The organism is Alkalihalobacillus phoenicis (assembly GCF_047302405.1).
Classification (GTDB): domain Bacteria; phylum Bacillota; class Bacilli; order Bacillales; family Bacillaceae_D; genus Alkalihalobacillus.
Genome location: NZ_CP154853.1, coordinates 2,998,914 through 3,114,256, shown reverse-complemented (window position 1 = coordinate 3,114,256; position 115,343 = coordinate 2,998,914). Strand labels below are relative to the sequence as shown.

Sequence of the window (115,343 nt, the reverse complement as noted above, 5' to 3'; positions counted from 1 at the left end):
TTATATTGCAATGGCACAAATAAATGGATTATCAACTTTTTCGATTTTAAGAAAACATATTTTTCCTCATATTATAGGGACTACAGTCGTTTATGCATCACTTGATATCGGAAAAATTATTTTACTAATTGCGACACTTTCCTATATAGGACTAGGTGTGCAACCACCATATGCTGAGTGGGGATCAATGTTAAATGAAGCAAATGCCTATTTTTACATTGCACCACAATTAATGGTTTATCCAGGGATAGCGATTGTAATAATCGTATTAATTTATAATTTAATAGGGGATGCTCTACGTGATGCTTATGATGTTAGAAAAAGTGAGGTATCTTCATGACGATTTTGGAATTAAATGGTTTGACGATTGAGTCAAATGAAAAACTGATTATCAATAATGTTCATTTACACCTCGAACGTGGACAATGGCATTCCATTATTGGTGAGAGTGGTAGTGGTAAAAGTGTGACAGCAGTGGCAATTGGTCGAATGCTTCCTCAATCATTAAAAATTAAAAGTGGAAAAATCTTATTGGAAGGACGCAATATGAAGACCTTTCCTGCTGAGGAAATGCGCTGTATAAGAGGCCACCGTATTTCTTATATTTTTCAGGGTTATACATCATCCTTTGTGCCATTTCTAAAAATTGAAAAGCAATGTGAAGATATGCTCAAAGCCCACACAAACTTAACAAAAAGAGAACGTAAAATCTTAATGCTAAATGCATTTAAAGAATTAAATTTACCGGCTGAGACGGTGTTAAAGAGTTATCCTTGTCAGCTGAGTGGGGGTCAATTACAACGAGCTGCGATCGCCCTTGTTACGATGCTTGAGCCGAGTATTATTATTGCAGATGAACCTACAACAGCACTCGATAGCATATCGGCAATGACGGTTTTGTCATTATTAAAGAAGTTTCAACAAGAGCACGGGTGTAGCATTTTATTCATTACACATGATTTGCGACGTGTAAAGCGTTATACAGATTTTATTTCCATTATGAAAAATGGAGAAATCGTAGAGCAAGGCTGTAAATCTCGTATATTTGATTCCCCGCAGCATGAATACACAAAGCAGCTTTTTTCAGCAATCCCGTCATTATATGAAACAAGAGAACGGCTATTACTTGAAGAACGAATGAAGTTGGTGAATTGATTGTTACTACAGTTACAAAACATTCATAAACATTTTGATAAAAAAGCGACTGTTTGTGGAGTAGACTTAACCGTTAAGAAAGGGGAATGTGTCGGCTTAGTTGGAGAAAGTGGTAGTGGGAAAACGACACTAGCCAAATGTATCTTAGGACTTGAAGAGATCACCTCTGGTAAGTTGCTTTTAGAAGGTAGACCTCTTCAAAGAAAGAGAAATCGGATAGAGCGTAGTCGTATTCAAGCGGTGTTTCAAAATCCATCTGCTTCTATGAATCCTAGAAAGAAAATAATGGATACTTTAATGGAACCATATGATACTTTAAAAATGAAAGAAATTTCATTTTTACATAACACCACTCGTATCGATACAGCGAAACACCTTTTAGAAATGGTAGGAGTACCCGATTATTATCTTCAAAAGTATCCCCATGAATTAAGTGGGGGTCAGAAACAACGTGTTATGATAGCTAAAGCGATTAGCACTCAGCCAGATTTAATTGTATTTGATGAACCTACAGCAAGCTTAGATGTAACGACCCAGGCCAAGATTTTAAATTTACTTAAAGATTTAAAAGAGAATTTGTCTATTTCTTATTTGTTTATTTCTCATGATTTAGCAGCTGTACGTTTTATGAGTGAACGTATTTACATTATGAAAGAGGGACGAATAATGGATGAGGCGACGAAGGAAAATCTCTTCTCGAAAGAACTTCAGCCTTATACCAAACAATTACTTTCAGCTTTTGGGGATGAACGGAGTGAAAGACTCTTATGAAATATGGGCCTACTTCAATTCGGATGTTGCAATTATATATGTTAGCAACTCTTTTCTTTACAGCTAATTCCATATTAACCGTCATTTTTCCTTTACAAGCAGCTGATGGTGGGATGTTAGAAGGCGAAATTGGTATTATGATGGGCTTTTATATTTACATGTATGATTTTACGGCCATGGGCAGGGCAAATGGTTGCTAAATATAGTGTTTATAAAATAATGAAATGGTTATTAATCGGACATGCTTTAACATTAATGATTTATATTCTGTTTACCGTCGATAGTTTGTATGTCGTACGGGTAATGCAAGGTGTCGTTACGGCTTTTTTCTCAATGGCTATGCAGTTAGGGATTACAGAAGTATTAAAGGATCGGGATCGTGGACAAGGAATGGCCATGTATTCATTATCTACCGTTATGCCTAGCCTTTATGGACCAGCACTAGCTCTTATGCTTTGGGGACAATGGTCATTAGACATATTATTAATAACGGTTGGTATATTAGCGATATTGCCTTTCCTCTTTTTTGTAAAATCGCCTCTTCCCAAAAGAGAGCAACCGAATGCTTCATTTTCATTAAAAGAATTATTTGTAGAAGCAATAGCGTTACGAAAAAATAAGGCATTGCTAATCTCCTCCATTACAATGGTCATAGGTTCAGCCATTTTTGGTGCTTTGACAATATTTATTCCTCTTTATATGGTAGTGGAAGGGGAGGGCAATGCTCCTCTTTATTTGTTTTTACAAGCTCTTGTAGTAGTAGGTAGTCGTTACACTCTTAAGAAATACATTCCATCTGATGGAAAATGGCATCCAACTTTTATATCTCTTGTCCTATTGAGCTCAACAATGGGGACGCTGATTTTAGCGTTTGCCTCATCTTTAGGTAACTTTGTTTATGTAGCAAGTATATTCAATGGTTTTGCAACAGCGATGCTTTATCCAACCTTGACAACGTATATTTCTTTTGTCATTCCAAAAGAAAAAAAGCATGTTTTATTTGGTCTTTTTTTAGCCTCTTATGATCTTGGTTTTTCATTAGGCGGATTGATATTAGGGTTTGTTGTGCAGTTTACTTCATACAGCACAATGTTTGTCATTTGTTCATTTATGACATTGGCTGTTATATTCGTTATTTATTATTATCGCTATTCAATCGACAATGAGCCTAATATACATTTAGAGGCGAAAAAGATGATAAGGTGAGTACGGCTATTGTGAGGTACAGATGAAATAATTTCTGTCATGTACTAAACCATTTTTTTACTCACCTCTGTCTATCTATCATCGTTTGTAGTGTGACAAACGTATATCCCTTTTCACGTAGTTCATCAATAATCTTCGGAAGTGCTTCAACCGATCCATCCAAAAGCGGTTCATCTGATTGGAAGTTATGCTGCAAAATGATCGCACCGGGGAAGACTTGGCGGTGTACAGTATCTAAAATTTGTTCGGCGGCTTGCCCGCTCCAATCGAGAGTGTCGACGGACCAAAGGGTGTTTTTAATGCCGAGCTCATTAAAGATGACCGTATCCGCTTTAGTGTAGGATCCATAAGGTGGGCGGAACAGCATCGGGGCTCTGCCAACTGTTTTTTGCAATGTTTCTTGTGTAAGTTGAATTTCTTCACGAACTTTTGATGACCATAATTCTTTCAAATTTGGATGGCCCCAGGAATGATTCCCAATCCCATGCCCTTCATCTACAATTCTTTTCATGATTGAAGGGGAGACCATGATTTGTTGTCCGACCACAAAAAAAGTGGCATGAACTCGCTTTTCTTTTAAAATATCTAAAACAATTGGTGTATAGTGCTGATCTGGTCCGTCGTCAAATGTAAGGGCAACGAGTTTTTCTGACGTATTTCCTTGAGCGAAATGGTTTGGAGTCACTTGGATGTTGCTTTGGATATATGTTCGCGATTGCTGTGAATGATAGGTAACATCCATTCCTAATTTTTGAGAGACAGTCACTAGTGGAACAAAAGGGGTTCCCTCATAATCAATCGTTTTTGCGGGAAGAGCTTGTCTTTCCCATTGATTGTTTTTCTCATTATAGATTTCGGCATAATCGTTTCCGATTGGTAAAGCCATTTTTTTCTGATTGGCTTGAAAGACGACTGATTGATATTGCTCGTTCCAATTAACGAGTGCCCCAGTATGCTTCATAAAAAGAGCAGGAACTAAAACATGACCTTCATTCATAATATATTCTGTTTCAAATGGTTGGTCATCAATGACAATCGTCGCTTCATCTAGCATCGAGTCTTGAGCAAGAGCGGAAGTTTGAAATATAAACACGATAAGCGAAATGAAAAGGCTAAATGTGAGTATACGAAAGTGTTGCAGTTTCAAGGTGTTCATTCATTGACAACTCCCTTAAATGCTAAAATATATGAAATAGAATGGATTAATTCCTTAAGCACATTATTAATAGCTTGGCTAAAAATGGTAAGAGTTATTCTGATTTTTTGCATTTGGTGGAAGAGTAGGTGGTTGGGCAAATTCATCGAATAAGACAAATGAGAGTTTCCGCATGTTCTCATCTGTTAAGACAGTGGATGCCTCCTTTTATACTGTAAACGGATAAACTGCACATCAAGAAAAAAATAATAGGCCCTCCGGCGGTCGCTCCCAAACAGACACTCCGCGTCCTGCCGGAACCTCATGAGCCTCCTCAGCGTTTCACGCTTGCGGGGTCTCATTGGACGGTTTATTCCTGCGGGAGTCTCCGTGTCTGTTTGTCCGCTAGATAATGGAATCGAATCTAGGTTCGGTTTTCTCGTTGAATAAAAAAATAGGCATGACTTCAAAGGACAGTAGCTTGAGAATGATTTTTCTCCTTCCATGACTCATTCCGTTACAGTTGTAAACAAATCCGTGTGGATGCTCTGTACGTTAGCTAGATGATCGAGCTTGTTTCGATTTGAATCCTGTCTTTTCATGACGGCAGACTTAGGAAAAAAATAGGTGGCAACGACCTATTTAGTTCCATAACCAACAAAGTGAAGAAGAAGGTCCTTCTGCGTGAGAAATAGCTGATTGAGAATGGCCCTATCATCAAGCCTCTCCCCTACACTTAGCGGACAAAACCATACGGAGACTCCCGCAGGAATAAACCGTGGAGCGAGACCCCACAGGTGTACCGAGGAGGCTCGCCAGGTTCCTGCAGGACGCGGAGTATGGTTTTGGTAGCGACAGCCGAAGCGCTTCATTTTAGTGAACAGCTTCCTTCAACAGCCTACTAAGAGATGTGTTCAGACTGTCAACGATTGAACCGTTCATTTAAAGTCCATTTGAGTATGGTATCGTCCTAAAGTCAATCCCTATCAACGGTTAAGAGTCAATCATACTCTGCGAAAGTTGAGTTAGTAACTATATACAAATATATATTGAGTGAAGAGAGGGGATGGGCATAATGTTACTTACTAAATATACTCCCATTGGAAAAGTAATCTTTGTAGCTGGGTTCCTTTTGTTTATGTTTGGAATAATCTTACTGTTTGATTTACTGAAAATTTCCTTTCAAAATAAAGTAATTTCTTATTTATTGGTATCAGGAGGAGCGATATTGCTAGTATGTTCTTTTTTTCAAAGAAAAGAAAAATAACGGGGGCTGAATGTTATAAAGTGCGAGGTAAAACACCGTATTTCTTTGTATAGTTAAGGAAGTATGAATGGTATATTCTTAAGGAATTTTAATTTTAATCATTTTGTTTTTCGACCTAAAAAAGTTAAACTAAAGCTAAGACAGATGATGAAAAGGTGAAACTATGTCAGCACATAATCATGAGAAAATGGGATGGAATTTAGACAATTCATATAGCCGTTTGCCTCATGCCTATTATAGTAATCAAAGTTTAAATCATGTCAGGGAGCCTCGTTTAGTGATCTTGAATAAGGGATTAGCTCAAGACCTTGGTTTAAATGAAGCAATATTGGCGGAAGAAGGCATTAACATTTTGGCTGGAAATAGGGCTCCAGACGGGGCAAACCCGCTGGCTCAAGCTTATGCTGGTCATCAATTTGGTAACTTCACGATGCTAGGGGACGGCCGTGCAGTTTTGTTTGGGGAGCAAATCACACCAAAAGGGGAGCGTTTGGATATTCAACTGAAAGGTTCAGGGAGAACGGTTTTTTCTCGGGGAGGCGATGGACGGGCAGCTCTAGGACCGATGTTGCGGGAATACATCATGAGTGAAGCGATGTTTGGTTTAGGAATTCCAACAACCCGTAGTTTAGCAGTTGTGACAACGGGTGAACCTGTTTACAGAGAAACGACATTGGATGGGGCGGTTTTAACGAGAGTCGCCGCAAGTCATATCCGAGTGGGGACTTTTCAATACGCAGCTCAAATGGGGGAATTTGATAATTTAAAAGCACTTGCCGATTATACGATTCAAAGGCATTATCCAAAAGTAGCTGAAACCAAGAACCCGTATCTTTCTTTGTTAGAGAACGTGATCGATCGTCAAGTTGAGTTAATTGCAAAGTGGCAATTTGTTGGTTTTATACACGGCGTAATGAACACTGATAATATGTCAATTAGTGGAGAAACAATTGATTATGGTCCATGTGCTTTTATGGATACTTATGATCCGGCGACCGTCTTCAGCTCGATTGATCAACAAGGGCGATATGCTTACGGCAATCAGCCGTATATAGCCGCATGGAATCTCGCTAGGTTTGCTGAGACGCTCATCCCATTACTTTCAGAAGACAAAGAACAAGGCTTAGAGTTGGCACAACAAGCGATTGAAAGCTTTGGTCCTTTATACGAGCAAGCTTATTTAGCCGGAATGTGTAAAAAGTTAGGTCTTTTTAAAAAAGAGGAAAAGGATGAGGAGTTAGTCAAAAAATTGCTAAGGTTAATGGAACAACATAAGGTCGATTACACAAACACATTTAGGGATCTAACTATAGAACAATATGAGCAAATTGATTTTTATCAGTCAGCAGAATTTAAAGAATGGCACCTACAATGGCAAGTAAGATTAGATAATCAAAAAGAAAGTAAACAAGAAGCCAAACAATTGATGAAATCCAGCAATCAAGCAATCATTCCCCGGAATCACCGAGTCGAGGAAGCATTAGAAGCGGCAGTGGTGGATGAGGATTTTAGTGTAATGGAAAAGCTGCTAGAAGTTCTAGCTAATCCTTTCGCTTATTCAGATAAGCAGAATGAATTCACAAAGTTACCTGAGAGTGATGAAGGGTATCAAACGTATTGTGGAACGTGATTGGAGAAGATTTATTTAGAAGAAAGATTAAACGCGGGGGAAAATTAAGAAAAAAAAGACTGAGACATAACTAGCTATAGAAAGTAGAAAACGAATCAAAGAACATATTTTAGTTGTTTGTCGGTTCGAATAAATAGAACGAAAGCCTGTGATATTTTATGAGTAAAATGTCACAGGCTTTTCATATTAAAGGAGTTTTTTGTTCTAGCCTCTTTCCCTTGATTAAGCTATAAACTTTCTTATAGTTTCATTGCTGGACCAAAAAATTCATAATGAATTTGGTTATCTGTGATTCCCCACTCTTTTAAAGATTCGTTAATCACTTTCATAAATGGAACGGGACCACAGAAATAGAAGTCAGCCTCTTTATGTTGAATAATGGACTGTAACCAAGCTAAATCAATAAATCCTTCCTTTTGAAACTTTTGCTGCTCGTAGTCTGACTCTGTTGGCGATTGATAACAAACATAGGATTTAACGTTTGGATTTTCAGTTGAAACCTGCTCAACTTGGTCGTGTAGAGCATGAGTCTCACTATTCATGGTTGCATGAATAAATGTGACCTCTCGTTTAGGATGTTGCTGTACAGCCGTTAATAACATGCTCATCATTGGCGTTAATCCTACCCCACCACTTATTAGAACGACAGGTCGCTCAGTTGTTGTGTCTAGTACAAAGTCACCAGCAGGGGCACTGAGTTCGAGGGTATCTCCTTCTTGAATTTTTTCATGTAAATAATTGGATACTATACCATTTGGTTTGTCTTTTTCATTTTCACGCTTGACGCTAATACGATAATAATCTTTTCCAGCGGCATCCGATAAACTATATTGACGGATATGAGTATAATCTTCTCCAGCAATTTGGACTCTTACACTCACATATTGTCCTGGAAGAAAAGAGGGAATAGGCTGGCCATCTTCTGATTTTAGATAGAAGGAGGTGATCAGGCTGCTCTCTTTTACTTTTTTGGATACGATAAAATGACGGAAATCCTTCCAGCCGCCTTGTTGTTGCTCAGCTTCCTCATACATCTCTTTTTCAATGCTAATAAAAGCATCGGCAATGACACCATAGGCCTCTCCCCAAGCTTGCAAGATTTCATCAGTAGCAGCCTCTCCAAGTACGTCTTTAATTGCTAAAAGCAGATGCTCTCCAACAATAGGGTAGTGCTCTGCCTTTACTCCTAAACTGCGATGTTTGTGAGCGATTTGTTTTACAACTGGGATAATGTTTTCTAATTGGTCAATATGAAGGGCTGCGGCATAAACGACATTTGCTAAAGCGGCTTGCTGACGGCCTTTCTTTTGATTAATATGGTTAAAAATATTTAATAGTTCGGGATGATTTTGAAACATAAGCTTGTAAAAACGTGTGGTAATTTTTTCTCCATGTATTTCTAAAACGGGGACAGTGGATTTAATAATAGCGATCGTTTTTGAATTTAGCATGTTTGGTCACGCTCCTAAACGGTAATTTGAAATAATCTTCTCTTTATTAATATCAGTTTAATTGCATAAAAGATATATTTTAAATACATCTTTAAAATTTTGACACATTTGTGTTCACCAAATTGTACGAAAAGAATTATGAAGGGGGTTATGATAAAATGAAATAAATAATTGGGAAATGAGGGGAAGTCATGCGGTTAACGAACTACACAGACTACTCTTTACGTGTGTTGATCTATCTTGCTGTTAATAAGCAAAAGCCTTTAGTCACAATTCAAGAAATTGCTGATGCATATCATATATCGAAAAATCATCTTATGAAGGTCGTCCATCAACTTGGGAAAATGGGGTATCTTGAGAATATTCGTGGCCGAAATGGTGGGCTGAAACTAGCTAAGTTACCAGTGGATATTAATATAGGAGAAATTGTCAGGCAAACGGAGGATGATTTCCATATGGTAGAATGTTTTGATCCGAAGAAGAATGCTTGTGCACTAGCACCAGCTTGTACATTAAAAGGGGTATTAAAACAAGCAACTCAAGCCTATTTAAACGTTTTGTATGGATTTACATTAGAGGATTTAGTGCATAACTCGGATTCATTGATGGAATTATTAAATCAACATTCACATAAAGTAGGTGATGGAAGCTGAAAGAATTAGTAGGAAACTGTGAAAAGTGTCAAAAGGAAATTTATTGTTTAGATGGATTTCTAAACGGAGTAGTTATTGATGAGGTGTTATATTGTTTTTTATGTGAGAAATGAAAGAAGTTAGTTTGTTAGAAAGCTAGAATTGAAATGTTACCGGTTTTCGTTCAATTTATTAGAACCAAAGTGGATAGCGATGAATGGTGCTCGATTCACCGTTCCCGAAAATCATGCTCCGCGTCAATCACAAGGCACCGAACTAACTTTTTTATCAAAGAGTGGATTTCGGCTTGCCACTACAACCGTTACAAGAAAGGTGAATTGGGCCATTCCATAAACAGGAGTCATATAAGAATTAGTTGCTGTTAATAAGACATAAATCCCGTTGATTTCCTGCATTTCACGAAAAGCTATCGTATAATCTTTACCATTGAGCGATTCATGGATTAACCCATTTTTGGATTGGATCATTGTATTTTTGAGGGGAGCAGGAATTGATGGAATCGTACCTTCGCTTACCTTAAAAGGGATAATTTCTTGATCAGCTATGTACAGAAAATCAGTCTCTAATCCATCTGAGTTGAGTGTCTCTTTTTGGTTACGGACACTTATTTCAAGTTGTTGCATAAAGTATTCTTCATCGCTAACATAAACAAATTTTAAATTTTCTGCTATGTATTTTATCATGTCTGTTTCACGAATTAACCGATTTTCAATCATTTCAGTTGTTAGTTTACTAGCTTTGGAATAAGAACTAATTCCAACAGCTGTTATGGAAATAATTAATAATGAGATAAATAAAATAAAAAGTCTAGTCTTTAGTTTGGATGTAGACCATTTCATGCTGAACCATTCCCCCTAATACTATATACCTATATAAATCTTACAGGAGCATTGTAAATGAAATGTAAGGGAGGGATGAAGAAATTATTAATTTTTCATTTGGCAATAAATCGCTTCTAGCATGTCTAGTTATCTTTAATCAACGTTGTACCTTTCTTCGGTCAAAATCTCCTCTAATTTCTCTCGATATTCTTTCGATAATAGTGTGGCTCCTGAACGTATGAGACCAGCATATTCAGCACTCGGTTTTATTTCTAGCACCTCTTTTTGAACGATTGTATAAGTTGATACATCAATAAACCGTTTTTCGTTGTATAGCTCGACCGGTAAAACGATCCGTTTGTAAAAGCTTGGTGCACCTTCTCTCCGATCGAGTCCTTTAAAATCAGCAACCTTAAAAACAATCCCTTCCAAATAATCCATAGGAGCAGTGATAATATCAGCGACCCCGCCTTGACGATTTTCTGAGTATTTTGTGAAGGCTAGACGATAATGGTTTAGTTTGGCAGGACCAACAACTTCGGCCACTACATCTCTGGCAATATCTTTTAAATCCATACAGCTTCCGTAAGCGAAATAATAAGGCAATTTGAACACTCCTTTTATGGTCTTTTTTTATTCTATTCATAATGTTATAGATTTATTTCGAGCACGTAAACGCCTCTTGTAATTCCTTAGTCCTATAAATTGTTAGAATCAAATGAGCGAAGGGAATATAAATGGCCCTTCGAAGGCTGAAATATGTAGATAATGGAAGGGGGTTCTTGCAAACTTTATAGGTTAAAAGAAAGAACTTAAAATAAAATCTACTTTTGTCTAAATCAGTTCAATATCAACAGTCAGCTAGCGGATGTTTGGGGTTGATTTACATACGTTTTCCCCAAAAAACATTATCATTAAAAAAATACAACAAAAAATTAAATCTAAAATGACGGTTGACAGTTTGAACGATTTAATTTTATACTTTGAATTATCGGAATATTAATCCATTAAAGAAGGAGGGGCTAGTTACACTGAATGCAAATATGAGGCTACATATCAATTGTGATTAGTGAGGTAAGAAGAATTGGCTAGATTAAAAGATATTGCAGAGCATGTTGGCGTCTCAATTTCAACGGTTTCTCGAGTGATTAAAAATGATACATCACGTAATGTACACCAAGAAACACGGAGGAAAATTTGGGAAGCCGTTAAAGAGTTAGGGTATGTACCAAATGAAAATGCAAGAAGTTTAGTAAGTAATGTGCTTAGCAAAAGTTCGAAGCGTACTCACAAAGTTGGTTGGGTCGCTAATCTTAAAAGTGCTGAAGTGAATCCGTATTTTTCAAATATTTATAGTGGTGTCTATAATGCTCTTTCAGAGGCTGGCTACACCTTTGTAAACGTTTACAAAGAAGAGCTTCAGAATGAGACAACTCTTGTGAAAACGATCCATGAGTCAGGAATCGAAGGATTAATTTTAGTCGAACAATTAGATGATGAGACTTTGAATTATATTACTAAATATGTACCTGTAGTAGGAATAGACTTCTTTTATACGGATAAGGATATGTCAGTCATTGATTATGATCGGATCTCAGCTGTCAAAAAGGCTGTCCAGTATTTAGTTGCTAAAGGTCACACAGAGATTGGGTTTATCGGTGGAGGAACAGGCGAAAATTATAAAGATTTTCGAGCAGAAAAAAGATATAGAGGTTATCGATATGCAATGGAAGAAGCAGGTCTTCTAATCAATCCCAAATGGGTAGTTAATACATGCTGGAAATTAGACAGCAGTTATGAAGGGATGAAGAAGATTATTGCAAATAGTAATGTCAACATTCCAAGTGCAATGGTTTGTGCTAGTGACTTGTTGGCGATTGCAGCAATGAGAGCAGTAGTGGCGCATAAACTAAGTGTACCAGAGGATATAGCGTTTATTGGGATCGACAATATTGAGCTATCGAAGTATTCAAATCCACCATTAACGACCATTGCTATTCCACAAACTGAATTAGGTGAAATGGCTGCGAAAACATTAATAGACCATATTGAAAAAAGAACGGTTATTCATGTAAAAGTTCAATTGCCGAACCAATTGGTCATTAGGGATTCAACAAATTAGTTTAAAATTTTTTTAGTTTATTGGAAAACGTTTGGCTTATTTTGGGGAAAAGATGAAGAGGAATCTTTATTAAGAATGACTTAATTATATATTGAGCAGATGAATTTATATGAGGAGTCGATGAAATGAAACAAGTAAAAATAGGTATTATAGGAGCTGGTTTACGTAGTGGGATTGCGAAATACTGGCATGAACCTAATGGGAAATCAGTGATTGTCGCTGCGGCAGATAAATCGCAAGAACGTTTGGATCGATTTGAGGAAACGATTAAGGAGGAAGTTTTTGTAACGACCGATTATAAGGAGTTGCTTCAACATCCTGAGGTGGATGCAGTAGCTGTTTTATCACCTGATTTTTTACATGAAGAGCATGTGATTGAAGCATTGAGGATGGGGAAGCATGTGTATTGTGAGAAGCCTCTAGCCATTACAGTTGAGGGTTGTGACCGAATTATAGCGGAACAGAAAAAATCAGGGAAACATTTAATGGTCGGCTTTAATATGCGTTATATGCCGATGTATCAGACGATGAAAGAAATTATTGACTCAGGTGTAATTGGAGAGTTAAAGACTGTTTGGGTGAGGCACTTCGTTGGTTTAGGTGGTTATTATTACTATCATGACTGGCATGGGACGTCTGAAAATACGACCTCATTATTGTTACAAAAAGGGTCTCATGATTTGGATGTGATTCATTGGATTACGGGACAATATACGAAAAAAGTGACAGCGTTTGGCGGATTAGATTATTTCGGTGGGGGACAACCAAATGACTTAACTTGTCCAACCTGTGAAATTAAAGACACCTGTCCAGAGGCAAGCCTGCATACATTAACACAATGTGCCTTTCGTAAAGAAATTGATGTTGAGGATAATAATATGGTGATGATGGAACTTGAAAATGGAATTAAAGCTTCTTATCTCCAATGTCATTTTACGCCAGACTATCAAAGAAATTATACGTTTATTGGAACGAAAGGAAGAATTGAAAATTCAGAGCTTGAGAAAAAAGTGTTCGTCAAGACGCGGAAATCTAATTCTTGGCATGAATTTAGTGATATTACTTATGAGATGAAGGAAACGACAGGTAGCCATGGTGGAGCCAATCCGAAAATCTGTAGTGATTTTGTTGAATTAGTGCTTCATAATAAACAGCCTTTGACAACTCCATTTGCAGGAAGAATGAGTGTTGCGGTTGGATGTGCGGCGACAGAATCAATTCGAGCAGGGGGGAAAGTAATGGAAGTAAGCCAAGAATTAAGCCACATAAGTTGAAAGGAAAGTATCACTCCAAGTAGTTGATATTTTTTTAGACAAACTTGTACCAACAACCTATTAACCTGTTATCGGTTCTTATTGGATTAAAAATAATCATATTGGAGGAGAAAATCAAATGAAAAAAGTGTTAATGATTGTTGCTGCTTTAATGTTCCTTGTGGCTTGTTCGAATAGTGCGGGTGGGGATGAAAAAGTGACGTTGTCCTATATGGTTTGGGATTTAGATCAAATGCCAGCACTTGAACAAATTGTGGAAGAATTTAATGAAGAACATCCAAATATCACGATTAATATTGAGAATACTCCTTTTGCACAATATTGGGATAACCTTGAGATTGCAGGTACTGGGCAATCATTACCGGATATTTTTTGGATGAATGGACCGAATATTAGACTATTTGCTGAGAATGATATGTTGCTCAACTTGGATGAATACGTTGCAAAAGATGGCTATGATTTTTCAAACTATCCAGAGACGTTAACTAGCTTATATAGTGCCGGTGGAAGCCAATATGGGATCCCAAAAGATTATGACACAATTGGATTATGGTATAACCGTGAACTTTTTGATGAGGCGGGAGTCGAATATCCAAATGAGACGTGGACTTGGGATGATTTAGTTACAGCAGCAAAAGAAATAACGGATACGGATAATCGTATATATGGGATTGCCGCACATTTAAATTCTCAATCAGGTTTTTATAATACGATTCATCAAGCTGGTGGTTATGTCATTGATTTAGAAACAAATACAGCTGGCCATAACACACCAGAAGCGATCGCAGGTATTAAATTTTGGACCGATTTAATTCATGAGTATGAAGTATCGCCAACGATTCAACAAATGACGGATACCCCTGCATCAAGTATGTTCGAGTCTGGCAATGTCGCGATGTTTGTATCAGGTTCTTGGTTTGCTCCTGTTTTCTCAAATAATGAATTCATTAAGGATAAAGTCGATGTCGCTCCATTACCAATGGGAGAAAAAAGATCATCGACGATTCACGGACTTGGGAATGTAATCGCTAGTCATACCGATCACCCTGAGGCAGCCTGGGAGTTCTTGAAATTTTTAGGTTCGGAAAGAGCGGCTGAAATCCAAGCGGAAACAGGAACGGTTATTCCAGCGTATACAGGGACTGAGCAAAAATGGGTCGAATCATTACCGAATTTTAATGCCCAAGCCTTTATAGACCAAGTTGAATATGCGGATCCACTTCCGAACTCATTGCACACGCGGACTTGGCAACAAGTGGAAACAGATTATTTGAACCGGGTATGGGCAGGAGAAGTGACCTATGAAGAAATTGCTGATGAACTCGCAGAAAAAATTGAAGAGATTTTAGAAAACGAATCGAAATAATTTTGCATTTGCGTAGGGGTGAAGCGTGAACAAGGCCTTTTATTCACCCCTCCACTTTTGGCTTATTCAAATGGAATGAGGAGAGATAGTATGTTGAATACGAAAACCGTCTCGCAAAATAAGTTGAGTCTAAAACTAACTCCTATGAAAAAACAAGATTATATGTGGGCTTACCTATTTATCGCACCGTGTTTTCTAGGGCTATTCATCTTCAATATCGGACCAATCTTTTATACCATTTACCTTTCATTTACAGAGTATGGTTCCTTTGGTCAAGTGTCATGGATAGGATTAGAAAATTATGTACGTTTATTTCAAGATCCAAATATTTGGATGGCTTTAAAGAATACTTTTACCTTTACGGCTATTGCTGTACCAACTAGTGTTTTTTTCTCAACGGTTGTCGCTGTTTTACTCAATCAAAAAATTCGTGGTGTAACGATGTACCGAACGCTTTATTTCCTACCTGTTATTACAATGCCAGCAGCAGTAGGGATGGTTTGGAAATGGTTGTACAATGGAGATTACGGCTTAATTAATCATGTACTTGGATTTTTTGGGATTCAAGGACCTTATTGGCTAGTTGATAGTAGCTTTGCTCTTTATGCAGTCATCATTGTCGCGATTTGGTCTACAATTGGTTATAACATGATTATTATTTTAGCTGGTCTTCAAAATATATCACCGTCCTATTATGAAGCAGCTGAAATCGATGGAGCAGGGCCGTTTGCCAAATTTGCGAAAATTACGGTTCCTCTGCTGACACCGACTTTGTTTTTTGTAAGTGTGATTTCGATTATTAGTACATTACAGACTTTTGAGCTTATTTACATGATGGTTGGAATAGATAGTCCTGTGGCATTTGACACGCAAACACTTGTGTATTTGTTTTATCGTGAAGCGTTTATTAACCATGATTTAAGTTATGGAGCGACGATTTCCATTAATTTATTTGTCATCATTTTAGTCGCAACCATTTTCCAGTTCTACTTCCAAAAGAAATGGGTTCACTACAACTAAGGAGGGTATCATGAAGCTAAAATCAAATCGTGCGTTAATCATTCATTTGATCCTGTCCATTGGTGCGGTGTTAATGATTATCCCATTTATTTGGATGGTCTTAACTTCCTTAAAAACGATGGGAGAGGTGACACAAGTTCCTCCTACTATTATTCCGAATGAGTGGAACTGGGGTTCTTATGTTCGAGTCTTTGATTATATGCCGTTTTTACAGTTTTATTGGAATACGATTATGATGACTGTAGGTCGAACGGTCGGGCAGCTAATTATTTGTTCATTTGCCGCCTATGCGTTTGCTAGAATTGTTTTTCCTGGAAGGAATGTCTTATTTATTATTACACTATCCGTTTTAATGGTTCCGCTTCAGGCTTATGCAATTCCACAATATTTAATTATGGTAGAGTTGAACTGGTTAAACACTTTACAAGCTTTAATTGTTCCTGGTTTATTTAGTGCTTTTGGGGTTTTCCTTTTGCGTCAATTCTTTATGGGATTGCCAAAAGAGTTAGATGAGGCGGCAAGAATTGATGGCTGTAATCATTTCCAAATCTTTTTCTTTATCTTATTGCCATTAACAAAACCGGCGTTGATTTCACTCGCTATTTTCACGATGCTTTGGTCATGGAATGATTTATTATGGCCATTAATTGTTAATAGTTCACAAGCTAAATTACCACTTTCAGCAGGTCTAGCCGCAATCCAAGGACAATATTCAACGAATTTCCCTGTACTAATGGCCGGTTCGTTACTTGCAATTTGGCCAATGGTTCTTATTTTCATCTTCTTACAACGTTACTTTATCGAAGGAATTACAATGGGCAGTTCAAAATAAACAGATTGATAGAAAGAGCAAACAGGATAAAGTAAGTAGGAACAAGGTGGTTGGGTTGACGTGTTGACAGGGGAGGGGTATAATCAATTAAATTAATTAACTAACAATTATTACTATTCAATCGACTCATTGAGAAGAGATTGAATGTAAGCGAGAGGAAGAAATTTGTTATGCCAGGGTTACAACATGATAGTTTAATCCCCCTTTACCACCAATTAAAAGAAGTGTTAATTTCGACGATTAGTGAAGGGGGTTGGAAGCCGGGGGATAAAATTGCGTCAGAAAATCAGCTAATGGAGCAATATGGTATTAGTCGGAATACAGTTAAAAAAGCAATAGAAGATTTAGTGAAAGAGGGAGTGCTTTACCGAGTTCAAGGGAAAGGAACTTATGTAGCTAAGCAAAAACTAGAGCAACCTTTAACTGGTTTTTATAGTTTTAGTAAGGTTCTGAAAGAAAAAGGAATGAATCCTTCTGATATAATTGTTGAGGTAAAGGAAGTTGAGCCAAGCAAGGAAGTAAAGCAGGCTTTAGTGTTAGAGGAAAAGGAGAAAGTTATTTTATTAAAACGAATTCGGTGTGCGAATGATGAACCGATCGTTTTGGAAGAATCGTTTTTACCGAAAAAAGTGGTCGGTAAGATCGAGCTCTTAAAAGAGGTTGGGACTGTATCCTTATACGACTTATTAGAAAGAGAATTTCAAGTGTTTGTGACGAGAGCGAAAGAAGCATTTGAGCCTATTTTAATGGAGGAAGAGGCTAGTCAGTTACTTCAAACAGAGAAAGGTTTTCCAGCGCTATTACTTGAGCGAACGGCCTATGATTTAAATGGTATCCCTGTTGAATTTTGTCGTTCTATCGTACGTGGAGACCGGTGTAGATTTTACACAGAATTAATTTAGAAGAAAAATCATAGACATGTTTGTTAAAAGTCTATGATTTTTTCTAAAACTAACTTGTACCAACAACCCATTAACGGATGAGGAGTGAATGATGTGTCATTAGTTTCTACTAAACAGTTATTAGAGGATGCTTATCAAAATCATTATGCCATTGGAGCTTTTGGAGCTCATAATTTAGAGATTATGAAGGCGGTTATTGCTGGAGCCGAGGAAATGGGTTCTCCAGTTATCTTACAAACAACACCAGGTACAATTAAATATGTGGGCATTGAATATATGAAAGCAATGGCAGAATCAGCTGCCAAACAAGCTAAGGTTCCTGTGGCTCTACATTTAGATCACGGTGATTCTTTTGATATCGTCATGAAATGTTTACGAGCAGGCTATACGTCAGTGATGATAGACGGTTCTCATTTAGCTTTGGAAGATAATATTGAACTTGTAAAAAAGGTGACAGAAGTTGCTCATTTGCTCGATGTACCAGTTGAAGCGGAGCTTGGCACAATTGGTGGTGTAGAGGACGATTTAGTCGTAAATGAAGAGGAAGTCATTTATACCGATCCAAAAATGGCTGAATTTTTTGTAAGGCAGACTGGTATTGATTCATTTGCTCCTGCCTTTGGAACGGCTCATGGCATGTATAAAAAGGAGCCAAACTTACAATTTGATTTATTAGAAGAAATCAACGCACGAGTCGCTTGTCCAATTGTGATGCACGGTGCTTCTGGTATTGCAGATGATGTAGTACAAAAGGCATTGGATTATGGGGTTTCAAAGGTTAATTTTTCAACGGAATTAAAGGTCATTTATGCCAAAGAGCTGCGTCAATATTTTTCCGAACATCCAAATGAAGATGATCCGAGAAAGTATTTTGTACCGGGCGTCGAAGCGGTAAAAGCACTCGTGAAAGAAAAGATAACCGTTCTTCAATCTAAGTCAAAGGGTATTCGCTATGATTACAACAATCACACTCAATCTAGCATTAGATAAAACGTATTTTCTATCGAATTTTCAAAAAGGGAAAACGAATCGAATTAAACAAGTACATGAAGAACCTGGTGGCAAAGGGATTAATGTAGCTAAAGTTTTGCAAACACTTGGATATGAAGTAAAAGTGTCAGGTTTTAGTGGCGGGTTTACTGGCTCGAAAGTTCAGAAATTACTAAATGAAAAGTTAATTACGCATCAATTTATTCAAATAGAAGACGAGTCAAGAGAATGTATCAACTTAATCGCTGACGTAAATGGTCAAGAGACAGAGCTATTGGAACAGGGACCAACTATTCAACCATTAAAATGGGAAGAGCTTTGTCAGTCTGTCCAACAATTGGCGAGCCAAAGTGAGTTCGTTGTCTTATCAGGTAGTTTACCAAAAGGAGTTCCTATTAATGCCTATGGACAATTAATAAATATCATTCATCAGGCTGATGCGAAGACGATATTGGATACGAGTGGAGAGCCTTTTCAAGCCGCAATTAGTGAAAAGCCATTTTTGATTAAACCAAATGAGCATGAATTAGCACACTGGTTAGGAAAAGAAGAGTTGTCTAGACAAGATATGATATGGGGAGCGGAGAAGCTACATGACCATGGAATTCCACATGTTTGTCTTTCATTGGGGGCAAACGGTGTCTTCTACATTGGTGAAAAAGGTCGATATAGCCTTACTCCACCATTGCTGGAGGTGAAAAATACAGTAGGCTGTGGAGATGCGATGGTAGCTGGATTAACAGCAGGCTTTCTCTCGAATCTATCGATTGAACAAACGTTGAAATTAGGTATTGCATGTGGAATGTCTAATGCTCTTCATTTATATGCAGGATGTATTAAGGCATCAGATATTAAGAACTTTCAAGACGAGATAAAAATAGAGAAGTTATCATGAATTTATTTGGAGAGGATGAAGAAATATGTATACGTACCAAGAAATTAGTGAGCAGGCAAATAAAATGAAAGAAACGTACGAGATTCTAAACAAGCAAAAGTTTAAAAAAGAGAGCAGGGATATGCATTATTTTATTGGATGTGGAACGTCCTTTTATCTAGCTATATCAGCTGCGAAATACTTTCAAAGCGTAACAGGACAATTTGCATCGGCCGTACCTGCATCTGAAATTTTTTTGAATCCGGACGTTTACTTTACCGAAAATAAAACGTATAAAGTGGTCGTTATTTCTCGCTCAGGAACAACGAGTGAGGCAGTGGCTGCATTGAAGTTTATTAATAAGCAACCGAATACTAGTTCATTTGCTGTTACTTGTTTTGAAGAGAGCCCTTTGGCTGAATTAGCAGACGAAGTTATCGCTTTAGAACATATTAATGAAAAAAGTGTTGTCATGACACAATCATTTACAAACATGTTATATGCCCTGCAATTATATACAACTAAACTAATGGATGCAAAAGAGGATTGGACAGAATTGAAGGAAATCCCTAGAGCTGTCGGTGACTTACTTTTAATGCAAGATTCAGTCAAGAGGTTTGCTGCTGAGTTAACATATAAACGATTTATTTATTTAGGAGCTAGTTACTATAATGGGTTAGCCAAGGAAGTAACGTTGAAGTTAAAAGAAATGACACAAACGGAATGTGAAAGTTATTCAAATCTCGAGTTTCGTCATGGACCGATTTCAATTGTTGACGACAAAACGGTCGTTGTTGTGATGTCACAAAAGCAAACAGAAGATTTAGATCAAGATTTAGTAAAAGATATTCAAAAATTAGGAGGAAAGGTTTTAGCACTCGGCCCTTACTCCGAAACTTTTGAGGCGGATTATACATTAACAATAGGTCAGGAAATCTCAGATCGAAATCGACTAGTTTTATATGTTCCACTATTACAATATTTAGCTTATTATCGAGCATTGCGACTAGGCTATGATCCAGATAAACCAAAAAACTTATCACAAGTAGTCGAATTAAACCTCTAAATGTAAGGAGAATAAGCCTTGAACTATATATTAACAGCTGACGTTGGAGGAACCAAGATCGCAACAGCCTTACTGAATGAAGCTGGAGTTGTGTATGCACAAAAGATCCTACCTAGTTTGACAGAGAATGCCGAGACAATGTATGAACAACTTTTATTAGCGTTTCAATATGTGATGAATGAAGCGGGTGTAGTGGAAAAAGAGGTTTGCTTCATTGGAGTTGGTCTTCCCGGTAAAGTAGATGTAATCAGAGGTATGGCCATTTTTCAAAATAATTTACCTTGGCGGGACTTTCCACTCGTTTCGAGATTACAAACTAATTTCCCAACATCTGAAATTACGATTGATAATGATGTATATATGGCGGCAAAAGGGGAATGGTTCGCTCATCAATTAAAAAATGAGTTAATGGCTTTTGTAACGATTAGTACAGGGATTTCCGCTTGTTTTATTCAAAAAGGCGAAGTGATTCGTGGAGCAGGAATGGCTGGAGAGATTGGGCTTACTTATGTTGGCTGCGATGAGAAAGAAACGTTAGAAGAAAAGGCATCGGGGACATCTCTTACTAAAAAAAGCGTTAATCGCTTGAATTTACAATCTAAAGATGCGGTCAAACAATTAATGGACAGTTTTTTGCAGGGTGACCCTTTGGCTAAAGAGATAGTTACCCATATGACTCGAGATATGGCAAAAGGGCTGCATCAAATCTTTTGTGTACTCGATCCCGATATCATCGTACTAGGAGGCGGAGTGGTGAATCACCAACCTTGGCTGCTAGATTTCATCAAAAAAGAGCTACAAAAGCTTGTTGTAAATCCTGTTCAGAGTGGGATTGAGAAGCGATTAAGAGTAAGTAAGTTAAAAGAAGAAGCGGGTCTTTTAGGAGCGTCGATTGCAGTAAATGTTAGGAAGACAGGTGCTATAAATAAAAAATAGGAGCTATCAATTTAAAAGGCTTATTTGGGATGGCGGTGGTGAAACTTACAGATTCTGTATCATTGATATTTAACTAAATTATGAGGAGGTCATTATGAAAAAAACAGTGCAAATCGTATTAGTATTCATTTTTGTTTCATTATTAGCTGCATGTGGAGGCTCAAGTGATTCATCTTCTTCAGATGGTACTGAAAAAATCACTTTATGGTATTGGAATCGAGGGCTTGATGATAGTGTATTAGAGAAAGTAAAAGAGGAGTTCCCAGATGTTGAATTTGATGCACAAAAGCTACCACCTGGTGGAGACTATAAAACCAAACTTCAAACATTATTAGCATCCAATAGTAATGATGATGCTCCTGATCTTGTATTAATGAATATTTGGGTTTCAGAATTTTTACCATACCAAGATAAATTCTTAAATTTATATGAATATGGTGGAACAGAAATCGAGGACCAATACCCGGTTTGGAAAACAAGTCAAGCGATTACAGGAGATGGTGAACATATGATCGCTGTTCCTGTTGATACGTCACCAACTGCTTTTTTCTATCGAGAAGACATTTTTGCTGAAGCTGGAGTTGCCCATTCACCAGAAGAGCTAGCCGAGAAGATGAGTACATGGGACGGTTATTTGGATGTTCTCACAACATTAAAGGATAAAACAGGTACTTATGCGATTGGTTCAATTGGAAATGCTTTCTCGAGTGCGATGAATAAGAGCGAGCAAAGGTATTTTAATACAGAAGAAGAATTTATTGGCAACCAAGCCCATGTTAAAGAGGTATGGGATCAAGTTATTGAATTGTATGAAAGAGGGTTAATTGCAAATAACATTGGTGCCTTAACACAAGAATGGAATGCTGCGATTAACAATGATGATATTGTAGGTTACGATGGGCCAGTTTGGGCAAAGGATATTTTAATTGATTCGACTCCAAGTACGAGTGGTCAATGGAAGGTAACTCGTTCGCCATTGGCAGATGGGAATGATGGTGGCTCATTTTTAGCAGTTTTAAGCTCTACTAATTATCCAGAAAAGAGTGCAGAAATTGCAAAATTTATTAACAATGCCGAAAATCAAGTCGAGTCATATAAAAATGTGAGTTTATTCCCAGCCCATAATGAGGCACTTGAAAGTGAAGAAATTTATCATGAAGAAGAATTTTTTGGGGGACAAAATACGACTGAAGTATTTGCACAATCAGCCCAAAATGTTAATGAAGCTTATCGTGGCTCAAGAGAATCGATTGCGTCATCCGCTTTTTTAAACGAACTAGAACTAGTTGCGACACAAGGAAAAGAACCAGAAAAAGCATGGCAGGACGCATTGGATAAAATTGAAAGAGATTTAAGTTTATAAAGGGGAAGAGAAGGTGAACTGTTAGGCGGAAGACAAAGGTGTATATCCGCTGTTTTGAAGCATATATCTGCTCAGGAACGCTTGATCTAACAAGAGTTTCCTTTTCATACGGCCATTTTGTTCATAATCTATAAGGAGAAGGTGAACTTCTCCTTTTTTAAAAGGGTGATGTGTATATGAAAGTAGAGACGGCCATCTTTAATCACAAGCAAAAAAGAAAAGAAACATGGAAAAGAGTAAAAGAAAACAAAGGAGCCTATTTATTAATCTCTCCTTTTTTTATCATTTTTGCGATATTTGGAATTTACCCGATTCTTTTCTCCTTTTATTTGGCTTTATCGAGTTGGGATGGAATTGGACAAATGGAGTTTGTTGGGTTGCGAAACTTCGAATTTCTGATTAGAGATCCCCTTTTTTGGAAGTCAATAGCCAATACATTTATCATTTGGATCATGTCAACTATACCAATGATTTTATTGGCTTTAGTGATAGCCTTTTTGTTAAATTCAACTTTTGTGAAATATAGGAACCTTTTTAAAACACTATATTTCTTACCTAATGTAACAGCAATTGTAGCCGTGGCTATCATTTTTGGTGTCATTTTTACACCTGGTTATGGGCTTATAAATTATTTTATTACGAGCCTCGGATTTGAAGCGATCAATTGGCATGGAAATTCAGTTGCTGTCAAAATTGCGATATCAGTCATGATTATTTGGCGTTGGACAGGTTATAACGCGATCATCTTTTTAGCAGGTTTACAGAATATCGATCAATCATTATATGAGGCTGCTAGAATTGACGGAGCTACTACTTTTCAAATTTTCAGAAAAATAACAATTCCGTTATTGCGTCCGGTTATCCTTTTTGTTGTCATTACTTCTACGATTGGAGGTATGCAAACATTTGCCGAGCCACAAATATTAGTTGGCAATTCTGGTGGTGCAGGTGCAGGTGGGTTAACGATTGTCCTTTATTTATATCAACAAGCATTTGAGAAAGGCTTGTATGGCTATGGTTCTGCAATAGCGATTGGTTTATTTATTGTCATCATTTTATTCTCATTACTTAATTGGATGATTGTTCAACGAAAAAAATAGAAGGGAAGGTGTAATCGTGAGAGGAATGAAATCTGTAGGGCTTTACACTGGGCTAATTATAGGAGTCCTTATATCTGTTTTTCCATTCTATTGGCTAATTGTTTTAGCAAGTAATCCTTCAAGTGCTGCCTATGCATTTCCACCTATCTGGACATTAGGTAATCAATTAATTGAAAATATACAACGAGTCTTTTCCGAAGTAAACTTTTTTCAATCTATGATGAATACCGTTGTGGTTGCATCAATATCGACTTTTTTTACTCTTTTCCTAAGTTCTTTAGCAGGGTTTGTATTTGCCAAATTTCATTTTCCAGGTAGAAAGTTCTTATTTATTTTCTCACTTGTGACAATGATGATTCCGGCTCAGCTTTCACTCATACCATTATTTTTAATGATGCAAAGCTTTGGTTGGATTGATAGCTATAAGGCTTTAATTATTCCCGGTTTAGTAAGTGCATTCGGGATTTTTTGGATAAAACAGTATGCGGAAGGAGCCATTCACGATGACCTTTTAAATGCAGCAAGAATAGATGGCTGTGGCATTTTTCGAATGTATTGGAGTGTTGCCGTACCGATTCTAAAACCGGCATTGGCTTTTTTAGGAATCTTTAATTTTATGGGAGTTTGGAATGATTATTTATGGCCATTAATCATTTTAAATAATCCAGATAAATACACGTTGATGGTAACATTATCTAATTTACAAGGGCTACATACAACTGATTATGGTTTAGTGATGACAGGGACTTTATTAGGGGTTATTCCGTTAATCATCCTATTTTTAATAGGAAGCAAGCAATTTATTTCAAATATAGCGGCTGGGGCGGTTAAGGATTGAGCTGTTTTAAGTGGTAGAAAAAAGGATTTTATCGAGCTACGTCCGTTAGAAGCTCGAGAAAAATCGCCCATCTGAATGAAGACAAAGAGCGTCTTCATCAGAGGTTCTTGCCCACAGGACGTGGGTACAAGGCGTTGCGACAGGATGGAGCGAACTTAGCGTTGATCCTTAAGTGGACTCGCTTCTAAGCAACGGACTTCGCTTTATAATCAATCGAGCTACGTCCGTTAAAAGCTCGAGAAAAATCGCCCATCTGAATGAAGACAAAGAGCGTCTTCATCAGCTGTTCTTATTTTTTCTCGCTTCTAAGCAACGGACTTCGCTTTATAATTAAGGAGGTTTTAACGTGGCTGGACTAAGTGTGGTAGGAAAGGACTTTTATTTGGAAGGAGAGAAAATTCAGTTACTATCAGGGGCGATACATTATTTTCGAGTCGTTCCAGAGTATTGGGAGGACCGATTACGTAAGCTCAAGGCTGCTGGCTTTAATTGTGTGGAAACGTATGTACCGTGGAATTTGCATGAGCCGAAAGAAGGAAGCTACTTTTTTTCTGGAATAGCAGATATCGAGGAGTTTATTCGAACAGCAGAGTACGTCGGATTATATGTTATCGTAAGACCGAGTCCATATATATGTGCAGAATGGGAATTTGGCGGCTTGCCTTCGTGGCTATTAGCAGATGATAACATGAGACTTCGCTGTAGTTATGAGCCTTTTTTTAAAAATATTGACCGTTATTATGATGTCTTAATCGAAAAGATCGTGCCCTATCAGTATTCAAATGGGGGACCGATTTTAGCTGTTCAAATCGAAAATGAATATGGGAGTTACGGCAATGATAAAGCCTATTTAAATTATCTAAAGGAGGCTTTAATAACGAGAGGGATTGATGTATTATTGTTTACTTCTGATGGCCCAACTGAACGAATGCTTGATGGAGGAGCGGTAGATGGAGTTTTACCAACTGTGAATTTTGGTTCAAAGCCGACAGAGTATTTTAATGTCTTACAAAAATATTTTCCGGATATTCCTAACTTCTGTATGGAATATTGGAATGGCTGGTTTGATCACTGGGGAGAGAAGCACCATACAAGAGATGTGGAGGATGCTGTTCAAACCTTTGAAGAAATGCTCAAGCAGGGAGCTTCTGTTAATTTTTATATGTTCCATGGTGGCACGAACTTTGGCTTTTATAATGGGGCAAATTATGGAGAAAAATATCAGCCAACCATTACAAGTTATGATTATGATAGTCCATTAAGTGAAGCAGGGGAATATACACCCAAATATCATCAGATTCGTAGTTTGGTTGCACAGTATAAAAATGAGGAGCTTCCTGATTTACCATCTCTTGTGGAGAAGAAAAAATATGGAAAAGTAACCCTGAATCAATCGTTTAATTTATTTTCTACATTAAAGGATATTAGTGAACCGATTCAGAGCATCTATCCTGAGACGATGGAAAAGCTTGGTCAAGCTTACGGGTTTATTCTCTATAGGACAACAGTTAATGGAACAGGAAGTAAGGTGAAGCTATCGATTCAAGATGTAAGGGATCGAGCTCTTGTTTATATAAATGAGGAATTCCAAGGGGTTATTGAGAGATGGGGAGATGACGTATTAGAGGTGGAGCTTCCGGATGGGGAAGTGCAGGTTGATTTACTTGTTGAAAATTTAGGGAGAATTAATTATGGATCTAAACTTAAGGATCCAAAAGGGATTACGGAGGGAGTCCGATTAGATTATCAATTTATTTTCGGATGGACGATCTATCTACTTCCATTAACTAACTTAGAGGGGCTTTCGAATACAACTGAAGTAAAAACAAATCAACCGTGCTTTTATAAAGGAGAATTTGAGGTAGATGAGGTTGGAGATACATTTGTCGACACGAGAGGGTGGAAAAAAGGAGTTGTTTTTATTAATGGTTTTAATTTAGGACGTTATTGGGAAATCGGTCCACAACAAACCCTTTATTTACCTGGTCCATTATTAAAAAATGGAAAAAATGAATTGATTTTATTTGAACTACATGGCATTGCTCGCCCCGAAGTATCCTTAATCGATACCCCTATTCTAGGTTAAAGCGAAGGAGTAGCGAGGAAGGGAGAAGAGAGTTTAATGTAGGAAAGTTATCGTAATCAGAAATATATGTTTGACATTATTTGAATCGCTGCTGCTAAATTCAGTAGCGGTTTTTTCTATAGATGTGCTTTTTTGAAGCATAGATGGTAGGTGTCTTACAATTTTTGCTAAATGATAAATGTGTTAGGGCTAATAGCAAGGGTCTAAAATAATAGAATGAGAGCGGCCCTACAAAAGGTCACTCTCTTTTTTAATTAATTTAATTAATAGAAGGATCTTTACACTTTTTTTACAGGATATCCTTTCAAGAAAAGCGAATATAGGGTAAAAGTCAAAATGGGCCTTTTTAAAAGCAAGAGGTGATAAAAACTTATTACCATTTCTTTTTTGGCACATAGTGGCTTATACTAAGTCACGCTCCTTTTGATAATAGCAAGAAATCAATCAATCATTGCAGTCATTTTTGGAAATATGGAAGGAGATAGGCTCATGTCAATAAAAGCCATTTTTTTAGATTTTTATGGAACGGTTGTCCATGATGTCGGGGAAGTGATTTACGAGGTTAGTTTAGAAATTCAAGCAGCCTCCTCGATAAAAGATATAAGTATTACGGAAATTGCTACATACTGGTGGAATCAATTTTATCATTTATTCACAAAAAGCTATGGTGTAAACTTTTTGTCACAACGACAGGTCGAAATTATTTCTATACAAAAAACGTTGACCCATTTTCAAGCTCCTTTGGATGCACTCATTTTAAGTGAAAAAATGTTTGACCAATGGAAGCGTCCAACTATGTATGCTGATGCTATTTCCTTTTTTGCTATAGTCGATTTACCGGTATATATTCTCTCTAATGTTGATCGTGAGGAGCTTATGGAAGCACTCAAGTATCATGAAATAGAAGTGAATGGAGTGATTACAAGTGAAGATGTACGCTCTTATAAACCGAGACCGGATATGTTTGAGGAAGCCTTAAGGTTAGGAAAAGTGAGAGCGGAGGAAGTTTTACATGTAGGAGATTCATTAACACAGGATGTTCTCGGGGCTCAAAAGCTAGGGATAAAAAGTGTTTGGTTGAATCGAAACAATCAAATGTCATTAAATGAAATTGAACCTGATTTTGTGGTGAATGATTTAACAGATGTCATTAGTTTATGGAATAGAGTGAATGTTTGATAAAGAAAAGGGTTCATTTTGAAAAAGGAGTTCAAGATGGCTTCTTTTTTGATTAATAAGAGGTTTTTCTAGCTTATGAATCCTAAAGCAATGGAATCAGGGGGGCAAAGGGAATCAAAGAGCGTGAATGATTCCAAAAGCGATGGAATCAGGGGGGCAAAGGGAATCAAAGAGCGTGAATGATTCCAGAAGCGATGGAATCAGGGATGCAAAGGGAATCAAAGAGCGTGAATGATTCCAAAAGCGATGGAATCAGGGATGCAAAGGGAATCAAAGAGCGTGAATGATTCCAGAAGCGATGGAATCAGGGATGCAAAGGGAATCAAAGAGAGTGAATGATTCCAAAAGCGATGGAATAAGAGCCACAAAGGGAATCAAAGCCCGTCAATGATTCCAAAAGCGATGGAATAAGAGCCACAAAGGGAATCAAAGGGAGCCAATAATTCCAAAAGCGATGGAATAAGAGCGGCAAAGGGAATCAAAGAGTGCCAATGATTCCAAAAGCGATGGAATCAGGGGGGCAAAGGGAATCAAAGAGCGTGAATGATTCCAGAAGCGATGGAATTAGAGCCACAAAGGGAATCAAAGAGTGCCAATGATTCCAGAAGCGATGGAATAAGAGCCACAAAGGGAATCAAAGCCCGTCAATGATTCCAAAAGCGATGGAATAAGAGCCACAAAGGGAATCATAGAACCCCTATAATTCCAAAAGCCATAGAATTAGGGAAGCAATGGCAATCATAGGGCATTAATTCGACGAGTGTACGGCCACTTGTCGAATTTGTATTCACTCCCTAACTAATAACTCCTCCACTTTTTAAAATGTTATTCTAAGATAAAACTCCCCTCATCCCTCGCTTCATTTTTTGGTATAGTAAGTGTAGGGATGATTTAAGATGGAAAGAGGGTAAATAGATGGGCAAAGACGACTGAGGGTGAATGGCTACATAGTGGAATTTTACTTTTATATGACTTGAGGCAATCGAAAACTATTTTTACATACTTGGAGGAATTATGAAAACAGACGTTCAAATTGCACAAGAGGCGAAGATGCTTCCAATTAGTGAAATGGCAAAATATTTGGAGATTAGAGAAGAAGAGTTAGAGTTATATGGTAAATATAAAGCAAAGGTTTCATTAGATGTGTTATCAAGATTAGAAGACAAGCCGGATGGGAAGTTAATTCTTGTGACCGCGATTAATCCTACACCAGCAGGGGAAGGGAAAACAACGGTTAATGTTGGACTTTCCATGGGATTAAATAAAATTGGCAAGAAAACGATTACGGCTTTAAGAGAACCATCGCTTGGTCCAGTCTTTGGGATAAAAGGTGGAGCAGCAGGTGGAGGGTATTCTCAAGTTGTGCCAATGGAAGATATTAATCTTCACTTCACTGGAGATTTTCATGCCATTACCTCAGCTCATAATTTACTTGCTGCCTTACTTGATAACCATATCCATCAAGGGAATGCCTTACATATTGATCCGAAGAGAGTCATTTGGAAAAGAGTTATGGATATGAATGATCGGGCACTCCGTAACGTCGTGATTGGGTTAGGTGGAAAATATGATGGTGTCATGAGAGAAAGTGGATTTGATATTACGGTTGCTTCTGAAATTATGGCGATCCTCTGCCTTTCTTCAAGTTTGACAGATTTAAAGGAACGCCTGTCTAGAATGGTTGTGGCCTATACTTACGAAGGAAAGGTTATTACTGCTGAAGAACTGGGGGCAACAGGAGCAATGGCCTTGTTATTAAAGGATGCGATTATGCCAAACTTAGTTCAGACGATTGAAAATACACCTGCATTTATACATGGTGGACCTTTTGCAAATATCGCCCATGGCTGTAACTCTGTAATGGCGACAAAAATCGGTTTGAAATTAGCTGATTATGTTGTAACTGAAGCTGGGTTTGGGGCCGATTTAGGAGCGGAGAAATTCTTTGATATTAAAAGTAGATATGCTAAATTAGAGCCAAGTGCGACGGTCATCGTGGCGACCATTCGTGCTTTAAAAATGAATGGTGGAGTAGCTAAAGCAGAACTCGCTCATGAAAACTTAGCGGCACTTGATGCTGGAATCGTGAATCTAGAAAGACATTTAGAAAATCTAGCTAAATTTGGTGTGCCGACAGTAGTTGCGATTAATCAATTTCCAACAGATACTGAATTAGAAATTGAACGCCTAAAAGAGAGATGTGCGGCTAAAGGAGTTGACGTCATTCTCACCGATGTATTTAGGAAAGGTGGAGAAGGAGCGACCGATTTAGCTCATAAAGTCGTCGAAATTTGTGAAACGAAAACGTCTACTTATGCACCTCTTTATGATGTCGATGGTACCATTGAAGAAAAGATCAAGACGATAGCGACCGAGATATATAGAGCTGAGCAAGTCGAGTACACACCAGCTGCGAAAAAACAAATTACGGAAATTGTCGCCCTTGGTTTAGATAAATTACCGATTTGTATGGCGAAAACCCAATATTCCTTCTCTGATAATCCAACTTTGCTTGGAGCTCCGACTGGATTTACCTTAACAGTAAGAGAGTTAAAAGTTTCGGCAGGTGCTGGTTTCATTGTCGCTTTAACAGGTTCGATTATGACGATGCCAGGCCTTCCGAAAAACCCAGCAGCTAATGGAATGGATATTAATGAAAGCCGTGAAATAATCGGTTTATCTTAAGTTTAAGGAATCATTCGTTTATTTGGACCAGCTTACACCGAACAATGATCGTCAAAAGGAGAGGGGAATAATGAAAGCTCAATTACTTTGGGAACATAGCGGAGAACTTTTAGAAGGTCCGATATGGGATGAAGAGTCAAAGCAACTGGTGTTTGTTGATATTAAGCAACAGCAATTGTTATTCTTAGAACCGGAAACTAGGCAAATAAAAAAGTTTCCTTTTTCACATCCTGTCACGAGTGTAGGAAAAGTAAATGGGCAAGAGTGGCTTATTTCGACTGGAAATGAGCTCGTTATCTTTGACACAAAACGAGAACAGTCTAGAAAAATAGCTGCAATTCCAGCAAAAAAGTGGATGCGTTTTAATGATGGGAAATGTGATCCTTTTGGCCGGTATTGGATTGGTTCAATGTGCGAAGGGAATGAAACTGAAGTCGCTTCTCTTTATGTTTTGAGTGATAAGAATAATCTAATTGAGGCAAGAGTTGGCATGACCATTTCGAATGGACTTGCATGGAATGAAGAGCTGTCTCTGATGTATTTTATTGATACGCCCACCCAAAAAGTATTTGCCCAAACTTTCAATCAGGAGACTGTCTCATTACGCGAGGCGGAGTCAGTAATCGATTTATCATCTGAAAAGGGCTATCCAGATGGAATGACCATTGATGCGAGTGGGGATTTATGGATTTCAATGTGGGGTGGGGGAACGGTTCTTTGTGTCAATCCTCAAAAAGGGGAAGTTATCGATCGGATAGAGGTAGAAGCGGACCAAGTAACGAGTTGTACGTTTGGTGGACCAAATTACGATACCCTCTTTATTACAACTGCTCGTATAGGTCTAAGTGACGAGAGCTTGATGGAAAAACCTTTAGCGGGTTCGGTTTTTTTATGTGAAATGCCTGTAAAAGGGAAACCTCTCAACAAAGTTTCGGTTGGAGTTTGATTTTACTTGAACATTTCCCTAGAAATAAAAAAGCGAAGTGTCAGAAAGTTCTTTCTGATTGCTTCGTTTTTTGTTTTGTGAAAATTGGAAACTGAATCAGAGTGTCGTTGGCCAGGGATGCTGTCTAAAAAAGAGAAGAGGAACTCAATCCAATCCTTCCTTGTATATTGATATAAATTTCAACTAAATTCTCATCTTATATAAAAAGAAGATCCTCTTGCTCGCGAAAGAAATCTACTTGTTTTTGAAAGTTTGTCGTGATAAAATCTATCATTTCATTTTGCTCTTCCTCTAAACGTTCTGGATAAATGAGATAAAAGTGCTGTCTGATTTGGTTTTGATAAATTTGGTAGATTGATAATTGGGATGTGTCTAACCAGAGGCTAGAACGTGGTAACAGAGTGTAACCAACACCAGCTCGGACGAGAGTCTTAATATCCCAAAAATTTTCGATTTCAATGATTTGTTTGGGGCGTATTTTCAATGCACGAAAAACATGCTCTTCAATCAGTTCTCTTAAAGGGTAGCCGCGTTGAGGAATGATAAAACAAGCATCTTTTAACAAATAGCTTGGGTCTTTTATTTCTTCGTTTGTTTTAGGACCGACTAAATGAATCGGTTCATTAAAGAGTTCAATTGATTTTAGGTTGTCTGGTAAATAATCATTTTGATGGACAATCGCCATTTGAATGACTTCACAGCTCGTAAGCATGGGGAGCTCAATGGAGGAATTAAGTCGAATTCTCCAATGTTTATAATGTTTTTGTTTCTCCATCATTGGCTGTAAAATTGGGGAGATCAGACCCATGACAGGGTGAGTCACTCCGAACTGAAAGACATCAGTTGTATCTTCAAAATGGTCTTGTGTAATTTTAATTCCTTCATTTAAAGTCAGTAAGCTTTTATAAGCAAAATAATAAAATTTTCTTCCGGCGATCGTATACTCAGTTCCGTTGCTCGTTTTCGTAAATAATTTTGTCCCAACTTCATCTTCAAGCTGTTGCAGACGTTTCATAATAGTTGAGTAGGAAAGTGGATAAGTAAAAGAGAGCTGATTAATGCTTCTTGTTGTTGCTAGGGACATAAAAAGTTCTAGGTCTAATTTATCCAATGAGTATTCCTCCTTCAACCTTTTGTTTTTAACATCATATAACGATTTGCCCTCGTTTTATTTAATGTTGTCAGATTATCTTTCGTTGATTTTCACTATTCAAATCTCTACATGAATGTTTCTTTTTCTTTCATGAATAATTAGAGTGATAGATAGGAACGCAAGAATGGCTAGCTGAAAGAGGATCTAGAAATTGTCCTAGAGCCAGCTCTTGAAAAATAAGGCCTGGAAAACTCCAGACCTGTTGGCATTTCTTTATTTTGTTATCACTTCTTCATCGACTTTAGCAAAGGCGATCTTGTCATCATAAATTCCTGTCTCTAATGTATCCATATAGTCAAGCGTGTTAGTTAGCGACAGGATATCGGCGTATTTTGCTCGCATGTCGTAAAGGGCTAAAGCGTGGGAAGCTTCACCACGATCAAAGGTACATTCTTCCACAATTCCTACTCGGTAATTAAAGGAAAAGGCATCGACGACAGAAGCTCTAACGCAACCACTTGTTGTTGTACCAGTAACGATCAGGGAGTCGACACCTAAATTTATTAAATGTGTCATAAGGTTTGTTCCATGGAAGGCACTTGGTTTTAACTTTTCTACCAATAAATCAGTCGGTTCAGGAGCAATTTCTGCGACAATATCATTTCCACGGAAACCAGGGACTCCTTGTGTTTGTTTCATACGTGTGTTTTTTAATACCCAGCCACCACGGTCGAAGTTATCAGGACGTGGATCAAATCCAGTCGTATAAATAATCGGAATTCGTTTTTTACGAGCATGAGCGATTAAAGTTTGAGTATGTTCAATGGCATCCCACGCTTCCTCACCACAGCTTAAATTCCATGTTTTAATTGATTCTTCAATCGGTTCACGCTTATGTCCACAAAAATCATAACTAACATCGATAATCAAGAGGGCAGGTTTGGCACCTAATCCAGAAGTCTGTCCATATCCTGCATCTCCAAATACTCGTTTGTCACGTTCTGTTAAAAAATCATCCCATACTTTTTTCATCAAAATTCCTCCTTAGTTATCTAAAAATGAGTTGTCGACGATGTCTTCATAAGAAATTTTTCCAGGTTCAAGCATTTCGGCATGTTCAACAATTTTTAAATTGGTTTCAATTGATTCTTCCGCAATTTCACCGGTTGTTGACCAATGCTGGTCTAAAATAGCCCGCTCTAACATCGCTTCCAGTAGGGCCTCATCCATCGTTGGAAACTCGCTACTCGCAATTTCAAGTGTTTCTTCTGGGTTGCTTTCAATAAAAGCAAGACCTTTTTTCATTCCTTTTATAAAAGCTTCTACTTGCTCTGGATGTTCTTCAATTGTTTCTAATTGAACGTTAATGGTCGAATAAGCATATTCTCCTAATTGTTCTGGGATGCTGTAAAATGGTTCACCCCAAATGCCTTCATCCAGACCTTGTTGTAAAATGGGGTCTGCTAAAATCGCAATCTCACCGCCACCTTCACTGATAACGCTAGGGATAGAGGATTGATCGACTTCAAGTAAAGTTACATCTCGGTCTGCGTCTAATCCCCACTCATTTAATAAATAGCGAGTGATGGAGTTTGGAGTGGAACCGTACGGGTTGGTGACGATCGTTTTTCCTTTCACAAACTCGGCAATATCTTCACCAGGTGTTAGTCCTTCTTTGGCAACGGCATAAACATTCCCGCGGTTCACGACATTAATGATGGCTCGAATATCAGCATTTTTTGCTTTGGCAAAAGCGTTATGTTCAGGGCCACCGATAAAAGCCCATGCTTCACCAGTTAACACGGCATTTGTATGAGCACTACCACCAGAAAGAGTCGTAATTTCAATATTGACTTCTTCAAAAAAACCTTGATTAACAGCAACATATAGAGGTAAATAACCAAAGTTGCGCAATGGCTCCGCAAGGACTAAAGTGGGAACATCTTTGTCTGAATTTGAGTCTGCTGCATTTGTGTTTCCTTCATTTGAAGAACCACAAGCAGTTAAAAAGAGCACTATACTAAAAAAAATGAATGAAAGAACCGATTTTTTCATAAGAAGACCACCCTTTCTATTTGTGTAAAATTCCTTGTAACAATCGCTTTTCAAGCCAAGAAACAAAAAGGTAAAGAATAATAGATAATAACGATAGGTTAAAAATTCCCGCCCAGATAAGGGAGATTTCATATGTTTGACCTGCATAGAAAATCATTCGTCCTAACCCATGAGAGGAGCCAATATATTCCCCAACTATTGCTCCTGTTAAGGCAAGTCCGATGTTAATTCGAAGGGCAGAAATAATGGCGGGCATTGTCCACGGAACAACGACCTTTGTAAACACTTGCCATTTGGATGCACCGAGTGAAAAAATCATTCGAATTAAATCTTTATCAATTTGCTTCATGCCGTTATAGGTCGTGAGTGTTGTAATAATAATCGTAATGGCGATTGCCATCGCAATTTTAGAGCTAAGTCCAATTCCAAAAATTAACACGACAATTGGAGCGAGAGCTAATTTCGGCATTGCTTCAAAGATGATTAAAAACGGTTCAGCAACTTTGGCATAATATTTGGACCACCAAAAAGATAAGCCGATAGCAGCACCACCTAATGTTCCAATAACAAATCCATATATGGTTGATTGGAATGTATAAAAGGTGTCATACCAAACGGAGCCATCTTGAGCAATGATGATCCAAGTGGCAAAAATTTCAGAAGGCATACTCCAAAAGAAGGAATTGATCCAACCAAGTCTTGCACTAAGTTCCCATAAAGCAATAAAAATCAAGAAAACCGCTAAACGACCAAGCTGTAAGGACCATTCAGAAGGCTCTTTATCAATGGATGACCAATTGACTCTTTTTCGTTTCCTTTGTTTAACTGATGTCTTTTTAGGGAGTGGAATTTCACTAACAAACTTTATTTGTTCAGACACTTTTGTAACCTCCTTTTAGGCTCCAGCTCTTTGACTCTTAATCACTTCCTGTGACAATAAGGCATGGGCTTCTTCTTTTAAACGAATAAAATCAGGTGAAGTCGTGATCGTCGGTTTTCTTGGTCTTGGCAAGTCTACTTTAAGTTGATGTTTCACTTTGCCTGGTCTTGCCGTCATAATATAAATTTCATCTGATAAATAAATCGCTTCATCAATATCATGAGTGACAAATAATATTGTTTTTTGAAAGTCATCCCACAAGTCGAGTAACCATTCCTGCATGTTGGCTCTTGTTTGGGCATCAAGCGCTCCAAAGGGTTCATCTAATAAAACAACATCTCGATTGTAGAGCACGGTCCGAAGCAAGGCAGCACGTTGTCTCATTCCGCCGGATAGTTGAGAGGGATAGCTATTTTCAAAACCTTTAAGTCCATATTTTTCGAGTAGTGGCAAAGCGATTTTTTTCGCCTCAACTTTAGGTACTTTTATAATTTCCATCCCTAATATGACATTGTCTAAAATCGTTCTCCAAGGCAAAAGGAGATCTTTTTGTAGCATGTAACCTACAAGTCCAGTTTCGCCATTGACATTAGTTCCATCAATTATAAGTTCGCCGTCGGTTGGTTCATCCAGGCCCGAAATAATATTAAATAGCGTTGATTTTCCGCAGCCGCTAGGACCAATGATGCTAATAAATTTATGATCAGGAATTTTCATATCCACACTATCTACAGCGGTGACCTCTTTCCCTTTAGAAGAAAATCTTTTCGAAACGTTTTTTAATTCAATTTTGTAAGATATGGAAGAACTCAATGTACGACGCCCCCTTTTATTTGTTACAAGCATCTTATCACTTTAAATGATTAAACCGTTCACGAAGAATTAATGAACGCTTTGATAGATTTTATGACTTTCTTTTTGTTTAGAATTTTCGGGAAACGATTGACCTTTTTCATTTTTTATCGTTAGAATGTGAATTAAATGATTTGAGGAGGACTAAAAAATGACAGTTGAAGAACGAATAAAAGATTTAGGATTAGAATTGCCGACACCAAATAATCCGATGAATGGGTACGTTTCAGTCAAACAAGTGGGGAATCTATTATTCACCGCAGGACAAGATTGTCGCCTGAATGGGGAGCTAGTTTATAAAGGGAAGTTAGGCAAGGACCTTAATGTGGAGGAAGGACAAAAGGCTGCCCGAATTGTGATGATGAATCTATTAGCCGCCGTCAAACAGCATACCGGAAGCCTAGATTCTATTAAACAAATCGTGAAAGTACTTGGATTTGTTAATTCCACAAACGAGTTTGCTGACCAACCACATGTGATAGATGGCGCATCTAATCTTCTTATTGAAATGTTAGGAGAGAAGGGAAAGCATGCACGCTCAGCCATTTCAAGTAATTCATTGCCATTCCATACACCGGTTGAGATTGAGATGATTGTGGAATTGGTAGAGTAACGCCGTCCACGCCCTCTCGCTCTACCAAATTGCAATAAATCTAACTATCGGCTTTTCATTATAGGTTTCTAGTTCTACAATAACAATATGTAACTCTTTTATTTGAGAGGGTGGAATGAATGAAACCTAGTAAGGAAAGTTTAATTATTGATGAGATCAATAATATGATTGCGGGAAAAGAGGTTCTTCCTTTGGAGAAGTTGCCTTCTGAAAATGAGCTCGCTGATCGATTTGATGTTCCACGTTTGACGGTTCGAAATGCTTTAATTCAACTAGAACTTCGTGGTAATATTGTGGCGAAAAAAGGAAAGGGGAGGTATGTGAGAGAACCAGCTTCCTTAATCCATTTACATTTAACCGGTGAAGAAAGCTTTTCCGATAAAATGAAGCAAGCTGGGTATTCGTTACGAACGGAAAATATCGTTTTTAAAAAGATGGAATTTGATGAGGGGCTGTATCAGGAGCTTGAGGTTCGTGAGGAGAATTCGATTTATGAGGTGGCGAGAGTTCGTTTTATTGATGAGCAGCCATTAGCCATTCATCGTTCTTATGTGAGTGATCGTACTTTTCCGTTGATTGAAAAAGATGGACCTATGATTACCTCGATGTTTTCGTATTATCGTCAATTCGGATATACCCATTTTACAAGTAGTAAATCGTTATTAAGTATCGTTTACCCTACGGCTGCCGAACAAGAACTTCTTAACATGCCAAGTATGATTCCGCTTATTTTATTAGAGAGCAATACGGTCGATGAGCAGACGGGAAAGCTGCTAGAGTATACGAAAATCTCGTACCGGAGTGATAAGTTTAAATATAAATTATCAGCAGATACATAATCAAAGTCATCCTTATGGGTGGCTTTTTCTTATGGATAAAAGAGTAACTTCACAAAAAGTAAATATTATTAACGTTTCATCCATAAAGTTTACGGAATGTTATGAAACCCTTAACGTTCATTAGCCTGGCGCCAAGTTATGATCGAATTAACAAGGAGGGGATCAAAATGAAGAGAAGAAGAAGGACAAAAATCCTTATTGAAGGGGAGCCGATACTAGCTAAAGAAATGGCTAAAGAAATTACAGACAAATATAAATGGCAACAGGTCGTTGAGCCGAGGATTGGATTGACGATGGTGAAGGTGAGGGAAACCGCTCAAAATTCCCTTTTCTATTTAGGAGAGGTTTTAATGTCTGAGGCCAAAGTGGAAGTTCAAGGAGCTATTGGGATTGGCTTAGCGATGGGAGATGTTCAAGACTTCGCTCAGCACTTAGCGATTATTGATGCGGCTTATGTTCTAGAACTTGAAGAGACAAAAGGATGGAACGATAAGCTTTTGTTAGAAGAGAAGAAAATAGAGAGGGATCGAGCAAAGGAACAGCATCAATTATTTCAAACAAAAGTTAACTTTGAAACGATGGATATAGATTAATGGAGGCTAACGACTATGTTAAAAATCGATGAGGTCCATGATTTGCAAAGAGTGTTTAGAGAAATTCTTAAAGGAATGTCGCGTCCAGGAACGATAACGAATGTGTTAAAAGCTGATTCTGATTATAAACAACATGAATATCCGTGCTCGTTGCCAACCTGGTTAACGATTTTAACTTTGCTAGATTCTGAAGTCAGCTATACCGTTTTGTCAGAGGAGACGGATGAGATAAAAAATAAAATTTCGGCTTATACGTTAGCAAAATATACAGAAGTCGCTCAGGCTGATTTTATTATCGTGCTAAAGGGTTGTGATGAGTCCATTATAAAACGTGCTTTATCGGAATGTAAGATTGGAACGTTAATCGATCCCGATCAGGCGGCGACTTGGGTCTTTGAAATTGAATCGATTTCTTCTCATCGTCAGCTGCAATTAAAAGGACCAGGAATTAAAGCGGTAAAAGATATCGAAATAGCTGGTATGTCTAATATTTGGAAAGGACGCTCTGAAAAAGTGAAAGAGTATCCGCTCGGAATCGATATGATTTTTGCCGACCAGTATGGGAACCTCGTTTGTATTCCGAGAACAACAAAAGTAGAAGAGAAGGTGAGCGAATGGGTTATGTAGCGGTTAAAGGTGGGACGAATGCGATTGAAGCCTCGATTCAGCGCATTCGATATGAGCGCTTAAAAGAGGAAGAGATGATTGAAGTTCAGACGATTTTAGCGACGATGAAACCGTTAATTGATCAAATCATGTCGGAAAGTAGCTTGTATTCACCAGAATTAACAGCCCTTGCGATTAAACAAGCGCAAGGAAGTATGGAAGAGGCGGTTTTTCTCATGAGAGCCCATCGTTCAACCTTACCGCGTCTCTATTTTAGTGAAACGATTGAGACAGATGAAATGTTTGTAAGGAGAAGAATTTCCGCTAGTTTTAAGGATATACCAGGGGGTCAATTGTTAGGGGCCACAAATGATTATACCCATCGACTCCTTAATTTTGATTTGTTAAAGGAAGATATGGTTGAAAATAGTGAATGGCTAAAAGTATTTCGAGGTCAATGGGATAATGCTCAGTCAGCTAATGAGGTCGAATATTTTCCGAAAGTTGTCGAGTATTTACGCGCAGAGGGTTTATTTCCAAGTTATGAAAAAAACAATGAAGCCCCTTTTGATATTACGAAACAAAGCATCACATTTCCAGCACCAAGAAGTGCCAAATTGCAAACTTTAACACGTGGACAAACCGGTGCGGTGACCTCATTAGGGTATGCCTCCTTACGAGGGTATGGTCAAGTTCACCCCAATGTAGGAGAGGTGAGGGTCGGAGAAGTTCCTGTTTATGTCTCACATCCAATGGAGGTCGGGACCGATCCTAATGAAGATTATTACTTAGGGGAGGTTACGGTTACGGAGGTCGAGTCCTTTGTTCCGGTTAAGGTTAAAAATAAAGCTAAAAAAGAAGAACTACAATTTGAAATAGGGTATGGTATGTGCTTTGGTCAAAATGAAACAAAAGCGATTGCGATGAGTATTTTGGATCAGTGTCTAGAACATCCTGAAGCGTCGTTTCCAACCCATGATGAGGAGTTTGTTTTGTTACATATTGATTCGGTCGAGTCAACGGGGTTTATTTCACATTTAAAGCTTCCTCATTATGTCACTTTCCAATCTAAATTAGATAGTTTACGAGAGATTAAAAAAGGAGGAAATGAGCGTGAAAACTAATCATCATTTTGCTTTTTTTGATGAAGGATCGAAAAGGGAAATTCGAAGAGCGTTATTAAAAGCTGTTGCGATCCCAGGTTATCAAGTTCCTTTTGCCTCAAGAGAAATGCCAATTGCTCGTGGTTGGGGAACGGGGGGATTGCAAATCACTCTATCGATTATCGGAAAAACGGATACGTTAAAGGTGATTGACCAAGGGGCAGATGAATCGGTTAATGCGATTAATATTAAAAAGCTCGTTCATTTAACAACCGGCGTCGATATAACCGAGCAAACAGACGAGGCTTCGATTATTCAATCAAGACATCGTATTCCTGAAGTTCCACTGACAGAGGATCAAATTCTCGTTTTACAAGTGCCTGCACCTGAACCGTTACGAAATGTCGAAGCGAAGGAACATCAAACGAAAATTCTTCATGCGGAAGAGGAATATAGTGGAGCATGGTTAATGTTATTTGAGCAAATTATGAAGTATGGAAGAACATCGACAGGGGCGGATCATCCCGTTTATGTAAACAACCGTTATGTGATGGCTCCGAGCCCAATTCCGAGATTTGATAATCCGAAAATGTATCAGTCGGATGCTCTTATTTTACTTGGGGCAGGAAGAGAGAAAAAGATTTATGCTGTTCCTCCGTATACAAATGTTCACTCATTGGCGTTTGAGGATTACCCGTTTTCCGTTGAATCATTCCCAGGAAAATCGTGCCGTTTATGTGGGGCCGAAGATATTTTTTTAGACGAGTTACAAGATTCCGTAACGAATGAGACGATCTATCAGTGTAATGATACGAGCTTTTGTTTAGAGCGTTTAAATGAACAAAAAGAAGTGGAGGCTGAAAAAATTATGTTTGAGAAGCCAAGCTTGTCTGTACGGAATCTAGAGAAGCAATTTGGGGAAGGGTGCCCCAGTTGCTCCGATGTGAGCAACCGCATCTTAGAAAAAAATTATTGCCCTACTTGTGGAACGGTTTATGCTTGCCAAAATGTTTCCTTTGATTTGTATCCAGGTGAAATTCTTGGGGTGGTCGGTGAAAGTGGTAGTGGAAAGTCGACGCTGATGCAATGTTTATATTTTGATTTAGAAGTTACGAGTGGAGAAGCTCATATTCAAGCAGAGGAATGGCAAGCGATGAATTTATTTTCCTTATCGGCTCAGCAAAAAAGGTTTATTCGAAACCATCATTATGGGATGGTCTATCAAAATCCAGTACGTGGGTTAAAAATGGATATTTCCTCGATTGGAAACATTGCAGAAAAATTAATCGCAGCCGGCCTAAGGAATGTTTCCGAAATGGAGAAGATTGGGGCGATGCTTTTGGAAAATGTACAAATCCCCCTTAATCGTAGAAAAGAAGAGCCAAAAAACTTTTCGGGGGGGATGCAGCAGCGTGTTCAAATCGCCAAGGCCCTTTCCAATAATCCGCCGATTTTATTTTTAGATGAAGTGACGACTGGACTTGATTTATCGGTTCAAGCAAGTGTTTTGGATTTAATTAAACAAATTCAAAGAGATTTAGGAATTAGAATGTTAGTCGTTTCCCATGATTTAGCCGTCATCAAAATGCTCGCCGATCGTACGATAGTGATGTTAAATGGAGCGATTATTGAAGAAGGCTTAACCGACCAAGTTTTAGAGGATCCACAACATTCTTATACTCAACAGCTTGTTTATTCTTTGTTATAGAAGGAGTGGTCATATGTATATTATTTGCAATGGGTTAGTCGTAACGGAGGATACCATTTTAGAAGGGTATGCCGTTGTTGTGAAGGATGATTTAATTACAGCTGTTATTGATGAAAGAGAGCTCGAACACTATCCAAATGCAACTTGTATTGATGCAAACGGAGGGTATATCACTCCTGGATTTATTGATATTCATTCAGATTATATTGAATCGATTGTCTCTCCAAGGCCGACTAGTATGATGGATGTCGATACTAGTTTAAGAGAAGCGGAAAAAATCTTAATTGGCAATGGGATTACGACGATGTTTCATTCGTTGTCCTTTTACCGTGAAGATGTGTTTACTCATAAGCCGATGCGCTATCCAGAAAATGTGCAGAAGCTTGTCGATGCGATTCATAAAACGCATCATAATCCTCATTTGATTCGCCACAGACTTCATGCACGATTTGAGATTGATAATTTATTAGAAATTGAACAACTGAAACAAAACATCAAGGATGGAAAAATTCATCTTCTCTCCTTTATGGACCATACACCAGGTCAAGGACAATACCGAAATATAGAAATGTATCGGGATACTTTACGTGGATATCGTGATGTATCTAATGAAGAGCTTGACCAAATTATTTCAGAAAGGCAAGAGGCAACTGTAATGACGGTCGAGCATATGAAGGAGGTTGCTGAATTTGCGATTCAACAAGGGATTGCGGTTGCTTCCCATGATGATGACAATGAACAAAAGATTACGGTGGTAAAGGAGTTCGGAACGACGATCAGTGAATTTCCGATTACGCTTGAGGTTGCTAAAAAGGCAAAAGAAGAAGGGTTATTAACGATTGTTGGTGCGCCAAATGTGATGTTAGGTGGCTCGCATTCTGGAAATTTATCAGCTAGTGAAGCAATCAGGCATCAATATGCGGATATTTTATGTAGTGACTACTATCCATCTGCTCTCCTACACGCGGTTTTTACTCTTCATGAAACACATGGGCAGAATTTAGCGGAGATGTTTCGTATGGTTACACTAAATCCTGCTAAAGCTGTTAACCTTGAGCACGAACTTGGTTCGATTGCACCTGGTAAAAAAGCAGATCTCTTAATCATTGAACGAATGGAAGATGGTTATCCAATGATTACGACGACGATGGTGAATGGTGTCCTTTTGACCCAAACGAAATATCGAACAAACTCTTACGCACAGGAAGTGATCGGATGACGATTTTAACCATTGAAAACTTTGGAAAATCCTTTACTATTTCTTATCAAAATAAACGAATTGAAGCGACAAAAGGTGTTCATTTTTCGCTTGAGGCGGGAGAGTTTATCGGCATTATCGGAAAAAGTGGCAGTGGAAAATCGACTATCTTAAAAAGCATTTATCGAACCTATTTACCTGATAAAGGTGAAATTTATTATGAATCAGAACGATTTGACAAGATTGATTTGCTTCAAGCGAGCGAACGACAAGTTCTTTATTTAAGAAAACATGAAATCGGATATGTCTCTCAATTTTTAAATGTGATGCCTCGTGTGACGTCAAAGGAGCTCGTAATCCAATCGGCGTTAGAAATGGGCAAATCAGAAGCAGAAGCGATTGTAGCTGCCGAAAATATTTTAACTCATTTTGAATTAGATTCTTCCTTATGGGATACATATCCTAACACCTTTTCTGGTGGGGAAAAGCTAAGGCTTAATATTGCGATTGCAACGGTGAAACGACCGAGAATCCTTTTGTTAGATGAACCGACGGCAAGTTTAGATAAAAAATCGAAAATAAAGGTGAGGGAAATGATTGAAAAGTTAAAAAAGGAAGGAACGACCCTTATTGGCATCTTTCATGATCTCGAGTTTATGGATGGTTTATGTGACAAAGTCTATGATATGCAATCGAAAAGTTTGACGGTTACTGGAGTAAGGATATGAGAGCCGATCTACATGTACATAGCCATTATTCCGATGGTTCTGATTCGGTGGAAGAAGTGCTTCAAAAAGCGAGAAAAAATGACATTAGCCATATTAGCTTTGTTGATCATGATACAACAGCAAGCTTGGAGGAGGCCCTAACATTAGGAAAGCAGTACGGAATAGAAGTGATTCCAGGAATAGAGATTTCGGCCTTCGATTTTCAACGGAACCGAAAAGTCCATATTCTTGGATATGGATATACGGAGAAGGCGACTCATATTCAACAATTATGTAAGCCACTGCTTGAGCGGAGACACCATCATTCGATCTGGCAAATGGAGCAGATTGAGAAGGCAGGTTTTAAACTAGACCGACAGTCCATCTTTGAATATGCGAATACGAGCAATGTCATTTACAAACAGCATATTATGCATTCTCTGACGATGCAGTCCTTTTATTCAAGGGACTATCAAAAGCTCTATCAAATGTTATTTAAAGGTGGAGTGGCCAAAGGTGACATTCATTATGTCGACGCGCTCGAAGCGATTCAAGCGATCAAAGCGGACGATGGGATGGCCGTATTGGCCCATCCTGGTCAGTTAGATTCCTATGAATTTGTTCCAGAATTAATCGAGGCTGGTTTAGATGGAATTGAACGTAATCATTTTGATCATTCTAACGAAGATCATCTTCGCGTTGAAGCGCTTTGTGAGAAATACAATCTATTTATGACAGGTGGATCCGATTATCATGGTTCTTATGGGAAGCCTGTCGAGGTTGGAGAGCTGATAAGTCCTAAAAATAAAGTTAATGTAAAAGAGAATTATACTTATCGTTAAATAACGGTAAATATAGAAAAAAATGAAATCAATTATGTTTTAATAAAGTTGGTTATAAATTCTTTGAAACTTAAGACGGAATCTATTTTACTATTTATTTAAAAAGGGGCTAAAAGTGATGATGAAAAAGTATGGGTTAATCTTTATGGTTATGATGGGGTTGTTTCTATTAATCGGTTGTTCAGGAGAGAGTAATACGGGAACGGCAGCTAATAGTAATGACAATACTACCAATGATTCAAGTACTGAAAATGAGGTTGCTGTGGATGAAAGTAGCGGAGAAATTGATATGGTATGGTATCCGAATGAATCTGGTTCTGATATGAAAACAGCACGAGATGAAATTGGGGCAATGATTGAAGAGGCAACAGGCAAGACCGTCAATCATCATTTAACAACGGATTATGCGATTGCGATTGAGACGATTGTTAATAATAATTCAGCGATTGCTTTTATGGGAGCACAAGGTTTTATTGAAGCACAAAATCGAAATGAAAATTTAAAGCCATTAGTCGTAACTTCAGGTGGGTCTGGAACACTAGATGATGCCGTTTATTATAGCTGGTTAGCGGTTAATTTGGATGAACAAGATGATTTTAAAGTGGACGGTGAGTTTTCTTTAGATACACTTCATGAGAAAACAATGTCATTTGTTTCGAATAGTTCAACTTCTGGTTTTAAAGTTCCAGCTGCAGATATTCTCGGTCACTATCAACCTAAATCAGATTTTGCTGATTTAAGTGAGACAGATTTAATGGAGGGGGGCCCATTATTTAGTCAGGTGCTTTTCGGAAACTCCCATCAAGGTTCAGCCGTTAATCTCTTAAATGGACGAGCAGATGTCGCGGCATTCTGTGATTCATGCTTGGAAAACTATGTGGAATTAGTTGAAGGTGAAGAGAATACGGTCGGTGCGATTTATCAAGTAAAAGATGGGGCGGCAGAACCCTTTAACACAGTACCAGAAGCGGAATTTATCATTATGCATGCAACGCCTGTCTTAAATGCTCCATTTGTTGTAAACCATGAATTACTAAGTGAAGAGGAAATTCAAAAATTGAAAGATTTAATGACTTCAGATGAGGTAGCCAATAATGAAAAAATATTTGTTCCTTCTGATAGTGGGAATTCTGGATTATTTTTCAAAAGTGCAGAAGAAAGATTTGTAGAAGTAGAGAATGAGTGGTTTGATCCTATTCGTGAATTATCCAATTAATTTTGAATAAGAAAAGGGGAGTGAATCACATGGCCTTACTTGAAGTGAACGGAATTAGTAAATCGTATCAAGCGAATATCCAAGTGTTAAAAAACATTGAGTTTTCAGTTAACGCAGGAGAGTTTGTCTCAATTATCGGGCCATCAGGTGCAGGTAAATCGACACTGCTACGTTGCTTGAATCGATTAGTAGAAGTTAATAGTGGTGAAATTTTATTTAATGGGTTGGATGTAACGAAATTAAAGCGTAAAGAACTGCGTCAGCTCCGGACGAATATCGGAATGGTTTTTCAACATTATAACCTCGTTCCACGGTTAACGGTCATTGAGAATGTGTTACATGGACGTTTTGGTTATAAGTCAACATTGGCTGGGATGTTAGGGCATTTTACAGAGGAGGAGAAGGAAAAAGCCTTCTCCTTACTGAAACAAATGGGAATTGAAGAACATGCGTATAAACGCTGTGACCAATTGAGTGGTGGACAGCAGCAGCGTGTAGGGATATGCCGAGCGTTGATTCAAAATCCGAAGTTAATTTTATGCGATGAACCGATTGCTTCACTAGATCCGAATGCATCCAAAGTTATTATGGATCACCTGCGTTCGATTACGACTGATTTAGGAATCACTTGTCTTGTTAATTTACATCAAGTTGAGGTTGCCCAAGATTATTCAGACCGGATAATCGGTTTGAATAAGGGCGAGGTTATCTTTGATGGAAAACCTATTAGACTTGATCGAACAATGATTGAACATGTATATGGAATGGAGTCAAGAGAATTAATTACAGTGTAGGGAGAAAAAGAGATGGATAAAAATATTATTCGGAAACGAAAATGGCAAGGTACCCTTATCTTTTTCGCCGTCATTTTGATTAGCTATGCTTCAGCTGTGGTGACAAATTTTGATTTAATTGATGGAATGGCGACATTGCCAGCTGCTTTTCAATGGATCATTTCAAATTTAATGATTACAGCGGATGCCTTCGAAAAATTGCCAGGCATTATGGATAAATTGATTGAGACAATTTTTATGTCGATTGCGGCTACGACGATTGCGGCTCTAGTATCGATATTCTTGGGATGTATGGGCTCAAAAACGACGAGAACAAATGGTGCTTTGAGCGTATTTGCTAGATTTATCGCCTCGGCCTCTCGTAATATTCCTGTTGTGGCTTGGGCATTGATTTTGCTCATTTCATTTGGACAAAATTCAATGACTGGTTTTCTAGCATTATTTGTTGGGACGGTTGGGTTCCTAACACGGGCCTTTATTGAAGCGATTGATGAAGCAGACCAAAGTGCGTTTGAAGCCCTTCAAGCTTCTGGGGCGACCTATTTTCAAATTGTCTCAAAGGCCGTTCTCCCCCAATGTCTCCCACAAATGATAAGTTGGACATTATTTATGGTTGAAACGAATATTCGAAGTGCAACACTAGTGGGAATTTTGACTGGAACGGGAATTGGTTATACGTTCGATTTATATTATAAAATGCTAGACTATGAGGCTGTCGCCTTGATTACGATGACGATCGTTATAGCGGTAATTATGATTGAACTGGCATCTAATCAAATACGAAAGGTGATTTTATAATGGAGACAGCTTATATTAAACGTACGAGAAACGGAAAAATAAACATTAAAGCTGGTAATAAAATAACAAGTGTTATGAACTGGACGATTTTAGGATTAACCGTTTGTACGATTATTGCTTTCCTTTTATTTGATTATACTGGTTTAAACTGGTCGACGGCTATTTCTGAAACACTATATAACCTCAAAACAATGTTTTTAGAACCACAGCTTAATCATTTCAGCTGGGGAGAGGCCTTTTATCAAATTGGCGTGACGTTAGGGCTTGCCGTTTTATCGACGGTTATTGGTGGGGTGATTGCCTTTTTTCTAGCACTCATGTCTGCTTTGAATTTATCAAAGGCTTGGCTATCAAAGATGATTCGAGTGATTATGGCTTTTATTAGAGCTGTCCCAACCGTACTTTGGGTGCTAATTTTTGCGATTGCCGCAGGGCTTGGTAGTGAAGCGGCGATATTAGGTATGCTCTTTCATTCCATCGCTTATTTAACAAAAGCTTTTTCAGAATCCTTTGAAGAAGTTGACAAAGGGATTTTGGAAGCTTTGAGGGCAACAGGGGCGAGTTGGTGGCAAGTGGTCAAAAATGGGGTTCTGCCAACGACCTTTACATACTTATTATCATGGACATTCTTAAGGTTTGAAATCAACTTTGGCGTAGCGGTTGCAATGGGAGCTGCAGCCGGAGCAGGTGGAATTGGCTTTGAACTGTTTATGGCTTCAGGATTTTATTTTGATTTAAGAGAGGTTGGCTTCATCACTTATTCGATATTAGTAGTGGCGTTAGTTTTAGAAATTATTTCTACGCAGATGAAAAAGCGTTATTTTCCAGTGACAGCAGAAAAATAAAAGACTTATATAAATGAGATGGGCCTGATGAAATTCTGATGTGATTTCATTAGGCTTTTCTTATATTTTTGTATATAAGTTAATTGAGACTGCTACCCATTGGTCTTGACTTTCTAGGGGAAGCCAGAACCACAAGCCCGCTTTTCGGTCCCTTTGTGAGGGGGAGGGTTAAGCCTCCACGGTTTTGTTTTACTTGAAGCCACTAAATCCCACGCGAGTTTCCGCTTCGTTTTTTATGTTTAAGATCGTATATAAAAGGAATTATAAGTATGTCGATTTAATGACAAAGTTTGTGAAATGTTTCACAAGTTATTAGAATAAAGTTATAATAAAACTGTAATCAGAAATGAAAGGCACTAATAAATCTTAAGTATTTTGAGAGGATGATTGTAATGAAAAATACGGATAAAGTAAACCGCGTTGTTGTGATTGGAGCAGGATTTGTGGGGAGCAGTTACGCTTTTTCAATGATGAACCAAGGAATAGCCGAGGAGTTAGTCATTATTGATTTAAATAAAGAGAAAGCAATCGGTGATGTAATGGACTTAAACCATGCCGTAGCCTTTTCAGATTATCCAACAAAAATATCTTTTGGTGATTATAGTGATTGTAAAGAGGCAGATATTGTTTGTATTTGTGCGGGAGCCAATCAAAAGCCAGGAGAAACACGCCTTCAACTAGTCGAAAAGAACCTTCGTATTTTTAAAGGGCTTGTAAATGATGTGATGGAAAGTGGATTTGATGGAATTATCTTGGTCGCAACAAACCCTGTTGATATTTTGACTCAAGCGACTCAAAAATTTAGTGGCCTTCCAAGACACCGAGTTATCGGTAGTGGAACCACTCTAGATACAGCCAGATTACGATTTATGCTTAGTGATTATTTTAAAATCTCGACTAGTCATATACACGCTTATATTATGGGCGAGCATGGTGATACATCGCTTGCAGTTTGGAGCACCGCAACCGTTGGAAATATGCCGATTACACAGTATTTAAAACAAGATGAGTCTTATAAGATGGAAGATCTTGAAGAAATTTACGAAAATGTACGTGATGCGGCTTATCATGTTATTCAAAAAAAGGGAGCAACCTACTATGGCATTGCGATGAGCTTGGTACGAATCACAAAAGCCATCTTAAAAGACGAGAATGCAATATTAACGGTTAGTGCGTATCTTGATGGTGAATATGGGGCAAAAGATGTTTGTATTGGTGTACCAACTACGGTGAATCGGAATGGGATTCGTGAAGTGACGGAATTAAACTTAAGTGAGAAAGAGCAAGAAAAGTTCACTCATAGCGTGGAAACTGTTCAAAATATTTATCGAGAAGCGATCGAAAAAGTGTAAAAATCTAAATTAATACGTAGGGAGAAATGACCTCATGTGGTTCCAACAATATGATCCATTAGGCAATGAACTATTTAGTGCCTTGGTAGCAGCTTTGCCTATTATCCTGTTCTTGTTGTTTTTGACCTTATTTAAGATGAAAGCCATCTATGCGGCGGGTCTAACGCTTGCCGCTAGTGCTCTTATCGCCATGTTTGTATTTGATATGCCAGTTCTAAATGCACTCGCCGCGATGTTAAACGGAATAGCTAATGCTCTTTGGCCAATTGGATATATCGTCATTATGGCGGTGTGGCTTTATAAAATTGCGGTGGAGTCAGGGAAATTTGATATTATTCGAGGGAGTATTGCAACGATCTCAGAAGACCATCGTATACAGTTGTTATTGATTGGATTTAGTTTTAATGCTTTCCTTGAAGGGGCTGCCGGTTTTGGAGTACCGATTGCGATAAGTGCGGCCCTCCTTGTGACGTTAGGTTTTAAACCAATTAAAGCTGCCGGCCTGTGTCTAATTGCGAATGCGGCCTCAGGTGCCTTTGGGGCAATCGGGATTCCAGTCATTACAGGGGCACAAATAGGTGGATTAGAAACGCTTGAATTGTCAAGAATGCTTGCCTGGATGTTACCTGTCATTTCCTTTAGTGTCCCGTTTCTATTAATTGTCATTTTAAATGGTTTTAAAGGGATGAAAGAGATTTTTCCAGCTATTCTTGTTGTAAGTGGTGTGTATACAATTGTTCAAACATTGACGATCATCTTTATGGGGCCTGAACTTGCCAATATTTTGTCGTCATTATTAAGTATGGTTGCACTTGCCTTATTCTTGAAAAAATGGAATCCGAAAACTATTTATCGTGAGCCAGGAGCAGAAGAACGAGTGCCATTACAATCTTATAAATTCAAACAAATTGTTGTAGCTTGGTCTCCTTTTTATATCTTAACGGCGATTATCGCCTTATGGAGTTTACCTGGATTTAAGGCTTTATTTGCTCCGGGGGGAATGCTTGATTTTACAACGATTCGCTTTCCAATCCCAGGATTACACGAACAAATTGTTCAAAGCCCGCCTATTGTGGCAGAGGCTACACCAGTTACAGCGATTTGGAACTTAAATTTAGTTTCTGCTACAGGAACCGCTATTTTAATCGCGATTATTCTAACAAGCATTTTATTTCCTGCTTTATCAGCGAAGCAGACTTTTTCAGAATTAGGAAAGACGGTTAAAGAATTGTGGATGCCTATTCTCACTATTTGTTTAGTTATGGCTTTTGCGAATCTGTCCAATTTCTCTGGTTTAAGTGCATCGATAGGAATTGCGCTCGCGAAAACAGAAAACTTCTTCCCGTTTGTGAGTCCTATTCTTGGGTGGATTGGCGTTTTCTTAACAGGCTCTGTTGTTAATAACAATGCCCTATTTGGAAGCTTACAAGTTGTGACGGGAACACAAATCGGAACATCTCCAGCTTTACTAGTGGCAGCTAATACAGCAGGAGGCGTCATGGGTAAATTAGTTTCGCCTCAATCAATCGCCATTGCCGCAGCAGCTGTTAGTCAGACAGGAAATGAATCTTCCATCTTTAAGTACACGTTAAAATACAGCTTAATGTTGTTATTTATCGTTTGTATCATGACCTTTGTGCTATCGTTGTTTTTCTAAAAGGCTTTAAGAAAAGACAGGTGAATTTAGGTTCATCTGTCTTTTTTGTCTGTTTTTTTCTTCATTAAGGATTTATAATTTAAATAATAATTATGCTCAACTGAAACGGAGTCCATTCTTTTATGAAAAAGATTGCATTTATCATGTATCAATGTTTCCTATTTATATTACTGTTACTCACAAATCTTTTTTTATCTCCATTTATTAAACCGCCTTTCTCTTATATAGACTTAATTGCAGGGGTTTTACAAGGTGTTATTTGGTTGATTGTTATTTATTTCATTCCTATACTGTATAAACGTTCTAGTATGAGGTTAAGGAATAAAGTGTTTTGTTCAATTACTTCATTTATTTTAGCAATTATATTTATAGTAGCATTGGAAAATATATGGTTTGAAATAAAAGGTGAGATGTTATTCAATGTGCTTTTCTTTAATTGAAAATAAGCGGGGCTGCCCAATTAGGTCATGGAAACGACTTTATCTGGGCAGTCTTTTTGTGCTATCTAATTTGGTCTCCTTTATTACATAAGTTCTTTCAATCGTTTAATAACTGTGTGAACTGTTATTCGATGAAAGGAGATAAGTTCTCCTTTAAAAACAACCGAGTATATGCCATAAGGGGTTGGGGCTAATTCCATTAATTGATTTCTCGTTTTTAAGTCGATGATATTCACAGCGATTCCTAATGTGCTTGCAGCTGTTTTTATATTTTCTGTAGCAATTTCAACATAAGGGCATTGAAACGAACGTAATATAGTTAGTCCCTCATATTTTTGAGTTCTTTCTTCCCAATTAGTAGGGAATGTCGGGATTGAATCGTTTTGTTCTAATGGATAAACGAGCAATTCGAAGTGATGAGGACCTATCGCCGTTTGTTTGAACTGATTTTTTATAAAAATTTCTTTGCTTGGTGTCCAAGAGGTTTCTGGGTTTGTTAAAACAATCACACCACTCTTGGAGGATGCTTTTGCTTCTTGAATACATTTTTGAATGAGTTTTGTACCATAGCCTTTGCCATTTTCACTTACCCATAAACAATGGATGACTAAATAGTTTTCAGCAAAAACAACACGAGATGAATTCTCACTTGCTGTATATTCAATAAACCCGACTTGTTTTTTATTTTCAATTAATTGTACATATTTCAACCCCTCTTCAAACCGCTCGTTCAGCCATTTATTCTTATTTATGTATCCATTCGACTTCTTTTTACTTCTAAGACAGAAGCTACCAATCCCTTCTAACAGTTGGCTATCCATTTCTAATAATTGTGTATTCGACATCTAGAGCCTCCTTTGAATTATAACTATTTCTACAAGTGGAAGGGGATTTCCTTTTTAGGAACATTCGTCGTTAAAATGAGAAGGAATAGATGGTGATAGGTAATGAAAAAGTGGAGTTGTGTGAATTAGGGTGCGAATAAATAAATATTAAAGCGAAAGTAAACACAGGCAATAAAAAAAGGCGCTTAAATCGCGCCTTTTGTCACTTCTGAATCCATAGTCAGTTTTTTATTTAAATGCAGGAGCATATCCGCTGTCATTTTGTCTAAATCGTATTCTGCTTTGAAACCCCATTCGTCGCAGGCACAAGTTGAATCAATGGCATTTGGCCAGCTTTCGGCAATTTGTTGTCTGATTGGATCGACGTTGTAATCCATTGTGAATTCTGGCATTAATTTTTGGATGGATGCTTTTACATCTTCAGGTGCAATACTCATCGCACTAACATTGAAAGAATTTCTATGTTTAAGCTTAGCAGGATCTGCTTCCATTAAGTTAATAATTGCATTTAAAGCATCAGGCATATACATCATATCCATATAGGTGCCTTCTCCGATGTAAGAAGAATAGTGACCTTTTTTGATCGCTTCATAATAAATTTCCACGGCATAATCAGTTGTGCCGCCGCCTGGAGGAGCCACATATGAAATGAGGCCAGGGAAACGTAGCCCTCTCGTATCGACCCCAAATTTTTGGAAGTAGTAGTTACATAATAGCTCACCAGACACTTTGTTGACACCATACATCGTTGTTGGTTGTTGAATCGTATCTTGTGGTGTACGAACCTTTGGTGTTGATGGACCAAAGGCACCGATTGAACTTGGGGTGAAAAATTGTGTATTCAACTCTCTTGAAACTTCTAAGGCATTGACAAGTCCACCCATATTTAAGTTCCAAGCTAGAAGTGGTTTTTGTTCCGCTGTTGCTGATAATAGAGCGGCTAAGTGAATAACCGTGTCAACATTATGCTTTTTAGCTGTTTCAAAAAAGGCTTTATCATTTGTAACATCTAATTGCTCAAATGGTCCGCTGTAAACAACATCACTGTCGTTTTTATTGATGTCTGTTGCGATGACATTTTTTGCCCCGTAACGATCTCTTAAAGTCATTGTTAGCTCTGATCCAATTTGACCTAATGCACCAGTGATTAAGATTTTTTTCATAAGAATTCCTCCGCTCATCCGTTTTGAAGTTAATGTTTTTAGATAATGTTCATTTCTTTTCCGACTTTTTGATAAATCGCAATCGTTTCATCTAACATTTCTTTTGTATGTGCGGCTGTTGGCATATTACGAACACGACCAGTACCTTGTGGGACAGTTGGGAAAACAATCGATTTTGCGTAGACGCCTTCTTCATTTAGACGTTTACTGAATTCTTGTGTTTTCACTTCATCACCGATAATACAAGGAGTAATTGGTGTTTCGCTTTCACCGATGTCAAATCCGAGTTCTTTTAGACCTTTTTTCAAATAATCTCCGTTTGCCCAAAGCTTCTCTTGTAGCTCTGTGCTGTTTGATAACACCTCAACTGCTTTAATGGAAGCAGCTATATCGGCTGGGGTTAGGGCTGTTGAGAAAAGGAACGGACGGCTACGAACTTTTAACCAGTCAATCAAATCTTTTTTACCTGCTACATAACCTCCGACAACACCAATTGCTTTTGAAAGGGTTCCAATTTGGAAATCTACTTTGTCAGATAAACCAAAATGTTTTACTGTTCCGGCACCATTACCAAGAACCCCTGACCCATGGGCATCATCGACATATGTGATTAAATCAAACTCTTCGGCGATTTGTACGATTTCTGGAAGTTTTGCGATATCTCCATCCATTGAGAATACACCGTCAGTAATGACCATTACTTTGTTGTATAAACCAGACTCTGTCGCTTCTTTTGCTTTTTGACGTAAGTCTTCCATATCAGAGTGCTTAACGCGAATGATCTTTGCTTTAGAAAGACGACAACCATCAATAATCGATGCATGGTTTAATTCATCAGAAAGAATCGCATCATTTTTATCCATTACAGCTGAAATGGCAGCCATATTACAGTTAAATCCTGATTGATAGGCAATTGCGGCTTCTGTATGCTTAAACTCGGCTAATTTTTCTTCTAGTTCATCATGTAATTTTAAGGTTCCGTTAATCGTACGAACGGCTCCAGCGCCAACTCCAAAATCAGCGATTGCTTTAGTTGCGGCTTCTTTTAAGCGTTCATCTGTTGCAAGGCCGAGATAGTTATTAGAAGATAAGTTAATTAACTCTCTGCCATCAATTTTGATAATGGGACCGTTTGCACTTTCTAGAGAATCAATAGTGTTATAAAGACCTTTTTCTTTTAAATCATTTAAATTAGTAGATAGAAATTGTTGTAATGTGTTGCTTGACATATGATCATCTCCTCATCATTTTTTTGGTTACAATCCATAGAAACAAATGTTTATTTGCAGAGGACAAAAAATGTGGTTTGTCTAAAAAAATCATCTTATTTGCTTATAATTTAACATATATCATTAATATTGTATATGCAGAAAGGACAAAATTGATAAAATTCCTTTTTCAATTACGACCTAAAATGAGTTTCCTTATTTATATCCTTTTCAAAAGAGAGAAAAGAAATGATGTTAATAATTTACAAACTTTAAAGGCTCATGTTTTTCGAATTTAAGGTGTTCAATAAAATGCCCAATTTTACTTTTTGTGCTGTGGTACAATTAAGAGGGAGTAGATATGTGTTGTATAACGGATAGGGTATTTCATCATATAAATGAAAGAGAGACTGGTCGCCCATGAAACGAGTAACGTATTATGAGGTGTGAATATTGAATAATCAAAATCAGATCAAAGAACATTGGGGACATTTATCAATTACTGAATTAATGGATTTGAACCAATTATCGTTAACCGAATTATTACATCTCGCCTTTGAGTTGAAATTGTATCAATTGGAAACACCAAACATAGGTCGAAGGTGGACAGAAGATGAAGAAAGATTTCTCGTACAATATTCAAAGGAACTGTCTGTTCGAGAAGCGAGTAATTTGTTGTATCGTTCCCATTATGCGACGTATCAACGTATTCGCATTTTAGGGTTAGACGAAATGATTAGGCAAAAATAATAGACAAGGTCATTAAAAACAACCTATTACAAATGTTGTGTTGACGTAATTTTTGGAAAAGTATATAATTTCTGTGAAACTTAATATAAGTAGCTAGGGGTGCCCAATGAGCTGGGCTGAGAGAGAAGTGCGCTGAAACTTTTTGACTCTTTGGACCTGATCTGGATCATGCCAGCGTAGGGAAGTTAGTCGTTTATTTAATTTTTTTTTAACTTCTATGAGTTAAGTAAACCAGGTCCATTCATGTGTATTGGATCTGGTTTTTTTGTGGCTTCTAGTCAAACGGCCTCCGCTTTTTTGGCGTGTTCTACATCGATCCACTACAAATCAAAGGAGCGAGTAGAATGTCAACATCTTCAGTGAATGAGAAGAATTTATCGATTATGTCTAGTTTTGAAGGAAGTAAAAAAGTGTATTTGCAAGGTTCACGACCGGATCTTTTAGTGCCGGTACGTGAGATTCAGTTGAGTGAAACAAACATAAATGGAATAAATGTGGAAAATGAACCGTTGCAAGTTTATGATACGAGCGGTCCTTATACAGATGATAACTATCACGTTGATTTAAAAAAAGGATTACCAAGAATTCGTTCGGCTTGGATTTCTGAACGTGGAGACTGTGAAGAGTATGATGGTCGGCAAATGAAACCAGAGGATAATGGAAGAACAAAAAATACAGTTCCATTACCAGAAATGAAACAAAGGCCACTCAAAGCAAAAGCGAACCAAAATGTCACACAACTTCATTATGCTCGTAAAGGGATCATTACCCCGGAAATGGAGTTTATTGCGATTCGTGAAAAAATGACGCCTGAATTTGTGAGAGATGAAGTGGCAAAAGGGAGAGCGATTATTCCTGCCAACATTAATCATCCCGAATCAGAACCAATGATTATCGGGCGAAACTTTCATGTGAAAATTAATGCCAATATTGGTAACTCCGCTGTGACCTCATCGATTGAAGAAGAAGTGGAAAAGATGATTTGGGCGACACGGTGGGGAGCTGATAATATTATGGACCTTTCAACCGGAAAGAATATTCATACGACAAGAGAATGGATTATTCGAAATTCGTCAGTACCGCTTGGAACGGTCCCGATTTATCAAGCATTAGAAAAAGTGAATGGGGTAGCAGAAGACCTTACGTGGGAAGTATATCGTGATACCTTAATCGAACAAGCGGAACAAGGCGTTGATTATTTTACGATTCATGCTGGTGTTCTTTTAAGATATATTCCATTAACGGTGGAGCGAGTAACGGGCATTGTTTCAAGAGGCGGGGCAATTATGGCTCAATGGTGTTTAGCTCATCATGAAGAGAGCTTTTTATATACGCATTTTGAAGAGATTTGTGAGATTTTAAAAGCCTATGATATTTGTATTTCCTTAGGTGATGGACTGAGACCTGGTTCGATTGCTGATGCTAATGACGAAGCCCAATTTGCTGAGCTTGAAACATTAGGTGAATTGACAGAACGGGCTTGGAAACACGATGTTCAAGTCATGGTCGAGGGTCCAGGACATGTTCCGATGCATTTAATTAAGGAAAATATGGATAAACAGCTCGAGCTTTGTAAGGAAGCACCGTTCTATACACTTGGCCCGTTGACAACGGATATTGCTCCAGGTTATGACCATATTACATCAGCCATTGGAGCAGCGATGATTGGTTGGTATGGCACGGCGATGCTTTGTTATGTGACGCCTAAGGAGCATTTAGGCTTACCGAATCGTGATGATGTAAGAGAAGGAGTGATTACGTATAAAATAGCGGCCCATGCTGCTGACTTGGCGAAAGGTCACCCAAATGCGAGAGAACGAGATGACGCTTTATCTAAAGCTCGATTTGAATTTCGTTGGAGAGACCAATTTAATTTATCACTTGATCCTGAAAGAGCTCTTTCCTTTCATGATGAATCATTACCAGCAGAAGGAGCCAAAACGGCTCATTTTTGCTCAATGTGTGGACCGAAGTTTTGCAGCATGAGAATCTCTCATGACATTCGAAAAAGCAACGAGGAAGTGAAAGAAGGCTTTAAAGAAAAATCCGAAGAGTTTCGGGAAAAAGGCAGTCAACTCTACTTATAGGGGCTGATTAAAATAAAGGTGAATCAATTAAAGGCCACAATTCTAGGATACCAGTCATCGATTAAAGAGCTAGAAAAATTAATTGAACAAATTCAAGGCGAATGTGACCATCATTATTCGGGAGATACGTATATGGTTCAATGCGACAAGTGTGAGAAAGTGAAAATTTTATATTATTAAAAAAGGGGGCTAATCTAGCCTCTTTTTTATGAGTGAAAACATGTGAAATTCGGATGCATGGATGTTTAGGAAAGAAAGTCAGAAGCATGGGGAGAGGAAAAGGGTTTAAATAAAAGTAATTCTTTATTTGTGTTAAAATAATGGGATAGAAGTTGGACGAAGAAAGAGGATTTGAAAATGATTAATGTGACGGAGTTTGCTCACTCTTTAAACGGGATGAAATATGTCGATTTATTCGCTGGTATTGGTGGTTTTCATTTGGCGATGAAGTCTTTTGGGGCTGAATGTGTCTATGCATCTGAATGGGATAAGCATGCCCAAACGACTTATTCGGAAAATTTCGGCATCCATCCAGAAGGAGATATCACACAAATTGAGCCTAGCGAAATCCCAGAGCATGACATTTTATGTGCGGGTTTTCCGTGTCAGCCATTTAGTATCTCGGGAAAAAGACAAGGATTTGAAGATACGAGAGGAACGCTGTTTTTTGATGTTGCAAGGATTGTGAAGCATCATCAACCGAAGCTTGTTTTGATGGAAAATGTCCGTAATTTTGCCACTCATGATCAAGGGAATACATTAAATACAGTCAGAGAAACACTTGAGCAGATTGGCTATCAATTTTGGCATCAAGTTCTTAATGCGAGTCAATTTGGTCTACCGCAAAATAGAGAACGAATTTATATGGTGGCGATTCGGAAAGATTTACAAGTCGAGTCTTTTGCCTTTCCGAAACCTCCTAATGACCGTGTCATTTTAAGAGATTACCTTTTACATGATGAGAAAACAGACCATTATGTGATCAAAAGGGACGATATGACCGTTGACTTTGATAAAGTACCGGCCGAATCTTTACTAATGGAGTATATTTTAAAGCCTGTTCGAGTTGGGACGATTAATAAAGGAGGACAGGGTGAGCGTATTTATAGTGAGCTAGGCCATGCGGTTACTTTATCTGCACAAGGAGGCGGGCCTGGAAGCAAAACGGGTTGTTATCTGATTAACGGTCGAGTTCGTAAATTGGCACCAAGGGAATGTGCCCGAATTCAAGGGTTTCCAGAGGACTTTAAAATTCCAGTCAGTGATGGTCAAGCATGGAAACAGTTTGGGAATAGTGTTCCAATTAATGTGTTACAGTACATAATACTTGCATTGCTCGAAAATAAAGTATTACACGAAAATAAAGTATTACACGAATCGATAGTAGGAATTGAAGGTTCCTCCTTTCAGTTATCAAGGCTTTAACATTTATAGCAAAAAAACACTTAGCGGTCTCGGTTGTAAAAAGTAGTATCGTATAAATAAATTTGAACGATTTATTCGGAATTTAGACAAGGATTGAACCTTTTTACGTCGAAATGAATGTTAGAGTAGCATCTTAGTCTTTACCGCAAAAAGATGAGGGGCTGATAATATGAAAGTGGGAATAAGAAAACTTAGTTTAAAACAGAGAATTTCAGCGAAAACAAGTGTCAAACATTATGTCGTTCATCGCCCAGGAGTTCGAACACCTAAAACTTATGGATGGATTACGACTCCGAAAAAAAATAGTCATTATAAAATTTATCAGCGTACAACATTTTTTAAGGCGTTCAAAAAAATATTCAAATAAGAAAAGGCTATGTTTTTAATTTCCATTTTGATTGAAATGGTATGACAGCCCTCAAAACGACAGGGAAATAGAGCGATTCCACAAGATGTGCGATTCTTGTAGAATGGCTCTTTTTTGTATGATATTTATACGAATATAAATGTCATAAGGCCGTATAGTTAAAAAGAGTGCTTTATTTTGCTTTGAATTGACCATTATATATGAGTTCTTTTCTGCTTTTAATTCGCACTATTCACATAGGAGATTAAGTGATGAGGATTCAATTGAAAGTGATTCAATGCTGTGCCTTTTTGTGTTTTTATAAAGTTTATATAAGTACGTATGTTCCTTATTCTTTAAACTTTTTTAAAGTAAAAGAAAGATTTTTAAAGAGGTTTTCCTTAGTGAAGGGTCTTATAATGACATCAAGGGATTTAAAAGAAAGCGTTTTCTTTTGGGGAGTGGAATTTAAAAACAAGGGAGGTATTCTAGCAAAATTTAGTTTTGACTAAACAGGCTAGGAGAACAGAATGAAAATAACGGATATGACGGTTGAAAGATATGTACAGATGGGGAAATCAGATATGGCTTTTAGTGGACATGAGATTGTCATTGTCAATGTAGAAACTGATCATGGTGTAAGTGGGACAGGGTTTTTAAGTACACCAATATTTCCACATGGCGTTGCCAGTGATATTGCGGTTACCTTGTTAAAAAGAAATTTTCGCAACTTAATTTTAGGAGAAAATCCACTGCATAATGAAAAGCTCTGGTGGAAAATGTATGATGCCCCTTGGCGATTTGGAATGCGAGGAATGATTAGAGATTGTGTGGCGGCCGTTGATTTTGCCTTATGGGATATTAAAGCGAAATTATTAAATGTTCCTTTAGCTGAATTATTTGGAAACAAACGAGACCGTGTTTTAACGTATGCGAATGTAGGGCACCAGCTTCCACCAGATGAGTTGGCACAAGTGGCTGTAGAATATGTAGAAAACGGACATACCGCAATAAAAATTAGAGGTGGTTTATCGGCAGTCTCATTAAAAGAAGCAGATAAACGGGTTGAGGCCGTTCGGGAAGCGGTTGGTGACGATGTGAAATTAATGGTCGATATAAATGGTTCCTGGGATACGGAAACAGCTATACAGCAAGTGAAAAAATGGGAAAAGTTCAATCTGTATTGGATTGAGGAACCTGTTTCTCCTGAAGATATTAATGGATATGCAAGAGTAAGAGAGCTCGCTGGTCATACGTATGTCGTTGGTGGAGAGCAGCATAGTGGCTTGAATGACTTTAGACAATTAATAGAAAAGAAAGCAGTTGATATTATTCAACCTAATGCGATGGCAACTGGGGGAATCACCGATTGGTTAAGGATTTACAATTTTGCAACCGCATACAATATTCCGATTTCACCATGGAACTTACAGCAAATTCATGTTCATTTAGCGATAGGAAACTCTAATGTAAAATGGGTGGAGTATTTTGCGACCGACCGAGATTATTTCCAAGACAAACTGATTAAAGGGCCAGAATTTAAAGAAGTAAGAGATGAAGGTGGCGTTTATTTATTAGCACCAACAGAGCCTGGTATAGGGATTGAAATTGATGAAGAATTAGCGGAGAGAACGATTGTGAAGGAATTTGTTTAATTGCCCAAAAAATTTAATTAAAAGGGGAGAGCATTTGTGAGGCTAAACTATGTTTGTCTGCTCATTGTTGGCATTTTTTCGATGATATTAGTTGGGTGTTCATCCGGTGATACACAGGCAGATGGAGAAGCGGGAGTAAAATTAGATGGAAATGTTGAGCTCATTGTCCCTGCAAGTACGGGTGGAGGAAGTGACATTAATGCAAGAATTCTTGCGGAAACGATTAAAGAAAATGATTTAATTGATCGAAATATTATGGTTGTTAATAAACCAGGTGGGAGTACAGCTGTTGCTCACTCTTATGTATATAACAAAAGTGGAGCTAACAATACGATCTTAACCTGGAATTCCAGTCAAATCATAAGTCCAATTATTAATCAAAACAATATTACGTTAGAAGATTTTACTCCACTTGGAACACTTACGCTTGATAGTTATTTACTCGTAGTCAATAACGATAGTCCTTTTGATAGTTTTGAAGAGCTAATAGATTATGCACGGGAGAATCCGGATACGGTTACGATTGGTGGGACAGGGCAAGGAACTGAACTTCATATTTTAAGTCATTTAATTAATAAATTTGGAGAAACTGAGTTGAAGTATATTCCATTTGACAGCGGTGGTGAAAGTCTTGCTTCATTGTTAGGTAACCATATTGATGTTAATCTTGCAAATCCAAATGAAGTCCAATCTCAAATTGAAGCCGGACAATTAAAAGCACTCGTTTCATCTTCTAGTGAGCGCTTAAGTGGTGTGTTGTCAGATGTACCTACTTTTGAAGAACTAGGATATGGAGATATTCAAGTTACTTCTTTTAGAGGTTATGTAGGGCCGCCTGATCTAACCGATGAGGAGATAGCTTTTTGGGAGGATGTTTTAAAAAAGGCTCATGAAACAGAGAAGTGGCAAAAAGATTATGTGGAAAGATATGAGCTCACATCTGAGTATTTAAATGCTAAGGAAAGTGAAGTTTATTATCAAGAAGTATTTGATATGTATTATCAAGCAGCAGTAGAAATGGGCTTAATAGAGTAAGGAACATATAAAACTTTGAAAACAAAGGGGTTGTTTTCATGACTAGGCTGCTTTCTGGTTGTCTTTTCATTTTTGGAATAATGGCTGTTTTTCTAGGGTTATATCGCTATGACTTTTGGACAGCAAGTACTCCAGGGAGTGGTTTTATTCCGACTATTGGAGGAGCGATATTAACTTTATGTAGTTTGATTATCTTTATGAAAAATACGAAACAAAAGTCCAATTTAAATAAAAGGCATATTTATCCGGTTATCGGAATTTTAATCATGATGGGTTTAATTCAAGTTATTGGAATGATTCTTTCAATCGCCATATTTACGGCTATTTGGTTAAGAATCGTAGAACGATATCCAATGACACGTGCTTCCATTTACAGTCTAACAACAACTGGGGTGATTTACGTCGTTTTTAAAATCTCATTAAATGTTCCACTTCCACAAGGACTGATCGGAATATAGGGAAGGTAGGAAAAGAATGGAAACATTAGAGCTTCTTATAAATGGATTTGCTCAAGCGATTACGCTTCAAAACTTCTTAGCTGCTTTAATTGGAGCCTTACTTGGAATCTTTATTGGCTCTATCCCAGGCCTAGGAACACCTTTAGGGATAGCTCTATTGCTTCCTTTAACTTTTGGAATGGAGCCAGTTACAGGGATTATCATGCTTGCTGCTGTCTATTATGGGTGTATGTATGGTGGAGCTTATAGTGCGATTTTATTAAATATACCTGGTGATGCCCCGTCTATTACAACATCATTAGATGGGTATCCGATGACCCAAAAAGGAAAAGCAGGAAAAGCATTATTTTCTGCTAACCTTGCTTCCTTTGTTGGGGGGACCATCGGAATTATCGCTCTAACATTTCTGGGCCCTATGTTGGCGGATTTTGGTTTGGCTTTTGGACCTGCTGAAATTGCTTTAATAATTCTATTAGCTCTTTGTTCAGTAGGGTGGCTACTCGGGGATCAACCAGCAAAAGGTATTGTCGCAACCGCATTAGGGATTCTACTTGCAACGGTTGGAGTGGATACAATATCAGGTCAAGCACGGTTTGCCTTTGGATCCGATAATTTGTTAAGTGGTCTAGCTTTAGTTCCAATGGTGATTGGAATGTTTGGGTTTAGTCAAGTGATCTCAATGGCTGCCACTAAACTAAAAGCAAACCACAAGACAAAAATAACGATTAAGGAAAGTATTCCAAATAAAGAAGATGTGAAAAGAAGTTTTCTTCCTTGGATTCGTTCTAGTAGTTTAAGTACGATTTTAGGGGTGCTACCTGGAGCCGGTCCAACTACAGCTGGACTACTCTCCTATGTCCTTGAAAAACGTGTAGGGAAAAATAAAAAGGAAATGGGAAAAGGGGCCATCGAAGGAGTTGCCGCCGCAGAGTCAGGGAACAATGCAGCCTCGGTAAGTGCCTTTGTTCCATTATTATCACTCGGTATTCCTGGTTCAGCCACAACGGCGATATTATTAGGTGGTCTCATTATGTGGGGACTTGACCCTGGACCGTTGTTATTTACAAGCAATCCTGATTTTGTCTGGGGCCTCATTTCTTCCATGTATATAGGGAACATCATTGGTTTATTAGCAGGTTTGGCTTTAATTCCTTTTTTGATGAAGGTCATACTAGTACCGAATTCATTAATGGTCCCAATTATTACAATCATTTGTATGGTTGGAACTTATAGTGTCAATAACAATATGTTTGATGTTTGGGTTATGATTATTGCTGGAGTGATTGCCTTTTTACTGCAATCCAATGATTATCCAATTGCACCACTTCTATTAGCTTTTGTCTTAACACCTAGATTAGAAATGTCAGCTAGGCAAGCGCTAAATATTTCAAATGGGAATATGAATATTTTTATTAGTAGTACCATTTCAATCGTGCTTTTAACACTGATTATCCTCTTTATTATTGGGCCACTTATCTTAAAAATAGTGATGAGAAAGAAGCAAAAAAAAGAAGAGCTTACAATGTGATGTAAGCGTTTCAAAAGAAGCACATAATAAAGAATCTACCTTTTGATAGAATATAGTTTCTTTGGTCTCCCTTTCTCTGAGTATTCTAGATCTAATTCGATTTCATCAAGTTGTGTCAGGTATTCTAAATATTTTCTAACGGTTAAAGTAGAGATTTTAACGGCTTGACTCAGTTCTTGTATCGTATATGAAGAGTCCGATTGTACTAATTGTTCTCTGATTAGTTTTAACGTAACTGAGTCAATTCCTTTTGGTAATTCCATTGGTTCGTTATTTGATGAAAGGTAGAGTTGATCCAAATCCGCTTGACTAATTTTTTTCGATTTATCAAAAATGTAATTCCGTTTTTCATAAAAGGTAAGTGAAGTTTGAAATCTCTCATAGCCATATGGTTTTAAAATGCAGTCTACGATCCCTAACCTCATCGCTTCTTCAATAATATGGGGTTCATCCGCTGCTGTAATTAAGATGACATCAGTATCTAATCGGTTTGTTCGCATCTCTTTTAGCAGTTCAATGCCATTCATACCTGGCATAAAGACATCTAATAAAAGAAGTTGTGGCTTTAATTCGCTCACCTGCTGAATCGCCTCTTTACCATTTTGAACTAAGCCAATCAGGTTGAATGTTGGGAGTCTCTTTAAATAATCGGCATTAATTTTAGCTACCATAGGATCGTCCTCGACAATGAGCGTAGAAATCATGACATCACTCCTTTTTGTTTGGGAATACGAACAGTGAAACAGGTACCATCTTCTTGAGAAAAGTGGATTTCACCACCTAATAGATTTTCTGTATGATGCTTTACTAAGTATAACCCGAAACCTAATGTTCCTTTGGAAGAATGTCCTTTGTCAAAAATATAAGGGACGTCGTTTTCGGTGATACCGCTTCCATTATCTTCTATTAAAATCGTAATTACATCATTTTTATCTAAAAGCGTTAAGTGGACTTCACCGTTAGGCTGGTTTTTGACAGCATCAATTGAATTTTGTAAGAGGTTGCCCATGATAAGGACTAAACTATCAACAGAGATGTTAGCTGGTAGTCGATGAATATGACTTCCTGGTGATATTTTTAATGACACATTTAGCTCAAGTGCTTGTTGAGTTTTTCCTAATAATAAGCCAAGAATTTTTGGCTCTAATATGTTACGAGTTAAATATTCTAGTAGTTGCTGTTGCTGCTTATTTGTATTAGAGACATATTCTAATACTTCATCATAACATTGTAGCTCGATTAAACCAGTTATCGTTTGTAATTTATTTGAGAACTCGTGCGTTTTGGCACGAAGACCATCGACATATTGTTGAACACCGGTTAGCTTTTCAGCCATATGACGCACTTCTGAAATGTCACTAAATGTAATAATATGGCCCCATATTTGTTCATCACTGTTTTTCATCGGGTAATGATTCGCTAAAACAGGAGTGTTATGGACATTAAGCTCTAAATCTTTTGTTTCAACGTTCGAGTTATCTTTTATGATGGAAAAATCTTTCACCAAATTATAGAGGCTTTCATTATCTAAATCGTTTGGGAGAGATAGAATATCTTTGGCCGATTGGTTAATTAACCTTAGTTTATTCTTCTTGTCAAATACGATAATTCCTTCATTTAAGGATTCAAAAATCTTCTCTCTTTCGATAAAGAGCTTGGCAATTTCGTCAGGTTCATGATTGTATAAGATTTTCTTAATCTGACTAGATAGCATGATGGAGGCGATGATTCCGATTGAGAATGCTATAAATAGACCTAAGATAATAGAATCTAAGTTTCTTTGAATAAAGTTATTAATATTTTGTTTTAGATAACCAATTGCGATTACCCCAAGCTGTTCATTTGTATCTGGATCAATCACAGGGACCCAAGTCCTTAATGTCGGACCTGAAATACCTTCTGCTCTTGATATGTATGATTCACCTTGAAGAGCTCGGTCAACATCATCGCCAGTTACGGTTTGACCGATTAAGGATTGATTAGGATGAAATTTTCGTACACCGGTTTGATCAACTAAAACGATCATAATTTCATCATCAGCTTTGTCTAAGTATTGATGATACATATATTCAATTTCTGAATATGAGCCATCTTCCTTTAATGCTTCTCTTACAGCTGGAAGATTTGATAGAAAATGGGTTAATTCTAGAGCGTTTTCACCAATTGATTCTTCTATCGAATCGGACAATATTTTGTAATAAGAAAAGGCCGAAATTATTAATACAACTGCAACAATGGAAGTGGAAAATAAAGTGATTTGCAGTTTAAGGGGAAGGTGCTGGATATATTTCTTATACATGAGTTCCCTCCGGAATTGTGTCTCAATTTTAATCTGAATATTAAGAGAAGTATAGAGTTAAACAAGATTATTTGCAATCAGATAAAAGTATGAAATAAAAGAATATCCACTAAAGGTGTCGATACGTGAGATATACTTGTTCTTTTTAGTATTGATGGTACATAAAATAAAAGTTACGTTTTCAGGTAAATCAAGAATTTCATAAGACAGAAAAGTTAAAATATTTAAAATATATATTGACTTAACAAATCTTGAGGTGATAATCTAAGTGTTGTAAACGTATACATTTACATGTGAAGGGATACTAGGTAGACGGGTGAAATAATAAAAGACTAGAGGTTTCTATATTTCTATGATGAACATGTAGTTCACTATATGAACAATGTATAGTTTGACATTTATTTTAAGTGTAATATTTTTTATTCTCAAAATGAACTTAATGTTCGGAGTGTGAACATTGAAGATGGGGGTTTCTCTATGGATGATCAATATATATTAAAGACTTTGTCAAATGCAATAGATGTATTAAGTTTATTTGAGCATCATATTTCATTAACACCGAAGGAATTAGAGGCAAAATCAAATTTAAATCGAACAAACCTTTATAGAATTTTATATACATTAAGACATAAAGGATTGTTAGAAATTGATAGTAAGTCGGGTGAATATAAAATCGGAATGCAAACAATTAATTTAGCATCACTTGCACTGCAAAGAATGGACATAAAAACGATATGTCACCCTTTTTTAGAAACATTAGCTGTAGAGCTAAACGAGACTATTCACTTAGTTGTTAAAAATCAAAATTTAGCCACTTTTATTGATAAGGTGGAATCAAGAGAAGATATAAACATGGGTTCACATATTGGTTGGACGGCGCCGCTTTATTCTACTGCTTCTGGAAAATTATTAATTAGTCAAGAAACAGATGAAGTGATATTGAAATATTGGAGGGAAACTACTCATAAAAGCTATACCGATCATACAATCAGAAGTTCTGAACGTTTTATAGAGAACATTAAAGAAGTTCGTTTGAATGGTTTTGCATCAGATAATGAGGAAATGGTCGAAGGGCTAACTTGTTTTGCGGTTCCTATTAAGGGACACAGTGATAACATTATAGCTTCTATTAGTGCATCTGGGGCTACTTCTCGTATGAAAAAAAACAAAGAAGATGTTTTATATAAACTATTGCAGGTTTCAAATGAAATCTCAAAAGCAATCATTAAAACCCCTCAAGGAATCTTTTAGAGAAAGTAATACTTGATTATTCAATTACGACTAATGTCGTTAAAAATAAAAGGAGGGCTTTATAATGAAAAAAATAGTTGTATTTTTTACTCTTTCGTTAGTTGTATTTTTGTTTGGTTGTGGTGATACAAATGCTAGTACTTCTGACGAGGAAGTAACTTTAAGGTTAGGACACATTGCAACCGAAACAAATCCATATCATTTACTTGCTTTAGAGTTTAAGGATTTGGTAGAAGAACGTACAGATGGAAAAGTGAAAATAGAGATTTTTCCTAATGCACAACTTGGAGAGGAAAGGGAATTAATAGAAGCAATGACATTTGGAAATCTGGACATGGCAGTAATAACAACTCCTCCTGTTTCGAACTTTGTTACTGAATTTGGTGTCTTAGATATACCATATCTTTTTGAAGATTGGGACCATGTTGATAAATTTTTAGATTCTGATATCGCAAATGATTTATTAAATGAGACAGAAAAAATTGGTATTACAACATATGCATTTATTCCAAGAGGATTTAGAAGTGTAACGAATTCTATTCGACCTGTTTATTCACCTGAAGATATGAAAGGGCTTACGATTCGTGTGATAGAGAGTGCGGCATATTTAGATACGATAAATGAAATGGGAGCAACTGCTACTGGAATGAACTGGGGAGATACTTTCACTGCAATGCAACAAGGAGCAATCGATGGTCAAGAAAATGACTACACTATTAATTATACTCAAAATGTATTTGAGGTACAGAAATATCTTTCACTAACAGAACATATAATTGCCATCAATACCCTAATGGGCAGTGATATAAACATTAATAAACTATCTGATGAAATTCAAGAAATTATTAGAGAATCAGCAATTGATGCCGCTGAAAAGATAAGAGTGCATAATTATGCAGAATTAGAAAATTTAGAAGCACTGCTAATTGAAAAAGGTATGGAAATAAATGAAGTAGATAAAGAGAGTTTTATGAACAGTGTACAGAATACTCAAAATAAATATAGTGAAAAATTTGGTGAACAGTATTTTCAAAGGATAAAAGATCTAAATTAATCAAATGGGTTGGTGATTCTAGTAAAACTTTATTGAATTTTAAATCAATAAGAAGGTGAGACAATAATGAAAGTATTAAGTAAAGTAAGCTTTATCGTTGACCTTATTTGTAGACATTTAATTTCTTATCTTCTGTTTGTTATATTTATCGCTATGTTTATACAAGTTACGGCAAGGTTTGTTTTTAATACAGGTACTTTTTGGACTGATGAACTGGCACGCTTTTCTGTAATTTGGTTAGTTTTTTTGGGGGCTGCTGTCACTATTAAAGATAAATCAATGATTAAGATTGATTTAGTACAGAATTTAAAGCCTAAAATAAATGGATTCTTGAATAAGTTTAAACTTCTATACTCGTTTATTTTTAGCGTAATGCTGATTGTAATTGGATGGCAAACAATGTTGTTAGTTATTGCTCAACGATCACCAAATATAGGAATATCAATGAGTTATATTTATGCAGCTTTACCTGTTGCCTGTATTATAATGGCTTTTCACCTTCTTTATTTATTATTACAAAAAAATAAGAAGGGGGAGGAGCTCAAATGATTTGGATTATCCTGATTTTAGCTTTTATATTGATGGCTATTGGTTTGCCGGTAGCAATAACTATTGCATCAGTTTCATTAATATATATTTTGTTTAGCGGTATACCCATTAATATTGTTTCACAGCAATTGATAAGTGGAGTAAACGTAACAGCATTATTGGCAATCCCTTTATTCATACTTGCTGGAGATATTATGGGAAAGGGTGGGCTTGCAACTAGAATGATACGGTTAGCAAGTTCTATTGTAGGAAGAGTTAGTGGTGGGTTAGGAATAGTAGCTATAATAGGGTGTTTGTTTTTTTCGGCAATATCTGGAAGTGGGGTCGCTACAGCAGCTACTATTGGCAGCTTAATGATTCCTGCGATGGTTCAGAAAGGTTATGATAGGAACTTTGCAACATCTATAGTTGCTACAGGAAGTCCATTAGGAGTAATACTGCCACCAAGTATTTCTTTTATTATTTATAGTAGTTTAACGGGAGCATCAGTTGCAGATTTGTATAGAGCTGGATTATCTGCCGGAATTCTTGTAGGAATTGCTCTTATTATTTTATTCTACTTTTTATCTAAGAGGCAGGGCATTTCTTCAGATAGTAGTCCATTTTCCATCAAGGAATTGTGGAATTCTTTCAAAAACTCTGTATGGGCATTGGTAACACCGATTATATTAATTGGGGGCGTTTTCGGGGGGATTTTTACACCAACGGAATCTGCTGCAGTTGCTGTTTTTTATGCTTTATTTGTAGGCATATTTATCTATCGAGATTTGAAAATAAAAGATCTATTTTCTATTTTTCTAAGCTCTGCAAAAATGACAGCTAATGTTATGTTTTTAATTGCTACTGCTACTTTGTTAGCTTGGGTTTTAACAGCTGAAGGCATTCCTCAACAGATGGTTCAAACTCTTTTAGCACTATCGGATAATCCAATCATCATCATACTTGTAATAATTGGCTTAATCCTATTAATTGGCTTATTTATGGAAACAGCAGCTGTATTAATAATATTAGTTCCTTTATTTCTTCCAGTAGTCACAAGTCTAGGCATGGACCCTGTACACTTTGGTATCGTTGTAACAGTTGGTACAGCAATTGGTTTAGTCACCCCTCCTTTTGGGATGTGTTTGTTCACTGCAGCAAGTGTAGGGGGAGCTAATATTGAAAAGGTTTCTAGGCAGGCATTTATCCCTATATTAGTGATGATCTTAATTTTATTGGTCATAACATTTATTCCTAGTACTGTCATGTTTTTAATTGATTAAGATTTGCTTAGGAGGACTGATGATGAAAATTGGCATTGCTGGTGCAGGTGCAATGGGGTGTCGTTTTGGAGCATTATTATCAGAGACCAATAATGAAATTATATTAATTGATCGATGGGCTGACCATATTGAAGTAATAAATCAATCTGGTCTTGAAGTGAAAAGTGAGAGTGGTAGTAAAATATATTATTTAGAAGCCTCGTATCCTGAAAATACAATCGGTTTTGTCGACCTTTTGATTATTTTCACAAAAACTATGGATACAGAAGCTATGATTAATAGTTGTAAACATTTAATAGGAAACAATACTCTACTATTAACTTTACAAAATGGTTTAGGGCATATTGAAATATTAAATAACTATGTTCCAAAAAATAGACTCATTATTGGAGTAACTACTTATGGGACTAAACTGTTAGGTCCAGGAAAAATAATAGCTGAAGGAACGGGGAATGTTCAAGCCATGTTATTAAATGGTAGTCATTCCGAAGAATTAGATTCAATTATTGATTTATTTAATCAATCTAAAATAAGGACGGAAAAATCAGATGATGTGCTTCATTTGATTTGGAAAAAGTTAGCGTTTAATTGTGTACTTAATACAATATGTACTTTGCAAAATCAAACAGTAGGCTCGATTGGAAAATACGCAAAAATAGATGAGCTAATTAGTTTAATAGTAGATGAGATAATATCTGTAGCTCATGCAGAGAAGATAAAGTTAATCAAAAGTGAAATTTTAATAATGATTAAAAATGTTTTTCCTGAAAGTGTAGCTGGTAATCATATTCCATCTATGGTTCAAGACATTGAGAATAGGAGAAAAACAGAGATTGATTTTTTAAATGGAGCAATTGTAAAAATTGCAAGAGACCATGGAATTAATGTACCAGTTAATCTTTTAATATATCATTTAATCAAAATGAAGGAAGAGAATCAATTCGTATCCGAATATTTAAAATAGATGAAAAATACTGAATATAATGATATTTATTGTTGGAAAAATAACATATTAAGTGAGGTTAAATTGATGAAAAAAATATCAATTATAGGGGCAGCTGGAACACTTGGAGCAAGTGCGGCGATGATGGTTGCCTTAGAAGATTATGCTGATACATTGTGTCTCATCGATGTAAATGAATCGCTTCTTGATAATCATATTATGGATTTTGAAAATGCTTATCCTCATAAGTCGATTTATCGTGGCGAATATTCTGATCTCGAAGGTTCTTCTATCATTATTATTACAGCGGGGGTACCTAATCGAAATGATGAAACATCGAGGGATGCTTATTTGCAAGATAATTTAAAAATATTTGATGTGATTGGACGTAATATTTCTAAATATGCTCCTAATGCCATCATTATTACGGCATCAAATCCAGTAGACGTCTTAAATTATTATTTGCATAAAAAATTCTCTTTTAAAAGAAACCAATTAATTGGCTATACACTAAATGATTCTAGTCGTTTTGCTTGGGCTATAAATAAAGTCCTGAATCAAAAGGAACAGCTCTTTAGTCCAGTCATTGGTGAGCATGGCGAAACACAGGTTCCGGTTTTCTCTCATGTCAAAAAGAAAAATGAAAGATTTGAAATAAAGGAACAAGAAAAAAAGAAGATTGTCTCTGAGATTAAGAGCTGGTTCGTCAAGTTCAACCAATTAAATGTGGCCAGAACAACGGGGTGGACAACTGGGGTTGGAATAGTGGAAGTGGTAAAGGCGTTATCAAAAAAGGAAGAAAGTTTAATTATAGGATCCTCGCTTCTTGATGGAGAATATGGCTTACATGATGTAAGTATTGGCGTACCTATACTGTGTAATCAAGAAGGAATTCAAAAAGTGATTGAATGGGAATTGACGATTGAAGAAAAGAGAGCATTTGAACAGTCGGCGAAAAAACTAACTGGGTTAATTGAAGATATTTATCACTATTAATAGGAGGGAAAGACATGGAAAACTATAAAAAATTAGTTCGAGTTATGGATGATGATGGAGGATTACAAGAAGGGGCAACAGTTGATTTATCTAATGAGCAATTAAGAGAACTTTATCAAAAAATGCTGTTAGCACGTTTATTTGATGAACGTGCTTTTCGTCTCCAAAGACAAGGTAGGATAGGAACTTATCCTCCTTTCAAAGGGCAAGAAGCCGCACAAATTGGCAGTGTCTATAATCTAGAAAAAGGTGATTGGTTGTTCCCTTATGGACGTGATTTAGCTGCTTGTTTTGCATTCGAAAAGGACATGAAGAGTGCTCTTCTTTATACGATGGGGCATAAAAATGGAAGTCAGATTCCCGACGGAGTTAATATTTTTCCATTAGCGATCATGATTCCCCCACAAATCTTGCATGCAGTAGGAGCTAGTTGGGCGAGCAAGTTAAAAGGAGAAGATCGTGTATCTTTAGCTACCTTTGGAGACGGAGGGACGTCCAAAGGTGATTTCCATGAAGGGTTGAACATGGCATCCGTTTATAAAACACCTACTGTTTTTCTTTGCATCAACAATCAATGGGCGATTAGTGTCCCGATTGAAAAACAAATGGCATCTGAGACGGTTGTTCAGAAATCAGTAGCGTACGGTATGAATGGTGTTCGTGTAGATGGAAATGATGTGTTAGCCGTTTATCAAGTGACAAAAGAAGCCGTTGAACGTGCTCGAAGTGGAGAAGGTCCAACATTAATTGAAGCGTTAACATATCGGGTTGGTCCACACACAACTTCTGATGATCCAACTAGATATCGTGAAGATACAGAATCGAAGGAATGGGAAAAACGCGATCCAGTAGCCTTGTATAAAAAATTTCTAATTAAGCAAGAACTTTGGTCGGAGGAAGAAGAACAAGTGAAGGTAGGTGAAATGAAAGAATTAATTAATCAGGCCTTAAAAGAGGCAGAAGCTACTCCTAAAACAGAACTATTAGATGTATTTGAACATGTATTTGAAGAGCCGACAGATGAATTAAAACGACAAAAAGAGCAAGTCGAGAATTTATATTTTGTGAAAAAGTAGAAGGAGGGAATATCATGGCACAAAAAACAATTGTTCAAGCAATCAATGAAGCGTTGGATCAAGTAATGGAAAAGGATTCGACGGTTATGGTCTTAGGGTTAGATGTTGGGAAGAACGGAGGCGTTTTTCGTGTAACCGACAAATTGCAAGAAAAGCATGGAGATACTCGAGTTGTTGATACACCAATTGCTGAGTCAGGTATGGTCGGGACGGCGATTGGGTTAGCTGTGAATGGTTTTAAACCGATTGTTGAAATGCAATTTATGGGCTTTATTTATTCAGCAATGGATCAACTATGTTCCCAAGCGGCTCGAGTCAGAACACGTACTCAAGGTCAATTTTCAGTTCCAATGGTCGTGCGAGGACCATTTGGAGGAGGAGTTCATGCATTAGAGCTACATTGTGATAGCTATGAGGCCTTTTTTGCTCACACACCAGGTCTAAAGGTTGTTATTCCAAGTAATCCATATGATGCAAAAGGTTTGTTAATTTCAGCGATTAACGACCCTGACCCCGTTGTCTTTTTTGAACCGATGCGAATTTACCGTTCGATTCGGGATGAAGTACCTGAAGAGATGTATCAAATTCCACTCGGTCAAGCGAATGTTTCCTTAGAAGGAGAAGATGTTACGATTATTAGCTGGGGAGCCCCTGTTACGACAGCGAAACAAGTGGCCGAAAAAATGAAAGTAGAAAAAGGCATCTCGTGTGAAGTCATTGATTTACGTTCATTAGTGCCATTAGACGTCGATACGATTATACAATCTGTGAAAAAAACAGGACGTGCTATCGTAATGCATGAAGCCGTAAAAACAGGTGGTTTTGGTAGTGAAGTCGCAACGAAAATTATGGAAGAGGCCTTTTTATATTTAGAATGTCCAATTGAGAGAGTGACAGGTTTTGATACACCTTACCCGTTCTCGCAAATCGAAAAAGAATGGATGCCAAATGAAGACCGATTGAGAGAAGCGATTCATAAGGTTTTAAATTATTAAGGAAAAGGTGGGGAAAAAATGGTCTATGAATTTAAATTACCTGATGTTGGGGAAGGGATCGCAGAAGGTGAAATTATTAAATGGTTTGTCGAGCAAAGTGAAAAAGTTGATGAGGAACAGTTAATAGCTGAAATTCAAACGGATAAAGCCTTAATTGAAATCACCTCACCTGTATCAGGAAATGTAAAAGAGATATTATTTAATGAAGGAGATGTGGCTGAGGTTGGCTCTGTTATTATAAGTTTTGATTTAGAAGAAGTTAACAAAAAGGAGCCAAGAAAGCAAGAGGAGCCAAGACGATCAAATAATCAAATAGCAACGAGTGCCAAACCAGCCGAACAGACTATAGTAGGAAAAAGAAGAGTCATTGCGACACCAACAGTTCGACGTTTGGCCCGCGAAAATAAAATCGACCTTCAGCAAGTGAAGGGAAGTGGAGAAAACGGTCGAGTTCTCAAAGCAGATGTTGAGAATTTTATAAATCACAATGACTCTTCAGACGAGCAAGTGGAGAAATTAGTAGCGGCAACTGCAGAAGTGAATGAACAAGAAAAAATAGTTTCGTTAAATCGTGAACTCGAGCAACTTGTAGGCAACGGATTAAAAGAAGAAAGAATACCGTTAAGAGGATTACGTCGTAGTATTGCAAAAAAAATGACGACCTCAACGAGTACAGTAGCTCATTCTAATATTATGGAAGAAATCGATGTGACGCAACTCGTTCAGCTACGTAAAGAAATGCGTGAATATGCTTTAGAGAATGATGTGAAATTAACGTATCTTCCATTTGTCATTAAAGCAGCAGTATCTGCTTTGAAAAAATTCCCTTACTTAAACTCTTCTTTAGATGATGAGACAGAAGAGATTATTTTAAAATACCAATATCATATTGGCGTGGCAACGGATACAGAGAAAGGACTTGTTGTGCCAGTTGTGAAGAATGCGGATGAAAAAAGTTTGCTTCATATGGCCAAAGAAATTTCGCAATTAGTTGAGAAAGCACGCAATCAGAAATTATCTGTCTCCGAAATGACAGGTGGGACGTTTACTGTCACTAATATCGGCTCGACAGGGGTGGGACTATTCGGTACACCTGTTGTCAATCATCCCGAAGCGGCGATATTAAGCATTCATCGCATCCAGAAAAAACCGATTGTAGTTGATGATAACAAAATAGAGATACGAGATATGCTTGGATTAAGTTTAAGTTTTGACCATCGAATCCTTGATGGAGCGATGGCTGCTTATTTCTTGAAACAAGTGATTCAATATTTGGAGAACCCGAGCACGATGTTTTTGGAGATGATTTAAGAACTAGAGCAAATATTTTAAAGGCTGGAGGTTCTATTATGGTAGTAGGAGAAATCATTAATGAAGTGGATGTGTTAATTATTGGTGGAGGTCCAGGTGGTTATACGGCGGCTATTCGGGCTTCGCAATTAGGAAAAAGAGTAACCATTGTTGAAAAAAATGATTTTGGAGGAGTTTGTTTAAATAAAGGTTGTATTCCTTCCAAAGCTTTAATTTCAGTAGCCAGAAAATATGATGATTTGCAAAAATGTAATGAATATGGCTTAGAAGTAGAGGGGGCAAAAGTCCATTTTAATAAAGTTCAAGCTTGGAAGAATGGAATAGTCGAAAAACTAACGAGTGGGGTTAAGGGCTTATTAAAAGGGAATCAAATTGAAACAGTCGTTGGAGAAGCTTATTTTATAAGTCAAGATGAGGTTCGGATTGAAAATGGCTATAATAGCGACCGTCTTAAATTTAATCATTGTATTATTGCGACCGGTTCCACCCCATTTGAACTACCGGGAATACCATTTCGCGACCGGATTTTATCGTCAACAGAGGCACTAAGCCTAGAAGAAGTACCGAAAGAACTCATTGTCTTAGGTGGAGGGTATATTGGAATTGAACTTGGTCAAACGTATGCTTCATTTGGAAGTAAAGTAACGATTTTAGAAGCCCAGCCATCTATTTTAACTGGCTTTGAACCAAGAGCTGTTAAATTTGTTCAGCAAAGTTTAGCAAAAAAAGATGTAGATGTGAAAGTATCCATCCAAGTTGAACAAGTAAATCAAGATGGTGAGAAAGTGCACATTCAATATAAGGAAAAAGGAACAACTTATTCCATTAGTGGTGACTATTTACTAGTGACCGCAGGAAGGAAGCCGAATGTCGAAAACTTATCTTTGGATATGTTAAAAATGAAGGTAAGTGAAAGTGGGCATATCGAGGTAAATGAGCATTGTGAGACAAGTATTAAAAATATATATGCAATTGGCGATGTTGTCCGTGGTCCGGCTTTAGCTCATAAAGCTTCTTATGAGGGAAAGGTTGTCGCAGAGGTCATTGCGGGACAGTCAGCGGCGGTTGACTATCAGGCGATACCGATTGTCGTTTTTTCTGACCCTGAGATTGCTTCCGTCGGTTTAACCGAAGAGACGGCATTGAAGGAAGGGTATAATATTAAGGTCGGAAGGTTTCCGTTTGGTGCTAACGGTCGTGCTCTTTCATTAAACGCTTCAAATGGTTTAGTGACGGTCATCATCGAAAAAGAAACCAATTTGATCCTAGGTGCTCAAATTGTTGGGAAAGAAGCATCAGAATTAATAGCGGTTGTGGGATTCGCGATTGAAATGGGAGCAACCTCCTTTGATTTAATGAATACGATTCATGCACACCCAACGATTTCAGAAACATTAGTGGAAGCAACGGAATCGGCGGTAGAGTTAGCGATTCACACGTTATAAAAGTGAAAGAAGTGTTCGCTCATTTTGAGGTGAATGCTTCTTTTTTGTGAAGCGGCTGGAATATAAGTGTTTTATTAGTGATATGTGGGGACATGTTATGACGGTGAGAAAAACCGACCGGGATAAGTAATGAAAACTTGGAGTTGAAGGAATGAAAGTACAAATAAATCAAAATAAGTAATAAAAATCTTATCTTCACTGGATTACGGTGCGAATATAACTTTAAATTCACCAAAAAGCAGATGAGTCGCTCTTGTGGCTCACATCTACTTTTAATTTCCTCGTATAGTGTTCTTTTTTACTCGCCTAAATCCATTTCGCGTAACCAAATAGCTAATTGAAGTGGGATAACGTCTCTTAATTCTTGTGGATTATAGCCGGTAATTTCTTTAACCTTTTTCAAACGGTAAATGAGCGAGTTACGATGGATAAACATTTTTTTGGCACAATCACCGATGTTTAAATTACACTGGAAAAAGTGGTTCAGTGTCTCCATTAATTTATCAGAAAGATTATCTAAAATTGGTTCGTAGTATCTTTTTTTGGTTTCATTGTCTAGCAGATAGATGAGTGCTTTTGATTTAATTTCAGTATAAGAAATAAAAGGTTTGTCTCTCTCTCCTAATGAGATCGCATGGATGGCTTCTTGAAAGGAGAGGGGAATTTCCTCTATTAAAGGAATGGAACTGCCACAGCCAACACGAGCAGTTATCCCTTTTAAGGCAAAGTGATCAATCGTTTTCTTTAGTTTCTTTTGAACGTTTTCTATTTGAATTCCAGTTGTTAAAATATACATTTGTTTCATCCCTAAAAATCCAACAAAGGTTTCCTGAAAAGAAAATAATTGTTCAAAGACTTCCATTAGCTGACTTCGTTTTAAGGAAGATGATGAGACTTCGAGAATCGATACTTGGTACGGTGGCTTCATTGTCATATCAATTAATTCGAGCTTTTGTTGAAGCGTTTTCAAATTGAAGCTTCCTTTAATGAGCGAATCGAAAATTTGATCCTTTAATCTTTGTTTCCACTCTAATTGTTCCATCAAATAAGCTTGTCTTAACATAATTTCGGTATTCATTTTGACAAGCTCTCCAAATTCTCTTATTTCATCTGGGGTGCCAGTTATGCCAATAACTCCAACAATATCATTTTGAAATTCTATGGGTAAATTGATACCTGGTAAAGAGCGGTTCCATTTTGTTCGATCTTCTTGGTGAATGATTAACGTTTTCCCTGTTTGGATGACTTCGATGGCACCATCATGAACTTGATTGACTCGCGATGGGTCAGCAGAAGCAATAATTGTCCCTGTATTGTCCATAATATTGATATTTCGATTTAAACGAATGGTCGTTTGTTCGACAATGTCTTTGGCAATTTCTTGAGTTAACATGAAGTCCTCCTGCGAAATCGGTATTTTTGAATTATTTCGATAAATCAGCTCTATTTTGTTAAGAATAAATGAAAAATAACTGAATTTGTTCACTTTTTTTGTTTATCTTGAACGATGATTATCAAGTTAACGGTGTTTATAATTATGATTATAAGAAATACGTTAGGTGGGTACAAGATGAAAATTGTAATAGCTCCAGACTCATTTAAAGGAAGTCTGTCGGCTGTAGAGGCAGCAAGAGAAATGGAAAAGGGAGTAAAGAAAGCGTTATCAAAATCAGAGACAATATTAGTCCCGGTCGCTGATGGTGGAGAAGGAACGATGGAAAGCTTAGTCGCTGCCACAAACGGAGAGATTGTTGAGGTCACAGTAAAAGGTCCACTACTACAACCTGTTAAAGCAGCATATGGTGTTTTAGGAGATGGAGAGACATGTGTTGTAGAGATGGCAAGTGCCTCAGGGTTAATTTTAATTGCAGCCGAAGAAAGAGATCCGATGTTCACAACAACGTATGGTACTGGTGAATTAATTAAAGCAGCACTTGAACAAGGGTATCGAAAATTTATTTTAGCTATTGGTGGAAGCGCTACCAATGATGGCGGAGCAGGAATGCTTCAAGCTTTAGGAATGCGTCTTTTAGATGGAAAAGGTAAGTTAATCGGTTATGGTGCAGCAGAGCTAGGCCGAGTAGAAAAAATTGATGATCAAGGATTTGACCATCGGATAGAGGAGTCGGAATTTTTAATTGCATCCGATGTTCAAAATCCGTTGATTGGTCCGAATGGAGCCTCATATGTTTTTGGTCCACAAAAAGGGGCAACATCCAAAATGGTTGAACAACTTGAACATTCCTTAACTCGTTGGGCCGACTTAATAGAAGAGAAAAAAGGGGTCCGTCTTCACGAGAAGCCAGGTGCCGGTGCGGCAGGTGGAATTGGCGGGGCGTTTCAAGCTTTTTTTCCATCAACAATGAGGCGTGGAATTGATATCGTGATTGAATATACAGAGCTTGAGAAAAAGCTAAGTGGAGCCGATTTTGTTTTAACTGGAGAAGGACAAATTGATTCACAAACTGCTTCAGGAAAGACACCAATGGGGGTTGCTGAAGCAGCACAAAAACAAGGAATCCCAGTCTTTGTGATTGCAGGTTCCATTGGAGCTGGAATTGAAGAGCTGTATCAATATGGAATTACGAGTGTGTTTAGTCTAGTAAACGCTCCAATGACGTTAGAAGAAGCAATGGAAGGTTGCCGTCATTATTTAGAATCGACAACTGAACAGATTACTCGCACATTTTTTGCTTCATATGGAAACAAATAATTAGTCTTGCTACGCCTGTTAGAAGCTCAAGAAAAATCGTTCGCCTTTATGTGGGTACAAGGAGTGGGAATTGACGTCGTGAGCATAGAGTTAATCCTTTTGTAACCCTCCCTTCCATTAGCGAAATAAATCAAGTTATCGAACGTAAAGAACTAATTTTTTGCAGTCATTTTATATTAAAGGAGGGTCTTATCGATGTTATTTTTAATTATTGCTTTAGGAGTATTACTAATTGTAGTAGCAACGAGTAAGTTTAAGATACATCCGTTTTTATCATTATTATTAGGTACATTATTTGTTGCTTTTGCTTCTGGAATGTCTTTCGATTTAATTATTGAGAGTATTAATGGTGGATTCGGTAATTTAATGGCTAGTATTGGACTTGTAATCGTTTTTGGTACAATCATTGGGGTTATTTTAGAAAAAGCTGGAGCTGCTTACAGGATGGCAGAGGTTGTGTTACGTGTGATTGGGCCAAATCATCCGCAACTCGCGATGAGTATTATTGGATTTATCGTTTCGATACCTGTCTTTTGTGACTCTGGTTTTATTATTTTAAACAGTTTAAGGAAAGCGTTAGCAAAACGAGCAAAAGTCGCAATGGCTTCTATGTCAGTCGCCTTGGCAACAGGTTTGTATGCTGCTCATACGTTAGTTCCACCTACTCCAGGTCCGATTGCTGCCGCCGGTAACATAGGGGCAGATGCTTATTTAGGAACTGTGATATTAATTGGTTTAGTTGTTGCGATTCCGGCAACACTTGTTGGTTATTTATGGGCAGTAAAAGTAGCCACAAAAATTGAAGTACCAGAGGATGTAACCGCAACTGGTGAACAGTTTGATTATGACAATGTTGTTGCTTCATTTGGAAAAATGCCATCCACATTCTCAGCCTTTTTACCGATTGTTTTACCGATTGGCTTAATTGCTTTTGGGTCCGTCATTTCTCTGATTGGTTGGGAAGGATGGTTTGCTGAATTATTTACCTTTATAGGAAAACCAGTTATGGCTTTATTAATTGGGGTGATTTCGGCTTTACCATTATTGCCAAAATTTGATGAAGAGACGTTAACAGGTTGGATTGGAAAAGGATTAACAGATGCAGCACCCATTCTATTAATTACAGGTGTCGGTGGAGCTTTTGGAACAGTTATTCGAAATTCAGGTGTTGAGGACATTATTCAGAGCTGGGATATGACAGGGATATTTACGGGTGTATTGTTCCTATTAGTACCATTTTTAATTGCCGCAGCTTTAAAGACGGCTCAAGGTTCATCGACGACTGCACTTGTTATTACATCATCATTAATAGCCCCAATGTTGCCAATTATGGGCATTGAAGGTGCTGTTCCATTAGCATTAGTTGTCATGGCAATTGGTGCGGGGGCGATGACCGTCAGTCATGTCAACGATAGTTATTTCTGGGTTGTGACACAATTTACGGGTATGCAAGTGAATGATGCCTATAAAGCCCAAACGATGGCGACGTTGCTACAAGGATTAGTGACGATTGTTGTGACAATGGTGCTTTGGTTAATACTAGTTTAAGAGAGCTGAGACGGTTGGAAGATTTACCTCCAACCATCTTTTTTTGCGTAAAGTTTAATAGAAAAGGGCAAATAGTATCTAGAAACTGACTATACGGCTGTGAATCGTTAAACATACTATATATAAAGTATGAGGAGAAAGGAGGAGGTTTTAGGATGGCACTTCAAATTATGAAAATTAATTTAGTTGGAGACGTTTCTGTTGATGTAACTCCTGATTTACAACAGTTTTTTTATGTGACTGCAGCAGACATAGCACCTGAAGGAACATTAACAATTGACGCGACTGATTTTTTCGGAAATGATGGGGAAGCAGTTACAGAGTTTCCAGAATTAATTGAAGGAAATAGTTATGTCGAAGTTTATATTAATGGAGTTTTACAGATGGCAGATCTTTATTCTTATACACCGGTGGATGAGGTGGAGGAAGACCCAGGTGAATTGACGATTACACTTCCTGAAGGGGAAGATGAAGGTATTTTAGCTGGTACATCGATTATCGTGAGAGTGATGAATTACAGCTCAACAGGAACGGTGGATTTTGAAACTTAATAGGTAGAGGAAAACCCCAATCAAAAGCAAATAAATTGCAGGATGATTGGGGTTCCTTGTAGTGGGGCATCTGTGGTTAAAAGGGTTAACTTTCCATTTTCGATTTTATATAAAATCGGAGGTTGGAGTATTCCGTTTATAAAAAAATTGATCACCATGGAATCCTTTGGAGCGATAATTTTTGAGCTCTCGTATTCTGTTAACCTATCTGAATCAGTGAATATAAATTGATTTTCTCTGGCAATCGCATAATAAATAAGATTGCTTGGTTTTGTGCTTTTAGAAGGAGTCAGGGGTTGGCTGGAAATACGATAATCCAACATAATATCTTTACGTGTCCAATCATAAATTTTTTTTGTTTTTATGATCTGCTTGTTTTTAGGTTGCCTCATGAATTCGTCACCTCTTGGAACATCTTTAATGGACAAATGAACCTTTATTCATCCTATGCATTCGCCAAAGTGACGTGTGTCGTTTTTTTAGATAGTGTTATTTGGTGTATAGAAAAAAACAGCCCAGTACGAGAATCAATTCGTACTGGGCTGTTAAATATTAGGTTAATTTATTAAGCGACATCAGGTTTCCAATCAGAAACATCGTCTTCAATTGGGATATTGTTTTTGCGGTTTCTCGCAGCAAACTTAAAGAATAAGAATGTGAGAAGGACCGTGAAAATACCACCAAAGATAAGAGAGATATTCATTGGTAAGTTAAAGCCAATTGGTGCATTTGCAATATAAGTAGATGCTGTCATTGTCATAAACCATGCTGGGAAGATGGCAATCCAGTAATTGCGTTTAGCGACATATAAGAACATCGCTCCAATCCAAAGGGCAATAACAGCCGTCGATTGGTTAGCCCAGTTAAAGTATTGCCAAAGCATTGTAAAGTCAACAGTTGTTAAAATGATTGACGTAATAAATAATGGGGCAGCAATTAACATACGGTTCATGATTTTCTTTTGAGGTACTTTAATATAGTCCGCAATAATCATACGAGCACTACGGAATGCAGTATCACCAGATGTAATTGGTAATAAGATGATTCCAATTACAGCAATTGTACCGAAAATAGAACCCAGTAACAAAGTAGATACTTCATTTACGATACCACCAGTACCAATCGTGTTAATCAATTCATTTAATGAAACAGGTCCATCAAATAGGCTCATAGCAGCAGCTGCCCAAATCATTGCGATAATACCTTCTGCAATCATAGCTCCAAAGAATATACGACGACCTTGACCCTCATTTTGTGTTGTACGCGAAATGATTGGTGATTGCGTTGCATGGAAACCAGATAAGGCACCACAAGAAATTGTTAAGAATAATAGTGGGAAGATAGCAGCTCCCGCTGGATGTGTATTGGTAAATGATAATTCAGGAATTGGAGCACCAGTCACAACAAGAGCACCACCAACACCAAGTGTACTTACTAATAAGATAGCTCCTAAATAAGGATAAAACGTACCGATAATTTTATTAATAGGTAAGATCGTTGCTAATAAGAAATAAATAAAGATAAGGACGACGAACACAATGACGGGTATAACACCGTTCGTTAAGTCGTATAAAAGGCCAGCAGGTGATGCAACGAATACTGTACCTACTAATAGTAGTAATAAAATGGAAAAAGCGTTCACGACATGTTTCATCGCTTTTCCTAAAAATCGTCCAGCAAGTTCTGGTAAGTGAGCTCCACCGTTACGGATCGAAATCATACCCGTTAAATAATCGTGAACCGCTCCGGCGAAAATACAGCCTACTACAATCCAGATGAAGGCAACTGGTCCGTATAAGGCCCCCATAATCGGTCCAAAGATTGGCCCAACACCTGCGATACTAATTAATTGGATCAGTAAATTTTTATTTTTGTGCATTGGTAAGTAGTCGACACCATCGCCATTAGAGTACGCAGGAGTGACTCGCTCTTGCTTTGGTTGGAAAATTTTCTCAACAATTTTCCCGTAAGTAAAATAACCTATAATTAATAGTGCAATACTCACTAAAAAAGTAATCATAATTTGTTCCTCCTAATCTTTCGTATGCGTTTTCATAGACCAAGTGTACATAAAACCTTCACATTTGTGAGCGTTTTTGTGACAAGATGCAAAATAATGAGATTAAGATGTCAATATCTTAATCTAAGATGCAGGATCAAAGTTCGATGAAATTCGACAAGTGACAGGCACTTATTGAAAAAGTGTGGGAGAGGGAATCATAGAGGGACGCTGAAGTCGGAAGCCGTTGAATAAGAGCCGCAAAGGGAATCAAAGAGTGTCAATGAAGTCGGAAGCCGTTGAATAAGAGCCGCAAAGGGAATCAAAGAGTGTCAATGAAGTCGGAAGCCGTTGAACAAGAGCGTGAAAGGGAATCAAAGGCGGTCAATGAAGCCTGAAGCAATTGAAAAAGAGTGTGAAAGGGAATCAAAGGCGGTCAATGAAGCCTGAAGCAATTGAAAAAGAGCGTGAAAGGGAATCAAAGGCGGTCAATGAAGCCTGAAGCAATTGAAAAAGAGAGTGAAAGGGAATCAAAGGCGGTCAATGAAGCCTGAAGCAATTGAAAAAGAGCGTGAAAGGGAATCAAAGACCGTCAATGAAACCCGAAGCAGTTGAAAAAGAGCGTGAAAGGGAATCAAAAGCCGTCAATGAAACCCGAAGCAGTTGAAAAAGAGCGTGAAAGGGAATCAAAAGCCGTCAATGAAACCCGAAGCAGTTGAATAAGAGCCGCAAAAGGAATCAAAGCCGTCGATGAAGTTCGAAGCAGTTCGACAAGTGCCTATCACTTGTCAAGTTAAGGTACGAAAAAAAATAGCTCAAACCATAACTGCAATTAACAAACAGTTATAATCGAGCTACCTAGGGTTAAATGTTTATAATTCAATTTTCGCTCTTAACGGTTTTACATAATTTCGGCTGACAGGTATCTGTTCGGTGGAGCCTCTTAACTGGAGTTGATAGGCTCCATTAAACCATGGATTCATTCCCGTTATATAAGAAGTGTTGACAAGATAACTTTTATGGACACGGAAAAAGGAAAAAGGTGTTAGTCGTGCTTCTAATTCCTTTAAAGTCATTTTGGTTTCATATGAATGCTCACTTGTTACCACCTTCGTACTTTTATCATCACGATAAACAAATTGAATTTGTTCAGGGGCGAGAAAAATAATGGAGCCTTCCGTTTCCACTGCCAATTTCCCTTGACTGACCTCTGTCGTTTCTAGCTGTCCAGTCGTACTTAACTTTAACGTTTTGATATGTTCAATTGTTTCAGTGAGCTGCGATTCGTCGATCGGTTTTAATAAATATCCTTTTGCCTGAACTTGAAAAGCTTCGACAGCAAATTGGGGATAGGCAGTCGCAAAAATTACATATGGGGGACTTTGCATTTCTTTTAAGACAGAAGCAACCTCCGTACCAGTCATACCCGGCATCTCGATATCAAGGAAGAGAAGTTCAGGCTGCAATTCTATAATTTTAGCAACGGCTTCGTGACCTGTGGAAGCTTGTCCGATGATTTCAATTTCTGAATAAGCTTGTAATAAAAAGATTAGTTCTTCACGGCTATATTTTTCATCATCGACAATTAGTGTTCGAATCGGTCGTTGGTTCATTGTTTATCTCCTTTCTACTCATTTTGGGGATTGTAAAATAAATAGTCGTTCCTTCATTTATTTTTGATTGAATTTGTAAAGCCGATTCGGATCCGAATTTCATTTGTAAACGTTTATTAATATTATAAAGCCCAATCCCAGTACCAGAAGTGGAAGGAGCTATCTTTTTGCCAAGCCAATCCATTTCTTTAGTGTCAAAACCTTGTCCGTTATCTGTGACAGAAAGCAGAACTGTCGTATCTTGCTCTTTAATCGCTATCGTTAAATGACAATGGCCTTCTTTATCTTTAAAACCATGCTTAACGGCATTTTCCACGATTGGCTGAAGTGTGAGAGGAGGAATGGCTGTATGTAAACAATGTTTATCAATATGATAAGAAATGAAAAAACGTTCTTCAAACCTAGTTTCTTCAATTGATAAATAAGATTGAATATGTTTTAGTTCATCTTCGACTGAATGTAGGCTCGTTGTAGTTGATGACACATTTTGTCGTAAAAACTGAGATAAGTTATGAAGCATTTTTCGAGCTTTATCTGGATCCATCCGTATTAATGAAATAATCGTGTTTAGTGTATTAAAAAGGAAATGCGGACTTATTTGAGCTTGCAGGGCATTTATTTCCGCTTCTTTTGCTAATTGATAAGAGCGATCCGCTTCTGCTAGCTCCAATTGACTGCTTAATAAGTTCGTTAAGCCAGCTAACATTTCAGTCTCAAGTGGCGTAATTTCTTTTTCGGAGTGAAAATAAAATTTTAAGGTTCCAACAACCTCATTTCGGATCGTTAATGGGGCGATTACAGCTGCTCCTAAAGGACAATTTGGTTGATTACAATGAATACTTTTATCGTTAGCAATCACCATTTCTTTTCGTTTTATCGCTTCCCAAGTAATTTGTGTTTGAATCGGGAGGTTGGCGATATGATGATCATTCGCTAAACCAATATGGGCAAGGATCGATTTTTGGTTGGTCATCGCTACTCCAGCGACGTTTAATTCCTTGTAAAGAATGGTACAAACTTCTGAAGCAGATTCAGTATTTAATCCTCGTTTTAAAAAAGTTAACGTTTGTTCAGCAATTCGTAAACTTTTTTGTGCTTGTAACGCTCCCATTTTATGCTCAGCTCTTTGTACATTTCGGATGATTAAAAGAAAGAGCATACATCCTAATCCATTGGCGACAATCATCGGTATCCCGATCGTTTGGACTAAATCGATTGCCTGTGATGTCGGTCTAGCTAATAAAAGAATCAAAATCATCTGCACGGTTTCGGCAAAGGCACCAAGAAAAAAGATCAGTTTTGGCTGAGAGAGTACTTTGGGATTCTTTTTTGAATAATAAGCAGATAAAGCCCCAGCTAATATTGTTGCTACACCGCAGGCGAACCCAGTAAATCCACCAAGTAACATACGGTGTCCACCGGCAATGAGCCCAGCTCCAATTCCCACTTTGTAACCACCGAATAACCCTGCTAAAGTGACCCCGATTACACGAAAATTAGCGATCGCCTCATCATCAGATAAGCTAATGAGAAAGCGGTTTAAATCTAATGATTCAGAGCGGAAAGTGACCCCTGAATACGTGCCGATAATTCCAAAAAGGCTAAAAAATATAATAGCTGTTAGTTGCTGCTTCCCTGTAAGCTGAGACGAATAAATCATATCCTTAAAAAAACGCAGCCTAGTGGCAATAAAAGCGAGCATGACAATCAAACCAAGTCTCTCTAACATTAAGAGCAATAACTCAAACAATTTCATCACCTATTTTTCCTTTTTCATCTTCAAAAGTATAGCAAATTAATTGATTTAACAGCAAATGCATTTAAATAAAAAAGGAATAAATATTATCGCTTGTGGGAGAGTAGTAGCTCATGGAGCGGTGGGGAACTCTAGAAAATACTCTGCTCCATTCAAAAAATAACCCCCAGAACCGCAACAACGACTCTAAGGGTTATACTTCTATTTATAAATTTTCTGAACATCACTGTATTTAGGTAAGGTCCAGTTAAATCGTACCGATAACATTCTCAAGACGACGATAATAACAAAGAGAGTGTAGAACATATATGGTGCCGTTATGAGTCCTAAACCGATAAGGAGTCCAGCAAGCATTGCCCATAATGCATAAATTTCATCTCTAAAAATAACCGGTTTTCTGCCAGCTAACACATCTCGGACCATTCCTCCACCTGATCCGGTTAAAACTGCTGCCGTTGCAACTGCCACTAATGGTAAGCCATTTTCATTGGCAAGCATGGCTCCTTGTATCGCAAACGCAGCCAGTCCCATGGCATCAAAAATGATGACCCGTTTTAAATAATTGATCCACACATCTTTTAATAAGAAAACAATAATAATGGTGACAAGGGCTAAACTAAATAGAAGGGCTTGATCCCAAAGGAGAGAAACGGGAGCTCCTATTAATAAGTTTCGAATCGCACCTCCACCAAAAGCTGTTACAAAACCTAAAACTAAAACACCGAGAATATCATATTTTTCTTCAATTGCGACGATTGCACCACTAATGGCAAAGGCAATTGTTCCAATAATATTAAGTGTTTCCCAAACCATTTTCACTTCACCTACATCAATATTAATTTTTCGGGATGCAAAGGCTCTCTTTACACACGCGATTAAAATTGTAACATTAAAGCGAATAGATTCAAATGGTTAATTTAGTTAAGAGTAAAGGATTAGAGCAAAAAGGTAGTGATTGGTAATGAAACTAGAGTGAGGCAGGAATTAGGGTACGAAAAAATGGTAATAAGTAATGAAAGTAGCCACATGGCGAGATTAGGGTGCGAATAAACGGTAATAGGTAATGAAACCAGCAGAATGACGAAATTAGGGTATGAAAAACCCATATTCTGTAATGAAATCCTCGCTCAGCAAAAATTACGGTACAAATAATTACAAAAAAAGGTAGATGCACGAGTAAAATAACTCACATCTACCTTTTCTTTAGTTAACTTCAACTGATTTATGAAATTGGTTTTTTAATAACGCCATAAATGACTCCGGTTATAACAGAACCAATAAGAATGGCTAATGCATATAGTCCGATATAAGAGAAAGTCGATCCGTTCACGAGGAACATCGTAAAGATTCCACCGTGTGGAGCAGGTAAGGCAATTTGAAATAAGCCTGTTAATCCACCGGCAACCGCAGCACCAATTACACTAGCTGAAATGACACGGATGGGATCGGCAGCAGCAAATGGGATTGCTCCTTCTGTAATAAAGGATGCTCCGAGAATATAATTTGTACGACCTGATTCTCGTTGTTGTTTTGTAAATTTATGTTTCCAAAAGGTTGTCGCGAGCGCTATACCTAGTGGTGGAACCATTCCGGCAGCCATTACCGCTGCTTGTGGACCAAGGTTTCCAGCATCTAGCATCGCAATACCAAAAGTATAAGCGGCTTTGTTAATTGGACCGCCCATGTCAATTGCCATCATGGCTCCAAGGACAATTCCCAAAATGACCATGTTTCCTGTCCCTAAATTCCCAAGCCAGTTTTGTAAACCTAAATTGACAGAGGCTAATGGGGCAACTAAGAAAAACATGATGCTACCTGTGATTAAAATATTGAGTATTGGTGTAAACAGAATCGTTCTAAGTCCTTCTAATGATTGAGGCATTTGTGATAATAGTCTGCGCACGAGTAAGGCAACATAGCCAGCTAAGAAACCGGCAATTAATCCACCTAAAAAGCCTGCATCATTATTGAATGCCATATAACCCGCAATTAAACCTGGAGCAAACCCTGGACGGTCAGCGATACTCATCGCGATAAAGGCAGCGAGCACTGGGATAAAGAGGGCAAAGGCATTCTCTCCACCAATGGTCATAAGGATTTCACGAATAAAGTTATCTTGCCCAAAGAGAGTTTCAAAGACAAAACTTAAAGCAATTAAAATACCACCACCGATAACAAATGGTAACATGTTGGAAACACCGTTCATGAGATGTTTATAAATACTTGCCCCAACAGATTTTTTACTTGCATTGGTATCAGCATCATTTGATTGATTACCACTTCCTCGGTAAGTTGGTTCTTTTCCAGAAAGGGCTCGGTCTATAAGGAGACCAGGTTTACGGACACCATCAGCAACAGGAGCGATGACAATTCGTTTGCCATCAAAGCGGTCCATGTCGACTTTTGTATCTGCAGCTACAATAATTCCGTCTGCTTTTTCGATGTCTTCTTTGGTTAGTTTACCTTTTACTCCACCAGAGCCATTTGTTTCTACTTTAATTTTATAACCGCGTTCCTTTGCTTCTTTTTTTAGGGCATCGGCGGCCATATAAGTGTGAGCAATACCAGTTGGACAGCCTGTTACACCTAATAATAATTTTTCAGAATCTTCGGAAACGCTTGCATTTTCTTCCTCTTGTTCTATTTTTGCTTCTTCAGCCTCTTTATTGTCTATGGTTGCAATAATATCTTCTAATGAAGCAGCTTCTAGCAAGTTTTTACGGAAGTTTTCGTCCATTAAAAAAGTAGATAGTTTTGAAAGAGTGGCTAAATGTTCGTTATTAGCTCCTTCTGATGCAGCAATCATAAAGAATAAATGGCTTGGTTGTCCATCAAGTGCTTCAAAATCAATGCCAGACGTTGAGCGACCAAACGCAATAGCAGGAGTTTTGACAGCAGCCGTTTTGGCATGCGGAATGGCAATACCTTCACCTAAACCTGTTGTACTTTGTTGCTCACGAGTAAGGATCGCTTCTTTATATTTTGTTCGATCGTTTAATTTTCCGGCCTCATCAAGTTTGACGATTAATTCATCTAGAACTTCTTCTTTTGAGGAGGAGGAAAGGTTAAGAATCATTGTGTCTTTTTTTAATAGATCAGAGATTTTCATTTCTTTTTTCCCCTTTCGTTATAGCTATTTATTGTTGATAAGGTGTAATTTGAATGTCAGCTAGCAAAGACTCGACTTTTGGACGTTTGGCTAAGCCGGTGGAGAAGGCAGTCGCACTTCCTGTTGCAATCGCAAATCGGAAGGCATCTGCAAGTTCCATTCCTTCTTTTTGGGCACTCACAAAACCGGCAACCGTTGAATCCCCAGCACCAATTGAATTTTTGACGATGCCATTAGGGGTATTAGCGGTTAGAATTTGTTTTCTTGTCGCCAATAATGCACCGTCTCCAGCATAGGTCAATAGGACGTAATCAATACCTGAATCAACTAAAGATTGAATGTGAGGTACGGCATTTTCAAAGGTTTGAATGGAATCGCCCACAAGTTCTGATAGTTCGTGGTGATTGGGTTTAATAAAAGTCGGTTTTGCCTGAATTGCTTCTACTAACGGTTGTCCACTCGTATCAATAAATACTTCAACCCCACGCTTTTTTAACAAACTTGTCCAGTGTTGATAGATAGTAGGCGGCAGTGAATTTGGGACACTTCCTGAGAGGATCACGGTATCTCCATGAACCATTTTTTCAAATTTTTTCTCTAGATCTCTAACATTATCGGAAGAGATATTCGGTGAGACACCATTTAGTTCAGATTCAACGTCACTCTTTATTTTGACGTTAATTCGGGTGTCACCTTCGACTTGAATAAAGTCGGTTTGAATGCCTTCTTGCTGGACGGCCGATTTAATATATTCACCTGTAAAGCCACCAATAAAACCAAGGGCGCTGCTTGGATGACCGAGATGTTTTAAAACACGTGAGACATTAATTCCTTTTCCACCTGGGGCTTTATGGTCTGCCTCGGAACGGTTCACCTCATTTGTTTTAAATGAATCAATGGAGACGAAATAATCGAGTGCGGGATTGAGTGTTACTGTATAAATCATATGTTTACCACCTCTAGTTTGGTCAAAGCTGTTATTTGCTCGTGAAGCAGAGAGTTTTGCTCCTGCATGTACTGGCTTGTAATAAGGGTAACTTTATTTAAATCAGTAAGCTTTGAAAAAGTAACATCTCCAAATTTTGTATGATCAGCTAGCACAAAAGCTTGGCGACCACATTTGATCGCATGTGATTTAATAAAAGCTTCCTCAGGATCTGGGGTTGTACAACCATCATCTGCTGTAATGCCATTTGCTCCTAAAAATACATAATCAAAACGGAATGTCTCCATCGTTTCGATTGCACTTCTTCCTACAAATGCATGAGTCCCTTTTTTGACATAGCCACCAAGTACATGAGTATGGATATCAGCATCAAGCAAGGCCGTTATGTTTGTTAGTCCGTTTGTGACGACTTCAATGTTTTTGCCCTTTAAAAAAGGAATCATCTCAAAGGTTGTACTTCCAGCATCTAAAAAAATACAATCTCCATCTTGAACAAAAGTGGCTGCTTTTTTAGCAATTCCAACCTTTTCATGACGGTTTTTGAGTGATTTTTGAGCCATTGTTGGTTCATCTCTTTTGTTTGAACGTAACGTTGCCCCACCGTGTATACGTTTGAGTTTTTTCTCTTGTTCAAGCTCGGTTAAATCACGACGTATTGTTGATTCGGAGGCACCGGTATCAGCAATAATCTCTTGAATTTTAACAACTTCATGTCTTTTAAGAAGGTCGAGAATTCGTTCTTTTCTCTCCAATGTCAACATGAATATTCACCTCTTTTGTCGTTATAATTTTATAATACAGTCAAAATCATTCATTATCAATCATTTTCGTTCATTGTTTATGAAATCGCTTTACTTATTTTTGAGAGCGTTTAGATTCTAACTATTCTGTTATGACAAAACATTTCCATTAAAAAGACTTAATAAAAAGGGCAATTTATTCGACACAAAGCAACAAACTTCATGTATGATAAGAAAGGTTATTTTCATATGAGTGATTAACTGTATCAATGTTTATATAGGTAGGAATTTATACATTTATTATAAAGGGGTTAAAAAAATGGGATCTCAGAATCATACAGAGGTTAAAATTACAACGGCAGATCCGTCTGCTTTAGGTTTGTTTGGACTAGCGATGGTAACGTTGGTTGCCTCATCACAAAAGTTAGGGTTAACGGATGGCTTGTCACTTATCCTACCGTGGGCGTTTTTCTTAGGAGGAATTGCTCAATTAATTGCGGCGATGCTTGATGCTAAGCATAACAATATTTTTGGAACGACTGCTTTTGGAGCTTTTGGTTTATTTTGGTTTGGAGTAGGGACTACGTGGTTAATTCAAATGGGTGTTTTTGGAGAAACATTATTAGCCCATGCCGATTCAAGACAACTAGGTGTCGCTTTTATTGGATATTTAATTTTTAGTTTATTTATGACAGTCGGAGCGTTAGAAACAAATAAGGTCTTATTCTTTATTTTTGTCTGTATTGACTTCTTATTTATTGGCTTGTCTTTAAGTTCTTTCGGTATTATGTACGAATTTACATCGATGCTAGCGGCGATTTCCGAATTAGCGATTGCCCTTTTATCTTTTTATGGTGCAGCTGCGATCGTGTTAAATACTCACTTTGGAAAAGTCGTTTTACCAAATGGAAAGCCGTTCGGGATTTTTAAAAAATAAATATGGATAAGCTGTTCCTAAGAGTTGGAGGGGATGTAACGAAAAAAGTCGTTACTCTTTGAAAACTTTAAAAAGTCTCTGTAAAATCTAACATGATTTTACAGAGACTTTTTTTTGCTTAAACGAGTTAGTATCTGAGTTTCATTAACACTTCTTTAATTTCTTCATCAGCCATGACGGTTTTTTTATAGCGTTGGGTGATTTTAGTTAACGCAACATCATGGTAGAAGAATTCAGTAAAGAATTTAACTAGTGGCGGTGACTGAGTTCGAATCGCTTGCCAATTAGAATCTTCAATACCAGCAAACATCATTTCCTGGTCGTCAATAATAATAATTCGACTGCGTTCAAGTGTGTTATGGCTTTGGTCAGGGATAAGGGTGGAGACGGTTGGGATGAGCGTCTCCACTTCTCCGATTACATGGATAATCACCTCTAAACCTTCTTGATATTTTTTTTCTAACACGGGTAAGTATGTATCCAAATCATCCGCCCATGCAGAAATAAAGATGGTCTGTTTAGCTGCTTCTGATAATTCCTTCATTAATGATTGGATCGAGTGATTTTCTTTTAAACTCCATACTCGATCATCAGCTTCCATTTCTTCCACGTTAATTTTTTGAAGTTCTTCAATATTTAATTCAAAATCTGATTTTAACTTGTCGATTAATGCATCCAGAGGCAAAGCTATGTAAAGGCGTTTTTTCTCGACAGTAGTCTCTAATATAATGCCTTTTTCTGATAAGCGATGGAGAACTTCATATACTTTTGAACGGGGAACTCCGGAACGTTTAACGATGGCAGTCGGATCAAGTGCTTGATTAATAGTAATAAGAGACGAATAAACTTGACTTTCATATTGGGTAAAACCAAATTGCTGTAGCATCTGAATCCTCCTTTTTTACGGATAACTTTACTCATAGCATAGACTATACACTAGTTAATTTCTACTTGTTTAACTGCGTTACTTATGTTACCTTTCTAGTGGTAACTTAAAATGAGGTGTTTAAATGGATAAACGAGTATATTTATTAACGATTGTTTCGTTTGTGGTTGGGTTAGTTGAATTGATTCTTGGAGGAATTCTTGATTTAGTCGCTGTTGACATGGGGGTTTCTTTAGGGAAAGTTGGGATGTTAATTTCAATATTCTCTTTAGTTTTTGCTATTTGTGGACCGATTTTATTAACGGCTACGGCAAAGATTGAACGAAAGAAGTTAACGTTAATTTCTTTATTGATATTCTTTTTAGCGAATTTATTAGCTATTTTTAGTAATGGTTATTTTATGCTGATGATTGCTCGGATTATTTCAGCGATGAGTGGCTCGTTGCTAATTGCTTTGTGTGTGACGATCGCATCTAATATTGTTTTAAAACAGTACCGTGCACGTGCGATTGGGATTGTGTTTATGGGAATAAGTGCTTCTTTAGTTCTTGGTGTACCAATAGGGCTAATGCTAGGGAATGCTTTTGGTTGGCGTGCACCTTTTCTTATGATTACGATTTTAACGGCAGTATCTCTTATTGGTATTTACTTTTTTATGGAGCGAATGGACCCGAAACCAAGTATCCCATTAAAAGAACAGTTAAAGACCTTAAAAAATGGCAAACTGTTATTGATTCAGCTTACTTCATTTTTATTTCTTGCTGGACATTTAACACTGTATGCTTACTTAACGCCTTTTTTACAAATGACAATGGGACTCGATGGAACTTGGATTAGCTTGATGTACCTTATCTTTGGAATTGCTGCCATTATTGGTGGGGGAGTTGGAGGGATGTTATCTGATCGTTTCGGCCCTCAAAAAACTATCATTGGAATCATTATTGTATTTGCGATATCGCTTTTTACAATTCCATATACAACAAGTGTTTTTCCACTATTTTTACTCGTCATGATGGCTTGGAGTATGCTTAGTTGGGCCATTACACCAGCGATACAAAGTTATTTGATTGCATCAGCCCCAGAAACATCAGATATCCAACAAAGTTTAAATAATTCTGCCCTGCACTTTGGAATTGCATTTGGCTCAATGATGGGGGGAGTTGTGATTGAACGTGCGACAGTTGAGATGAATGCAACAGTTGGAGGGGCTTTAGTACTTGTTTCATTGCTAATTATTTCTATAACGATGAAAACGAAAAAGCAGAATGTTATTGCGGATGACTCCACTAGAGCGGCGATGAAAGAGTATAAAGCAAATTAAGAATAATCGTCAGTGCTTACGTGGCGAAGAAAAAGTGCATGTGGAGCTCTGGCTTATCGCCTTCACTCATAATATCAGGCAGTAAGCAGTGATCAACTATTACTGGAAAACCAATCTATATTTATAATCTCCTAAAAAAAGAATCGAGAAGCTAAAACTTCTCGATTCTTTTTTGATTTAAGGGCTTTTGAGACAGCCCCTTTCATTGTCATTTCAATTTTTTAACTATTGTTTGTTTTAGCTTTGATCTTTCGTTTGTTAATTAGGAAAAATGCTGCTGCTGTAAGTAAAAGAACGGATCCTATCAGCAACCAATTATAATAGGCTGTAGCTGTATCAGGTAGTTTTTGGCTATTATCGCCTTTGTTATCACTACCTGGTTGCCCTGGTCCACCTGGTTGTCCCGGTTCGCCCGGTTCGCCCGGTTGCCCTGGTTGTCCCGGTTCGCCTGGTTCGCCCGGTTCGCCCGGTTCGCCCGGTTCACCTGGTTCGCCCGGTTCACCTGGTTCGCCTGGTTCGCCTGGTACTTCGATCTCAGTCCCATCAGCCCAATTAATGAGTGTCATATTAGGGTAGTAGGAAGTTAAGATACGAGAGTATTCCCAACCGTTCATTTCTCCGAGTTGATAAGCACCGAATTGACTCATTCCGACACCGTGACCGTAACCGCCGCCATAAAAGACAACTTGTCCATCTTCTAAATCTAAGCTAAAGAAAGCGGATGGAATGATTGAAAAGTTAGACAGTGTCATTCCGTATTCAGTTTCCCCTTGTTTAGCACGATAGAGGATAACATCATCTCCACCAGTGTCAACCGCACGTGGTCGAATAAGAAAACGAATATTATACTCTTTTACAATTTGATATGTGCCAGTTGTTCCTTCGATGATGAGTGACATTGCAATTCCACCATCACCACGTTCTGACACATACATATCAACGAATTCACCGATACCTTCAGTAGGAATTGGTTTCGAAACAAAGTTTTCGTTTTCGTCTTTTGTTAAGACAAAGTCACTTTGAGCGGCATATCTTTCGTGAATATTTGCATTAATCGTATTCGCTAGTTCTTCATGAGATAAAGCGAACATCCAGCGGAAATACCATGATTCGCCATCATAACTTTCATAGGATAAATCTTTGTAAAATGCATTTAACACTTCTTCATCCGATGTATCAATATCAAGCATTTGCCCTGGGTTATTTGGATCAAATGTGTGACTTTGAGAAATGAGATAAGGTGTGACAGAACTAGGAAAGTCGCCATTTCCTTCTGACCAAACTTGGTGTTTAGAGGCACCAAAACCACTTGATGTAGAATAATAACGGGCATCTACTAAATTCCCATCTTCATCAACCATAACGATCCCTTTTGTTTCGTTTACTGCCTGAGTTGAGGTTTCATTTTCATCTACATTGTTGTAAACCTGACTTAAAACACTATCTACAACAAAATAACCATTCGAAGTGAAACCGGTACTATAGAACCCTCGTAATGCATATGTTCTTGCCGCAACAGCTTGAGCTTTTAAAGCATTTAAACCGAAGAATTCGGGCATCTCACTTGGTAAAACTTGATAAAGATATTCTTCAAAATCTACTTCATTTATGACCCGAAGCTTTCCTGCAATCGGAGAGGCGGTGATTTCGAATAATCCTCGATAAGAGGGCACTCCTTGTGCTCGTGTAAAAGAAGTGACAGAAATTTTGTCATCATTAGGGTTTACATAAAGACGATTATTAGAAGAATAAATGACATCCCCGCCTATACTTACCGTTGTTACCTCATTCTGAATAGCAATAACAACTTCTGTATCGGCATCAATCGAAATGGTCTCTTCTGCTACTTTATCTTCAATGGTCAAACCATCCGTGGATTTGACAGAAAAGAAATCATGGTCAATCGAAGCAAAGTTGTCATTCATAATTCCAACACGCATCAATTCTACTGGGGTTATACCAGTAATTTCGATGTTTTCGATTTCACCTACTTCATTCAAATGAACAGTCACATTATCTGCACCAACACGTACATCATTGTAAGAAGCAGGCTGTGACACACCGTCAATCGTTCTCATAATTTCAACATTAGAAGCTACAGGTAAAATTCCTTGTAACTCTAGCTCAATAGAAGACTGTGTTTTCGACATGATTTTTTCGTTAAAAGTCGTTTCTCCTGGTGGATCGATAGGAGGTTGTACGTCCGGAATTTGATAAATATCAAAAAATTCGATCTCTTGATAGTAGAGTTTAAGAATGTCATCATAACTCCATCCTAAATTTTTGCCAAGATCGCCAGCACCATATTGACTCATTCCAACACCGTGACCAAAACCGCCACCAAAGAAAGTAATGTTGCTTAGTCTAGCGCCTTCTTCCTCATCGACGTCTAATTGCAATGTAAAGGAGGAGGAAGGTAAGAAAGTAAAGTTTGTCCGTGTTGCATGATAGTCTTCACTTCCGCCAGTCGCTTGGTGAAGAATCGCATCACTACCACCTATATCAGAACCTAATAGACCGATAGAAAAACGAATATTTAATTCTTTTATAATCTTATAGGTTCCCGTTGTCCCTTCAACAATGAGTTCTGTTACAGCTCCTCCTTCACCACGTTTTGCGATTGTTAAGTCAACAAGCTCACCAATTCCCTCTGCTGGAATCGGTAAAGAAACAAAATGACCATCTTCATTTAAAGTTAAGACAAAATTAGGGTCAGCTGTTTGCCTTGTCGTTAAATTTTTATTTAAAGAGTTTGTCAGTTCTTCGACGGTTAATTCAACTTTCCAGCGATGGAATAAAGAATCATCCCCATAACCACGTAAAGATAAATCTCTAAAAAACTGATCCATCACGACTTCATCACTTGTATCAAATTCAACAATTTCTTCAGTTATTTCGTCATAAATATGACTGGAAGCCATTAAGTAAGGAACCACGGCACTAGGGTATGTTCCATTAGCTTCAGACCATGTTTCATGTTTGGTTTGACTGTAACCACTAGAAGTGGAATAAAAGCGAGCATCAATTAATTCCCCATTATTCATCATGACAAGGCCTTCTGTTGCATTAACGGCTGCTGATGTCGTCGTATTTTCTGGAATATTATTATAAACTTGACTCATCACACTATCTACGACTTGGTAACCTTGGGCTAAGAAATCAGCTCTGAAAAAGTTTGTTAAGGCATATGTTCTAGCGGCAACTGCTTGAGCTTTTAAAGCTTCTTCACCAAAACTAGCTGGCATTTCACTTGGAACGACTTGATATAAATAATGTTCCATATAAACTTCATTTAAAACACGAATTTTTCCATCTGTTTGAGAGGGGGTAACTTCAAAAAAGCCGCGATAACTAGGTTCATATCCAGATGCTCTTGTATGAGAAGTAACTTCAATTTTATCGGCTTCGTCAAGAGAGTATACATAGATTCGATTTTCTCCCGAATAAATCGTTCCTTCAGAATGGGCGACTGAAAGTTCTGTACCATTTCGTGTAATAGTAATACTTTGATTGGCCGGAATCTCAAAGCTTTCATTCGCTATTTTGTCTTCAATTAATAAACCAGCTGCTGATTTTGCCATAAAGGAGTCGTGGTCTAATGAAGCAAAGTTCGTTGTATGTATACCGACCCGAATGTTTTTAATAGGTGTCTCTCCATAAATATGGATCGTTTCAATTTGCTCTGCTTCGTTTAAATAGACTTTAACGTTTTCGGCACCGACTCGTACCTCAGCTAAGGAAGTTTCAATCGCTTGTCCATCTTTTACATAAAACACTTCATAATTATTAGCTAAAGCAAGTTTGCCTTGAAGCTCTAATTCAAGTAAGAGATTATGAGAATCTTTTGACATAATCTTTTCAATAAATGACATAGATGATTCACTAGTAGAAGATGTCTGTTCACTTGCGAAAGCTTGGGGAATATGACCAAATGCCAAGAGAATAATTAAAAAACCACACATCATTCTTGATAACGCTTTCTTTTTCATGGAATTCCTCCTAAATTATTAATATGGTGAAGACATGATCAAACGAGATAAACCTCCTTTCGACTAATTAAGTCTCATTATAGAAAAAGAATTCTGAAAATTCAACACAATATTTCACTATTATCTTAATTTTTACAAAATATCATTTTATTACAATGTCGAAAGTTTGCTAGAGTTACTTGATTTAACGAACTTTGCTAATTTATGTCATAGCTCTTTTTAAAATCCTCTTATCCTATTGGTTTTGTTATATTTTATTAGGAGTGAAATTAAAATTTGAAAAATTCTAAAAAAAGTATTGAAATTATGTTTTATAAATAATATTATAAAATAAAAATAATATTTCATTACATCTATAGAAATTTGGTGATTATATGGAACTCGATTTATCAGGATTAACGACAGAGAAGAGAAATGAACAAACGCTTAATATCGATCAGCTATCAACTTTAGAAGTTTTAACCTTAATGAATAAGGAAGACGAAACGGTTGCTTTAGCTGTTAGAAAATGTTTGCCTACCATAGAACAAGCGACAAATGTTATCTATGAAGCTATGAAAAAGGGTGGTCGCTTGTTCTATGTTGGAGCTGGTACGAGTGGAAGGCTAGGAGTTATTGATGCATCAGAATGCCCGCCGACATTTCGGACAGAACCTGGCCTTGTACAAGGAATTATGGCTGGTGGGGAAAAGGCGATTACGACAGCTGTAGAAGGCATAGAGGATCGACCAGAAGAAGGAAAAAGAGATTTAGAAAACGCTCATTTTGGAGTTGATGATGTTGTAGTAGGAATTGCGGCAAGTGGACGTACTCCATATGTGATCGGAGCTATTGAATATGCAGCATCCTTAGGGGCGAAAACCATCGCTTTAACAGCGAATACAAATTCTGAACTAAGCGAAGTGGCAGAGTGTGCAATTGAAGTTTCGGTTGGTCCTGAAGTGTTGACTGGTTCTACTAGGTTAAAGGCAGCTACTGCTCATAAGATGGTCTTGAATATGCTCTCGACAACCACAATGATTAAATTAGGTAAAGTGTATGAAAACTTAATGGTCGATTTAAATGCAAGCAATTTGAAGCTCAAAGAACGGGCAAAAAATATCGTGATGAATGCAACAGGTGCATCAGAAAAGAAAGCTGGATCGACTTTAATGAAAGCTAACAATGATGTAAAAGTGGCGATTGTGATGCTCCGAGGGAATGTAGGATATGAGGAGGCATTGACACTTTTGCAGCAAGGTAATGGATTTGTCAGGAAGGCAATTGAACTGACCCAAAGAAATTAACCACGGTATTACTCTTAATAGAAGGTCATTTCTTCTATTGAGATTAAACATATTAATCATGCAGGTAGGGGGATTCAAGTGAAAAAGATGAAAAAATCATTGATTGCTGGAGCTGTTATTTTAGGGCTTACTGCACTGACGGCATGTGGGGGTAATTCTTCTTCAACAGATGTTGAGAATTGGGAAGAATGGGAAGGAACGATTACGGTTTGGGATGGTCCAAGGTGGGATGATGCAGATGAGAATAAATTCCACTGGATCGAGGAAAAGGCAGCAGAATTTGAAGAAAAATATCCTGGTGTTGACATTAACATTGTTCAGCAGCCTTGGGCGGAGCTTGGAGATAGTCTGAGCGTTGCCATTGCAGGAAAAACATGGCCAGACATTGCTCCGATTGATATTAGTGGCGGTACAATTAGTTTGAATCATATTGAAGAAGGCGTGATTGAGCAAACAGATGATTTATTTACTGCTGAAGAGTGGGAAGATTTTTATCCAAATGCAATTGAAGCCTATGAGCACAATGGAAATATTTACGGAGTACCAACGTCAATTAGCGTACAAACTTTACTCTTAAACTTAGACATTTTTGAAGAAAAAGGAGTTGAGCCGCCAGTCGATGGGCGTTGGACGTATGATGAGTTTGTTGAGAAAATGATCGCTTTAACAGACGGAGATGTTTATGGTTTCTCTACGTACATTATGCCTGGATATTATGAGGCTTGGCCATTCTTATTTATGGATGGTGGATACCCATTAAATGATGATTTAACGGAGTATACATTCGATGCTCCTGAAGCTGTAAGTGGATTACAAAAATTGGTTGATTTGAAATTAGAACATGGTGCGGCACCTGTTGAAATGGGAAGTGCTGATGTTGGAGGAACATTCCAAGCGTTTGCAGCTCTAAATCAGCGTACAATTGCTGTTCAGCCATGGGCAACATGGGCGATTAGTTCTTTACAAAGTGAAGAATATGAGATGAACTTTATGGTTGCTGAATATCCAATTGGTGATTTAGGCGAGCCGGTTACATTTGGTGGTGTTGGTGGTTATGTGATGTTCCATCAAGAAGATGAAGCGAAGAAAAAAATGGTTGGCGAATTCTTGAAGCTTGTCTCAAGTGCCGATGAACAATATGTAATGGCACAAAATTATGGTACATTCCCTGCTCGTATCTCAACAGCAGATATGGATCCGTTTGCCGATAATCCTGGAATGGCTGCCGCACAGGAACTAAGTGACCAAGTCATTCCAATTCCGCGCCATCCAGAATGGGCAAGAATTGATGAAGTGATTCAAAGCCAGCTTCAATTGGCGGCTAATGGTGAGAAAACACCACAAGAAGCCTTAGAAGATGCACGTTCTGAAGTAGAAAGAATTATGGGTAATTAATTAGATTTTACGAAAGCTCTTCTTTCCAGTTGAAGGGAGAAGAGCTTTTATTTAAAAGTTTATTCTGAAAATTATGTTTATTATTCTAGGTATACGAAGACTCCTGTGGAAACGTGCTGATGATATGATCTCAGAGTGAGTTCCAATGAATGAGGAAGCACAGCTGTTTGGCCGCGGAAGCAAAGTGAGCAATTTTATCAAGTAGAAATTGAGAGGGGGAGCAAAAATGGAGACAAACCCTAATATGAGTCCAACTGAAAAAATCATTATACCGAAAAAAACGTTGTGGGAAAAAATAAGAAAAAACAAATCAGCCTATTTTTTTCTTTTACCGAAGTTAGTTTTCTTTATTATTTTTATGTTCATACCAATCGTCTGGGCGTTTGTTATCTCCTTTCAAGATCGTGGTGTTTTTACCATTGATTATGTCGGGTTTAAGCATTATATTGACGCATTTCAAAGCCCTATTTTTAGAGCTGCATTATGGAACACGCTCATTTATACACTTGTGACTGTTCCTGCCTTTATTATTACGGCCTTAGTAATTGCTGCCTTAATTCATCCTTTAGGCAGAGTATCACAAACTTTTTTTAGAGCGGCCTTTTACCTTCCTACTGTTACTTCAATGGTTATTATCGCAATGGTTTGGCGTTGGATGTATAACTATCGTTTTGGTTTATTTAACTACATAATAGGGTTCTTTGGATTTGAGCCGGTAAACTGGTTAGCTCAAACTTCGACAGCATTGCCATCTTTAATGATTATGTCGATACTTATACCTCCAGGCTCTGGGATCATTATCTATTTAGCGGCGATGAACAATATAAATCCTTCCTTATATGAGGCGGCTGATATTGATGGAGCAAGTCCATTTCAAAAGTGGGTAAGGATTACGTTACCTCTGTTAAAACCAACAACCTTATATTTAGTTATTATTAGTACAATTGGTTCATTTCAAGTCTTCACTCAAATTATTATGATGACAGGCGGTGGACCTGGTTATTCAACAGAGACCGTTGTTCATGTCATTTATAAGACGGCATTCCGAGATTTTAATTTTGGCTTGGCGTCAGCCCAATCTGTGATTTTATTTATTATTCTGATGGGCTTTGCGATTGCTCAATTTAAAGCATTAAAAACGGATAAATAGTGAGGGGGATGAGAATCGATGTTAAATAAATTAAAAAAACCAATAACGTTAATCGTATTAACGATGATCGCTATCGTCTCTCTCTTGCCTTTATATTGGGTATTTTCAACGGCTTTACAGTTACCTAGTTATCAAAATGAAGAGATGGATACGCCGATGTCCTATGTGGAATCAGCCCCACCAAAGTTATATCCAGTTGGGATTACCGAATACATCTCCCAATGGCAAAAGAAAAGAGCGGCTGAGCGTGCAGGTGATTATGCCCAAGCGGAAGTTCATAGCGATTTAATGACAGAAGTGAGGGAGAAAACATTTAGCTCTTTTACCCGGCTATTTACGACGACCCCTATTCTAAAATGGCTCTTTAATAGTATGTATATAGCGATAGTGACAACCGCAATCATTGTGCTATTAGATACGATGGCCGGTTATGTCTTTGCTAAAAAGCAATTCCCTGGGAAATGGATTTTCTTCTGGGCCATTATCGCAACAATGATGATTCCAGAGCAAGTTACCCTAGTTCCAACCTTTATTATTGTCCAAGAGCTTCAACTTTTTGATACGCACTGGGCGTTAATATTACCAAATTTAGCGATGGCTTTTGGGGTTTTCTTAATGCGGCAATTTTTATTATCTGTACCTGATGAATTAATTGAGGCCGCGACAATTGACGGGGCAAGTGAGTTGAAAATATTCTTTAAAATTGTTATGCCACTTGCGGTACCGGCAATGGTAACCTTAGGTATTTTTACATTCGTTATGATTTGGAATTCCTTCTTATGGCCAATTATTGTCATCAACGATGTCGATTTGATGACATTACCAGCAGGGTTAAAGACATTACAAGATGCAAACTTAACGAGCTTTAAGTTCTTAATGGCCGGTGCAACAGTCGCCGCCGTTCCAATTATTATCTTCTTCCTCATTTTCCAACGTTACTTTATTAAAGGCTTAACGCTTGGTGGAGTGAAGGAATAAGGTGGAGATGGAATCAAAGAGAGCGAATGATACCGAAAGCATGTGAACAAAAGCGAGAAAGGGAATCAAAGAGCCCGAATGATTTCCGAAGCACCGGCACAAAAGCGAGAAAGGGAATCGGAGCCGGCGAATGAAGCGCGAAGAACGTGTACAAAAGCGAGAAAGGGAATCAAAGAGCCCGAATGATTCCCGAAGCACCGGCACAAAAGCGAGAAAGGGAATCGGAGCCGGCGAATGAAGCGCGAAGAACGTGTACAAAAGCGAGAAAGGGAATCAAAGAGCCCGAATGATTCCCGAAGCACCGGCACAAAAGCGAGAAAGGGAATCGGAGCCGGCGAATGAAGCGCGAAGAACGTGTACAAAAGCGAGAAAGGGAATCAAAGAGCCTGAATGAAGCCCGAAGCACTGGCACAAAAGCGAGAAAAGGAATCAAAGCCGGCGAATGAAGCCCGAAGAACGTGAACAAAAGCGAGAAAGGGAATCAAAGAGCCCGAATGATTCCCGAAGCACCGGCACAAAAGCGAGAAAGGGAATCAAAGCCGGCGAATGATGCCCAAAGCACGTGAACAAAAGCGAGAAAGGGAATCAAAGAGCCCGAATGATTCCCAAGCACCGGCACAAAAGCGAGAAAGGGAATCAAAGCCGGCGAATGAAGCGCGAAGAACGTGAACAAAAGCGAGAAAGGGAATCAAAGAGCCTGAATGAAGCCCGAAGCACTGGCACAAAAGCGAGAAAAGGAATCAAAGCCGGCGAATGAAGCGCGAAGAACGTGAACAAAAGCGAGAAAGGGAATCAAAGAGCCCGAATGATTCCCGAAGCACTGGCACAAAAGCGAGAAAAGGAATCAAAGCCGGCGAATGAAGCGCGAAGAACGTGAACAAAAGCCAGAAAGGGAATCAAAGAGCCCGAATGATTCCCGAAGCACCGGCACAAAAGCGAGAAAGGGAATCAAAGAGTCCGAATGATTCCCAAAGCACGTGAACAAAAGCCAAAATGGAAATCAAATAACGCACTAATAAAAAATGGCATTTTATTAAAACAATCGACAAAGAGGTGAGAATGGTGACGCCAATCGTATTACCATTAACAAAGGAAAAGGTGCTTGCTGTTGGACTTATGTCAGGTACATCTGTTGATGGAATTGATGCTGCATTAGTTGAAATTAAAGGTTCTGGATATGCAACAGAAGTTCAGTTATTAGGTTTTCAAACGCTTCAATATGAGGAAGAGCTCAAACAGAGGATTCTGCGTGTTTGTCATCCTGAAACGTCTTCGGTCGATGAGGTTTGCCGTTTAAATGTGCTGCTAGCAGAAAAAATGGCGGAAAGTGTATCGCTTGTCTTAGAAGGAACTCCTTATCATCTAAAAGATTTAGATTTTGTGAGCTCGCACGGACAGACGATCCATCACCTTCCTAATGAAGGAGCGACCCTTCAAATTGGGGAGCTTGCGGTTATTGCCGAGCTGACAAAAACGGTAACAGTTGGCGATTTTCGACCAAGTGATATGGCGGTAGGAGGTCAAGGAGCCCCACTTGTTCCATTTGTTGATGACATTCTCTTTCGAAGTGAGACTTGTGGGAGAGCGTTATTAAATATTGGTGGAATGGCTAATTTAACTGTTTTGCCAGCCTATTCACCAGGGGAAAAGCCTTCACATGAAGTATTGGCCTTTGATACAGGGCCTGGAAATGTCTTAATCGATGAAATGGTGCGAATTGGTTCAAATGGAGCGAAGGATTTTGATGAGGCAGGGGAGCTTGCCCAAAAAGGCCAAGTTGATGAGGAGTGGCTTCAAAAGTTAATAAGGGAAGACGCTTTTCTTAAACTTCCTTATCCTAAAAGCACTGGTAGGGAATTTTATCATCGCAATCTAGCTGAAAAAATCTGGTTAGAAGGCCAGGAGCGTAAATTAGAATTTGAGGATATTGTCGCAACGGTCACAAGCTTTACCGTTTATTCGATTACTAGCACAATTCAACAACAACTGGACCCACTTTATGACATAAAAGAAGTGTTTGTTGGTGGGGGTGGGGTGCATAATCGTTTTATAATGGATCACTTACAAAAAGGGTTAAAGCGCCCTGTCAAATCAATGGAGTTTCTTGAGTTTTCAAGTGATGCTAAAGAAGCGATTGCTTTTGCGATTTTAGGAAATGAGTTTTTACGTCAGCAAACGAATAATACACCATCAGCGACAGGTGCTACAAAGGCGGTTTCGATGGGGAAATTAGTTTTGCCCTTTTAAGTGGTTTTGTGGTGAAAGAAACTGAGCATCTGATTTGAGCTCAGTTTTTTTGCACATAACTGAGGATAAATAGTCAACTGTGATGAAGAACGAAGGGGGATTATGGTGAATATCCAGTATCAACCGGTCGATTTAAATAAATTTAGTGAGCTTGGTAGGGAGTGAATATTTTGGAAAAAAGAGTTCGAGAATTTATAGAAAAGGAGATTAACCTCAAGCATATTCCTGGGGCAGTGATCCATATTTCTCATCAGGGGAAAGTGCTTTATGAAGAGGCTTTAGGACATCGGATCGTTTTTCCTACAAAAGAAAAGATGGCCTTAAATACGGTTTTTGATTTAGCTTCATTAACAAAGGTTGTGGCGACGTTACCAGCCATTTTGAAACTGATTGAATTCGGGGAAATTCATTTAGATGACCGTGTTAAAACGATTTTACCTAAGTTTGCAACAAACGGAAAAGAAGACATAACGATTAAACATTTATTAACACATACTTCTGGATTACCGGCCCACCGTCGCTATTATGAAGAAAAACTAGAAACGGAACAAATAATGACTCAGATTTATCAAGAGTCGCTCGTTTCGGCCATTGGTGAAAAAGTCATCTATAGTGATTTAGGCTTTATTACGTTATATCAAATCATTGAAGCGGTTACCGAAGAAAGGTTTGAAGACTTTGTCCAAAAGGAAGTCTTTGAACCTTTAGAGATGAAGGAGACAGGGTTTAACCCGACCTTTAGCGAAAAAAGGTATGCAGCAACTGAATATAGTGAAAGCCTCCAAAGCTATAAGCAAGGGATTGTTCATGATGATAATACGGAATTTATGGGTGGAATAAGCGGGCATGCAGGACTTTTTTCGACAATGTCGGATTTAACCCATTTTGCTGAAATGATCGCAAGTGATGGAGTTTATAAAGGTAAAACGATTTTATCTGCCCCTTCTCTACAAATTTCAAGAAAAAATTATAGTCCGTTTGATTCAGAGTTTCGTGGACTTGGCTGGATTTTAAAAAGCAACATTGTCTCTTCTTGTGGTGACTTATTTTCACCACAATCATACGGTCATACTGGTTTTACAGGTACGAGCATTTGGTTTGATCCAAAGATCGATCTTCGTGTCATTTTATTAACAAATCGAGTTCATTATGGAAGAAAGGATCCGATTTTGCGTCTGAGACCGAGATTTCATAATATCGTTCGCTCTTATTTTAAATAAAAGGAAGGTGTCTATTTAATTATGACGTCATTAAGTTTAGAAGAAAAGTTAGGTCAATTATTTGTCGTCGGTTTTGATGGAAAAAAAGTACCGAAAGAGATGAAGCAGTTTATTCAAGATTATCATATTGGTGGGATTATTTTATTTGCACGAAATATTGGGACACCTGAGGAAGTACTTGCCTTAACAACGGAATTGCAGCAAATCGCTTATGAAGCAAAACAGGCTTACCCGCTTCTAATTTGTGTTGATCAAGAAAATGGTATCGTGCGTCGAATTGGAGACGGGACGACCATTTTACCGGGGGCGATGGCGACGGCTGCTACAGGAGATATAAAAAATGCTTTTGAGCTTGGGGTAATATGTGGTGAGGAGTTAAAAGCTCTCGGTATTAACTGGAATTTAGCTCCGGTCCTTGATGTTAACAATAACCCAGATAATCCGGTCATTGGTGTCCGCTCGTTTGGTGAAAAAACGGAGCAGGTTGCAGCGTTTGGCAAAGAAACGATGAAAGGACTGCAAAAAGCAGGAATGGTCACAACGTTAAAGCATTTTCCTGGTCATGGTGATACAAATGTTGACTCGCATTTAGGAATGCCCCAAATTGAGCATTCTCTTGAACGATTAGAGCGAATCGAATTGGTTCCTTTTAAAGAATGTATTCAAGCTGGTGCTGATACCGTGATGTCTGCTCATATCCATTTCCCTGCACTTGAACCAAATGAGGAGACACCTGCGACTTTATCAAAAAATGTGATTACAGGATTGCTGCGTGAAAAGCTTGGTTTTAATGGGGTTGTGACAACAGATTGTCTCGAAATGGATGCAATTGCTAAAACGGTTGGGACGGAAAAAGGAGCGGTTGGGGCTTTAAAAGCGGGAATTGACGTTGTGATGATTTCTCATAGATTGGATAAACAAAAAGGAGCGCTGAATGAAATCAAAAAAGCACTTGCCAATGGTGAATTAAGGGAAGCACAAATCGATGCTGCTTATGAACGAATAATAGAATTAAAGAAAAAGTATACGAGTTGGGAACAGCTAGATTTAGCAAATGAACAATCCGTATCCAAAATCGTTGGTTCTAAAAAACATGAAGAAAAAGCGCTGAATGTGTATCAAAAAAGTGTCACTCTTGAAAAAGGTGGGGCTCAATTGCCTTTAAAAAAGGAACAAAAACGGTTAGTCATTGAACCCGAAAATACAATTTTAACAAAAGCAGAAGATAAACAATACGCTCATTCAGCATTAGGTTTAGCTATCCAAGAATACGTTACGGAAGCTGATGTCATTTCATTGCCTGTATCACTAGAGCAATTAGTTCAAGAAGTAGCCCCATATGAGCAAGTCATAATAGGTCTCGTTTCGGCTTCAATTGATGCAACACAAGTAAAGGTTGTTCAAACATTGATTGATTTAGGTAAGAGTGTCGTTGTTGTGGCGATGAGAAGTCCTTATGATATTAACATTTTACCAAATGAAATCGATGTCTATTTGAATACGTATGAGTTGAGTTACCCGGCTTTATCGACGGCAGCAGCGATTTTGTTTGGTGAGCTTGAGCCTGTCGGAAAAGCTCCAGTGACGGTCAAAAAAGCGTTCATTTAGAAGAATATTGAGTGAAAATCGAGAAGCATATGAATGAGGAAGAAATGGAAAACGATTACGACGAAAAGAGTCAATCCGAAATCAGTGTGATGCGATAAGAAATCTAGTATAATGACGTTAAGAATATTTTGATGGAAAAGGGTTGATACGAAATGTCATTTATGACGGGTGGCCTTGTTATGTTAACGGAAATGTTGCCAAAATTACCTCCTTCTGAGAAAAAAATTGCTGAGTATCTTATTGAGCATCCACAGGAGTCTATTTCGTTAACAGCACATGAATTAGGGAAAAGAAGTGCCACAAGTAGTGCTGCCGTAATTCGTTTATGTAAATCATTAAATTTAAAAGGCTTACCCGATTTGAAGTTACGGATTGCAGGAGACCTACAAAAGAAAACAGAGCACGGGCCTAGAGATATTGAACCGAATGAATCGGCAATAACGATTATTGACAAAATGACGAGCAACTCGATTCAAACGATTCGTGAAACAGCCGATCTATTAAATATTGAAGAATTAGAAAAAGCGATTGAGAAGTTAATTAAGGCAAGACGTATTCACTTTTTTGGGATCGGAGCTTCTGGAATTATCGCCCACGATGCCCAGCAGAAGTTTTTACGTATTGATAAAACAACGTATGCTTTTACTGATGTTCATATGGCGACGACATTAGTCGCAACCGCAACCGATGAAGATGTGGCGATTGGAATTTCTTTTTCTGGTGAAACGAGAGAAGTTAGTCAATTTTTAGAGGTTGCTAAGAAAAAAGGGCTGTCCACAATAAGTTTAACGAAGTATGGGCAATCGCTCGTCAGTGAAACAGCCGATATTCAGCTTTATACATCGGCAACAAAAGAACCAACCTTCCGAAGTGGTGCAACGTCATCGCGAATTGCTCAACTCCAAGTCATCGACATTTTATTTATGTGTGTCGCTTCCTCTCAATACGACAAGTCTGTTAAACATTTAAATGAAACAAGAGATGTTGTAGAAACATTACGTTTCCCAAGTAAAGGTAAAACAAGGGTTAAGTAGATATAGTTAACGAGTGGTTTTGTTGATGCGTTAAAGGAAAAATAGGTGACTCAGCGAGGGATCCCTCAATGGGTCACTCTTTTTACATTTTGCAGCATGGGCGACTCTTGGAGTGGAAAATAAGAAAATTTGTTAGTTATAGTAAGACAAAGTGAGGAATGAACAGAGGTGAAAGGAATGCGCTTATTACCTGAACTTGCCCAAAAGGTTATTGATGAAGTTCGTTTAGTCATGCATGAGAGTATGATTGTCGTTGACGAAAAGGGAACGATCATTGCGGCAACTGAGTCGAACCGAGTTGGCGATTTTCATCAAGGTGCTTATCATGTCTTAAAAACGAAAAAGAAGCTCTATATTAATGAACAGAATAAGGAACGATTCAAAGGAGTCAAATATGGAATCAATTTACCTTTAATGTTTGAGCGGAAAATTATTGGTGTAATTGGTGTAACTGGTCACCCAAGTGAAATCGAACCATATGCTGATTTGTTAAGAAAAATGACTGAGTTGATGATTAAAGAAACGTATCATTTGGAACAAAAAGAATGGCAAACGCGTGGACTTGAAGCTTATTTTAATGAATGGGTCATGCTTAAAGAAGTGGATGAGGCTTTTATTAAACGTGGTCAATTGCTTGGGATTTCGATTGGTTTCCCTTACATCTGTATTTTAATGGAGGCAAGTGACGAGGACGGGCAAGCTGTATCTTTTTTTATGAATGAATGGTTTCAAAATCAATTTCCCCATCGAAGTGAAGATGTCTTGATTCGGTGGCGAGATGGCCGCTTTCTATTGTTACGTGCTATAGAGGGTGAGAAGAGTTGTAAAGATGAAAGGTTAGCAGCTGAATTAATTCGTTGGAGAAAAGCCTTTTTGAAAAATGGAGACAACCGACGCTTCTCTATTGGTGTGAGCGAATCAGTGGCAACGTACTCGTTAAAACGGGCTTATCATGAGGCAAGTAAGGCAATAAAAGCCGCAACTGTTGAGAAGGGCATTATTTATTATGAAGAGTTATTGCTTGAGATTATAGGAGCAGAGGTGGATCATTCCGTCAAAGGTGAGTTTCTTGAACGAGTACTTGGCCAATTGGAAACCGATCCAGAGTTACAAGGGACGTTACGTACTTATTTGATTCATAATCAATCCATTGTCGATACGGCAGAAGCTCTCCATATACACAAAAACACTCTCCATTACCGCTTAAAGCAAATCCGTGAATTAACCGGAATCAACGCAAAAGAAACGCTCGGACTGACTTTGTTTTATTTGGCGTTTTCTTTTCGAGGAGAGCTTTAAGGGAAGGTGATATGGGATTTATAGGACAAAAGGGAAGAAGCCGGGTGTTGAAATGACGCATAACCAAGGTTTATAGGACAAAAGAGAAGGAGCCGAGTGTTGAAATGACGCATAACCAAGGTTTATAGGACAAAAAAGAAGAAGCCAAGTGTTGAAATGACGCATAACCAAGGTTTATAGGACAAAAGGGAAGGAGCCAAGTGTTGAAATGACGCATAACCAAGGTTTATAGGACAAAAAAGAAAGCACTAACCTTTAAAATGGCACTAAAACGGAGTCCTTCCCTTATTTTCGCTATCTTTTCTATTTATTATTAGCATTCTCATAAGCTTCTAATAATAGATCAACGATATGAATAGCACGCATTTGCTCGTTCAGGCCTTCTTTTTCTATCCCGAGTTTCATTTGTAATAGGCAGCCTGGGTTGGCAGTTACAATTGTTTTGGCTTTTGTCTTTTTAGTTTGCTCCATTTTGTAATCGAGGATTTGCATCGACATTTCCGATTCGACGATGTTATAAATACCAGCGGAACCACAACAGCGATCGGCATTTTTCATTTCAACAAAATTGGACCCTGAAATCGATTGAAGCAGTTTCCTTGGTTCGATGAATGTTTTTTGTCCATTTCGTAAATGACAGGAGTCTTGGTACGTTAAAACTTCCTCATTTAACTGCAATGGTAATTGATCAAACTCTAACTCGATTAAAATGGAAGTGATGTCTTTAATTTTGTTGGCAAACTCCTTGGCACGCACTGCCCATTCGGGATCGTCTTTTAATAAATGATCATAATCGACTAAAAAGGCTCCACAGCCACCGGCATTTGTAATAATATAATCGACTTCGGCTTTTTCGAAAGCTTCGATGTTTTTCTTCGCCATTTCTTTCGCCTTCATTTTTTCGCCACTATGACCATGAAGGGCTCCACAACAGCCTTGCGTTTGGGGAATGACAATTTCACAGCCAGCATATTGAAGCAGCTTTTTGGTGGCTTCATTGGTTTTCATAAAGACGGTGTCCATTAAACAACCACTAAAAAAGGCAACATTTTTCTTTTTAACCGCAAGTGGCTCAAGATGTGTTGGTCTATTTTTCATTTCTTTTTGTCGAGGGGCATGAGGGATGACTTTCTCCATTAATTGCATCGAATCGGGAAGAACTTTAAGAATGCCTGACTTTCGTGTAACTGTACGGAGCCCTGATCGTTGATAAAAACCTAATAAACCAACTAGACCAACCATGCGACTTTGGTGTGGGAACAGCTGATTGAAGACGACTTCGCGTAAAGCTTTGACTGGTAAGGATGGCTTTTTATTTTGATAAATGATATCGCGGGCTTCTTCAAGTAAATGCCCGTATTTCACACCTGAAGGGCAAACCGGTTCACAGGCCCGACAGCCAAGGCACATATCTAGGGATTTTTTCACTTCCTCATCTGGTTCGATCTCACCATCCACGACGGCTTTCATTAAGGCAATTCGCCCACGTGGAGAATGAAGTTCGTTTTTTCCTGATTCGATATAGGTTGGACAAGTTGGCAAACAAAAGCCACATCGCATACAGTTTAACAATTCATCATAGTCCATCTTCTCTTGGAATTGCCTTTGGATTCTTTCTTTTTCGATTGTGTTCATGTTTGATTCACCACAATTCTTTTCCGTGTCGATTTAGCGAAGATTTTACTCGGATTCATAATATTGTTGGGATCAAAGGCTTGTTTAATGCCTTGCATTGCGGCAATTCCTTCCTCGCCTAGCTTTAAATGAAGGTAAGGTGCCTTCATTGCCCCGACTCCATGCTCACCTGTAATCGTGCCGCCTAATGATACGGCTTTTTCAAAAATCTCTTGCAAAGCTAACTCCACACGGTGTATTTCTTCCGTATCCCTCGCATCAGTCATACAGGTAGGATGCAAGTTGCCATCTCCAGCATGGCCAAATGTACAGATTTCAACCTTATATTTGGCTGCGATCTCATTAATGGCACGCACCATATTGGCAATTTCAGAACGAGGAACGGTTGCGTCTTCTAAAATCGTTGTTGGTTTTAGACGTGCTAAGGCGGATAAAGCTGAGCGTCTAGCCGTGCTTAATTTCTCCGCTTCTTCAGCAGATTGAGCCATATTGACTTCGATAGCACCATTTTCTTTACAAATGGTGACAATTTTGTCCATGTCTTTGATAACGGATTCCATCGGGCCATCCTGTTCAATTAAAAGAACCGCTTCCACATGTGTTGGCAGGCCGATTTTCGAAAAGTCTTCTACAACTTTTAAAGTCGGTTGATCTAGAAATTCAAGGGTAGCTGGAATGACACGGTTCGCAATGATTTTAGAAACGGATTTTGCAGCCGCATCCATACTTTGATAAAGAGCAAGAACCGTTTTTTTCGATTCGGGTTTCGGTATTAATTTTAAAGTCGTCTCCGTAATAATTCCAAGCGTCCCTTCAGAACCAACAAAAAGGCGAGTTAAATCATATCCAGCTACATCTTTTGCAAGTTTTCCACCAGTTCGAATGATTTCTCCGTTCGGTAAAACAATCTCAAGGCCGAGTACATAATCACGTGTCACTCCGTATTTTAAGCCGCGTAATCCGCCTGAGTTTTCATTAATATTCCCACCGATTTGTGATATTTTCATCGAACTCGGGTCCGGGGGATAAAATAATCCAATCCCTTCCACGGCTTGGCTCATTTCGAGTGTGTTTACACCAGGCTGAACGGTAATTGTTAAGTTCTCCTCGTCAATTTCTAAAATTTGATCGAGATGTTTAAACAAAAGCACGATTCCCCCTTCAAGTGGAGTCGTACCAGCACTTAGGTTAGTACCTGAACCACGGGGAACGATTGGGATATGGTAGGTATTACATAGTTTGACGATTTGAGCAATTTCTTCTTTATTTCTTGGTGAAACGATCGCATCTGGCATCGCCTGAAATTGTGGGGTTGCATCAAAGGAATAAACGAGCTTACTAGCGGGTGAATCTTCATAATTATTTTCTCCGACAATCATAATGAGTTCTTTTTTGATTTCAGTTGTTATCATAAAAATAACTCCTTTCCAAAACGTAATCGCATACATTCATCATAAAGGGATTTTGGGTGTTTATATATGTATATTTGTACAAATAAATGGGTTTAATTAAAATTACTATTGTGTTTTAAACCAATTGGGCGATGTTGTTATAAAAGGTATAGACAACTATATAATAGTTCCGCTATGATGAGGAAAAGAAGATGGAGGCGATTCCATGTATGTGATTGGTATTGATGGCGGGGGAACAAAGACGACAGGTGTTCTAGTAAGTGAAAAAGGTCATGTCGTAGCTGAAAAAACGGTTGGTGCGACAAATCCAAATAGCGTAGGGATGGAACAGGCTAAAGGCGAACTAAAGGAATTGCTATTAGCGTTAAAGGAGCAAAATGAGCAGGCCTATCAACAAGTAAGTAGTTTGTTTGCCGGACTTTCTGGTATGG

At 37.9% G+C, this 115,343-nt stretch carries 100 protein-coding genes, 1 pseudogene and 1 riboswitch (2 of these 102 cut by a window edge); of the genes and pseudogenes, 74 read left to right on the top strand and 27 right to left on the bottom strand.

Annotation, left to right across the window (positions count from 1 at the left end):
• The 5 genes in view from nikC to cntE are tightly spaced (each overlapping or abutting the next) and all read left to right on the top strand, a layout consistent with a single transcriptional unit that may run on beyond the window.
• Window positions 1-340, top strand: the end of a protein-coding gene (gene nikC, locus AA0017_RS14755; RefSeq protein ID WP_413375588.1) for a nickel transporter permease. 467 nt of this gene lie to the left of the window's left edge; only the last 340 of its 807 coding nucleotides appear in the window; its start codon lies beyond the left edge, outside the window; it ends in the stop codon at window positions 338-340.
• The gene (locus AA0017_RS14750) at window positions 337-1,155 is read left to right on the top strand and encodes an ATP-binding cassette domain-containing protein (RefSeq protein WP_413375586.1); all 819 of its coding nucleotides are present in this window, start codon (window positions 337-339) and stop codon (window positions 1,153-1,155) included. The genes nikC and AA0017_RS14750 overlap by 4 nt, the downstream gene beginning before the upstream one ends.
• Complete coding sequence (locus AA0017_RS14745) at window positions 1,156-1,926, top strand: ABC transporter ATP-binding protein (RefSeq protein ID WP_413375584.1); 771 nt, start codon at window positions 1,156-1,158, stop codon at window positions 1,924-1,926.
• Entirely contained in the window at window positions 1,923-2,126 is a 204-nt protein-coding gene (locus tag AA0017_RS14740; RefSeq protein ID WP_413375582.1) for a hypothetical protein, read from the top strand. Before AA0017_RS14745 ends, AA0017_RS14740 begins: the two co-directional genes overlap by 4 nt.
• Entirely contained in the window at window positions 2,116-3,132 is a 1,017-nt protein-coding gene (cntE, locus tag AA0017_RS14735) for a staphylopine family metallophore export MFS transporter CntE (protein ID WP_413375580.1), read from the top strand. Before AA0017_RS14740 ends, cntE begins: the two co-directional genes overlap by 11 nt.
• Window positions 3,133-3,193: 61 nt before the next feature.
• Here cntE and AA0017_RS14730 read toward each other — a convergent pair whose 3' ends face one another.
• Window positions 3,194-4,288, bottom strand: a complete 1,095-nt coding sequence (locus AA0017_RS14730) for a polysaccharide deacetylase family protein (RefSeq protein ID WP_413375578.1) — start codon at window positions 4,286-4,288, stop codon at window positions 3,194-3,196.
• 1,409 nt (window positions 4,289-5,697) lie between these two features.
• Here AA0017_RS14730 and AA0017_RS14725 point away from each other — a divergent pair.
• Complete coding sequence (locus tag AA0017_RS14725) at window positions 5,698-7,164, top strand: protein adenylyltransferase SelO (protein ID WP_413375576.1); 1,467 nt, start codon at window positions 5,698-5,700, stop codon at window positions 7,162-7,164.
• Window positions 7,165-7,403: 239 nt separating this feature from the next.
• Here AA0017_RS14725 and hmpA read toward each other — a convergent pair whose 3' ends face one another.
• The gene (hmpA, locus tag AA0017_RS14720) at window positions 7,404-8,615 is read right to left on the bottom strand and encodes an NO-inducible flavohemoprotein (RefSeq protein ID WP_413375574.1); all 1,212 of its coding nucleotides are present in this window, start codon (window positions 8,613-8,615) and stop codon (window positions 7,404-7,406) included.
• A gap of 191 nt (window positions 8,616-8,806) precedes the next feature.
• Here hmpA and AA0017_RS14715 point away from each other — a divergent pair, with 191 nt between their 5' ends.
• Window positions 8,807-9,268: an RrF2 family transcriptional regulator gene (locus tag AA0017_RS14715; protein ID WP_413375572.1), complete on the top strand. Its 462-nt coding sequence runs from the start codon at window positions 8,807-8,809 to the stop codon at window positions 9,266-9,268.
• 236 nt (window positions 9,269-9,504) lie between these two features.
• Here AA0017_RS14715 and AA0017_RS14710 read toward each other — a convergent pair whose 3' ends face one another.
• Window positions 9,505-10,107: a hypothetical protein gene (locus tag AA0017_RS14710; protein ID WP_413375570.1), complete on the bottom strand. Its 603-nt coding sequence runs from the start codon at window positions 10,105-10,107 to the stop codon at window positions 9,505-9,507.
• A gap of 135 nt (window positions 10,108-10,242) precedes the next feature.
• A complete protein-coding gene (locus AA0017_RS14705) occupies window positions 10,243-10,695 on the bottom strand; it encodes a gamma-glutamylcyclotransferase family protein (RefSeq protein WP_413375568.1) in 453 nt (150 codons plus the stop codon).
• Window positions 10,696-11,173: 478 nt separating this feature from the next.
• On the opposite strand from AA0017_RS14705, the gene AA0017_RS14700 reads away from it, so the two are divergent.
• The 17 genes from AA0017_RS14700 (at window position 11,174) to AA0017_RS14620 (ending at window position 31,668) form a co-directional block, all read left to right on the top strand.
• Window positions 11,174-12,211 (top strand): LacI family DNA-binding transcriptional regulator, encoded by a 1,038-nt coding sequence (locus AA0017_RS14700; protein ID WP_413375566.1) that lies wholly within the window; start codon window positions 11,174-11,176, stop codon window positions 12,209-12,211.
• Window positions 12,212-12,336: 125 nt separating this feature from the next.
• Window positions 12,337-13,485, top strand: coding sequence for a Gfo/Idh/MocA family protein (locus AA0017_RS14695; protein WP_413375564.1), 1,149 nt, complete (start codon window positions 12,337-12,339; stop codon window positions 13,483-13,485).
• A gap of 118 nt (window positions 13,486-13,603) precedes the next feature.
• Window positions 13,604-14,851 (top strand): ABC transporter substrate-binding protein, encoded by a 1,248-nt coding sequence (locus tag AA0017_RS14690; protein ID WP_413375562.1) that lies wholly within the window; start codon window positions 13,604-13,606, stop codon window positions 14,849-14,851.
• A gap of 90 nt (window positions 14,852-14,941) precedes the next feature.
• Window positions 14,942-15,871 carry a carbohydrate ABC transporter permease gene (locus tag AA0017_RS14685; RefSeq protein WP_413375560.1) on the top strand — a complete coding sequence of 310 codons (930 nt, stop codon included), beginning with the start codon at window positions 14,942-14,944 and terminating at the stop codon, window positions 15,869-15,871.
• Between the two features lie 10 nt (window positions 15,872-15,881).
• Window positions 15,882-16,703: a carbohydrate ABC transporter permease gene (locus tag AA0017_RS14680; RefSeq protein ID WP_413375558.1), complete on the top strand. Its 822-nt coding sequence runs from the start codon at window positions 15,882-15,884 to the stop codon at window positions 16,701-16,703.
• A gap of 170 nt (window positions 16,704-16,873) precedes the next feature.
• On the top strand, window positions 16,874-17,605 hold the full coding sequence (locus tag AA0017_RS14675) for a GntR family transcriptional regulator (RefSeq protein WP_413375556.1): 732 nt from the start codon (window positions 16,874-16,876) through the stop codon (window positions 17,603-17,605).
• Window positions 17,606-17,698: 93 nt separating this feature from the next.
• Entirely contained in the window at window positions 17,699-18,595 is an 897-nt protein-coding gene (locus AA0017_RS14670; protein ID WP_413375554.1) for a class II fructose-bisphosphate aldolase, read from the top strand.
• Window positions 18,558-19,490, top strand: a complete 933-nt coding sequence (gene pfkB / locus AA0017_RS14665; RefSeq protein WP_413375552.1) for a 1-phosphofructokinase — start codon at window positions 18,558-18,560, stop codon at window positions 19,488-19,490. Before AA0017_RS14670 ends, pfkB (AA0017_RS14665) begins: the two co-directional genes overlap by 38 nt.
• A gap of 25 nt (window positions 19,491-19,515) precedes the next feature.
• Window positions 19,516-20,535 (top strand): SIS domain-containing protein, encoded by a 1,020-nt coding sequence (locus AA0017_RS14660; RefSeq protein ID WP_413375550.1) that lies wholly within the window; start codon window positions 19,516-19,518, stop codon window positions 20,533-20,535.
• An 18-nt stretch (window positions 20,536-20,553) separates the two neighbouring features.
• Complete coding sequence (locus AA0017_RS14655) at window positions 20,554-21,471, top strand: ROK family protein (RefSeq protein WP_413375548.1); 918 nt, start codon at window positions 20,554-20,556, stop codon at window positions 21,469-21,471.
• Window positions 21,472-21,565: 94 nt separating this feature from the next.
• The gene (locus AA0017_RS14650) at window positions 21,566-22,834 is read left to right on the top strand and encodes an ABC transporter substrate-binding protein (protein ID WP_413375546.1); all 1,269 of its coding nucleotides are present in this window, start codon (window positions 21,566-21,568) and stop codon (window positions 22,832-22,834) included.
• Window positions 22,835-23,010: 176 nt separating this feature from the next.
• Entirely contained in the window at window positions 23,011-23,934 is a 924-nt protein-coding gene (locus tag AA0017_RS14645; RefSeq protein ID WP_413375544.1) for a carbohydrate ABC transporter permease, read from the top strand.
• Between the two features lie 25 nt (window positions 23,935-23,959).
• A complete protein-coding gene (locus AA0017_RS14640) occupies window positions 23,960-24,772 on the top strand; it encodes a carbohydrate ABC transporter permease (protein WP_413382616.1) in 813 nt (270 codons plus the stop codon).
• A 346-nt stretch (window positions 24,773-25,118) separates the two neighbouring features.
• Window positions 25,119-26,858 (top strand): glycoside hydrolase family 35 protein, encoded by a 1,740-nt coding sequence (locus AA0017_RS14635; RefSeq protein ID WP_413375542.1) that lies wholly within the window; start codon window positions 25,119-25,121, stop codon window positions 26,856-26,858.
• A gap of 489 nt (window positions 26,859-27,347) precedes the next feature.
• Window positions 27,348-28,037, top strand: a complete 690-nt coding sequence (locus AA0017_RS14630) for an HAD family hydrolase (RefSeq protein ID WP_413375540.1) — start codon at window positions 27,348-27,350, stop codon at window positions 28,035-28,037.
• 1,014 nt (window positions 28,038-29,051) lie between these two features.
• A complete protein-coding gene (locus tag AA0017_RS14625) occupies window positions 29,052-30,722 on the top strand; it encodes a formate--tetrahydrofolate ligase (protein WP_413375538.1) in 1,671 nt (556 codons plus the stop codon).
• 70 nt (window positions 30,723-30,792) lie between these two features.
• On the top strand, window positions 30,793-31,668 hold the full coding sequence (locus AA0017_RS14620) for an SMP-30/gluconolactonase/LRE family protein (protein WP_413375536.1): 876 nt from the start codon (window positions 30,793-30,795) through the stop codon (window positions 31,666-31,668).
• Window positions 31,669-31,864: 196 nt separating this feature from the next.
• Here the strand turns inward: AA0017_RS14620 and AA0017_RS14615 are convergent, their stop codons facing one another.
• From AA0017_RS14615 to AA0017_RS14595, 5 genes are all read right to left on the bottom strand, one after another.
• A complete protein-coding gene (locus AA0017_RS14615) occupies window positions 31,865-32,779 on the bottom strand; it encodes a LysR family transcriptional regulator (RefSeq protein ID WP_413375534.1) in 915 nt (304 codons plus the stop codon).
• A gap of 255 nt (window positions 32,780-33,034) precedes the next feature.
• The gene (locus tag AA0017_RS14610; protein ID WP_413375532.1) at window positions 33,035-33,793 is read right to left on the bottom strand and encodes an isochorismatase family protein; all 759 of its coding nucleotides are present in this window, start codon (window positions 33,791-33,793) and stop codon (window positions 33,035-33,037) included.
• 12 nt (window positions 33,794-33,805) lie between these two features.
• The gene (locus tag AA0017_RS14605; protein WP_413375530.1) at window positions 33,806-34,816 is read right to left on the bottom strand and encodes an ABC transporter substrate-binding protein; all 1,011 of its coding nucleotides are present in this window, start codon (window positions 34,814-34,816) and stop codon (window positions 33,806-33,808) included.
• 16 nt (window positions 34,817-34,832) lie between these two features.
• Window positions 34,833-35,696, bottom strand: coding sequence for an ABC transporter permease (locus AA0017_RS14600; RefSeq protein WP_413375528.1), 864 nt, complete (start codon window positions 35,694-35,696; stop codon window positions 34,833-34,835).
• A 15-nt stretch (window positions 35,697-35,711) separates the two neighbouring features.
• Window positions 35,712-36,497 carry an ABC transporter ATP-binding protein gene (locus AA0017_RS14595; protein WP_413382613.1) on the bottom strand — a complete coding sequence of 262 codons (786 nt, stop codon included), beginning with the start codon at window positions 36,495-36,497 and terminating at the stop codon, window positions 35,712-35,714.
• 202 nt (window positions 36,498-36,699) lie between these two features.
• On the opposite strand from AA0017_RS14595, the gene AA0017_RS14590 reads away from it, so the two are divergent.
• The 16 genes and pseudogenes from AA0017_RS14590 (at window position 36,700) to AA0017_RS14515 (ending at window position 51,419) form a co-directional block, all read left to right on the top strand.
• On the top strand, window positions 36,700-37,161 hold the full coding sequence (locus AA0017_RS14590; protein ID WP_413375526.1) for a RidA family protein: 462 nt from the start codon (window positions 36,700-36,702) through the stop codon (window positions 37,159-37,161).
• A 119-nt stretch (window positions 37,162-37,280) separates the two neighbouring features.
• Window positions 37,281-38,000: a GntR family transcriptional regulator gene (locus AA0017_RS14585; RefSeq protein WP_413375524.1), complete on the top strand. Its 720-nt coding sequence runs from the start codon at window positions 37,281-37,283 to the stop codon at window positions 37,998-38,000.
• Between the two features lie 167 nt (window positions 38,001-38,167).
• The gene (phnG, locus tag AA0017_RS14580) at window positions 38,168-38,593 is read left to right on the top strand and encodes a phosphonate C-P lyase system protein PhnG (protein ID WP_413375522.1); all 426 of its coding nucleotides are present in this window, start codon (window positions 38,168-38,170) and stop codon (window positions 38,591-38,593) included.
• Between the two features lie 15 nt (window positions 38,594-38,608).
• On the top strand, window positions 38,609-39,220 hold the full coding sequence (phnH, locus tag AA0017_RS14575) for a phosphonate C-P lyase system protein PhnH (protein WP_413375520.1): 612 nt from the start codon (window positions 38,609-38,611) through the stop codon (window positions 39,218-39,220).
• Complete coding sequence (locus AA0017_RS14570) at window positions 39,208-40,323, top strand: carbon-phosphorus lyase complex subunit PhnI (RefSeq protein ID WP_413375518.1); 1,116 nt, start codon at window positions 39,208-39,210, stop codon at window positions 40,321-40,323. Before phnH ends, AA0017_RS14570 begins: the two co-directional genes overlap by 13 nt.
• A pseudogene (locus tag AA0017_RS14565) lies at window positions 40,307-41,164 on the top strand (alpha-D-ribose 1-methylphosphonate 5-phosphate C-P-lyase PhnJ); the annotation flags it as partial. The gene AA0017_RS14570 and the pseudogene AA0017_RS14565, both read left to right, overlap by 17 nt.
• 6 nt (window positions 41,165-41,170) lie before the next feature.
• Window positions 41,171-42,010, top strand: coding sequence for an ATP-binding cassette domain-containing protein (locus tag AA0017_RS14560; protein ID WP_413382610.1), 840 nt, complete (start codon window positions 41,171-41,173; stop codon window positions 42,008-42,010).
• 13 nt (window positions 42,011-42,023) lie between these two features.
• A complete protein-coding gene (gene phnM, locus AA0017_RS14555; RefSeq protein ID WP_413375516.1) occupies window positions 42,024-43,229 on the top strand; it encodes a phosphonate metabolism protein PhnM in 1,206 nt (401 codons plus the stop codon).
• Window positions 43,226-43,936: a phosphonate C-P lyase system protein PhnL gene (gene phnL / locus AA0017_RS14550; protein WP_413375514.1), complete on the top strand. Its 711-nt coding sequence runs from the start codon at window positions 43,226-43,228 to the stop codon at window positions 43,934-43,936. Before phnM ends, phnL begins: the two co-directional genes overlap by 4 nt.
• Window positions 43,933-44,757 carry a PHP domain-containing protein gene (locus AA0017_RS14545; RefSeq protein ID WP_413375512.1) on the top strand — a complete coding sequence of 275 codons (825 nt, stop codon included), beginning with the start codon at window positions 43,933-43,935 and terminating at the stop codon, window positions 44,755-44,757. The genes phnL and AA0017_RS14545 overlap by 4 nt, the downstream gene beginning before the upstream one ends.
• 118 nt (window positions 44,758-44,875) lie before the next feature.
• Window positions 44,876-45,973, top strand: a complete 1,098-nt coding sequence (locus AA0017_RS14540; RefSeq protein ID WP_413375510.1) for a PhnD/SsuA/transferrin family substrate-binding protein — start codon at window positions 44,876-44,878, stop codon at window positions 45,971-45,973.
• Window positions 45,974-46,002: 29 nt separating this feature from the next.
• Complete coding sequence (phnC, locus tag AA0017_RS14535; RefSeq protein WP_413375508.1) at window positions 46,003-46,767, top strand: phosphonate ABC transporter ATP-binding protein; 765 nt, start codon at window positions 46,003-46,005, stop codon at window positions 46,765-46,767.
• A gap of 12 nt (window positions 46,768-46,779) precedes the next feature.
• Window positions 46,780-47,565 carry a phosphonate ABC transporter, permease protein PhnE gene (phnE, locus tag AA0017_RS14530; RefSeq protein WP_413375506.1) on the top strand — a complete coding sequence of 262 codons (786 nt, stop codon included), beginning with the start codon at window positions 46,780-46,782 and terminating at the stop codon, window positions 47,563-47,565.
• Window positions 47,565-48,410 (top strand): ABC transporter permease subunit, encoded by an 846-nt coding sequence (locus tag AA0017_RS14525; protein WP_413375505.1) that lies wholly within the window; start codon window positions 47,565-47,567, stop codon window positions 48,408-48,410. The genes phnE and AA0017_RS14525 overlap by 1 nt, the downstream gene beginning before the upstream one ends.
• 392 nt (window positions 48,411-48,802) lie before the next feature.
• Window positions 48,803-49,762: an L-lactate dehydrogenase gene (locus AA0017_RS14520; RefSeq protein WP_413375503.1), complete on the top strand. Its 960-nt coding sequence runs from the start codon at window positions 48,803-48,805 to the stop codon at window positions 49,760-49,762.
• A gap of 34 nt (window positions 49,763-49,796) precedes the next feature.
• Window positions 49,797-51,419, top strand: a complete 1,623-nt coding sequence (locus AA0017_RS14515) for a lactate permease LctP family transporter (RefSeq protein WP_413375501.1) — start codon at window positions 49,797-49,799, stop codon at window positions 51,417-51,419.
• 523 nt (window positions 51,420-51,942) lie between these two features.
• Here the strand turns inward: AA0017_RS14515 and AA0017_RS14510 are convergent.
• The 3 genes from AA0017_RS14510 to AA0017_RS14500 all read right to left on the bottom strand — a co-directional run bounded on the left by AA0017_RS14510 (window position 51,943) and on the right by AA0017_RS14500 (window position 55,096).
• Window positions 51,943-52,704, bottom strand: a complete 762-nt coding sequence (locus AA0017_RS14510) for a GNAT family N-acetyltransferase (protein WP_413375499.1) — start codon at window positions 52,702-52,704, stop codon at window positions 51,943-51,945.
• Between the two features lie 185 nt (window positions 52,705-52,889).
• Window positions 52,890-53,867, bottom strand: a complete 978-nt coding sequence (locus AA0017_RS14505) for an L-threonine 3-dehydrogenase (protein WP_413375498.1) — start codon at window positions 53,865-53,867, stop codon at window positions 52,890-52,892.
• A 38-nt stretch (window positions 53,868-53,905) separates the two neighbouring features.
• Entirely contained in the window at window positions 53,906-55,096 is a 1,191-nt protein-coding gene (locus AA0017_RS14500; protein ID WP_413375496.1) for a glycine C-acetyltransferase, read from the bottom strand.
• Window positions 55,097-55,528: 432 nt separating this feature from the next.
• Between AA0017_RS14500 and AA0017_RS14495 the strand changes: the two genes are divergently transcribed.
• From AA0017_RS14495 to AA0017_RS14455, 9 genes are all read left to right on the top strand, one after another.
• A complete protein-coding gene (locus AA0017_RS14495; protein WP_413375494.1) occupies window positions 55,529-55,825 on the top strand; it encodes a hypothetical protein in 297 nt (98 codons plus the stop codon).
• An 85-nt stretch (window positions 55,826-55,910) separates the two neighbouring features.
• A riboswitch (TPP riboswitch) is annotated at window positions 55,911-56,025 on the top strand.
• A 144-nt stretch (window positions 56,026-56,169) separates the two neighbouring features.
• A complete protein-coding gene (thiC, locus tag AA0017_RS14490; RefSeq protein ID WP_413375492.1) occupies window positions 56,170-57,912 on the top strand; it encodes a phosphomethylpyrimidine synthase ThiC in 1,743 nt (580 codons plus the stop codon).
• An 18-nt stretch (window positions 57,913-57,930) separates the two neighbouring features.
• Window positions 57,931-58,092 carry a serine protease gene (locus tag AA0017_RS14485; RefSeq protein WP_413375490.1) on the top strand — a complete coding sequence of 54 codons (162 nt, stop codon included), beginning with the start codon at window positions 57,931-57,933 and terminating at the stop codon, window positions 58,090-58,092.
• Window positions 58,093-58,269: 177 nt separating this feature from the next.
• Window positions 58,270-59,337: a DNA cytosine methyltransferase gene (locus AA0017_RS14480; RefSeq protein ID WP_413375488.1), complete on the top strand. Its 1,068-nt coding sequence runs from the start codon at window positions 58,270-58,272 to the stop codon at window positions 59,335-59,337.
• A gap of 169 nt (window positions 59,338-59,506) precedes the next feature.
• Entirely contained in the window at window positions 59,507-59,704 is a 198-nt protein-coding gene (locus AA0017_RS14475) for a hypothetical protein (RefSeq protein WP_413375486.1), read from the top strand.
• Window positions 59,705-60,213: 509 nt separating this feature from the next.
• On the top strand, window positions 60,214-61,338 hold the full coding sequence (locus AA0017_RS14470) for a mandelate racemase/muconate lactonizing enzyme family protein (protein WP_413375484.1): 1,125 nt from the start codon (window positions 60,214-60,216) through the stop codon (window positions 61,336-61,338).
• A 36-nt stretch (window positions 61,339-61,374) separates the two neighbouring features.
• Window positions 61,375-62,373 (top strand): tripartite tricarboxylate transporter substrate binding protein, encoded by a 999-nt coding sequence (locus tag AA0017_RS14465; protein WP_413375482.1) that lies wholly within the window; start codon window positions 61,375-61,377, stop codon window positions 62,371-62,373.
• Window positions 62,374-62,411: 38 nt separating this feature from the next.
• A complete protein-coding gene (locus tag AA0017_RS14460; RefSeq protein WP_413375480.1) occupies window positions 62,412-62,831 on the top strand; it encodes a tripartite tricarboxylate transporter TctB family protein in 420 nt (139 codons plus the stop codon).
• A 16-nt stretch (window positions 62,832-62,847) separates the two neighbouring features.
• A complete protein-coding gene (locus AA0017_RS14455) occupies window positions 62,848-64,359 on the top strand; it encodes a tripartite tricarboxylate transporter permease (RefSeq protein ID WP_413375478.1) in 1,512 nt (503 codons plus the stop codon).
• Window positions 64,360-64,394: 35 nt separating this feature from the next.
• Here the strand turns inward: AA0017_RS14455 and AA0017_RS14450 are convergent, their stop codons facing one another.
• Both AA0017_RS14450 and AA0017_RS14445 read right to left on the bottom strand, forming a co-directional pair.
• On the bottom strand, window positions 64,395-65,063 hold the full coding sequence (locus tag AA0017_RS14450) for a response regulator (protein WP_413375476.1): 669 nt from the start codon (window positions 65,061-65,063) through the stop codon (window positions 64,395-64,397).
• Window positions 65,060-66,658, bottom strand: coding sequence for an ATP-binding protein (locus tag AA0017_RS14445; RefSeq protein WP_413375474.1), 1,599 nt, complete (start codon window positions 66,656-66,658; stop codon window positions 65,060-65,062). The genes AA0017_RS14450 and AA0017_RS14445 overlap by 4 nt, the downstream gene beginning before the upstream one ends.
• A gap of 477 nt (window positions 66,659-67,135) precedes the next feature.
• On the opposite strand from AA0017_RS14445, the gene AA0017_RS14440 reads away from it, so the two are divergent.
• The 10 genes from AA0017_RS14440 to lpdA all read left to right on the top strand — a co-directional run bounded on the left by AA0017_RS14440 (window position 67,136) and on the right by lpdA (window position 77,540).
• Window positions 67,136-67,909, top strand: a complete 774-nt coding sequence (locus AA0017_RS14440; protein WP_413375472.1) for an IclR family transcriptional regulator — start codon at window positions 67,136-67,138, stop codon at window positions 67,907-67,909.
• Window positions 67,910-67,973: 64 nt separating this feature from the next.
• Entirely contained in the window at window positions 67,974-68,963 is a 990-nt protein-coding gene (locus AA0017_RS14435; protein ID WP_413375470.1) for a DctP family TRAP transporter solute-binding subunit, read from the top strand.
• A gap of 66 nt (window positions 68,964-69,029) precedes the next feature.
• A complete protein-coding gene (locus tag AA0017_RS14430) occupies window positions 69,030-69,512 on the top strand; it encodes a TRAP transporter small permease (RefSeq protein WP_413375468.1) in 483 nt (160 codons plus the stop codon).
• Window positions 69,509-70,774, top strand: a complete 1,266-nt coding sequence (locus AA0017_RS14425; protein ID WP_413375466.1) for a TRAP transporter large permease — start codon at window positions 69,509-69,511, stop codon at window positions 70,772-70,774. The genes AA0017_RS14430 and AA0017_RS14425 overlap by 4 nt, the downstream gene beginning before the upstream one ends.
• A 22-nt stretch (window positions 70,775-70,796) precedes the next feature.
• Window positions 70,797-71,738: a ketopantoate reductase family protein gene (locus AA0017_RS14420; protein WP_413375464.1), complete on the top strand. Its 942-nt coding sequence runs from the start codon at window positions 70,797-70,799 to the stop codon at window positions 71,736-71,738.
• Window positions 71,739-71,804: 66 nt separating this feature from the next.
• Window positions 71,805-72,713, top strand: a complete 909-nt coding sequence (locus AA0017_RS14415) for a malate dehydrogenase (protein ID WP_413375462.1) — start codon at window positions 71,805-71,807, stop codon at window positions 72,711-72,713.
• A gap of 14 nt (window positions 72,714-72,727) precedes the next feature.
• A complete protein-coding gene (gene pdhA, locus AA0017_RS14410; protein WP_413375460.1) occupies window positions 72,728-73,789 on the top strand; it encodes a pyruvate dehydrogenase (acetyl-transferring) E1 component subunit alpha in 1,062 nt (353 codons plus the stop codon).
• A gap of 14 nt (window positions 73,790-73,803) precedes the next feature.
• The gene (locus AA0017_RS14405) at window positions 73,804-74,784 is read left to right on the top strand and encodes an alpha-ketoacid dehydrogenase subunit beta (RefSeq protein WP_413375458.1); all 981 of its coding nucleotides are present in this window, start codon (window positions 73,804-73,806) and stop codon (window positions 74,782-74,784) included.
• Between the two features lie 18 nt (window positions 74,785-74,802).
• The gene (locus AA0017_RS14400; protein WP_413375456.1) at window positions 74,803-76,095 is read left to right on the top strand and encodes a dihydrolipoamide acetyltransferase family protein; all 1,293 of its coding nucleotides are present in this window, start codon (window positions 74,803-74,805) and stop codon (window positions 76,093-76,095) included.
• Window positions 76,096-76,133: 38 nt separating this feature from the next.
• On the top strand, window positions 76,134-77,540 hold the full coding sequence (gene lpdA / locus AA0017_RS14395; protein ID WP_413375454.1) for a dihydrolipoyl dehydrogenase: 1,407 nt from the start codon (window positions 76,134-76,136) through the stop codon (window positions 77,538-77,540).
• 298 nt (window positions 77,541-77,838) lie between these two features.
• On the opposite strand, the gene AA0017_RS14390 is transcribed toward lpdA, so the two are convergent.
• Window positions 77,839-78,933, bottom strand: coding sequence for a CdaR family transcriptional regulator (locus AA0017_RS14390; RefSeq protein ID WP_413375452.1), 1,095 nt, complete (start codon window positions 78,931-78,933; stop codon window positions 77,839-77,841).
• Between the two features lie 177 nt (window positions 78,934-79,110).
• Between AA0017_RS14390 and AA0017_RS14385 the strand changes: the two genes are divergently transcribed.
• From AA0017_RS14385 to AA0017_RS14375, 3 genes are all read left to right on the top strand, one after another.
• Entirely contained in the window at window positions 79,111-80,253 is a 1,143-nt protein-coding gene (locus AA0017_RS14385) for a glycerate kinase (protein WP_413375451.1), read from the top strand.
• A gap of 195 nt (window positions 80,254-80,448) precedes the next feature.
• Window positions 80,449-81,801 carry a GntP family permease gene (locus AA0017_RS14380; protein WP_413375449.1) on the top strand — a complete coding sequence of 451 codons (1,353 nt, stop codon included), beginning with the start codon at window positions 80,449-80,451 and terminating at the stop codon, window positions 81,799-81,801.
• Window positions 81,802-81,956: 155 nt separating this feature from the next.
• Window positions 81,957-82,352, top strand: coding sequence for a DUF4183 domain-containing protein (locus tag AA0017_RS14375; RefSeq protein WP_413375447.1), 396 nt, complete (start codon window positions 81,957-81,959; stop codon window positions 82,350-82,352).
• 20 nt (window positions 82,353-82,372) lie between these two features.
• On the opposite strand, the gene AA0017_RS14370 is transcribed toward AA0017_RS14375, so the two are convergent.
• From AA0017_RS14370 to AA0017_RS14335, 8 genes are all read right to left on the bottom strand, one after another.
• Window positions 82,373-82,780 (bottom strand): DUF4183 domain-containing protein, encoded by a 408-nt coding sequence (locus tag AA0017_RS14370; RefSeq protein WP_413375445.1) that lies wholly within the window; start codon window positions 82,778-82,780, stop codon window positions 82,373-82,375.
• Window positions 82,781-82,917: 137 nt separating this feature from the next.
• Window positions 82,918-84,372: a carbon starvation protein A gene (locus tag AA0017_RS14365; protein ID WP_413375443.1), complete on the bottom strand. Its 1,455-nt coding sequence runs from the start codon at window positions 84,370-84,372 to the stop codon at window positions 82,918-82,920.
• A gap of 851 nt (window positions 84,373-85,223) precedes the next feature.
• Window positions 85,224-85,964 carry a LytR/AlgR family response regulator transcription factor gene (locus AA0017_RS14360; RefSeq protein WP_413375441.1) on the bottom strand — a complete coding sequence of 247 codons (741 nt, stop codon included), beginning with the start codon at window positions 85,962-85,964 and terminating at the stop codon, window positions 85,224-85,226.
• On the bottom strand, window positions 85,927-87,720 hold the full coding sequence (locus AA0017_RS14355; RefSeq protein ID WP_413375439.1) for a LytS/YhcK type 5TM receptor domain-containing protein: 1,794 nt from the start codon (window positions 87,718-87,720) through the stop codon (window positions 85,927-85,929). The genes AA0017_RS14360 and AA0017_RS14355 overlap by 38 nt, the downstream gene beginning before the upstream one ends.
• A 201-nt stretch (window positions 87,721-87,921) precedes the next feature.
• The gene (locus AA0017_RS14350) at window positions 87,922-88,533 is read right to left on the bottom strand and encodes a trimeric intracellular cation channel family protein (protein ID WP_413375437.1); all 612 of its coding nucleotides are present in this window, start codon (window positions 88,531-88,533) and stop codon (window positions 87,922-87,924) included.
• A gap of 409 nt (window positions 88,534-88,942) precedes the next feature.
• A complete protein-coding gene (locus tag AA0017_RS14345) occupies window positions 88,943-90,829 on the bottom strand; it encodes a fructose-specific PTS transporter subunit EIIC (RefSeq protein ID WP_413375435.1) in 1,887 nt (628 codons plus the stop codon).
• Between the two features lie 28 nt (window positions 90,830-90,857).
• On the bottom strand, window positions 90,858-91,775 hold the full coding sequence (gene pfkB, locus AA0017_RS14340) for a 1-phosphofructokinase (RefSeq protein ID WP_413375433.1): 918 nt from the start codon (window positions 91,773-91,775) through the stop codon (window positions 90,858-90,860).
• Entirely contained in the window at window positions 91,772-92,536 is a 765-nt protein-coding gene (locus AA0017_RS14335; protein WP_413375431.1) for a DeoR/GlpR family DNA-binding transcription regulator, read from the bottom strand. The genes pfkB (AA0017_RS14340) and AA0017_RS14335 overlap by 4 nt, the downstream gene beginning before the upstream one ends.
• A gap of 298 nt (window positions 92,537-92,834) precedes the next feature.
• On the opposite strand from AA0017_RS14335, the gene AA0017_RS14330 reads away from it, so the two are divergent.
• Window positions 92,835-93,452: an acetate uptake transporter gene (locus tag AA0017_RS14330; RefSeq protein ID WP_413375430.1), complete on the top strand. Its 618-nt coding sequence runs from the start codon at window positions 92,835-92,837 to the stop codon at window positions 93,450-93,452.
• A gap of 127 nt (window positions 93,453-93,579) precedes the next feature.
• Here AA0017_RS14330 and AA0017_RS14325 read toward each other — a convergent pair whose 3' ends face one another.
• A complete protein-coding gene (locus AA0017_RS14325) occupies window positions 93,580-94,338 on the bottom strand; it encodes a TrmB family transcriptional regulator (RefSeq protein WP_413375428.1) in 759 nt (252 codons plus the stop codon).
• Between the two features lie 124 nt (window positions 94,339-94,462).
• Here AA0017_RS14325 and AA0017_RS14320 point away from each other — a divergent pair, with 124 nt between their 5' ends.
• Window positions 94,463-95,659, top strand: coding sequence for an MFS transporter (locus AA0017_RS14320; protein WP_413375426.1), 1,197 nt, complete (start codon window positions 94,463-94,465; stop codon window positions 95,657-95,659).
• Between the two features lie 221 nt (window positions 95,660-95,880).
• On the opposite strand, the gene AA0017_RS14315 is transcribed toward AA0017_RS14320, so the two are convergent.
• Window positions 95,881-99,648 carry a SpoIID/LytB domain-containing protein gene (locus AA0017_RS14315; protein ID WP_413375424.1) on the bottom strand — a complete coding sequence of 1,256 codons (3,768 nt, stop codon included), beginning with the start codon at window positions 99,646-99,648 and terminating at the stop codon, window positions 95,881-95,883.
• Window positions 99,649-100,022: 374 nt separating this feature from the next.
• Between AA0017_RS14315 and murQ the strand changes: the two genes are divergently transcribed.
• From murQ to AA0017_RS14270, 9 genes are all read left to right on the top strand, one after another.
• A complete protein-coding gene (gene murQ, locus AA0017_RS14310; protein ID WP_413375422.1) occupies window positions 100,023-100,934 on the top strand; it encodes an N-acetylmuramic acid 6-phosphate etherase in 912 nt (303 codons plus the stop codon).
• Window positions 100,935-101,021: 87 nt separating this feature from the next.
• Complete coding sequence (locus tag AA0017_RS14305; protein ID WP_413382607.1) at window positions 101,022-102,329, top strand: extracellular solute-binding protein; 1,308 nt, start codon at window positions 101,022-101,024, stop codon at window positions 102,327-102,329.
• 226 nt (window positions 102,330-102,555) lie between these two features.
• On the top strand, window positions 102,556-103,479 hold the full coding sequence (locus AA0017_RS14300) for a carbohydrate ABC transporter permease (RefSeq protein WP_413375420.1): 924 nt from the start codon (window positions 102,556-102,558) through the stop codon (window positions 103,477-103,479).
• Between the two features lie 18 nt (window positions 103,480-103,497).
• Entirely contained in the window at window positions 103,498-104,457 is a 960-nt protein-coding gene (locus AA0017_RS14295) for a carbohydrate ABC transporter permease (protein ID WP_413375418.1), read from the top strand.
• Between the two features lie 1,059 nt (window positions 104,458-105,516).
• On the top strand, window positions 105,517-106,704 hold the full coding sequence (locus AA0017_RS14290) for an anhydro-N-acetylmuramic acid kinase (RefSeq protein WP_413375416.1): 1,188 nt from the start codon (window positions 105,517-105,519) through the stop codon (window positions 106,702-106,704).
• Window positions 106,705-106,874: 170 nt separating this feature from the next.
• Complete coding sequence (locus AA0017_RS14285) at window positions 106,875-107,924, top strand: serine hydrolase domain-containing protein (protein ID WP_413375414.1); 1,050 nt, start codon at window positions 106,875-106,877, stop codon at window positions 107,922-107,924.
• Between the two features lie 21 nt (window positions 107,925-107,945).
• A complete protein-coding gene (nagZ, locus tag AA0017_RS14280; RefSeq protein WP_413375412.1) occupies window positions 107,946-109,532 on the top strand; it encodes a beta-N-acetylhexosaminidase in 1,587 nt (528 codons plus the stop codon).
• A gap of 152 nt (window positions 109,533-109,684) precedes the next feature.
• Window positions 109,685-110,566: a MurR/RpiR family transcriptional regulator gene (locus AA0017_RS14275; protein ID WP_413375411.1), complete on the top strand. Its 882-nt coding sequence runs from the start codon at window positions 109,685-109,687 to the stop codon at window positions 110,564-110,566.
• Between the two features lie 177 nt (window positions 110,567-110,743).
• Window positions 110,744-111,865, top strand: a complete 1,122-nt coding sequence (locus tag AA0017_RS14270) for a CdaR family transcriptional regulator (RefSeq protein ID WP_413382604.1) — start codon at window positions 110,744-110,746, stop codon at window positions 111,863-111,865.
• Between the two features lie 303 nt (window positions 111,866-112,168).
• Here the strand turns inward: AA0017_RS14270 and AA0017_RS14265 are convergent, their stop codons facing one another.
• The gene (locus AA0017_RS14265; protein ID WP_413375409.1) at window positions 112,169-113,500 is read right to left on the bottom strand and encodes a (Fe-S)-binding protein; all 1,332 of its coding nucleotides are present in this window, start codon (window positions 113,498-113,500) and stop codon (window positions 112,169-112,171) included.
• A complete protein-coding gene (gene glcD, locus AA0017_RS14260; protein ID WP_413375407.1) occupies window positions 113,497-114,912 on the bottom strand; it encodes a glycolate oxidase subunit GlcD in 1,416 nt (471 codons plus the stop codon). The genes AA0017_RS14265 and glcD overlap by 4 nt, the downstream gene beginning before the upstream one ends.
• Window positions 114,913-115,117: 205 nt before the next feature.
• Here glcD and AA0017_RS14255 point away from each other — a divergent pair, with 205 nt between their 5' ends.
• Window positions 115,118-115,343, top strand: partial view of an N-acetylglucosamine kinase gene (locus AA0017_RS14255; protein WP_413375406.1) — the 5' portion only. The gene runs 737 nt beyond the window's last position; the window shows 226 of its 963 coding nt (coding positions 1-226); its start codon is at window positions 115,118-115,120; its stop codon lies beyond the right edge, outside the window.

Coding starts and splice junctions, on each gene's coding strand:
- AA0017_RS14750 (WP_413375586.1), top strand. CDS start 337: ATGACGATTTTGGAATTAAATGGTTTGACGATTGAGTCAAATGAAAAA.
- AA0017_RS14740 (WP_413375582.1), top strand. CDS start 1,923: ATGAAATATGGGCCTACTTCAATTCGGATGTTGCAATTATATATGTTA.
- cntE (WP_413375580.1), top strand. CDS start 2,116: ATGGTTGCTAAATATAGTGTTTATAAAATAATGAAATGGTTATTAATC.
- AA0017_RS14730 (WP_413375578.1), bottom strand. CDS start 4,288: ATGAACACCTTGAAACTGCAACACTTTCGTATACTCACATTTAGCCTT.
- AA0017_RS14725 (WP_413375576.1), top strand. CDS start 5,698: ATGTCAGCACATAATCATGAGAAAATGGGATGGAATTTAGACAATTCA.
- hmpA (WP_413375574.1), bottom strand. CDS start 8,615: ATGCTAAATTCAAAAACGATCGCTATTATTAAATCCACTGTCCCCGTT.
- AA0017_RS14715 (WP_413375572.1), top strand. CDS start 8,807: ATGCGGTTAACGAACTACACAGACTACTCTTTACGTGTGTTGATCTAT.
- AA0017_RS14710 (WP_413375570.1), bottom strand. CDS start 10,107: ATGAAATGGTCTACATCCAAACTAAAGACTAGACTTTTTATTTTATTT.
- AA0017_RS14695 (WP_413375564.1), top strand. CDS start 12,337: ATGAAACAAGTAAAAATAGGTATTATAGGAGCTGGTTTACGTAGTGGG.
- AA0017_RS14690 (WP_413375562.1), top strand. CDS start 13,604: ATGAAAAAAGTGTTAATGATTGTTGCTGCTTTAATGTTCCTTGTGGCT.
- AA0017_RS14685 (WP_413375560.1), top strand. CDS start 14,942: ATGTTGAATACGAAAACCGTCTCGCAAAATAAGTTGAGTCTAAAACTA.
- AA0017_RS14680 (WP_413375558.1), top strand. CDS start 15,882: ATGAAGCTAAAATCAAATCGTGCGTTAATCATTCATTTGATCCTGTCC.
- AA0017_RS14675 (WP_413375556.1), top strand. CDS start 16,874: ATGCCAGGGTTACAACATGATAGTTTAATCCCCCTTTACCACCAATTA.
- pfkB (WP_413375552.1), top strand. CDS start 18,558: ATGATTACAACAATCACACTCAATCTAGCATTAGATAAAACGTATTTT.
- AA0017_RS14660 (WP_413375550.1), top strand. CDS start 19,516: ATGTATACGTACCAAGAAATTAGTGAGCAGGCAAATAAAATGAAAGAA.
- AA0017_RS14650 (WP_413375546.1), top strand. CDS start 21,566: ATGAAAAAAACAGTGCAAATCGTATTAGTATTCATTTTTGTTTCATTA.
- AA0017_RS14645 (WP_413375544.1), top strand. CDS start 23,011: ATGAAAGTAGAGACGGCCATCTTTAATCACAAGCAAAAAAGAAAAGAA.
- AA0017_RS14640 (WP_413382616.1), top strand. CDS start 23,960: ATGAAATCTGTAGGGCTTTACACTGGGCTAATTATAGGAGTCCTTATA.
- AA0017_RS14630 (WP_413375540.1), top strand. CDS start 27,348: ATGTCAATAAAAGCCATTTTTTTAGATTTTTATGGAACGGTTGTCCAT.
- AA0017_RS14625 (WP_413375538.1), top strand. CDS start 29,052: ATGAAAACAGACGTTCAAATTGCACAAGAGGCGAAGATGCTTCCAATT.
- AA0017_RS14620 (WP_413375536.1), top strand. CDS start 30,793: ATGAAAGCTCAATTACTTTGGGAACATAGCGGAGAACTTTTAGAAGGT.
- AA0017_RS14610 (WP_413375532.1), bottom strand. CDS start 33,793: ATGAAAAAAGTATGGGATGATTTTTTAACAGAACGTGACAAACGAGTA.
- AA0017_RS14605 (WP_413375530.1), bottom strand. CDS start 34,816: ATGAAAAAATCGGTTCTTTCATTCATTTTTTTTAGTATAGTGCTCTTT.
- AA0017_RS14590 (WP_413375526.1), top strand. CDS start 36,700: ATGACAGTTGAAGAACGAATAAAAGATTTAGGATTAGAATTGCCGACA.
- AA0017_RS14585 (WP_413375524.1), top strand. CDS start 37,281: ATGAAACCTAGTAAGGAAAGTTTAATTATTGATGAGATCAATAATATG.
- phnG (WP_413375522.1), top strand. CDS start 38,168: ATGAAGAGAAGAAGAAGGACAAAAATCCTTATTGAAGGGGAGCCGATA.
- phnH (WP_413375520.1), top strand. CDS start 38,609: ATGTTAAAAATCGATGAGGTCCATGATTTGCAAAGAGTGTTTAGAGAA.
- AA0017_RS14570 (WP_413375518.1), top strand. CDS start 39,208: ATGGGTTATGTAGCGGTTAAAGGTGGGACGAATGCGATTGAAGCCTCG.
- AA0017_RS14560 (WP_413382610.1), top strand. CDS start 41,171: ATGTTTGAGAAGCCAAGCTTGTCTGTACGGAATCTAGAGAAGCAATTT.
- phnM (WP_413375516.1), top strand. CDS start 42,024: ATGTATATTATTTGCAATGGGTTAGTCGTAACGGAGGATACCATTTTA.
- phnL (WP_413375514.1), top strand. CDS start 43,226: ATGACGATTTTAACCATTGAAAACTTTGGAAAATCCTTTACTATTTCT.
- AA0017_RS14545 (WP_413375512.1), top strand. CDS start 43,933: ATGAGAGCCGATCTACATGTACATAGCCATTATTCCGATGGTTCTGAT.
- AA0017_RS14540 (WP_413375510.1), top strand. CDS start 44,876: ATGATGAAAAAGTATGGGTTAATCTTTATGGTTATGATGGGGTTGTTT.
- phnC (WP_413375508.1), top strand. CDS start 46,003: ATGGCCTTACTTGAAGTGAACGGAATTAGTAAATCGTATCAAGCGAAT.
- phnE (WP_413375506.1), top strand. CDS start 46,780: ATGGATAAAAATATTATTCGGAAACGAAAATGGCAAGGTACCCTTATC.
- AA0017_RS14525 (WP_413375505.1), top strand. CDS start 47,565: ATGGAGACAGCTTATATTAAACGTACGAGAAACGGAAAAATAAACATT.
- AA0017_RS14520 (WP_413375503.1), top strand. CDS start 48,803: ATGAAAAATACGGATAAAGTAAACCGCGTTGTTGTGATTGGAGCAGGA.
- AA0017_RS14515 (WP_413375501.1), top strand. CDS start 49,797: ATGTGGTTCCAACAATATGATCCATTAGGCAATGAACTATTTAGTGCC.
- AA0017_RS14510 (WP_413375499.1), bottom strand. CDS start 52,704: ATGTCGAATACACAATTATTAGAAATGGATAGCCAACTGTTAGAAGGG.
- AA0017_RS14505 (WP_413375498.1), bottom strand. CDS start 53,867: ATGAAAAAAATCTTAATCACTGGTGCATTAGGTCAAATTGGATCAGAG.
- AA0017_RS14500 (WP_413375496.1), bottom strand. CDS start 55,096: ATGTCAAGCAACACATTACAACAATTTCTATCTACTAATTTAAATGAT.
- thiC (WP_413375492.1), top strand. CDS start 56,170: ATGTCAACATCTTCAGTGAATGAGAAGAATTTATCGATTATGTCTAGT.
- AA0017_RS14480 (WP_413375488.1), top strand. CDS start 58,270: ATGATTAATGTGACGGAGTTTGCTCACTCTTTAAACGGGATGAAATAT.
- AA0017_RS14475 (WP_413375486.1), top strand. CDS start 59,507: ATGAAAGTGGGAATAAGAAAACTTAGTTTAAAACAGAGAATTTCAGCG.
- AA0017_RS14470 (WP_413375484.1), top strand. CDS start 60,214: ATGAAAATAACGGATATGACGGTTGAAAGATATGTACAGATGGGGAAA.
- AA0017_RS14460 (WP_413375480.1), top strand. CDS start 62,412: ATGACTAGGCTGCTTTCTGGTTGTCTTTTCATTTTTGGAATAATGGCT.
- AA0017_RS14455 (WP_413375478.1), top strand. CDS start 62,848: ATGGAAACATTAGAGCTTCTTATAAATGGATTTGCTCAAGCGATTACG.
- AA0017_RS14450 (WP_413375476.1), bottom strand. CDS start 65,063: ATGATTTCTACGCTCATTGTCGAGGACGATCCTATGGTAGCTAAAATT.
- AA0017_RS14445 (WP_413375474.1), bottom strand. CDS start 66,658: ATGTATAAGAAATATATCCAGCACCTTCCCCTTAAACTGCAAATCACT.
- AA0017_RS14440 (WP_413375472.1), top strand. CDS start 67,136: ATGGATGATCAATATATATTAAAGACTTTGTCAAATGCAATAGATGTA.
- AA0017_RS14435 (WP_413375470.1), top strand. CDS start 67,974: ATGAAAAAAATAGTTGTATTTTTTACTCTTTCGTTAGTTGTATTTTTG.
- AA0017_RS14430 (WP_413375468.1), top strand. CDS start 69,030: ATGAAAGTATTAAGTAAAGTAAGCTTTATCGTTGACCTTATTTGTAGA.
- AA0017_RS14425 (WP_413375466.1), top strand. CDS start 69,509: ATGATTTGGATTATCCTGATTTTAGCTTTTATATTGATGGCTATTGGT.
- AA0017_RS14420 (WP_413375464.1), top strand. CDS start 70,797: ATGAAAATTGGCATTGCTGGTGCAGGTGCAATGGGGTGTCGTTTTGGA.
- AA0017_RS14415 (WP_413375462.1), top strand. CDS start 71,805: ATGAAAAAAATATCAATTATAGGGGCAGCTGGAACACTTGGAGCAAGT.
- pdhA (WP_413375460.1), top strand. CDS start 72,728: ATGGAAAACTATAAAAAATTAGTTCGAGTTATGGATGATGATGGAGGA.
- AA0017_RS14405 (WP_413375458.1), top strand. CDS start 73,804: ATGGCACAAAAAACAATTGTTCAAGCAATCAATGAAGCGTTGGATCAA.
- AA0017_RS14400 (WP_413375456.1), top strand. CDS start 74,803: ATGGTCTATGAATTTAAATTACCTGATGTTGGGGAAGGGATCGCAGAA.
- lpdA (WP_413375454.1), top strand. CDS start 76,134: ATGGTAGTAGGAGAAATCATTAATGAAGTGGATGTGTTAATTATTGGT.
- AA0017_RS14390 (WP_413375452.1), bottom strand. CDS start 78,933: ATGTTAACTCAAGAAATTGCCAAAGACATTGTCGAACAAACGACCATT.
- AA0017_RS14385 (WP_413375451.1), top strand. CDS start 79,111: ATGAAAATTGTAATAGCTCCAGACTCATTTAAAGGAAGTCTGTCGGCT.
- AA0017_RS14380 (WP_413375449.1), top strand. CDS start 80,449: ATGTTATTTTTAATTATTGCTTTAGGAGTATTACTAATTGTAGTAGCA.
- AA0017_RS14375 (WP_413375447.1), top strand. CDS start 81,957: ATGGCACTTCAAATTATGAAAATTAATTTAGTTGGAGACGTTTCTGTT.
- AA0017_RS14365 (WP_413375443.1), bottom strand. CDS start 84,372: ATGATTACTTTTTTAGTGAGTATTGCACTATTAATTATAGGTTATTTT.
- AA0017_RS14360 (WP_413375441.1), bottom strand. CDS start 85,964: ATGAACCAACGACCGATTCGAACACTAATTGTCGATGATGAAAAATAT.
- AA0017_RS14355 (WP_413375439.1), bottom strand. CDS start 87,720: ATGAAATTGTTTGAGTTATTGCTCTTAATGTTAGAGAGACTTGGTTTG.
- AA0017_RS14350 (WP_413375437.1), bottom strand. CDS start 88,533: ATGGTTTGGGAAACACTTAATATTATTGGAACAATTGCCTTTGCCATT.
- AA0017_RS14345 (WP_413375435.1), bottom strand. CDS start 90,829: ATGAAAATCTCTGATCTATTAAAAAAAGACACAATGATTCTTAACCTT.
- pfkB (WP_413375433.1), bottom strand. CDS start 91,775: ATGATTTATACAGTAACACTCAATCCCGCACTCGATTATTTCGTCTCC.
- AA0017_RS14335 (WP_413375431.1), bottom strand. CDS start 92,536: ATGTTGACATTGGAGAGAAAAGAACGAATTCTCGACCTTCTTAAAAGA.
- AA0017_RS14330 (WP_413375430.1), top strand. CDS start 92,835: ATGGGATCTCAGAATCATACAGAGGTTAAAATTACAACGGCAGATCCG.
- AA0017_RS14325 (WP_413375428.1), bottom strand. CDS start 94,338: ATGCTACAGCAATTTGGTTTTACCCAATATGAAAGTCAAGTTTATTCG.
- AA0017_RS14320 (WP_413375426.1), top strand. CDS start 94,463: ATGGATAAACGAGTATATTTATTAACGATTGTTTCGTTTGTGGTTGGG.
- AA0017_RS14315 (WP_413375424.1), bottom strand. CDS start 99,648: ATGAAAAAGAAAGCGTTATCAAGAATGATGTGTGGTTTTTTAATTATT.
- murQ (WP_413375422.1), top strand. CDS start 100,023: ATGGAACTCGATTTATCAGGATTAACGACAGAGAAGAGAAATGAACAA.
- AA0017_RS14305 (WP_413382607.1), top strand. CDS start 101,022: ATGAAAAAATCATTGATTGCTGGAGCTGTTATTTTAGGGCTTACTGCA.
- AA0017_RS14300 (WP_413375420.1), top strand. CDS start 102,556: ATGGAGACAAACCCTAATATGAGTCCAACTGAAAAAATCATTATACCG.
- AA0017_RS14295 (WP_413375418.1), top strand. CDS start 103,498: ATGTTAAATAAATTAAAAAAACCAATAACGTTAATCGTATTAACGATG.
- AA0017_RS14290 (WP_413375416.1), top strand. CDS start 105,517: ATGGTGACGCCAATCGTATTACCATTAACAAAGGAAAAGGTGCTTGCT.
- nagZ (WP_413375412.1), top strand. CDS start 107,946: ATGACGTCATTAAGTTTAGAAGAAAAGTTAGGTCAATTATTTGTCGTC.
- AA0017_RS14275 (WP_413375411.1), top strand. CDS start 109,685: ATGTCATTTATGACGGGTGGCCTTGTTATGTTAACGGAAATGTTGCCA.
- AA0017_RS14270 (WP_413382604.1), top strand. CDS start 110,744: ATGCGCTTATTACCTGAACTTGCCCAAAAGGTTATTGATGAAGTTCGT.
- AA0017_RS14265 (WP_413375409.1), bottom strand. CDS start 113,500: ATGAACACAATCGAAAAAGAAAGAATCCAAAGGCAATTCCAAGAGAAG.
- glcD (WP_413375407.1), bottom strand. CDS start 114,912: ATGATAACAACTGAAATCAAAAAAGAACTCATTATGATTGTCGGAGAA.